Here is a 115,343-nt window from a genome sequence, read left to right as displayed (position 1 = left end):
CCGCCCGCACATTCTTGCCCGCATAGGCGGCGACGAATTCATTCTCATACTGCCCGAAGAGAATGATGCGGCCCAAACGCTGGAAGCTTTGGAAAACGCCCGCCGTAAACTGGCGGAAGGCTTGCCCCACGAAGGAATTCCCGTGACCATTACCTTCAGTGTTGGCATAGCTGTCTACCCCGACGACGGTTCAGATCTGGACGCCCTGTTCGCACGGGCGGACCAGGCCATGTACAGGGACAAACAGTCGCACGGAAGCGTTCGTAATACGCCGCGTACTGATTAGAGCATTTTAACTTTGAAAAAGTTTAAATGCTCTAACGCTGCACAAGCGTGCAGCGCGCCGCAATGCGGCGTGGATTCAGCAGAAAATCGCATTTTCTGGCAGAATGACAACTTTGAAATGTAATGCATTTCAAAGTTAATCTGCTCTAGAAGTTTTCATTTATCATGTTTGCTCAACAGGCAAGCAGCTTTGCCGCCGTTTTCCACGGTGGGCGTGCAAAGAAACGTGCCGCCAAGCGGTGCCCGATTTTGTAGTAAACAGGGCCAAAAATCAGACAAGAACAGGCGGTGGGCCAAATGCCCGCCGCCTGCTCCTGGTTACTGCAACACAGCGTGTTTTTACGCCGCAAGCTTATCTTTCAAAATAGGTATACCCGCGCAAGCCATCTTCAAAAGCCTGCATAATGGAAAACCTCTCGCTGGGCGTAATGCGGCCCTGACGCACAGCCTGTTCGGCAGTGTCGCGCAAGTCCTCAAGAATACGGCGGGGGTCGTATTCCACATAGCTCAGAATATCCGCCACTGAGTCGCCGCGAATTTCGCGCACATACTCGTAACTTCCGTCATCGGCCACACGGATGGACACCACATTGGTGTCACCCATGAGGTTATGCAGGTCGCCGAGGGTTTCCTGATACGCGCCCACGAGGAACACGCCGAGATAGTATTCCTCGCCGTCACGCAGGGGATGCAGCTCCAGCGTGGGCTTCATGCCCTGCGGGTCAATAAACTGGTCGATGCGGCCATCCGAATCGCAGGTAATATCAGAGATAATGCCGTGCCGTGAGGGAAATTCCTTGAGCCTGTGGATGGGCATGACCGGGAAAAGCTGGTCAATGGCCCAGGTGTCAGGCAAGGACTGAAACACGCTGAAGTTGCCGTAATAGATGTCGGCCAGGCTCACATCAATATCAGCCAGGTCGCGCGGCACGTTCTTGAGACGGGTTTTCTCCTGGGCAATACGCATGATGATGGCCCAGAAAAACCGTTCGGCCAAGGTGCGCTGCCGCAGATTCACGCGGCCCATCGAGAAAAGCTGCCGCATTTCGTCGCGGTAATAAATGGCGTCGTTATAACATTCCTGCAAGTTACGCAGGCTGATGTTGGCCAATGTTTCGCGCAGGTTTATCACAGGTTCGGGCGTGCCTTCGGGCAAGCTTTCAGGCAACTGCACTTCTTCTACGACGCTCACGTCCAGCACGTTGAACAACAGCACCGAATAGTAAGCCACCGTAGCGCGGCCCGATTCGGTGATAATGTGCGGATGGGGCACGCTTGCCTCATCCAGAGTGCTCATGATGGCTTCAACAACGTCTGTGCAATATTCGTCCAGGCTGTAGTTGCGCGACGAAATATAGTTGGTATGCGAGCCGTCGTAATCCACGGCCAGACCGCCGCCAAGGTCCAGATAACCCATTGGCGCGCCTTCTTCGATAAGCCCCGCGTAAAGACGCGCGCCTTCCATAACGCCAGTACGGATATCGCGGATATTGGAAACCTGAGATCCCAGGTGATAGTGCAGCAGCTTGAAGCAATCCAGCATGTCGTGGGCCTTGAGGGTATCCACCACGTCCACAATCTGGGCGGGCGAAAGCCCGAAGGTTGACCGCTCGCCGCCGGAATCCGTCCAGTGGCCGCTAGCCTTTACTGCCAGCTTGGCGCGCACGCCGATGCTGGGGCGCACGCCAAGAGCCTTACTGCGTTCAAGCAGCACGCCGAGTTCGCTGGGCATTTCAAGCACGAAGAAAACGTTGAAACCTAAACGCAGGGCCTGAAGGCCCAGGTCCATAAACTCTTCGTCTTTATAACCATTGCAGATAATGCAGGCTTCGCGGTCTTGCATAAGAGAGACTGCAGCCACAAGTTCAGCCTTGGAGCCGACCTCAAGCCCGTGATGAAACTGCGCCCCAAACTGGGCTATCTTTTCCACCACCTGCTGCTGCTGGTTCACCTTGACGGGAAAAACACCGCGGTAAGCCCCGGCATAGCCGAGATTTTTGATGGCCTTGCGAAAACTTTCGTGAATATTCGCGATGCGCGAGTCCAAAATATTTTCCACGCGCAAAAGCACGGGCATGTCGTGTCCCCGGTCCCGCAGGCCAGAAATAACTTCCGGTATGGAAACCTGCGGCCCCTTGGGGCCCTGCGGGCAAATAACAACTTCGCCCGCATCGGAAACGTCAAAATATCCGGCACCCCAATTACGGATGCCGTACAGTTCGATGGAATCCTCCACCCGCCACTGCTGCAATGCGCGGTTTTTTGCCAACTCGCACTCCTTATATCGCCCAAAGGACGAAGGTTAAAATCCTGCCGTCAAAAAAGAGGCGTAATTATGCCGGGAAGGGGGTGAAAGTCAATCTTGGCAAGCATGCCCAAATAGACTGCCGTTTGAAGGTGGTATCCTCTTGACGCCGCGCTGTCCTTGCTTCAACCTAGCTTAACGGTTTACCTCAGCTTTCAGTTCAGAACGCACCTGTGGCGGCCTGCGTTACGCTGCTCACGCATTCTTTAAGGATATATCCATGACGCCCTTTGACAACCGCCTGCGGATGCCATTTTTTTCAGGTACCGCCTTTGCGCTCCTTTTCCGGGGCATCGCTTCCAAGCGCCTTGTGCTGCTGGCTCTGACCCTCGCGCTGCTTCCAGCCCTCAACGGCTGCTTAGGCAACGACCAAAAAGCCTCTGGCCCGCCCCCGGCCCCCGTGCGTACGGCCACAGTTGACCGTGCCGACGTGCCGCGCCTGCTGCATGTGGTGGGCAACGTGCGGGCTTCGGCTTCTGTGGGCGTCAGGCCTCGCGTGGCGGGTGAAATACAGCAGGTCCATTTTACTGAAGGGCAGGACGTGCAGGAAGGCCAGCCGCTTATTACCATCGACCCCCGCCCCTTTGCAGCCATATTGCGTGAAAAGCGCGGCATGCTGGCCAAATCTCAGGCCCAGCTCAACAAGGCTCTGGACGACATGGCCCGCTACGGCAAACTGGTGGGCGACGGCTATGTGAGCCGTGAAGCCTACGAGCAAACCGCCACCCAGGCCGCCGCACTTCGGGCGACAGTGCAGTCAGACAAAGCCGCCGAGGAAAGCGCGGCCCTTGACCTTGCCTACTGTACGGTGGTGGCCCCCATCAGCGGGCGCGTGGGCGCGCTTAGCGTAGACAAGGGCAATATGGTCAAATCTTCCGACGCCACGCCCATTGTAACCATCGACACTCTTTCGCCCATTTATGTGGGCTTTTCTGTGCCAGAAGCCCACCTGCCCATCATACTGGACCGCATGGCCGTTGAAAGCGTTACCGTTACCGCCACGCCCACAGGCGCGCAGCCAGAACAGGGGGTTCTGACCCTGGTGGACAATACGGTAGATACGCGCACGGGCACCATCCGCCTTCGGGCCACCTTTGAGAATGCCGACCGCCACCTGTGGCCCGGCCAGTTTGTGCAGGTGGAATTGCCGCTGGGTATGGGCGAACAGGTGCTTACCGTGCCCTCGCGCGCGGTGCAGTCTGGCCGCGACGAATCCTATGTATATGTGGTGGACAAGGACAATCACGCTGCGTACCGCGCGGTAAAGCCCCTGTTTGAGCACAAGGGAGTCAGCGTTGTAGAGGGATCATTGGCAGAAGGCGAACAGGTGGTCATTGAAGGACAGGTACGCCTTGCGCCCGGTCTGCCCGTGAAGGTGGTGGAGTAAACGGCCGCCGCAACAGGCTTGCGCAAACATAAGCCTGAAGCTACTTTTATGGTAAATCAGGCCTCTTCGTCCTCAATCTGGCGGCAAAGGGCCGAACCGTTGCTCAAGCCAGCCAAAGCAAGCTCAAACTGTGACAAATGCTCTTCTGGCAGCAGGAGCGTAAGGTGGGCCTGCGCCGCGTACTCTTCGCCCGCAGGCCGCGCTTCAAAGGTAGGCAAAAGACGGCGCAGGGCGTCCACATGGGCGTATTCCACCGTAAGCGCCAGCCGGATCTGCGGCACGCGCTCCACCAGAGAAAGAGAAGCCAGATTTTCGCGCACGCTGTCCTGATAAGCGCGCACAAGGCCGCCAGTGCCAAGTTTGACGCCGCCAAACCAGCGGCTTACCACAACGCACAGCTCACCCACATTGCTGTGCAGCACCACTTGCAGCATGGGCCGCCCGGCGGTTCCGTGGGGTTCGCCGTCGTCAGAAGAACCGATCTGGGCGGTATGCCCTGGCGCTCCCGCTGCATAGGCCCAGCAGTTGTGGGTGGCGTCCGCGTGACGCCTGCGAATTTCTTCTACAAACGCGCGGGCCGCTGCCGGGCCCGGCGTGTGGGCGCACAGTGTAAGAAACCGGCTGCGCCGGATGATGATTTCCGTGCAGTGCGGCTGCCCGGTACTGGCGGCAGGTACAGCGTAACGGCTCATGCCAGCCCGTCCTTACGGGATGGAGCCAACCCCTGAGCGTGGTTATTGCCGCCGTCCTGCGAACACCCGCACATATCCGAGGCCAGCGAGTCCACAGGCGTATCGGGCGGGCAAAATTCGCGAATACAGTCAAGCGCCAGCGGAAAGCGTTTTTCCAGTTCGCGACGCCGTGCAAGATGCAGATCGCTGAAATCAAAGCCGGGGGCCACGGTGCAGCCCACCAGCGAAAAATCTGAACCGGGCGCTGGCGTAGCCCCAAACCAGTAGCCCCCAGGCACGGCGCATTGCAGCACATGCCCATTAAGAATATCCGGCCCCATGAGGGTTTCGCGGGCGCGGCCTCCCCGGTCTATCCATACCAGCCGCAGCGGACCGCCCAGATGAAAATGCCAAAGCTCATCCTGGCGAATACGGTGCAGGCGCGAGTACTGGCCTGCCCGCAAAAGAAAAAGAATGGCCGTGGATACGGGGCGGGGCTGGTCAAAACCGCAGGGCATATCTCGTGGCGTCAGCATCCGCTCGCACTGGTAGGTTCGGCGATAATAGCCGCCCTCCGGGTGCGGGGCGAGACCGAGATTGTCAATAATGTGCTGTACGTCCATGCGGATAGTGTAACCGCAGGCGAAGGCTTAGGCAACGGCGGCGCGTGCCCATGCCTGCCCACACGCAGTGAAGACCGTGGGCGCACGCCAAGCCCGTAAAAAACTAAAACCGAGAGCCTGCTTCGTGTAAGAAAAGATGGTGCAAAAATATGTATATTCAGACAGATATAAGCTTTAAACTTGCTTACTCAAGAAATAACTGTCAAAATAATTGACAAAAAAGCTTTACAATAACTGAGGGATTGATTAAATAGGAATCGTTCTTGATAAAAAGAAGCAACAAAAAATATACATAGAAAGGAGAATACCATGAGCAAAACTCAGGAAAATCTTATGACGGCCTTTGCTGGCGAATCCCAGGCTAACCGCAAATATCTTGCCTTTGCCCAGGTCGCCGACAAGGAAGGCATGACCCAGGTTGCCAAGCTGTTCCGTGCCGCTGCCGCTGCCGAAACCATCCACGCACACGCCCATCTGCGCAATGCCGGCAAAATCGGTGATACCGCCGCCAACCTCAAGTCGGCCATTGAAGGTGAAACCTACGAATTCACCAAGATGTATCCCGAAATGATCAAGGAAGCGCAGGACGAAGGCAAGACCGCCATCGCCAAGTATTTCGACTTCGTGAACTCGGTGGAAGAAGTGCATGCCAACCTGTACAAAAAGGCTCTGGAAAATCCCGCCGGCCTGCCCCAGACCGACTACTACATCTGTAAGGTCTGCGGCTACACGCACGAAGGCCCCTGTGACACCTGCCCCGTGTGCGGCGCTGGCACAGCTGCTTTTTTCAATTCCAGCGAATGCTGCAGCTAAACAGCTGCCCCGTTGGCCTGGAGCGTACTTGACGCGGACAGAGTAATATTCTCTGCAGTTCATTGCGCAAGAGTTGCACACTCCGTTTTTATGGCGGCTTTTGGGCTGACGCCCATAGGCCGCCAACGATGAAATCACGATGGTTTGAGGAGCCTCAAGGGGCGGGGGTTGCTGACTTTTTGGGTCAGCAACCCTTTTTCAAACCAGACGAGTTATTCTCGCGCGGCGTTACAGCCCCACGCCGCCCCAAGGCTGCAGACCCTATCCTACCTGATTCATTAGTATTTATTCATTGATGAATGGTGGATCTGGCATGTAGCAATGCACGCCTTTTGGTTTGCCTTTTCCCTTAAAAAAGTTCAATATGGACTGATGTACACAGGCTTGGGCTCTCTGCCCCGGTTCAGTGTTACGGGGGCGCGCCCCTATTTTTTATGCGCCGTGGGCCGCCATGTTGCGGTGCCCCTTCCGTCCATACAGTCTATGTGGAGAACGTCAATATGCGTCTTCTTTTTCGTTCATATGTATTAGGATTCACGCTGCTTTTCGGTGCCGCCCTGATTTGCCCCGGCGTTGCGCACAGCGCCGATGCCAAGGAACAACCCAAAGAAGCTACCAGTAAATTCGACGCCCTCAAGCGCTTCAGCCAGGTTCTTGATCTGGTGGAGCGTTACTATGTTCGCGATGTGTCCCAGGGCGATCTTATCAATGGCGCTGTCAAGGGCATGCTTCAAGGGCTTGACCCGCACTCTACCTTCATGAACACCGATGAATACAAAGAAATGCAGGAGACAACCTCCGGCGAATTCTTTGGTGTTGGCATAGAGATTTCGCAGGAAAACGGCCAGATTACCGTGGTAACGCCCATTGAAGACACCCCTGCCTTCCGTGCAGGCCTGCAACCTGGCGACATTATCCTGTCCATCAACGGCCAGCCAGCCCAGGAGCTTTCGCTTCAGGAAGTGGTTTCACGCATTCGCGGCCCCAAGGGATCGGAAGTTGAACTCGTCATCCTGCACCACGATTCCAAAAATCCGCAAACCGTGCACATCACGCGTGATGCCATTCCCCTTATCAGCGTCAAGTCAAAAAAACTTGAAGACGGGTACTACTGGATACGGCTCACACGCTTTTCCGAACGTACCACCGATGAGCTGAAAGAAGCCCTCAAGGCTGCGGAAAAAGAAAGCAAGGCCAATGGCGGCATCAAGGGCATTGTGCTTGACCTGCGCAACAACCCCGGCGGGCTGCTGGATCAGGCTGTCAGCGTGTCTGACGCCTTTCTTGACAAGGGAACCATCGTTTCCATCAAGGGCCGCCGCGAAAATACCGAGCGTGTGTACTCTGCCAAAAAGCAGGGCGATGATGTGCGAGTTCCTATGGTTGTGCTCATCAACGCTGGCTCGGCCTCGGCCTCCGAAATTGTGGCTGGCGCCCTGCGCGACCAGAAGCGCGCCCTTATCGTGGGCGAGCGCTCCTTCGGCAAGGGCTCAGTACAGAATATCATTCCCCTGGCTGACGGCTCCGGCCTCAAGCTTACGGTGGCCCTCTACTACACGCCCAACGGCAGTTCCATTCAAGCCGAGGGTATTGTGCCTGACCTTGAAATACCCTTTGAGGCTCCCCGTACCGATGACAAGGATAATCCGCGCATGATGCTGCGTGAACAGGACCTGAACCGCCATCTTGAAACCAAGCAGGACAAGAAAGCGGCCAAGGGCAAGAACGCAGCCAACGACGCGCAGGAACAGCTTGCACGCGACAACCAGTTGCGTATGGGTCTGCAGATGGTGAAGAATCTTCCCAAGATGCGTGAAATCAAGGCAGACTGAGGCCCTGAAGCATCACACAGCAGCACATGCACCATAATAAACATAAGGAAAGCCTCCAGACTGGTCCATCGCGGCCGGGCGGGAGGCTTTCCGCGTCTGTATGCATGGCCCTGGGCGGGGGGCTCTGGCTGGTGGCCAGTTTGATTTTAGCCCTGTGGGTTGGCCGCAATGAGCCACTGCCCTTTTCCGCCCCGCACCGTGCCAAGGCTGGCGAGTCCGCGCAAGCGCGGCCTGATGGCCTGGCAAATCCGGCAAATCGGGCAACAGCGGCAGAAAACGAAGCCGCCGCGCAGGCCCGGCTGGAAGCTCTGGACCGCCTTGTTGAAGCGGTTTTACCGCAAACCCTGCCCACGGCCCGCTGGCAGCGTGAACTGACTTCTTCAGTTTTTACAGAAGCTCCCGGCGATGCGGGGGCTTTGGGCGGCAGGACAGAACAGGCGCAGCCTGCTGGAGCTGCGCAAGGGGTGATCGGCCACCCCGCTCCGGCTGCCAATGACGGTGCGCAAGAAACTCCGATGGTGCGCGTCTACACCGTCACTGGTCCCTGCGCGCCCTTGCGCCTTGGTCTGGGGCTGCTGGACAAGCTTGTTCCGCCAAGCGCCGCGGTTCTGGCGGAAAGAAAGAAGATCGCGAGCGAAAATCTCCCGGCAACAGAAGCGCTTGCCGAAGCCGCTCGGCGTGGGCAAGGCGCTGGATTTGAACACGGCACACGTTTTCCCCTGACCGACACGGCGCTTCGCTCAACGGAACTGGCGGGCCGGGCGGGCCTGCCAAACCTAATGAAACTGGCAGATCTGACCGACGGAAAAATCCGGCTTGCATGGACAGACGCGGGCCATCTGGATATTTTTGACAATGGCCACCTGACGCACCGGTTTATTTTTCCCGGGCGCGAGGCCCAGCTGGCAGACCTGGCAAGGCCTTTGCCCAACCCGGCCCTTGTGCTGGTTATTGATGATATGGGGCAAAGCCTGAACGCGGCTGAATCCTTGGCGGCGCTGCCTTATCCGGTTACTCTGGCCATATGGCCGCATGCGCCGCACGCGCAGGCCACGGCTGATCTGGCGGCGCAACGGCGGCTCGACGTCATGGCCCATGTGCCAATGGAACCGCTGCCCCGGGCAGACGGCAAACGCCCGCAGCCGGGACAAGGGGCCTTGTGGACAGGCATGCAGCCCGGCCAGCTTCGGGCCGCCCTGAAAGACAATCTTTCGGTACTGCCATCGGCCATTGGCCTGAACAACCATATGGGTTCGGCCTTTACAAGCAATGCGGATTCCTGCCGCCTTTTGTGCGCATGGCTTGAAGGTATGGGCTTTTTTGTGCTGGACAGCCTCACCACGCCAGACTCGCACCTGGGCCAGCAGGCCCATAGTCTGGGTATGGTGAGCGCCACACGCGACGTTTTTCTTGATACGCGCAGGCAGACCCTCGCGATTCTGGAAGCTCTGGACCATGCGGCGGCAAAGGCCCGCACCAAGGGTTACGCCGTTGCCATAGGCCATCCGTATGATGAAACGCTGCACGCACTGCGCACATGGCAGGACAAGGCACAGGTTGCCCTGGTGCCCCTGCGTCGGCTTGTCTGGCACCTTGCGCAGAAAGACGCGCAGGAAAGAACTGCCGCAGCGTTGAAAACTGCAACGCAGTAAGGTTGCCCAACAGGCGAGGCATATTCGCCGCCGCCGGACTGGACATACCTGAGAATATCAGAGAATGCCAGAGAATACCGAGCATACGCGAGCACGCGAGAACATACGGAAAACTCACGAGCGCGCGGCAGAATTTTCAGACCAGTTTCACACAGCAATTGCCCGTGCAGTTGTTGTGCAGATTTGCCCGCCGCTGGCTCCGATGGGGAGCCGCACCGGACGGGCAGCGCGCCGCAAGGGGCGCGTCGGGGCGTATGCGGCGCCCCGCCTTTGTCATATACAGATTAAGGAGAGTGTCATGATGCAATCCACCTTTGCCATTATCAAACCCGATGCCGTTTCAAGCCTGTTTACCGGTGAAATACTGGCGGCTATGGAAGCGGCCGGGCTCAAGATTGTGGCCCTAAAAAGGTTGCATCTGTCCAAGGATCAGGCCGCGGGCTTTTACGCCGTTCATCGCGACCGCCCTTTCTTCGACAGCCTGACGGATTACATGTCCTCGGGCCCTGTGGTCTGCGTGGTTTTGCGCGGTGAAGACGCCGTACCCCGCTGGCGTGCCCTCATGGGCGCCACCAACCCCGCTCAGGCCGAACCCGGCACCCTGCGCGCCAAATACGGCCAAAGCCTTGAAGCCAACGCCGTACACGGTTCTGACGCTCAGGAAACCGCTGCCTTTGAAATTGGCTACTTCTTCAGTGGCCTGGAAATTTCGGAGTAAGCTATGACAATGCGCATAGGCTGTGTGGGCTGTGGCAATATGGGCGGAGCCATTCTGGCTGGGCTGGCCCGCAATGCAGAACAGAACAGAGATCAGGCCGACGCTTACGCGCTGTGCGGCTACAACCGCACAGCCTCGCGCATGCGTCCCCTTGAAGAAGCAGGGGTGCAGGTTATGCCAAGCCCCCTTGCTGTTGCTGAAAATGCAGACATCATTGTACTTGCCGTCAAGCCGTACCAGATGCAAGAGGTGGTGAAGGAGCTGCGCCCTGCCCTCAATAAAGACAAGGTGCTTGTGTCCGTAGCTGCAGGCATAAGCCTTCACAACCTTGCCCAATGGGCTGATGCAATTTGCCCGGTTGTACGCTGCATGCCCAACACTCCGGCTCTGGTAGGCATGGGAGTTTTCGCCCTCTGCCTTGAAGATCCGAAGCTGTCCCACGACTGCAAGCAGAGTCTTTTACAGATGTTTGGCAAGCTTGGGCAATGCGTTGAGCTTCCTGAAGAGAAGTTCACGGCCTTTTCCGCCCTTATAGGCGCGGGCCCGGCCTATGTTTTTGCAATGATGCAGGGCCTTGTGCAGTCTGGAGTGACCCTGGGTTTCACCCATGCCCAGTCAAGGCAGATGGTCACGGCCCTGTTTGCCGGATCGGCGCGTATGGCGCAAGAAGACGCCTCGCCCCTCGGGCAGTTGCGTGACAACGTGTGCTCCCCCGGCGGGTTGACCATCGCCGGAGTCAATGTGCTGGACCGTGCCGGGCTCACTGGCCTTCTGGTTGACGCAGTGTTGGCCGCTGACGCGCGCGGGGCAGAAATGGAGCGCAAAGGCGGATAAAAATTTCGTCAATTTGCTATAATAAGAGATAAAATCGGTTTTCAGGCGTGCCTGAGAACCGATTTTTCATAATGTCCTGACTCCCCTGCCCGCCATCCTTTACATGCCTTGCCCCATCCTACATACTTCCATAATGAACAGGGCTGAACTTCTCTTTCATATCGCCCGGCAGGAGGGCCTTGAATTCGTCTTCACGTCTGGCAATGCACTGTGCTACCCGATGCACACTCATGTTTCAGTCTATACAATTAGTTGTCCGCAGCGGCATTGTGCGGCTCATCCGGCGCGATTCCACAAATATCTATCCCGCAGGCAGCGTCTACATTGTCGCCCCGCATGAAGCTCATAGCCCACAGTACACCGACAGGTTCGACATCGTTTCCCTTTGCATTAACAAAAACCACTTTAGCGAAATGCGCCGATCATGCCTTGCCTCCAGTTGTCTGAAACATGCCCGCCTGCTTATGGAGCGGCAGTTGCTGCACGCCCAGGATGTGCCGGAGATGCTTGCAGCCATTGATACTATTTATGAAACCACCGCAGCAATGGGCAATCCGGACATCGCGCCACCGAAGATTCTGCAAGAGTGGGACCGCTGGAGCGCCGGGCATATACCAGCAGAAATGGATCTGCCTTTAAGCCGATTTCACTTCATCCACAAATTCAAAAAGGAAACTGGCCTGACGCCCCACCAGTACATTGCTCAAAGCCGCATACGAAAGGCAAAAAAACTTCTTACTTCCGGCAGTTCCATTGCCGATGCCGCCGTTGCAGCAGGTTTTTGCGATCAAAGCCATCTCACCAGATGGTTCAACCGCAGCATTGGCGTCACCCCGCACGCCTACAGGCAATCCTGCTTCATGCTGGACAGCTGACGCCGCGCAGCCTTCGCCCACAAAACTTACGTCCTCCGGCTTGCCCATATAAAAACACCCAAGCTTGCCATAATAATACCTCCTCCCGCAAAGGTCGCGAATCCAGGCAGGCTGTTTGTGACGCCATATTCCAGCAAAAGAGCCAGAAATGGCGTCATAAACATATAATTGGACACATTGCCCGTAGTTGGCGCGAGGGAAAGAGCTTTTGCCCACAACACATAGGCAAGGGCGCTCGGGCACGCCCCGAGAAAAATTACCAGCCATAGATGCGACGCTGACGCGGCGCCAAGCTGTTCAACCGCCCCGGGCGTAAAAGGGGCAAGAAGCAGAGTTCCTGCAAAAAAACTGTAGGCAGTAATGGTCAATGGTTCAAAACGCTTGGCGAGCAAACGCTGCATGATATTGTAGGCGCTTATGCAAAACGCGGCTGCCAGCATCCAGACTGTCCCTTCAGATACGGAAAAGCTTCCGTCCCAGAGGGACATGACAAGAATTCCGCAAAACGCCAAAGCCAACGCAACCCACCGCAGTGGCCCAAGACTTTCCTTGAAAAAAAGCTGCGCCAACAGCGCCGTGATAATGGGCGATGTTGAAATGATTACGCAGCTTGTTGTGGGATTCAGCGAGGCAGACCCCATATTGAAAACAAGTATGTACAAGGCAAAACCTGTAGCCCCGGACACAGCAAACCAGGGCAAGGATGTCAGACCGGGAAAAGGCTTTCTTCTGACCGCAAGAACGGCGCCAAGGCACAGCGAAGCTACCCCGCAACGCAGCAAGGCCAAAGAAGCAAAGGAAAAGCTCCCCAGCGCAATTTTTGTAAAAACATAAGCTGACGACCAAAGAAGTACTGTCAAGAATGCATATATCTGGCTCATAAAAAGATTGCGTGGCATTGCCCCTCCCGTCTCAAATCTATATTTCAGGCTTGCTGCCTTTGTGTATCAGTACATAATTGGCTGCTCTCCATCTTGGATAAAATTGCTGACTTGCATTTTGCTTTTATGTACCAACGGGTTGTCGTTTTTTCAGATGGTCGCCCTTCTGCCGAGCGTAGCAAAAACAATAATTTCCTGTTGGCAGTACAGCGACGTAGCAGAACGCATGTTCTGTTACTGAACACCATATTTGCGCCATGTGTGAACCATGTATTTCATCAATATCAATTTATAAATCATGTATCATCGCAATCATGAGAAATACTTCACACCATGTGTACGTCAGCATAGTCTTGACATAAAATAAAAACAGACACACAACCATGCGCGTACATAAATACTTCTGCAAAAAATAATTTTACAATAAACAGATAACATTTCCTGCAAGAGTTTTATCTGTCACAACATCACGTATATTCGCTCGGCTGGTTTGCACTGAGCAATCCAGTAACTACAGCATCAAAAGGGATTTTTTATGACAACCGACACAACTCTGAACAAACCGGGCAAGATTCATGTGGAGCTTTGGACAGACTTCATCTGCCCCTGGTGCGGCATTGGTGAGCGAAAATTTCTGGATGCGCTACAGGCCTTCCCGCACAGCAAAGAAGTAGATGTTGCAATCCGCTCTTTCAGGTTGCGGCCTGATTCTGTTCCCGCCCTTGTCCCGGAGGTTCTGCGCGAAAAACGCGCCCTGCTGCCGGACGAAATTGCAGCAGCTATCGACAGGCTGGAAAAACTGGGAACTGAAGCGGGTCTGTCATATCGGCTGGCGGGTTCGTGGTCGTGCGACACAATGGACGGGCATCGGCTGGTCAAACTGGCGCAAAAAACACAGCAGGACACAACGCTTTTTCGCAGGCTGTTTCGCGCGGCCATGTGCGAAGAACAAGCTATTCACGACCCCGACGTTCTGCGCGTGCTGGCGCGAGAAGTTGGACTCGACCCTGCAAGCGTTGACGATGTTCTCAATGGAGATCAGTACCGCGACGCCGTTCTGGCGGATGAAGAAGTCATGCGAGAACACGGCGGGCGCGGCATTCCCTTCTTTGTGCTGAATGGCTGCCTCAATTACTCTGGCGCGCTTTCAACGGATATTTTTCTCAGCGCTCTGAACAAGGCCTGGAACAGCAACACTGCCAGCACCGATTGTGAGCAACAAAAGGATGCTGCGACTCTTTGCGGGCCTGATGGTTGCGCTTTGCCTGGCAACTAGAGCAACTTTGCATTGAAAAATACTTTGCCCACGGCGTGGGCAAACGGCCGCCGTGGAGGCGTAAGCGCAGCTTTAACCGTTGCGATGCAGGCTTTACGCGTTGTGACGAAGGAAACTGCGCCTAAAGACAGCATGTGTAACAACCCTGTTTTTTCCATGCAATCGCTGTCGCCATCCGTAAGCCCTTGTGGCAACGGTTGCCGCGAAGCTACGGATGAAGACTTACGGCTATTTATTTACGCGATCAAACGCCGTAACGAGCGCGTCGTAAACGTTGCGGTTCTCTATTCGCAAAGGCAATCTATCCTCATATCAGGTTAGGTTCTCTCGGCAACGGATTACCCTATGCACAAACTGTAATCTCCTGGCACAGGATAAAATCTCAAGCCCGATGAAAAGCCTCCCCACCCGGCGACGCACATAAAAAAACAGGCCGCGTTTCAGGCAGCCTGCTTGTAAAATCCAGTCAATCCGCTGAATCTATTGGCAAATCATAATATATGCGCGCATTTAATCTTGTGCTGCCGGGTGGTTATCAGGCCATCCAGCAGCGAACACGCCAGTTCGGGGCAAGCTCTTTCCATGCCGGAGCCTCGCGGCGGCAGACATCCTGAGCCTTGGGGCACCGGGGATGGAAGCGGCAGCCGTGCGGCGGGTCCAGAGGGCTTGGCAATTCGCCTTCCAGCGGCGCAGCAAGATGCCCGCCCCCCTCGCCCGAGGGCATGGCAGCCATAAGCGCCTGCGTATAGGGATGGGCAGCCCCGGCGAAAAGCTGTTCTGAAGGAGCCTCCTCCACCACCTGTCCAAGGTACATAACCACAATGTGTCTACACAAAAAACCCACCACCGCAAGATCGTGCGAAATGAAGAGATAGGCCGGGCCAAAATGCTCCTGCACGTCCCGCAGAAGATTGAGAATCTGCGCTTGAACCGAAGCGTCCAACGCGGATACGGGTTCGTCGCAAACAACAACCTTTGGCCGGGTAATAAGGGCGCGGGCCACGGCAATACGCTGACGCTGGCCGCCGGAAAATTCGTGGGGATACCGCCCTCCCATACCTTCAAGCCCAACAGTGGCAAGCATTTCTTCGGCCAATTTGTGCCGTTCAGAGCGCGGCAGGTTGCGGGCGGCCAAGGGTTCGGCAATGGAGGCCCGCACAGAAAGGCGCGGGTTGAGAGAAGAAAAAGGGTCCTGAAAAACCATCTGAATCTGCCCGGCGGCCCAGCTGTTTGCCCCGGCAGGGGGCAGGCTTTTGCCATCAAGCAGCACCTGCCCTTCAGACGGAGCAAGCAGACCGCAGGCCAAGCGCCCCAAGGTTGACTTGCCGCAGCCCGATTCACCAACAAGGCCAAGGCTTTCACCAGAAAAAAGGCGAAGGCTTACGGCGTCTACAGCTGTGAGGGAGCGCTGCTCTGAAAAAAGCCCGCGTTTGACAGCAAACCGCCGCGACACATCCCGCAGTTCGAGCAAAGGGGCCGCATGGCGGCCCTCTGCTCTTTCACTTGCAGGACGCTCAGGCGCGTTAACGCTGTCGGACACGGTCAGCATGTCTGTTCCGCTACCCCGGCAGCACCAAAGGTAGCCATGTCATTATAAATGTCGGCGGCGCAGCGCAACAGGCCATAGGCTACAGCCCCGCCTGTGCCTTCGCCCAGCCGCATGTCCAGATGCAGCAGGGGCCGCTGCTCGGGGGTCGCCTGTTGCAAACGGGCAAGGGCACGGCCGTGCCCCAGCTCTGCAGAAGCGTGAGACAAAACAGCATAATCAGCCAACACGGGGCATATGCGCAAAGCCGCCACATAGGCCGCGCTGCAAATAAAGCCGTCCACCAGCACAGGCAAACGCCGCGAGGCCGCGCCCAGCATAATGCCGCTCATGACCGCGATTTCATGGCCGCCAAGAGCCGCCAGAATTTCCACGGCATCGCCGCTGCGTACAGCGCCCTCATTGGCTGCCAGAGCACGCCGCACAATCTGGGCCTTATGCCGCACCATAGCCTGATCAGAACCAGCACCCGGCCCGGCCATCACATCCGGGTCAAGATCCAGCAACGCGCAGTAAAGGGCCGTGCCCGCTGTGGAGTTGGCAATGCCCATTTCTCCCACGCCAAGACATTGATAACCTTTATCTGCAGCGTCGTGCGCCAGCTTGACTCCGGCTCGCAAGCCTTTAAGGCAGGTTTCCACACTCATGGCCGGGCCAAAGGTCATGTCTGCCGTGCCGTCGCCAAGGCGGCATTCCAGCAAAATGGGATGCGCTTCAAAGGGGCCGCCAGCACACCCGGCGTCCACCACGCGCAAATCCATGCCCGTACTGCGGCACAACACGTTGATGGCCGCGCCGCCTTCAAAAAAATTCTGTACCATCTGGCGCGTTACAGCTTGCGGAAAGGGAGAAACACCCTGAGCCGCCACGCCGTGATCGCCCGCAACGGTCAGCATGAGCGCCGGGCTTACCCGCAGGGGCAACTGCCCTTCACGCATGGCGTAAAGCCTGCGGGCCAGATCTTCAAGTCTGCCCAGGCTGCCCTTGGGTTTGGTGAGGTTGTCCAAGTGAACCTGGGCCGTGTCCATATCCTGCTGACGCAAAGGCTCTATGCTCAGATCAGGAAAAATACGCTCAAGTGACGATGCTGCCGAATGGAGTTGTGAAGTGTTGTCGTTCATGATTTTTTTCTAGCCTTTCCCCCCGCTGTGCGCAAGGGCGCGCGTTGCCAGCAACAGGGAATATGTCGGCCAGCCCTTTACGATTGCCCGAGGGTGCTTATTATGACGGGCAGAGGAAGACCGAGGAAATTCGCCAATGACGCAAACACTCGCAACCATATACGCTCAAGTCCCCCACAGGGTCCGCACAATGTGCGGCCAGCGGCATTTTTGCGGTATCAATCGCACAGTCGCGTGGGCTCTTTACTGGACGCTGCTGACATTTCTTTCCAGCGGCCTGATAGCTCTTGCCCCGCCGTCCGCAGGCGCGGCCCCGCAAGAAGGCAGCCCGCGAATAACCCCGGTGGTTCGCGCAGTTCAAACGGTGGCCCCGGCGGTGGTCAATATCACCAGCACACACATAATACAGGGGCAGTATCTTTCACCCCTTGAGCAGTTTTTCGGGCCGGGTTTCGGCATGGGGCCGGGTTTTGGCGGCGCTTCACCGCGCACCCAGAAACGAGAAAGCCTCGGGACCGGAGTTATTGTTGACGGCAAAAAAGGTCTTGTGCTCACCAACGCCCATGTTATAGCGGGCGGCGAGGAAGTTACGGTACGCCTTTTGGATGGCCGCGAATTTTCAGCCTCCGTGCGCGGAGCCGACCCCGATTTTGACATAGCGGTGCTGGAGATCAAGGGAGCGCAGGATTTGCCCTCGGTACGCCTTGGTGATTCAGACGATGTGCTTCCTGCCGAAACGGTCATTGCTATCGGCAACCCCTTTGGCTTCAGCCATACAGTGACCACGGGCGTGGTTTCGGCTCTGGGCCGGACCATACGCAACCGTAACAACGCGTTTACCGACCTCATTCAGACTGACGCGGCCATTAACCCTGGCAACAGCGGCGGCCCCTTGCTGAATCTTGAAGGCGCTCTTATAGGAATCAACACTGCGGTGGATGCCCGCGCCGAAGGCATTGGCTTTGCCATACCCGCCAACAAGGCCAGACGCGTCATGGCAGACCTTATGGACAGCGGCAAGGTCGCTCCGCTATGGCTTGGTCTGGACGTGCAGGATGTAGACGTGCAGACCGCTATGGCCCTGGGCCTTAAAGACGCCCGCGGTGTGCTGGTGAATACGATTTTTCCCGGCACCCCGGCTGACAAGGCCAACATACGCCCCGGTGACATTCTGGACAGCATCAACACAACGCCCGTGCGTGACAGGCGTGATTACCTCGACATTCTGCGTAACCAGACCCCGGACGCGAAGCTTCGCCTGAGTCTGCGCAGGGATGGCGCGCCTGTCACAGTGGACCTGGCTCCGGCGCTTTTTACAGATGAAAACGCGCGGGCACTTATGGAAAAACGGTGGGGATTCAGCGCTGCGCAAACAGGCCGTGGAATAGTAATCAGCAGCGTCAACGCGCAAGGGCCTTCGCCTTTTCTGCGCAAGGGAGATCTTATCACCGCTGTAGGCGCAAATCCCGTAAACAAAGTGGAAGACCTTCTGCAAGCGTTCAGGCGAGAGCGCATGGCAGGGCAGGTTCTTTTACAAGTAACGCGTAATGGCAAGGCCTATTACGCGCGTCTCATTCCCTGACGGACTAAATTACCCCCTTTTGTGGCATGTTTCCACAAGGGGGCCTATAATGCCTGTCTTTGCGTCCATCACAAGTAATATACCCGTAAATCAGCCCACGACGCGGCTTTTCAGGTATAGCTCAAAGGACACTTGACAGGGGGATAGGCTAAAGCTATCCAATTGCACAAGCTATTTTTACCCGCTTGTACAATCAAGCAAGACAACCTATTGGGAGGACATCATGGGTTACAATGTGAATGTTGACGTGGACAAGTGCATCGGCTGTGGCGAATGTGTAGACGTTTGCCCCGTTGAAGTTTACGAAATCAAAGACGGCAAGTCCGAAGCCGTGAGCCCCGAAGAATGCCTCGGCTGTGAATCCTGTGTCGAAGTCTGTGAAGTCAGCGCCATTGCCATTGAAGAAAACTAGGCAATGGTGGAAAGCCGAAAGGCTTTCCACTGGCTCACTCACAGACTGAGTGTTGTGCCGCCCGACGCACGCGCGCCAGGCGGCACTTACATACCAAGCGGAATGCGGAAAACATCCGGCGTGGCATATGCCTGCCTGATCCCCCTTGAAAAAGACCTCATACGGCCACACAGGCCCTGAGAGCCTGATTTAGGCAATACCGGAACACCCGCAAACACATGGCGAACCCTTGTCTTCGCCCCGCCGCACACCTGCCGGACGGCCCGTACACGCCTTCCGCACAGCCACAGGATGACCATGATCCCTGATCTGACCGCCATTTTTGCCCGCTATGAAAATCTGCGGGCCGAGGCCGATACCCTGTTTGACCGGGTTCGGGAAGCCTGTCCTCAGTGCGTGACCTGCAAGGAAGGCTGTAGCGACTGTTGTCACGCCATGTTCGATCTTTCCCTGATCGAGGCCATGTATATCCACAAGGCCTTTGAAGACCGCTTTGGCTACGGGCCTGAACGCTCGGCCATTCTGGAACGCGCCTCGGAACTGGACCGCCACACCACCCGCCTCAAGCGCGAACTTTACCGGGCGGAAAAAGACGGCGAAAACCCCGGAGAAATCATGGCTGTCGCCGCCAAGGTCAAAATGCGCTGCCCTTTGCTTGGCGATGATGACAAATGCCTTTTGTACGAAGCCCGCCCCATTACATGCAGGCTTTATGGCGTCCCCACCGCTATCGGCGGCCAGGGTCACGTCTGCGGATTTTCTGCTTTTGAAAAAGGCAAGCCCTACCCCACTGTGCATATGGACAAAATGCAGATCAAACTTGAAGATCTGAGCAAAGAAATCGCCACAGCCGTGAATTCGCGCTTCAAGGAACTGCACGAGGTTTATGTGCCTCTGTCCATGGCTCTGCTGACCCGCTACGATGAGGCGTATCTGGGCATTGGCCCCGCCAAGAAGGAAAAAGCCTAGAGCAGCCACAGGCAGTCACAGCCGCAATCGCCCGTGCGAGCGAACGCGGTTGCCGCGCGCGGCGATTGACGCCAAAATTCGCGCCATAGACGTTTTTTCGCACAGCAAGGAGCACGGCATGTACGGCAGCATACCAGCCACCGTCTTTCGGGACGGCACGCCGCAAGAACTCAACGATGAGCAGGAAAAGCTCAAACGCGAGATTTATGACCGCATGAATCCGCGCCGCCGGAAATTTGTGGACCGTCTGGGCTACGATAACTGGGACCCTTTCCAGAAGCCCAACGACCCTCTTGACCTGCGCACGGACATCTCCAAACGCACAACACAGCAGCTTATTAACGAATTTTTGCACGATGCGGCCAAAAAAGGCCCATACGGCAAGGCTTACAGCAAGGGCGCTATGGAATGCGCTCTGGGCGTCATCAATAAAGACGAAAAATACATGGGCATTTTCGACTTTTGCCGCTGGTACTATGATCTTTTGAAAAAAGAGGGGCATATCCAATGAAAGCTCGCTACAACGACCTGGACGAATACATTGCGGACCTCAAGGCCGAAATTGCCGAGAATGAGCAGTGCGCCAACCATTATTACAACCTGGGCCTGGCCCTTCTGACCAAACGCGATTTTGTTGCCGCTGAAGAGGCTTTTCTGAATGCCGTGCGTAATTCTCCGCACCTGGCGGAAGCCTATGTGCAGCTTGGGGGCATCTGCCTTGAGCGCGGCGACCTTGAAGGCTGCCTGCGCTATAACGAAGAAGCCGCCAACTGCCGCGCGAAGTTCCCTGTGCCCTGGAGCAACATTGCCTTTGTGCATTTGCAGCGCGGCGAGCCCGACAAGGCCATTACAGCCCTGAACAAGGCACTCAAGTGGGACCCCAACTTTGTGCAGGCGCAAAACGCGCTGGCCACGGCCTACTTCATGAAGGGCAACTTCAAGGCCTGTGAAGAACAGTGCCTGGCCATCATTAAAAAAGAACCCGCCTTTGCTCCTGCCTGGAACAATCTGGCGCTGGCCTACTTTGACCAGGGCGAACACGCCAAGGCCAAGGAAGCGGCGGAAACAGCCCAAAAACTGGGTTTTGACGTGCCTGAGGGCTTTCTGGAAGAGCTCAAGGCCAACTGCTGATTTCCTCACAATCAGATCACAAAAGCCCGAAGGCAATGCCTTCGGGCTTTTTTATGACTGCTTGCCAGCAATACTTTATTCACCCTGTAAGGGACTACTTCACCCTCGCCCCCCTTTTGCTGAACGTCTGGCGTGCATACGCATTTCCCTGCCAGCTATGCACCAGCTCCCTGTTTACAGGCAAAACCGCCCCCATGGGCAGACCAGCGTGCAGCAATGCAATGCTACTGCCCCATAACGCTGTCCATTCATCTTCTCACAGACAAACGCAAGCCCACGAGCCTCCGATACCGGCAGTTCCGCGTCAGCCGCAAGGCATGTTTTTTGCTTATCAATAGCGCAAGACCTTATATGGTCAATTTTGCCGCCTACTGCCTTCCTTACTGCCAAAGCAGCACTGGAAGCGCCAAGCATAAGGAGAAAGCCAGTGGAACTGGAATTCCGTTTTCGTAATAATGATATGGGGCCGCTGTTTCCAACATTTCAGGAAAGGGTGAACGCTATGCTGCCCGCGCAAAAAGCGGAAGCTGCGGCTAGCACATCCGCCGCGCATGAACTGGAGCCCCCAGTTACAGAAACACCGCATATGCTCAATAATGAAGAAATGACCCAGGCGCTTGCTCAGGTGGAAGACGAAGCCGCCCAGCACAGCCAGGAAATGATGCAGGCGCACTCTGGCCTGAATGAGCAGCGTGTGGCGCGCCTCTTGGGCCTGCTCGACTAGAATTATTTGCGCAGTTAAACGCCGCTATGGGCGTGCTTCATGCTTTGAGGATGGATATTCTCAATGCTCATCTGCCCCAAGACTGCTTTGATTGGCGGATATGCCCGGCTGAACCCACTGGCAGAGCCCACACGGATTGCAGATCCCTTGTGAGTTTTCGCCGCACGGTTTTTCCAATCTGGCATTATTGCAACCGTCCATTTTTTGACGGCCTGTTCTGTTTTTATAAAATGCAAAAACCGCCTTTGGCCCTGCTCCAACGCAGAGGACAAAGGCGGTTTTTCATTACAAGTATGCAGTGAATCCAGATGGGCAGAGCGCATCGTGCCGCAGGCCCACCGTCTGTAGCAACCCGCCTCTACAAGCACACGGCATGCGGGCGGGATGCATATCTGGCTGCCAGGCAATCCCGAAAATGCCGTTGTGCGCCAACACTAATCTGCGCGGCGCACAGGGCGGCGTCTTCGCCGAAGCCTATACCTCCAGACTCAGGCCAACAGGGCAGTGGTCCGAGCCGTAGACGTCGTTTTCAATCCAGGCATCGCGAATGGCGGGCACAAGTTCCTGCGAGACAAAAAAGTAGTCAATGCGCCAACCAATATTCTTTTCACGCGCGCGGCTCTTATACGACCACCACGAATATTTTTCAGGCGCGTCGCCGTGTACATGACGAAAGGTGTCCACATAGCCCATAGCTGTAAAGCGGTCCAGAAAGGCGCGTTCTTCAGGCAGAAAACCCGTATTTTTTTCGTTGGGCTTGGGCCGGGCCAAATCTATGGGTCGATGCGCTATATTGAAGTCGCCGCAAACCACAATGGGTTTTGTCTTGCGGCATTCTTCAGCATAAGCCAGAAAAGCTTCGAAGTATCCCATCTTATAGGGCACGCGTTTGAATGCCCCCGTGGGTTTACCGTTTTCATCCAGCTCTTCGGCCCCGCCGTTGGGAAAGTAGCCATTGAAAAAATGAAACGCCGGGTATTCCAGATGCAGCAGGCGGCCTTCGCCCTGAAATTCAGGCTGCGGCAATTCTGCGCTGCTGTTTAAAAAGGGCGTGCGGCTGTACACGGCCACGCCGGAGTACCCTTTTTTTACAACACTGGACGACCAGCATGACTCCCAGCCGGCGGGCTCGCGCACAGTCTCGTCCAGCTGCTCCGGGTGCGCCTTGGTCTCTTGCAGGGCAACCACATCCGCATCAGTCTGCGTGAACCAGTCCCATTCCGCCTTGGCGGACACAGCCCGCAAACCGTTAACATTCCAAGATACGAGTTTGAGCAGCATAAAACCTCCTCTTGCAGCATAGCCTCGCGGGCCTTTGCCTGCAAGGCCCACAACTGTCGAGCGCGTTGCTGATTGCCTAAACAGAAGCTTTGCTGTAGTAATGAAGGTGGGTTGCATCACGCAGCGCCGGGCTTTCCGGCGCATATACCCATCGAAATTTAGGAGTCGCTTCATGGAAATTTTGCCCATCCGCCGCGCCATATTGAGCGTTACGGACAAAAGCGGCCTTGTGGAATTTGCCACCTTTCTGACCACCCGTGGTGTGGAGCTTATTTCCACCGGCGGTACCCAGAAAGTGCTGGAGGCGGCGGGCTTGCCCGTCACCGCGGTAAGTACGGTAACCGGCTTTCCCGAAGTTCTCGGTGGCCGGGTAAAAACCCTGCACCCCAAGATTCACGCAGGCATTTTGGCCAACAAAGACGAAGAATCCCACATGCAGACCCTGACCGAAAAGGGCATTCGCCCCTTTGATCTGGTTTGCGTCAACCTTTACGACTTTGCAGGCGCTGTGGAGCGTCAGCTCTCGCTTGAAGAAGCCGTGGAGGAAATTGACATCGGCGGGCCATGTATGCTGCGGGCGGCTGCCAAGAACTTCCACAGTGTTCTTGTGCTGCCTTCGCCCCAGTGGTACCCCACCGCGATGGACGAAATGCGTACGCATGAAAACGGCGTGAGCCTGGAATTTCGCCAGATCATGGCGTCACGGGCCTTTGAGGCCACTTCACGTTACGACGCGCTCATCACGTCCTACCTTCGTCCGTAACCGGCATTCTTCGGGGCGGCCTGGCCGCCCCGTTTTTTCTGCTTTATAACCGCCAGCATCAACTGGTCCGGCCCGCCGGATATCCAAAGACATACGTCCGTCAGGAGACGACCATTCCAAAACCAGAAGGCAACGTACAAGGGCTGAAACCGAGCCAGCTTGCCGCCCTCAACCGTTTGTTCAACCGCCGGTTTCCTGCGGAAGACGTTTATACGGTTGAGCAGGCGCGCGAACTGGCGCTGCTTTCACGCGCCATAGGACGGCAGGTAGGCCTGCTCATCGACCGCAAGGGCCGTGTGCAAATGGTCATTGTGGGCGAGGCTGGCAGCATCATGATTCCTGAACTGCCCAGAGGCCGCAGCGGCAATGAACGCCTGCGCGGTCTGCGTCTTTTGCACACGCATCTGACACCCGGCGGCATCAGTCAGGAAGACCTTATGGATATGCTCTTCCTGCGGCTGGACGCCGTTGTCGCCCTTACGGTCAACCCCGTGGGCGATCCTGTGCAGTGGCAGGCGGCGCATCTTTTGCCCTCAAGCGTCAACGGCCAGGCCTATCAGCTCGATCAACCCCGTCCATGGGACCGCACAACGGCCCAAATGGTAGACACGGCTGAAGCTCTGGAGGAAGAATTGTCGCGCCGGGCTGAAGACGCTAGGGAAGCTGACGGCACCCCGCGTGCCCTGCTGGTTTCCGTAGCTGCCCTGCCCCGCATCATTCAGGAACGCAATCTGGATGAACTGGGAGAACTGGCCCGCACCGCTGGCCTGACCGTGGCCGGGCGGATGGTGCAGCGCGTAACCCAGGTGAACCCGCGTCTTATCATGGGCCGCGGCAAAGTTGCGGAACTTGAAGTGCTGGCCCTGCAAGGCCGTGCGGGCATGCTGATTTTTGACGGCGAGCTTTCGCCTTCGCAACTGCATAATCTGGCAGACATCACCGAACGCAAGGTTGTAGACCGCACCCAGCTCATTCTTGATATTTTTGCCCAGCACGCCGTAAGCCGCGCAGGCAAATTGCAGGTGGAGCTGGCCCAGTTGCGCTACACCCAACCGCGCCTTGTGGGCAAAAACCGCGCTATGGACCGCCTTATGGGCGGCATTGGCGGACGCGGCCCCGGTGAAACCAAGCTTGAGACCGACCGCCGCAAAATACGCGACAGAATGGCCCGCATCCGCAAAGAACTCGACCAGTTACGCAGGCAGCGTTCTTTCACCAGAGCGCGCCGTTCACGCCAGGGCATCCCTTTGGCGGCGCTTGTGGGCTATACCAACGCGGGCAAGTCAACACTGCTCAACACGCTCACCCGCTCTGAAGTACTGGCGGAAAACAAGCTTTTTGCCACACTTGATCCCACCACGCGGCGGCTGCGTTTTCCTGCCGAAAAAGAGCTTATTCTGGCTGACACTGTCGGGTTTATCCGCAATCTGCCCAAGGAGCTCATGGACGCTTTTCGCGCCACGCTTGAGGAACTGGAAGCAGCCCAGCTGCTTCTGCATGTGGCTGACGCATCGCACCCCGACCTTTTGCAGCAGATCAGCGCTGTTGAAACCATCTTGGCCGAGATGGAGCTTGACCGGGTGCCGCGCCTGCTCATTCTCAACAAGTGGGATCAGCTGGAAGCGCCCGCCCGTGCGGAACTCGCAGACGCCTTTCCTCATGCCCTGCCCATTGCCGCCAAAACGGGCGACGGCTGCAAGGCACTGCTGGAAGAGCTTGAAATGCGTCTGTTGCACGAGGCCACCAATATTGTGGAAGAAATTCCCTACTGCCTCAACTGAGCAACGCTTGCCTCGCAGCGGGCTAAAGCATTTTCACTTTACATTCCTTGTGCGGGAGGAGCCTCTTTTACAAAAGAGGCTCCTCTCTGCATTTTATGCATTAAAGCAGATCAACTTTGAAATGCATTACATTTCAAAGTTGTCATTCTACCGTTTTCGGCAGAATCCACGTCCGGTTGTCCGGTGCTGTGGCGCGCTACTGTGTGCTGTTTATACTGCTTGAATACTTTCAAATTTTTCAGTTTTTACATGCTCTAAAGGGGCTGTTTCTAAATTAATGATTTTGCGCCAAGGGCAAGGAAAAAGCCTTTTTTACGGAAGAAGTGTACTTTCACGGTACACGACTGGAGTAAAAAAGGCTTTTTGACGCAGCCAGTTGGACAAAAGAATTATTTAGAGACAGCCCCTAGATTTTGGTCACGCTCTGATTATCTCCAGCCATAGTATCCTGGTCTGGAGCGGGCTTTTCCGGCGCGGGTTGCGGCTTGGGTTCGCTGGGTACAGCGGGTGCAGCGGGTGCAGCGGGAGCGCTTTTTTCGGTAGCATACTGGCGGGCCGTGCTTTCCATAACAGCCTGTCCCACCACCAGCCACTTGCCGTCAATCTTGCGCAGGGCAAGCCAGCTTGTCATGCGGGCCGGGGTGGTTATCTGGGCCACGGCAGCGTCAGAGCCGATTTCCGTAACATTGGCGTTGTTCAGGCTTTCCGGCACCCAGGGGCAATTGGGAGTTTCAGCCTGACGGCATTGGGCCATAAGTTCGCCTGTGCTGACGCCACGGTTGAAGTGGCTGTGCAGGCGTGCTTCCATATCCACAATGCTGCCCAGCAGTTCGTCTACGCCACCAATGCCCAGTGAACGGCCCAGGCTGTCCAGAAGGCCCAGAGGCGCTTCTTCCTTGGTCATATTTTTTATGTCGTTGTTGGCAAAGCTTTTAAGATCCATGCCTGCCAGAAACGCTGCGCTGTCATTCTTTTTCAAAGCCTCGGCCATGCCATTGAGCGCTTTTTGCGGCCCGGAAGATACGCAGGCTGCCACCAGGGCCGCCAGTATCAGCAGCACTGAAAAATAACGAGAAGGACGACTGGACAATTTCATACATACCTCTTGGCAAATCTATAATATTTCAACCTTGAGAATTTACATTCGCAACGTTTTCAACACGCCAGTTCCGGTGAGTAAAACCATGAATAACTGTCGGTTACGCCTCTATGGCGAACGTCTGCTACACTGTTCTCTGCACAATTTTAAAATAAAATTGCTCCGGATGCGCGCCAGACTGCGCCAGTAGTGGTTCTGGAACGACGCAACCTTCTTATAGCCCTTCACGTTCGTTAATGCAAAGGGGGCACTTGGCAGCTACAGGGCTTTTTTTCCTCACGGCCTTCTGCTACACATTTGCCACGCGCTGTGCACGGCATTGGGCCTGAGGCGCAGCGTCAGGAGGCATTTACATGAAAGTCATTATTATGTGTGGCGGCAAGGGTACGCGCTTGCGCGAGGAAACCTCGGTCAAACCCAAGCCTATGGTCGAGATCGGTGGACGGCCCGTGCTGTGGCACATCATGTCCATTTATGCCCGCTTCGGCTTCAAGGACTTTGTGCTGCCCCTGGGCTACAAAGGCCAGGTCATAAAGCAGTATTTTCATGACTACAACATCCGTAACACGGATTTTACTGTGGACCTGAAAAGCGGGGCCATCACCACCTATCCCAGTCATATCGAAGATTGGCGCGTTACGCTGTGCGACACTGGCGAAGACACCCTCAAGGGGGGCCGCCTCAAACGCGTGGCCAAGTATATTGACACCGACAGTTTCATGGTCACTTATGGTGACGGCGTGGCTGATATTGATCTGAACAAGCTGATCGAATTCCACAAGCAGTCCGGCACCATCGGCACCTTTACGGGAGTGCGCATGCCCTCACGCTTCGGCACTGTGCGTACCGACGATCAGGGCAAGATTCTCTCATGGGAAGAAAAGCCTGTGCTGGACGAATACATCAACTGCGGCTTCTTTGTCTTTAAACGTGAGTTCCTCGACTATCTTACTGAAGACGAAAGCTGCGATCTGGAAAAAGAACCCCTGCAACGGCTTGCGGCGGAAGGACAGCTTTCAATGTATCCGCACCCCGGCCAGTGGCAGTGCATGGACACATTGCGCGACTCCATAAAACTCAATGAACTTTGGGATTCCGGACGCGCATTCTGGGTGTAAACCCGCACTTTGATGTCACGCGCGGCAAGGCGGAACGGTGCGTTATCGCGCCAACAGCCGCCTTGCCGCGCTGCAACCTTTTCTGAAGGAGCAAATTCATGTTTGCCAACGCATATAAAGGGCGCCGGGTCTTCGTGACCGGGCACACGGGCTTTAAAGGCTCCTGGCTGGCAGCATGGCTGAGCCAGATGGGCGCTGTCGTGGGCGGTTTTTCCGACGATGTGCCCACAGAACCTTCACACTACGGCGCAATGAATCTGGGTGCACACCTTGAGGCCGACCTGCGTGGCGACATTCGCGACCGCGACGCCCTTGTGCGAGCCGTGCGCCAGTTCCGCCCGGATGCGGTCTTTCACCTTGCCGCCCAGGCTCTGGTGCGCAAATCTTATGACGATCCGGCTCTCACGTTTGAAGCCAACATGATGGGCACGCTCAACATGCTGGAGGCCGTGCGCGTCTGCCCAGACGTGGGCGCAGTGGTCATGATTACTTCAGACAAGTGCTATCGCAATGACGAATGGGTGTGGGGCTACCGCGAAACCGACCATCTTGGCGGGCACGACCCCTACTCCGCTTCCAAAAGCTGCGCAGAAATCATCGCGCACTCCTACTTTGAAAGTTTCTTCAAGGACGGCCCGGCCTGCGCCACCGTACGCGCAGGCAACGTCATCGGCGGGGGCGACTGGGCGCTTGACCGTATTGTGCCAGACTGCGCCCGTGCCTGGGCAGCAGGCCAGCCTGTGCAGATTCGCAGCCCCTGGGCCACCCGCCCCTGGCAGCTGGTGCTGGAACCCCTTTCGGGCTACCTGTGGCTGGGCGCGCGCCTTCTGCTGGGCCAGAACAGCCCCTTTGACCTGCGCGGGCAGGCATATAACTTTGGCCCCGCAGCGGATGTGAACAACACCGTGGCCGAAGTGGTGGAAGCCCTGGCCGTGCACTGGCCCGGATTCAACAGCGAAATGGACAAGGCCGGGCAGGCTGGCATGAAAGAATGCACACTGCTCAAGCTTTGCTGCGACAAGGCTTTGGCCCATCTTGGCTGGAAGGCGACCCTCAACTTTGAAGAAACCATCCGCTACACTGCGGAATGGTACCATTGCTTCTATCAGGGTGAAGGCGGCAAAAAACCGCAGAACATGCTGGACTTCACGCTGGGTCAGATTGCGGCATACGTTAACGCCGCCGAGCAGCGCGGGCAGGTGTGGGTAAAGTAATGGCCGTCACGGAAACTGTTGCGCAAGACGTGGGCATTGAAGGCGCATTGATGCAACCTCTGGCTGTCATTCCCACACCCGGAGGTCCGGTGATGCACATGCTGCGTCCCGATTCCGCCCTGTTGCCTGACTTTCACCAGTGCTTCGGCGAAATATATTTCTCCGAAGTTCTGCCCGGCCACGTCAAAGCGTGGAAGCGCCACTGCCGTCAGGTGCAGCATTTTGCCGTTCCCTCTGGTCTGCTGCGCATCGTGCTCTATGACGACCGCGAGAATTCCCCTACACGGGGAGTCTTGTGTGAACTGGCCCTTGGCAGACCGGACAACTACGCACTGCTGCGCATTCCCACAGGCGTATGGTACGGATTTGCGGCAATGGGCGGCACGCCTGCCCTCATCTGCAACTGTGCGGATATTCCCCACGACCCGACAGAAGGGCAGCGCCTGTCCGAGAATGATCCCACCGTCCCCTATACATGGGATTTGGGTGCGGCATAGCGCCGGACGGGCAGCCCATAGCATCGCGCCGGAACAACAGTATGTTTTTTCTCTGCGCTGCTTCCAGCTGACATTTTTATAAAAACAGAAAAAGCGGCCCTTTTCATGACGGAAGTGTACCCAGGTACCTGACCGGAAGAAAAGGGCCGCTTTGCGTTACAGTCAGGAAAGGACTTGCAACAGTTCCAGGTTTGGCATCTGTTGGGCTGCTGAAAATACTCTTGATCTTCAAACAAGGTCACGCGCCATGACGTAATGCTGCTCTCGGGCCAATAACACTGGAGCTTCGGCAACAGAAGCTCCTGCGTGTGAAAAGTGCAATTACGGCAGGGAATTTCTCCCGACAGACGCACAACATCCCTCACTGATGGTGGAGGCAACCTCTGGGTGTATGAGGACGCCCAACGCAAGCAGATGTGCGTGGTGGACGCACAGAACTGCGCAGTGTGCATGCACAAAAACTTTGCCATCAACCAAAAGCACGAGCGGGGTTTGCCCCGCTACCGGAAAGCATACCTGCATCAAGGAGAATACCGTTCTCCCTCACACTGGCTGCCCCCTGTTTTTCACCCACGACGCACATGAATACTCACGCCACAATGCACTCAGCATATTGGTGACGTAAAAATGGATTTATTTGATCTGATGGCAGAAACAATGAAATCCATAGTTTTTTTTACTCGTGAGATTTTTTTTGATTCCGCGTCGGCCTGTATCCAGAACTTTCTTTCTATCCACCGCTCAGGTAGCACAGGAACAAGTTCAGCATCCTCACGCGCCATAAAAAACGGCAGCACACCTATGCCTATTCCTGCTTTTATGGCGCTCATCTGGCCAAGCACAGTTGAACTTCTGAAGCCTGTTTGCGCTGAAGGATAAATTTCTTCAATGAATCTCAACTCCTGATCATAGAGCAGATCGTCAATGTACCCAATCAGTTTATGCTGTTTCAGGTCTGAAAGTTCTTTAATGGCGTATGATGTATTTATGTAATGCGCGCTCGCAAATAATCCCAATTTGTAGTCTGTTATATTTTCACTAACAATTTTTTTTGCACCTGGTTTTTTGACTGTTATGAGAATATCAACTTCGCGCTTTGATAAACTGTAATAAAAAGGCACTGAAACAAGTTCAACCTCAAGCAGTGGATTTTGCGTTTGTAAAAGCTTCAATTTCTGGGCAAGAAAACAATTTCCCAACCCGTCGGGGCACCCGATACGTATTTTACCTGAAACCTGACCTTCGGCGTGAGAAGCGTAATCCTGAAACTTCAGCGCGGCCCGCTCCAATTCTTCAGCAATGGGGCGTAATTTTTCACCGGCGTGGGTAACCAGGCACCCTCTTTCTGTTCTGATAAACAGCTCTGCGCCCAGTGCAGCTTCCAGTGCGGATATGCGCCTGGAGACAGTGCAATGGGTGACATGAAGCTGCTGTGCGGCTGCAACAAACGAGCTTGTCCGGCTTACAGAAAGAAAAAACCTGATATCGTCCCAATTTGGATTCATCTTTTCCCCTATAGCAGGTTTACTTTGTAATACTGCACATTCCCCAGAGGTCCGTTGGGGAGCCCCTGAAAACACCGGACAGCTGATAATTTATGAACATCAAATTTTAATTATTTCGCGTAGACTGATAATTTTTGATAAGCTACAGGTAAAAAATTCCAATTCATAACGCCGGGTAGTCACGTGGAAAAATTTTTGCTGATCAGTTTTTTTGTCGGAATAGGTGTTCTTTTCAGGCGCTTGCCTGCATTTCCCAAAGAAACGGCCCAGGCGCTCAATATGTTCGCGCTTTATGTCGCGCTGCCAGCTGTAATTTTATTAAAAGTTCCGCAGATCAGCTTTACACCCGATATGATATTGCCTGCGACTCTGCCCTGGGCAATGCTTTTGCTCTCGGTCGCAATGGTTTGGTGCGGCAGCAGGCTGTTTAACTGGGAAAGGCCTGTAACGGGAGTGCTGTTGCTTGTTGTCCCCATCGGGAATACCGCTTTTATGGGAGTTCCCATGATAAAAACCTTTTTTGGCGACCAGGGCATTCCTCCGCTGATCATCTATGACCAGTTGGGAACCATGCCCATATTTGCAATTTATGGTTCTGCGGTTCTTGCCCTGTATAGCAGTGGCGCAAAAATTAAAATAATAAAAATTGTAGAACGCGCGGTGCTGTTTCCACCGACCCTCGCTCTGATTGCAGGGCTGGCTTTTCGCACTACGCCATATCCGAATTTTGTAATGAATAGTCTTGAAGCTTTGTCGGAAATGCTGATTCCACTTGTAATGACAGCAATAGGCTTTCAACTCAAAGTTCGACTCAGCCCCCAGATACTACACCCGCTGCTGTACGGCCTGACAGTCAAACTTGCGGCAGCCCCCCTGATTGCATTACTGGGTTGCCGCCTGCTTGGCTTACACGACCTGACTGCAAATGTTGCCATTTTTGAGGCTGGTATGCCCCCAATGGTTACCGCAGGGGCCCTTGCAATGGCAGCGGGGTTGGCTCCCGAACTGGCGGCGGCAACCGTCAGCCTGGGCATGTTGCTTTCTTTCTTATCGTTGCCCGTACTTTATTGGGTTATTGATTCAACCTGTTTTTAATTTTTACATAACTATTCGTGTGGCAGTGCTCCCCCAATTTATGTGCAACTACTGCCATGGCACTGGCGCTTTCCATTTGTGCCACGCATTTTTTTATCCGTTGCTTCAGGTTTTATTTCTGCTTTGCAGGCACAAATTTTCCGCCTTTCTTCTGACTCTGAACTGCCGCATTTCAGACAAGACCAAGCCAGCCAGAGTCAAAGCGGTGCCCAGTCCTGCCATCCAGGTGATCTTTTCACGAAGTATAAGGGCGGCAGTAATAACAGTCACAACGGGCACGAGGTAAATATACACGCTGCTTTGCACAGCCCCCAGGCGCCTGATGGCGAATGTCCAGGCCACAAAACACATGGCCGATGCGCCAAGCCCCAGAAAAAGAATATTGCTCCAGTTCACAAAAGCCCCAAAACGGCTCAAGCCCCAATGAAAATCCATAAGCGGCAGGCAGGGCAACATGAATAGCAGGCCATAGAAAAAGCAACGGCGCGTTACCTGAAGGCTGTTATAGCCGAAGGCCAATATTTTTCTGGTAAATATGGAGTAGAACGACCAGGCAAGCCCGGCCAGCACTGCCAGCAGATCGCCCACAGGGTTAAGGTGCAACTCGGTGCTGCCGCTAAAGCTTATAAGCCCTATGCCTAGAATGGCTGCTGCAAAGCCCAAAAAGAAATTGAGTCCCGGCTTTTCGGCTTTCAACAGCCAGAGTGACAGCAAGGCCGTAAAAAACGGTGATACTGCCACAATAACTCCCACATTGGATGCAAATGTTTGCGTGAGGGCGATATTTTCCAGTAAAAAATAAAGCGTTACTCCGGCAAGCCCGGCCCCGGCAAACAGCCATTCCTGCTTTTTTTCCGTGAGCCGCAACATTTTTGGGCAAGCCAGCCACAAGGCAGCAAAGCCAAGAATAAAGCGGAAAAAAAGAATTTCAATGGGGTTGAAATCGCGCAGCAGCACCTTGGTTGAGATAAAGGTAGTGCCCCATACAAGAATGCAGAACAGGGCCGCCAGATGACCAGCCAGAACTTTTTTATCAGACATGGGACCGTGGGGGGTTGGGGGTAAAATAGCGCAAACAAACGGCCATCGTCGGCGTGAATGAAACCCTATGCCATCAGGAGCAGATCAACGCTGAAATGCTTCAATTTCAACGTAGTTGTTTGCCGAAAAATACAACTTTCAGCTGAATCCACGCTGAATTACGACGCAGCGCACTCGCGTGTTGCACCAGGCTGTAAACTTTTCAAAGCTTAAAGACGCTGATTAAAGAGCCTCCTGGAAACGCACAGTTATTTCGTTTGGCAAGGCGCGATCTTTTTTGAAGCAGGAGTGGACTCTTCCGTCCCCGACTGCTTCAAAAAAAGTGAAGCAACGCCGCCAAACGGAATAAATCAGCGTTTCCTTAAAAAACGCTGAAACTGCAGCCCACCACAACGTTACGTCATGGTGGGCAATATCAACGTCTTGGGCGGTCAGCCTGATCCGGGTTGGTAGATTTTACACTACCAGCAACCGGATCGTGCGCCGCCAAAAAAATTATTTGCCTGCGCTGTCTGCCATGCCCAATTCCACAAGGCGTTCAAGCAACTGGCCGAAATCCAGACCAATGGTTCTGGCTTCACGCGGCACAAGGCTGGTGGCCGTCATGCCCGGTAAGGTATTTACTTCCAGAAGCGTAAGGCTGTTGTCTGCCCCAAGGATGAAATCTGCCCGGCTGTAGCCCCTGAGACCAAGCGCCCTGTGCGCCGCCAGCGTCAGTTCCTGCACGCGGGCCGTAAGAGCATCGCCTATGGGCGCAGGGCATATTTCACGGGCGCCGTCTTGGGCGTATTTGCTTTCATAATCAAAAAAATCGCCAGCCACAGGCTCGATAAGAATGGGCGGCAGCGGCTCCTCGCCCAGGATGCCGCAAGTAACTTCCCGGCCTTGCAGAACAGGCTCCATAATAACTTCTTCACCGGCAGCGAATATCTGGCCCATGATGTCGTCAAGTTCGGCGCGATTGGTGGCGCGGCCAAGCAGCAAGGATGAGCCGCCTGTATTGCTTTTGACAAAAAGAGGAAACGGCAAACGCGGCTGCCAGTCCTTTTCGGGCGGCACTGGCACAAAGTCCCAGTCGGCGGTGGGTAGCCCGGCCAGACGGAACAACTGCTTGGCTGCACATTTATTGAGCGCCAAAAAAGAACCCGCCGGGCCAGACCCCTGATACGGACAGCCCACGCGATCAAGCATGGCCTGCACAAGGCCGTCTTCGCCGGGGGCTCCGTGCAGGTTGATGAGGGCAAAATCGTGCTTGCGGGCTTCATCCAGCAAACGGTTGAAGTCGGCAAGAAGATCAAAGAACGTAACCTGATGACCGCGTGCTTCCAGAGCAGGAACCATAGCACGCGCGCCATTCAGTGATACCTGTCGCTCAGGGGACCAGCCGCCCGCAATCAAAAGAATCTTCATTCAGAGTCCACCCCAGTTGCGCCGTAAGGGCGCTTTCAATATTTTTTCCCTGGTTAAAAGCGGCATAAATGCCTTCACGGGCAGCCTCACTGTGGCCGTAGCGGCCAAGCAGGTCGTCGTACCGCTCTTCAAGGCTGACGCAGGAATCGTGCCGGACCCTTTTGTCAGCGTACATCACGAAAAAAGGCAGAGCGCATATCCCGCTTCCCTCGGGCAGCGGCCACGGCCACCAGACGTGCAACATAACGCCCTGGGCAATGGAGTAGTTGCCCGTTTCCGCCACGGTCCAGGCTGCGCCCACCTGAGCATGACTGCCGCCGTGACGGACACAGTAGGTTTTGGCGATGTCGTGCAGCAATCCGCCGGCGCGCACCTCCCCCACATTGACGTCAAACCCCAATTCCGCAGCCCTTGCAGCCAGAGACGTGGCAATATGGGCCACAAGCGTGGAGTGACGGCGAATATTGGGCAGCATGTCGTACTTGTCCCACAGGGCAAAACAGGCCGTGTCTGTGGGCACAAGGCTCCCAGACCGACGCAAACCGGGCAATCTTGGAAGATCGGCCAGAGGGCGGGCGGCCTTTGCTGTAGAGGTATCAGGCTGCGATGAACATTTCATTGGGAAAGTATGCCACCCGACGGACGGGATGGCAAGAAAGGCCGCCACGAGCATGCACTGCTGCAGGCGCAAAAAACGTGCGCCCGGCGCTCGTTAGAACGCCGGGCGATCTGCGGGCACACTACCGCAAATACTCACTTCTGCCATCTGCTGGGGCATACACCCTCAAACAGGGGGCAAAGATGAGCCAGCGCCGGGCACGGCCCGGCAACGTGGCCTTACAAGATTCTGAAACACGCAAAAGCCATTTCAGAATTGCTCCTGTTGACGGGACAGGAGGCCACGTATGGGGCAAGCCCCATATTTTATTCATCGACAGGTAAGAGAATAACTTGAGAGCCGGAAAAGTCCGTTCCTTCAGCCTGATCGGAACAGTGCTTCAATTGACCTGCGCTCACCGGTGGTCAGAAGACGTTCACTGGTGTGCGGAATGAAAAATCTGAAGAAGATTTACTTTGAAAAGTTTTACATTTCAAAGCTGTCATGCTACCGAAAAATGCATTCTTCGGCAAAATCTACGGAGTGTTACGGTGCACTGCACTTTCTCGCATCTTCAGAACATTTAAACTTTTTTCAAAAGTAAAATGCTCTAACTCTGCGGCTGTGAACCGCTTGATGAAGCCTTGTCCTTTGGAGCATTTTTTCCGCCCTGACCAGCCTTGCCGCCTGACACTTTACCCTTCTGGCCTGTTTTTCCAGACTTTACGGGTTCAACAGCTTTGGCAGGAGCGGCAGGTTTGGACACAAGGTCAGCCAACGCCAAAATCGTGTTGGCGTAGATAACCGACTTGTTATAGGCCATGAGTACTTTATGTTGCTGTGCGCGGTTTATGCCCGGCTTCCAGCCGTGCCGTGCCAGATAGTTGGACAGGCTTGCCACAGCGTCAGGCACATGAAACAGATCCACCTTGCCATCCCCATCGCCGTCAGCGCCATACGCCGCGATATTGGAAGGCATGAACTGGCACAGCCCCACAGCTCCATAGATGGAGCTTGGCAAATACCTGGGATCAAGATCGTCCTGCAAGATGTGGGTTACAAGGGCACGCACTTCTTTATAGGCCCAATCGGCACGCTTGGGCATGGTTTCATCGAACCAGGGCATATGTTCTTCATAACCTGGCATACGCGGCAGCCACTGGCTGATGTCGTCAGGCTGGCGGCTCACCGCCATACTGGCAAGAGTGAACAGCGCGTTTTCCGGAACATCGGCAAGAACCTTGCCCAGCCGCGTTTCTACAAACAGCAGGGCAGCAGCAATGGAAGATGGTACTCCAAAGCGGGCCTGAGCCTGACTGAAGGCCAGCTTGTGATTTGCAATAAAATCGCGGCACAGACGGGCGTTTTGCTCAGTCACTACCCCTTTGTAGTATTTTTCAGTGGGAGGCGTAGTAGAAGGCGGACGGGGCATGAAGCGGCTCTTGTAGAGCTCAAGCATCTTACGCCCCATTGGCGACTGGCTGGGCGTAGGCGCAAGAGTAGACAGCAAAGCATCCACTCTGGGGCCTGAAAGCCCGTCGGCGGTGAGCCTTTGGGCCAGCGGCTGCCACACGGGAGCCACTGAAGGCCTTGCCGCATCAGCCTGACCTTGCGCCGCAGGCGCAGGTTGATAACCGGGATCAAGAGGCTTGTCTGCCGCCACGCGCGAATCAGGTTTCACGCCGGCAGCCGGTGGGGGCAGGTCGACGCCAGCCCTGGTATCTGCCTTGGCACCTGCCATAGAATCAAGGCCAACGGGCGCCAGCCCGGTCTGTTCTGGGGGGGATACGGGCTCAGTATACGCACCGCCGCAGGCGATCATGAGCATAGAGCACGTCAGACAACAGACCAGGCAGGCCGTTCTGAACAAGGTCAGACATATTTTGCCAGTCGGGCTTTTTATCATTCCTAAAGTTCCTGAAATATCCATACCACCCGGCCCACCAGACGCTTGTTCAGCAAATCGGGCGCGAGAGTGGTTTCAGGAAAATCAGCCGAATCAGAACGCAGCACGTAGCCGTCTTGAGAGCTATTCAGAAAAATGCGACGCAAAATCACACCTTCGTTGGGTGCAAAAAGTGCGTATACACGCCCCGAAATAACGTCTCTATCCATAGTGTCTACACCAAGGTGGGCATCAGACATGACCGTGGGGATCATGTTGGTTCCACGCATGCGCATCACGGAAAGCCCATCCTTCATAAACGAGTGCGGCAAGGATATTTTTCCCGCCAGTTCCAGGGATGGTCTTGGCTGTTCATCACAGTAATCACAGCGCATGTGGTAGACGGAAGCCACAACTCCCCTAGCCAGCGTGTCGCCGTAGTGGGCGGCATTTTCGGCCAGAGATGCGGGAGCATCCTGCGGCGTATAGCCTTGTTCGGTGCGCAGGTACATAGGGCCTATGCCCTGTTTGAGCCAGTCGGGGTTAAGGCCGAACTTTTCAAACAGTTTCATAAACCAGTCGCCTGGCACGGAATTGCGGCGCTTCGCATCGGAGATGCTCGACTGACGGATATCCAGCACTTCGGCTAATTCCACCTGAGTGCGGCTGTTTGTCGCCAGCTTGATACGTTCGTATATTTCTGCAAAGGCAGGCATGGTCTTGGACTCCGTAACGCGACCAGGTCGCGTCATCAATGTTGAGGATTAAGAAGAGGCGCTTCGTTGGCCAGCACCATCTTGCTGTTCTCCTTGAGAGATTTTCTCATAGCTTCCAGCCAGCGTTGGTATGCATAAAACTGGGGAGCCTTGTTATAGGATTGAGCGTAAATCGAGGCGGCTTTGGCATCGCCTGTGCCTCGAGTTATCTGCGCCTCACGGGCAGCTTCTGCCAGAATGACAGCGCGCTGGCGGTCAGCGTCTGAACGGATGCGTGTGGACTCTTCTTCGCCTTCAGAGCGGTATTGCTTGGCCTGACGTTCACGTTCGGCCCGCATGCGCCCAAAGATGGCGCGCTGGTTTTCCGGCGGCAGGTCCGTACGTTTGATCCGCACGTCCAACACTTCAACACCATAGCTGTGCATCAAGGCCGAAACCTTGTTCGTCACTTCCTTCATGATGGCTGCACGGTGGGATGATACAACTTCTGTAAGTGTGTAAGCCCCCACCAGGGCCCGCAATTGGGAGTAGACAACGTCGTCAAGTCGCGCCTGCGCGCCCGGAATGGTGCGCATTGTGCGGTAAAACTGCAAAGGATTAATAATCTTCCAACGGGCGTAGTTATCAAGCACAATGGCCTTTTTATCTACAGTAAAGGCCTCGCGGGAGCGGGCTTCGTAATCCAGCACCCGCGAATCGAAATACACCACATTTTGGATAAAAGGCATTTTAAAGTGCAAACCGGGGCCATAGACCTTGTCCAGAGGTTCACCCAGCTGCAGAACCAAGGCTGTCTGTGTTTGATGCACTGTGAAAAAACATTGACTGCCAGCAACAACAACTACCAATAAAATTATAACGATCAACAAAGGATTATTACGCATTATTTCTTCTCCAAAGCCTTGGGAGCAGCCGGAGCGCTCAGTCCTGGCAAGGTCAGGTAGGGCAATGCCCGCGATGCCGCAGGGCCGTCCATAAGCACCTTTTCTTCCGCGCCGGCAAGAATATCTTCCATTGCTTCGTAGTAAAGGCGCTGTTCCGTGACCTTGGGAGCCTTGCTGTGCTCGGCGCTCAAGGCATCGAAGCGGGCAGTTTCACCCTCGGCATTACGCACACGCAAAGCCTGATAGGATTCTGCCTCGTTGAGCATGGCCGCCGACTGGCCTCTTGCCTTGGGCAAGAGCTCGTTACGGTAGGCTTCTGCTTCATTTATAATGCGGCTCTTGTCTTCTCTGGCACTGGCCACATCTTTAAATGCGTCAATAACTTCCTGCGGTGGGTGCACGTCCTGCAACTGGACGGCCAGCACCTGTATGCCCGCTCCATAGCGGTCAAGAATTGTCTGCAGAAGCTGGGTAGCCTCGCTCTGGATCTTAAGCTTGCCGTCGGTAATGGCAGAGTCAATCTGACTGTTGCCGATAACCTCGCGCATGGCCGCCTCAGCGGCATTGCGCACCAGGGCCGTGGGCGCGCTCACATTAAAGAGGTACTGTACCGGGTCGCCAATTTTATACTGAACGCTGAACTGCACATTGACGATATTTTCGTCACCGGTGAGCATTGACGCTTCTTCCGAAACAGTGCGCACCTGTCCCTGCTGGAACGTGGCGCTTTGCCCCACCGAGCGAAAGCCCACTTCACTGCGCAGCACCTGGGTGACCTGTGGCTTGTATACGCTTTCAATAGGTGCGGGCCACGCATAATGCGGACCAGGGCCTTCAGTGCGGTCATACTTGCCGAAACGCAGCACAACCCCCTCTTCGTCGGGGTTGACAATGTAGATGCCGGATAAAAGCCAAAGCGCCACTACCCCAAGACCCACAAACAAAAATCCCTTTCCGTTGGGAAAGCGCAATTGCGAAAGTTTTTTTAGGGGATTTTCATTCCCTCCCCCACGACCATTGAAGGTACTACGCTTTGCGCGGGGGGGCTGACGGTCCTGCCCTTCATCTTCTGGTTCAGTTTCGTGTTGCTGCTTGGGGGGGGGATTCCCGCCCTGCTGTCTCTGCCTCTTTTCCTGTAGTTTATCCCAGTCCCAATTCATGACGGAGTTTTACCCTTTTTTAATCGCAGCGCGGTTCCAACTTTTCAGAGTGCCGGAAACACCCACGTTTTAGTATGGTGTGAAGAGGTAAAAATAGGGCATGAATGCAGCGTGGTCAAGAACGCCGTGCCTCCATGGTAAGCAAGTGCATACTGGATAAGGTATAGTGCACCCCTCGTCAAGACTACCTAGCAATTCGCTAGACAATCCTGTGCCCCATTGTCATCCCTTCCACTCATATCGTGAAACTCACGCTGTGAAATCGGAAAACAGACATCGTGTTATCTGCAAAGTATACGAAGTCAGTTATTTTTGACGTTGCATTTGCAACATTTTTAAAACTTTTTGCATATTTTCCGCAAAAATATGCAAATGTCGATCATTTCGGGTAGCTAAAGCCCAGACAAGGCAGAATTTCGCCGCAAAAAAATGCGGCCAGAATCGCCAGCGGACACGCGCGGAAAAACCGCCACGTGCGCTACGCGTTCTGCCCGCAGGGGCAAGCACTCAATTACGGCTGCTTTAATAGGCCAGCTGCACCACATACTCCGTATTGGTGTTGACGCTGGGGCTGCGCAGCCTGGCTCCGGCCAGAGGCACAACTCGCATAACGTCAACTACTTCAGCCTTGACCGCAAAGCCTGGGGCATAAAGCAAGCCATCTCGAGATTTCTGTCCCTGATCTTCTTGCCAAAGTAACACGCCGAAAAAAAGCCCGCAACCAACAAGCGCTGTACTCAGCACGACGTAAGGAACCCTGGTAGCCCTACTTGCCTTACTCATGACCGCTCCTTGCGGCAGCTTTTGCCGCCGCCAGATTTTTGTCATGAATAAAGCAAATTCTATGCCGTCAAAGCCTATCCAGAACGAGCCGTGTATAGCTTGCCCGTACAGACGGGGCTGAAAGGCAACCAGCAAGCCCCGCATCGTGTCTGGCCCAGAGCATCTAACCCTAAAGAAGCTTATGTGCGCTAACGCTGCACGAAGCGCAGCGCGGCGCAAACAAAATCCGCAGAATTGCCAGTAATAATGCCGCCGCGATCGGCGTGCGCCCGTGCGCAAAGAGCAAACAGCATCAAAACGCAGCCTCGCTCCGTCAACGGACCCTGTGCAGCCCCCGTGCGGGATATGCCAATGGTGATCCGGCAGGAGCGAGGCTCGCGCCAGCTTAAACCTCGCTGATAATGGCGACCACCACTGGATCACGCTCCAGCACACGGCGGAAGAACCGCCGCAAGGACGAGCGTATGCCCTCCTGCATGCGATTCAACTGCCCGGGGCGGGCCGCTTCAATTTCGTCCAAAACAAGGCATTTGGCGTCTTCAAGAAGGTGGCTGTAGTGCTGTTCGAACACAAAGCCCTTGGAAATCATCTCTGGCCCGTGAAGCACACTGCCAGTTTCCGAATCCACAACCAGCACCACTATAACCATGCCCTCGTCGCCAAGAATACGGCGCTCGCGCAGCACGGCGTAGCCCACGTCGCCAACCCCCTTGCCGTCCACAAGAGTACACTCAACCGGCACTCGCTGCTCCAGCCTGAAGGAGTCGTCCTGAAGCGTCAAAGGCTGTCCATCCTCAAGCAGGATGACATTCTCTTCCTTGACGCCACACTCGATGGCCAGTCGGCCATGCTTGACCAGATGCTGATATTCGCCATGCACAGGCACGAAAATTTCCGGCCTCACAGCTTCAAACATCTCACGCAGTTCTTCCCGCTGGGCATGGCCCGAAGCGTGGATGGCATGCACGCTTTCGTACAATACTTCCGCACCCATGCGGTACATTTCGTTAATAAGCTTGGACACTGCCTTGGCGTTGCCGGGAATCATGCGCGAGCTCATAACCACGGTGTCGCCCTTGCGGATTTCAAGCTGCCTGTGGCCGCCAAGCACCATACGCGACAAGGCCGACATGGGCTCGCCCTGCGCGCCTGTAACCACGAGAACCAGCTCGTTGTCGGGCAGGTCGGGCACACCGTTATGGGCGTTGAAGAAAGACGGCGGCAGTTTTGCGATACCAAGGTCTCGGGCCATCTCTATATTGTTAGCCAAAGATTTTCCGCTGATGACAACAGTGCGCCCAAATTCGCGCGCAAGGTCGAATACTTCCTGTATCCGCTGGATATGGCTTGAAAAAAGCGTAATGACAATGCGCCCTTCAGCTCTGGCGAAAATCTTTTCCAGCGAATCTTTCACTTCTCTTTCTGTAAGAGACCGCCCTTCACGCATGACGTTGGTGGAGTCGGAAAGCAGAAGACGTGCGCCTTGCGGCCCGGCGAAATCACGAAAAACCTCAAGGTCCGTGCCTGTGCCATCAAGAGGATGCGGATCAATCTTGAAGTCGCCACTGTGCACCACGCGCCCGATAGGCGTGTCTACCCCCAGGCCAAAGCCTTCGGGAATGGAATGACAGACCGGAAAAAACCGAAACGTCAGGTCGCCCAGGGGCAAAACCGTTTGCGCGTCTACGGGGCACAGTTCGACCCAGTCAAGAATTTCGCGTTCGCGCAACTTGTGTTCCACCAGGGCAAGGGTAAAGCGCGAACCGTAAATGCGCGTTCCCTTGAGTTCAGGCAGAAGCCAGGGCAACGCCCCAATGTGGTCTTCATGCCCGTGCGTGAGCACGATGCCGAGCAGTTTGTCTTTAACGGCGCTGACTGCGCCAAAATGCGGAATAACCACGTCAACGCCCAAATGGGCATCATCAGGAAACATAAGGCCACAGTCCACCATGACTACGCCGCCTGCGGTTTCCCATAGCTGACAGTTGAGTCCGATTTCTCCGAGGCCCCCCAGGGGCGTAATGGTAAGGTAGGGTTCTTTCATTCCTCTTTCGCTTGTGCTTGGGCGCTACAGGTGCTCAAAATCAGCGCCGCATCAGATCAGGTTGAAATTCGCCCATAGCCACATACAATTGTGACAGGGCAGTAAGATAGTCGGCCTTGGCCCCGGTCAGGGATGCCTGCGCCGTGGTGAGCTTGGACGAAGCGTCCAGTACGTCAAAGTTGGTGCCCACCTGTTCCTGGTAGCGGGCCAATGCCACATGGTAGGCCTCTGTGGCCTGTTCCACGGTTTTCTCCGCTACGTTAATGCGCTTTTCTGCCTCATGCACGGCCAAGAGTTTGGACTTGACATCATAGCCCACGCTGAGTTTCAGGTTTTCGACCTCATAGCGCATTTTTGTTACAAGCCATCCGGCTTCCTTGTCCGCATAGTAGGTGGTGCCCCACTGAAAAACATTCCAGGTGGCGCGCGCGCCCACTTCCCACGTTTGGGTGCGGGAGCCGTTACTCCCGTCCTTTTGCAGGTCAGGCGTGTTGCCGCTCTGAGTTATGTTGTAATAGGCTTCCACCTGCGGATAATAATCGCTCTGCACCGCCTGCTGATTTTTACCGGCGATTTCTACGGATTTGGCAGCCATGTAAACATCTGGCCGCTGGCGGTAGGCAGCTTCAAGGCACTGCTCCAGCGACTTTGTAAAAGGCACATGGGCCAGCTGGCCCGTGTATTTTACCGGGGTCGTCACTGAAAATCCCAGCAGGGTGTTCAACTGAGCCTGGCTGGTATCGCGGCTGTTTTCAGCCTTGATAACCGAATTTTCCGCCTGATACACATCCACTTCAGCCTGCAGTACGTCCAGGCGGGGCCGCAGGCCAACATCAAAAAACGCTGTGGTGATGCGCAACTGATCGCGCAAACGTGCCAGAGCATCACGCTCGCTGCGCACGCTTTCTTCATAGCGCAAAAAATTCAGAAACTGCGTCTGCACCTGCTCCGTCATAGACAGTTCGGCATTGCGCAAGGCGGCCTTGTCGCTGTCAGCCTGCAAAGCGGCCTGCTGGTAGTTAGCCAGCAGCTTGAAGCCCTGAAACACGGGCTGCGAAACTTCAACGCCCCAACTGTACGTTCCCATATTGGGCGGCGCCACGGTGTTGGCAGTACTTTTTCTTTCCTGCTTGGCCGTTGAATAGCTCATGCCCAATTTGGGGCCAAACGCGCCACGCGCAGACTTGCGGCTTTCTTCCGAAGAACGGCCCTGCGACTCCTGTGAACCAAGGCTGGGGTTAAACTCCAACGCGCGGTTCACAGCGTCGTGTATATTGATATTCCACGTTTCGCCGTGTTTTCCCGCGCCTGTGGCCCCTGCCCCGCCTTGAGATCCCAAACTGCGCTGCCCCTGAAAAACGGGCATGGCAGCTCCAGGCCCCGCGCCGCGCGTTGCCGCTGCGGAAGGAGAACAGAAAATGGCACACATGAGCACAAGGGAGAGAACAGAAGAGCGAATCACAGAAACCGCCGTAATTGAGGAGGTGGCATGCGCCTTGAAAGCGACGTATGAGAATGGCAGGCCTTGCATGGCCTTACATACAACGCGCAAGACATCATTGGCAATACAGTCCGGCGCAGCTTTGCCGCAAAGCATTTGGACCGTCCGGGCATGCCCTGTCTGGCGCTCTAGTTATAACGCAGACCATATAGGACGGAAGCGAAAAAATAAATATAAAATATTTCGCCTTCGCGCGCCGCAGTGCCCGGCACAAGCCATAAAACAGCCTGTTATTCCACCCGGCTTGCCAAAATGGCGTCTTTATATAAAGTAAGGGTAACTGCGCATGAGCACGCCCCTGCAATTCGCGATCACAAAGCGGAGCATCCGCAACCCGGCATTGCCGTGGCCCTCTCAGCCTGTTGAAAACAATAACATACGGCAATGTAATGCGTTTTGACGAACCTGAAGCCCCTTCAAGGGTTCATAACAACGGTCCAGAAAGCGCACATTACAGCCTCAGCCCGAAAAATGGCGCGCGCCGGACTTGACGAACCGCCCGTACAGGTGCATTCCGTTTCGGCGTGCAGGTTTCAAATCCCCACCCATCGCGGGCCAGGGGCAAAAGGTCTAAAAAAAATCTTGAAACTTTGCCCCACTCGTTGCATTCTCCGCCAGAGCCTTAGCGGCTGTGGCGGCGCTGCCGTCATGACCGGCGCTTTTTTGCGTCCTGCGTTCCGGCACTACTTGCGGCGATTTGTGAAAACACGGCTGCTGCGCACTTATGGAGAATTTCATGGAATTCAGTTTCTTTTCAATGATTGCCCAGGCAAGCCTGGTGGCCAAGGCGGTGCTGGCTCTTCTGGTCGTTATGTCCATTATCAGCTGGGGCCTGATGATCCAGAAGTTTTTTGCGCTCAGCGCCGCCAACAACAAGGCTCTTAACGGTACGGAAGGCTTTGAAAAAGCCCCCAACCTGCGTGAAGCCGTACAATCCCTCGGCGCCGATCCCGCATCTCCCCTCTACTATATTGCTCATCAGGGCGTGCTGGAATTCAACCGCTCAAAAGAGTTGGGCAACAGCAGCGAAGTGGTGGTGGACAACGTTCGCCGTGCACTGCGCCAGGGCGTGGGCAGCGAATTGTCGCGCCTGCAGCGCTCGCTTTCTCTGCTGGCCACAACCGCCAATACAGCGCCCTTTATCGGTCTGTTCGGCACGGTGTGGGGTATCATGAGCTCGTTCCACTCCATTGGCATGCTCAAATCCGCTTCGCTGGCCACCGTGGCCCCGGGTATTTCCGAAGCTCTGGTTGCTACCGCCATCGGTCTGGCCGTGGCCGTGCCTGCCACCATTGGCTTCAACATCTTTATGGGCAAGCTTTCTCAGGTAGACACCCTGCTGGTGAACTTTGCAGGCGTTTTCCTGAACCGCGTTCAGCGCGAAATCAATGCCCATCGCCCCGTGCAGCGTACGGGCGCAACGGAGATGTAGCATGGGCGCCAATGTCGGAAACGGCAGTAAATTCGTTTCGGAAATCAACGTTACGCCCTTCGTGGACGTCATGCTGGTGTTGCTCATCATCTTTATGGTGGCAACGCCCATGATGAGCCAGGGGCTTGAAGTTGATTTGCCGCAAACCCAGCAGGTTGAAGTTCTGCCTACGGAAGCCGAGCATATGGTGCTCACCGTGCGCAGTGACGGCAAAATCTATCTTGACGAATATGGCGTGGACAGCATGGAAGACCTTGAAGGCTACCTGCAGCGCCTTGTCAAAGAAAAAAATAAAACTCTGTTCCTCCAGGCAGATAAGGCCGTACCCTACGGCACTGTGGTGGAAGTTATGGGGCACATCAAGGCCGTCGGCATTGAAAAGCTCGGCGTAATCGCTGAACAGCCCGATCAAGCCCCGGCCAAGGGTGGCAAAACCACCCCTGCCCGTGCCCCGAAGTAGGTTCTTTTATGCGTCTGGCCTCCTATGTCCTCTCTCTGTGCCTGCACCTGGCGGCTTTTCTGCTCATATGGTTCTGGCCCAGCCCGCCTCCCATTCGGCTTGACGCACCTCCAGTAATGATCAGTCTGGTGGAAGGCGCACCCGGCGGCAACCGTACGCCCTCGCCCATTCTTGGGCATATGGGCGCGCCCGGCGATGGCCCCCTTGCGCCCACGCCGCCAGCTCCCAAGGCCGAAGTGGCCGCGCCGGAACGGGTTGAGGTCAAAGAGCCTTCCCCCGTGACGCCGCCGCCCAAGCCGGACGTAGCTCCCATCAAAAAGCCCGAGCCCAAGCCGGAACCCAAACCGGAACCCAAGCCCGAGCCAAAGCCGGAAGCGACGCCCGTGGCCGCCAAAAAAGAGAACAAGCCGAAGGAACCGGAAAAACCCAAGGAACCTGACAAGTCCAAGGAACAGAAAAAACCGGAGCCTGCGAAAAAAGACGACAAAAAAGGCCCGCAAAAGCCTGCGGTTGACCCGGTGGCTGCGGCCCTGCAACAGGCCAAACGCAATGCCACTTCACGCGCGGATTCGGGCGACAGGGGCAATGCCGTTGAGCAGGCCCTTGCCCAGGCCCAGAAGCGCGCTGGCGGCAACCGTGGCGGTGGCGGCGGCGAAGGTGACGGCCCCGGCGGCGGCGGACTTGGCGATGTGTACATGGGTCAGGTCATGCTGGCAGTGCGGCCCAACTGGGGTTTTGCCTCGGCGAGCCGCCGAAACCTGAGCTGCATTGTGCGCGTGCGCGTGGACATGCAGGGTAAGGTACAACAGGCTGTTATCTCGCATAGTTCTGGCAACTCTCAGTACGACGCTTCAGCGGTAAACGCCATCATTCGTACAAGCCAGAGTGGAGACTTCCCGCCCCCGCCCTCAGCGGAATACGGCGATCTGGACCTTGTTTTCACCTTTGACGAACTGATGGGCAGATAAACCAGAAGCAGCATTCACGCATGGGACAAGAGGGAGCGCGCTGCTGTTCCATAAGCGGCCTGATTGCTTTTCCTCTCTCTGCTATGCACGTTGATATCTCAAGCCATGCCAGTGAAAGCTGGCATGGCATTATTCTCACCGCTGCACCCGGATGCCGAAAAGCCCCCGGGGATGTCATTGCAGTTCAACAGAAAAACCGCCAGAGGGCCAACGCCGCCAAAGGCGCATACCAACCGGGGCCTTGCCCCTCCCCCAAAAGCAGGTCCACTACGCACTCACGTAACGCTGGACATACAAGGCAACATACAGCAATCAGTGCTTCCGGCGCAGGTTAACTTTGAAATGTTTGACCTTTCAAAGGCGTCACCCTGTGAACGGTGCAGTTTCCACCAGAATCCACGACGTCGTGTGGTGGCGCGCTGCGCCCGTGCACAGCGTTAGTGCATTTAAACCGTTTCAAGGGTAAAAGGCTCTATTGCCCTGGCTGTGCATCGTACGGCCTGAGCGTGTCACTTGATTCCGCGCACTATTATAAGGAGAGAACTTGCTCTCCTTCAGGGCGCTTGTGGGCTGACCTTTTCAGCTCTAACCGAGACAGAAGATTCCTGCGTTAACATACAGGCTATCATGTGCCTACAGGAGGTTCTTATGCCATCCCCGCAGCGCACGTCGCTTTTTTCCACGTTCCGCAGTGTATTCCTTTTTCTGGCAGCAGTGACTCTGTGCTTCACGGCAACAGGGGCCAGGGCTGCCGCTATGGCCACGGCAGATGCTGCCGGGGGATACGCAGGCAAAATGCTTGATAAAGTTGTGGACATATGGGCTCCGCCCCCTGCCCTGAAAGGTGACTTTCAGGTGCAGCTCAAGGTTGGCGTTGACGGCAAGGGCAAGGTGCAGAGCTGTACTCCGGTGCATCCGTCCGGCATGGAAGCTTTGGACAGTTCTGCCTGTGGCGCAGTGCGCCAGATAGACAATTTTGGCAAAACGCCTCACGAAAAACCGCTGGAAGTTCATCTGTCCTTCTGGACAGGAACCCCCAGGGGCAAAGCCCGCAATCAGATTCCCGACGATGTGGAGTCTCTGCGCCTTGAAGAGCGTGCGCGCATCAAAGCCGAAGCTGCCATGAGCGACAACCTTGCTGCCGGCGCTGAAGAACGGGCACGCCAACGGGCCGAAGAAACTGCCAAGGCCACTGGTAAGGAAATGCCCGGCATCAAGCCCACGGTTGTGGCTCCTGCCCACCCCGGCCAAGAGCAAGCAACCAGCAATGGCAAAAAAAAGCCTGAAAAAATACCGCAGGCTGTTGGCCGTGGACAGGACAGCTCTCCGGCAAAGGTGAGCCTGGGCGGCTCAAAAACTGAAAAAAAACAGGGCAAGAATGCAGATGAAGAGGCAAAAAAGGGCGCTGCTGAAGTAAAAGCGCCGCCCCTGACCATTGCGCCTTCACCTCTGCCAGTTGTTGCAGGTGTTGAACAAAAAACACCTGTGGGCAACGGGCCTGCCGTTGCGACAGGAAGCAGCACGCCTGTGCCTGTGGCAAAGCAAGCGGCGCGGCCTGACAAGACGGATACGGTCTTTGGCTCTGAAACCAAGGCCCAGTACCGTTATGGAAAAAAATACAGCAAGTATTTTTCCGGTGTGGTCCGCCAGCTTACCGAATCTATCATCATTCCAGTTGAAACCCCGCCCGGTACCTATTATCCTACGGTGAGGTTGCAGGTGAACCCCAAAACCGGGGTCATTGATGATGTTGCCTTTGTTCAAAAAAGCGGCGACAAAATGCTTGATGCCTTCGTGCGTAAAGGCATTCGTAAGGTTGGCAGCATACCACTGCCTCCTGAAGGTCTTGACACCACACTGGATATAACTCTTACCCTGGTGCGCCGGTAGCGCGCCGATCCTACAAGGACTGCTGACGCCATGAAAAAACTGCTTCTTCTCCTCGCTCTGGGGCTATGGCTGGCTCTGGGAAGCGGAGCACAGGCCGCCATGCGCGTGGACATTTACGGTCCGGGCCAGAACATCGTCAATCTGGCACTGGCCGCTCCCCTCAAGGGCCCGCAGGTACAGGCCACGGGCATGGGCACGGATCTGCAGAAGATTGTTCAGGAAAACCTGAGCTTTCTTCCGTTCATGCGCCTGACAGACCCCAAGGCCGTGCTGGGCGGTGTGGTGCTTGCCGGTTATGAGCCGCCCGCACTGGATTTTAAACGCTTTCAGCTTGCCGGGTCAGACATTGTTGTGACTACGTTCTGGCCGGAAGGCGACAGCGGCACCCGCCCTGTGCAAATCCGCGCCTTTGAAACCAACTCTGGCGGACGCCTTTTTGGCAAGGAATACCCAAAGGTCAGCGCCCGCGACCTGCCTGAAGTGGCAGACCGCTTCTGCGCCGACCTTCTGGAAGCCCTGACCGGCAACGGTTCCTTCTTCCGCTCGACCCTGGCCTTCATTAAAAAGAACGGCAAGATGGATTCCAACGTGTGGCTGGTCAAGCCTACGGGCCGCGATCTGCGTCAGATCACCAATATGCCGGGCGAAGCTATGTCCCCGTCGTGGTCGCCTGACGGACGCTTCGTGGTGTTCACCCAGATTGACCCCAAGTCGCATGGTCTGGGCGTTTGGGACCGCTCCACCGGCAAGGTGCAGCGTATCCGCTTCCCCGGCAACGTGGTTATCGGACCTTCCTTCATGCCTGACAACAAGGTGGCCGTGGCTCTTTCCAACGGCAAATACCCTGTTATCTTCCAGCTCAACCACGTTTTCCAGAAAGAAAAGGTGCTGGAACAGGGCGATTCCATCAACGTTTCGCCTACCTTTGACAGCACAGGCACCAAGATGGCCTTTACATCTTCACGCCTGGGCGGCCCGCAGATCTTCCTCAAAGACCTGAGCAGCGGCTCTGTCACCCGGGTGAGCAAGAACGGCACATACAATTCCGAGGCGAACCTTTCGCCCGACGGAACTCTTGTGGTCTACAGCCGCATGACGGAATACGGCCATCGCATCTTTGTGCAGGACATGCTTACGGGTATGGAACGCCAGGTGACCTTTGGACCCGGCAGCGATGAGCAGCCTTCTTTCTGCGCCGACAGCTATTTTATCGCCTTTGCGTCCTCGCGTGGGGGCGGCCGTGGCATCTACCTGACCACACGGCATGGCGGCGATGCCAAACGTGTACCTACGGGCGGTGGAGACTCGTCATTTCCTCGCTGGGGCATGCCCGGGCAGCAAAAATAATTATTACAGCCAATTGTGGCTGGATAAGAGATATTTTTACCCGGTTTTCAACGATTTCAGGCAAAGCCGGGTAAAAAATATTTTACGAAAGTGGGCCTAATACCCCATACACTTCTTGACAAAAATTACGGTGAAGATACCATCTGTTATGCAAGGGCAATGCGCCCTTATGTGTGCAGAAAGGAAAGGTATTAATTTTTTGGAGAATGAGCTGTTCAGGAGGACACAATGAAACGCTACGCTCTTATTCTCGCTCTGGTTATGGCTCTGGCCGCTGGTTTTGGTTGTGCAAAAAAGACCACTGGCGAGCCCGGCTATGACGATGGCATGACCCCTGAAATGCGCGCTGCCGTTCAGCAGATCACTGATGGCCGCGTGTACTTCGCTTTCAACAAGTTCAATGTTGAAAACCAGTACAAAGACATGCTGAAGCAGAAGTCTGATCTGATGAAGCAGTACCCCAGCATCCGCGTTCGCATCGAAGGCAACTGCGACGATCGTGGCACCCAGGAATACAACCTCGCCCTTGGCGAACGCCGCGCCCGCGCTGCGTATGAGTACCTGGTTATGATGGGCGTGAACCCCAACCAGCTTGAAATGATCAGCTACGGCAAGGAAAATCCTGCCGTGCAGGGCAACAACGAAGCCGCTTGGGCCAAGAACCGCCGCGACGACTTCCGCGTGATCGCCCACTAGACCTCTGGTCTGTGTGACGAACTTGAAGGCCACCCGTAAGGGTGGCCTTCTTCGTATCTTGTTTCTGACTATCGGCATAAGGTATTTTAAACAAAACTTAACAGGAACATTTTACCTATATTCAATCTTAAAAGTGAGTTACAGCCCAATTGCCAATTGAGCGAAGGTCTTGCAGAGGCTTCTGGCACAGGCTACACTGCCCTCAAGCGAGGATATTCCAATGAAAATTGTCATTCTGGACGGCGGGGTACTTAACCCCGGCGACGTGGATTGGGCCCCCATCAAGGCCTTGGGCGATGTGACCATATATGAATCGACCAACAGCGATCAGCTGGCAGAGCGCTCCAAGGGGGCGGACGTACTGCTGACCAACAAAACCCCACTTCGCAAAGAAGACCTGCCTGCCATTGAAGGCGTACGCATGGTGGGCATACTGGCCACAGGCTACAATATCATTGATACCGAAGCGCTGGCGCAGCGCGGCATTCCCGTATGCAATGTTGTGGCTTACGGTGTGAGCGACGTGGCCCAGCATGCTATGGCCATGCTGCTGGAACTGTGCCGCCACACCAGCCTGCATACTGAAAGCGTAAAAAACGGCGACTGGCTGAAATCCAAACAATGGTGCTACTGGAAGCTGCCTCCGGTCTGCCTTGAAGGCCTGACTATGGGACTTATTGGCTTTGGCTCCATTGGGCGCCGCATGGGCGAACTGGCTCACGCCTTTGGCATGAGCGTACTGGCCAACTGCCGGGTGCCCAAAGATCCGCCCACCTACAGTCCTTTCGCCTTTGCCACTCTTGAGCACATCATCTGCTCATCAGACGTTATTTCTCTGCACTGCCCCCTGACCAAGGAAACGAAGCACATTATCAATGCCAAGGCTTTGTCCAACATGCGCAAGGGCGCCATACTGCTCAACACGTCGCGCGGGCCGCTTGTGGATGAAGCAGCCGCTGCCGCTGCCCTTAAAAGCGGGCAGTTGAGCGGCCTCGGCACGGACGTTCTTTCCGAAGAACCGCCCACTGCCGACAATCCCCTGCTCTCTGCGCCCAATACCCTTATCACGCCGCATATTGCCTGGGCCACTACCAGGGCACGGCAGAACATCATTGACCTTACTGCGGAAAACATTCGCCGCTGGCAGTCTGGAACGCCTGTCAATGTGGTTAACGGGGTAAGCAACGCCTAATCATGTATATTGATATCCACACCCACGCCTTTCACCCAAAGATTGCGCACAAGGCCGTGGAACATCTTAATGAGCATTATGACGTAGTCTGCGCAGGCAGCGGTACCATTGACAACCTGCTGGAAAGCGAGCGCAGGGCCGGAATCGACATGTGCGTGGTGCTGTGTGCAGCCACAGCGCCCGCACAGGTCATTCCAGCGAACAACTATGCCATCAGCCTGCAAAAGGCCCACCCCGGCCAGATCATTGCCTTTGGCACCGTACACCCCGGCTATGAACAGTGGGAAGCGGAACTGGACCGGATAGAAGCAGCTGGCATACGCGGTATAAAACTGCACCCCGACTTTCAGGGATTCTGGCTCAGTGACGAGCGCCTCTTGCCCATATTTGAAGCGGCGCAGGGCCGTTTTGTTTTTGAAGTGCATATTGGCGACAGAATATCGCCGGAGAAAAACCCTTCCTGCCCCTACAAACTGGCGGCAATTCTTGATGCTTTTCCGCAGCTTGAAGTTATTGCAGCGCACTTTGGCGGCTACCGCATGTGGGCGCACGCCCTCAAGACCCTCATGGTCAAGGAACGCCCCAATCTCTGGTTCGATACTTCCAGCACCACGCCCTTTTCCACGCCCCAGCTCGTTAAAACCTTGCTGAAAGCCTGCCCGCCGGAAAGGCTGCTCTTTGGAACAGACTGGCCTCTTTACGATCCTCAGGAAGAAATGCAGCGGATTCAGGAAATGGGAGAGCTGAGCGACAGCATGATGGATAAAATCATGAGCAATGCTTCAGCCATGCCCGGTTTGCTGCATCGGGATAAAATACCTGCAATGGCAGCCAGCTAAAGCAACTTGCGCTTGTGAGGCTCGCAAGACCTTGGCTGGCACAGCTGCCAACCAAACTTACGAGGTATACCCCCGGCAGACGCTATCACGGGTGGCAAGCAGCAAATGAGCGCCTTAGGCGCTGATAGAAATTTTTGGACAAAAAGAAGTAGCTCACGGCCGAAAGTGCAGGCAATTTGCAGCAACAATGACCTGTGACAGCCCGCCTGTTACTGCCTGGGCATTGACAGCCCACTTCTTTGCAGGTAAAGCATTTGCCAAGCCGGGCGGCGGTAACACTGCCAACTCCGTCAGGTCCGAAAGGAAGCAGCGGCAACAGACGTTGCCGGGTGTCCGGCCCACAAAAGCCGCAACGGAAATTCCGTTGCGGCTTTTCTATTTGCCTTTGAAGCTCTGTAAGCTTGAACTGCTCTGGCGGCTGCGCGAGCGAACGCCCAGCGTCATGAAGCAGGCGTGTTATTTATCTGTGTATCTAGAGCAGATTACCCTTGAAATGTATTACATTTCACCATTCTCATTTTGCCGAGAAATGTAATTTTTCGGCTGAGCCCACGCCGCGTTTCGGTGCGCTGCACTCTTGTGCACTGTTAGAGCATTTAAACTTTTCAACGTTAAAATGTTCTAGATGCCATACAAAACGTGCCTTGCGTCATGAATATTTCATATTTCAATGTTGGCTTTCTGCCAGAAAATGCAGTTGTTCGTAGCATTCACCCTGCATGCACTCTGGCGCGGCGTTAGAGTCTGGCCGTTGATGGCATTGCGCGGCGCGTAGGGAGATCACCCGGCCAAGGGAAAGGAAGCTCCCGCAGCAAAAACCGCGCAGCCCTCGTCCAGTGACGGAATATGGAAAGACCGGGGAAGCTCACCCGTGGGCGTGAAGATATACGAAAGCCAGCGGGGTCGTCCGGGGAGTACAGAGGGGGCCAGTTAGGGCGGCAACCCTGACTGGCCCCCTCTGCCGCACGCCGCGTAGGCGAGCCAAATGGAGAGAAGTCAGAACAAGTCAGAACAAATTTCTTTTGAAGGCCTGCACATTTAAAAGGTAACGCGCCCTAGTCCTTGCCCGTCTTCTTTTCCGTCTCAGACATAACATCCACCTGATAAATACCGCGCATTTCGCCCAAATGGGCACGCATGGCATCTTCTGCCGCGTCGGCGTCACGTTTTTTCAAGGCTTCGAATATCCGTACATGGGCCTGATACGCCAGTTCGCTCTGCTTGCGCACCTGCATGGAGGCATACAAAGGCGTAATCAGCCAGCCGGAAAAACCATCGGACACTATATCCAGAAAGTTGTTGCCAACGCAGTGGACAAGGTAACGGTGAAAATCAATATCTGCTTCGGCAAATTCCCGAACTTCAGAATTGTCCAGCAAAGAGCGCTGCCTTTGCAGAATACGCTCCAGCTCGGCCATATTTTCGTCGGTCATATGACGGGCCGCATGACGCGCCACAGCGGTTTCGAAAAATTGCCGCAGGTCGTGCATATGCCGCCAGCCGTCGTGCGTGCTGGAATAAATTTCCATGGTGGCGCGCATTTCACGCAGCAAGGGGTTGAGCGTAAGCCTGCACACGCGCGCGCGCATGCCGGGCGATACTTCTATAAGTCCCATACGGGCCAGGGCCGAAAGGGCCTCGCGCACAGCAGGACGGCCCACGCCGAATTCATCCATAAGCTCGCGTTCTGAAGGCAGCTTCTGCCCTACCTGGTACACACCCGACTGTATATCTTCCAACAGGCAGGACAGCACCTCCACATGCACACGCGGGCGCTGGATGCTGCGTCTTCTGCCCTGCAGCCTTTCCACACTGCTATTATTTGCATTGGCGGTAGTCATGACGCCATCTATCTCCTTTATATATAGTACGTAGCACTTTGCATGGCTTACTGTGCCACGCTGGTTTCCAAAAAACAATTGGTATCACAGGTCAACTTGTCGTATCAGAAATACCCGTAAAGAAGCTGTTTGCTTGCCTCGGGTCTTCCTGTATACCAACGGGACCGCAAGTATTTTTCGGTGGCGCAATGCCCCTCTTGCCGGTTCTCCGTCTTAACCGCCCCAAGGCCGTCCATTTCGACCCACAGGCAGAACATCGTCAGTCAAGGAGTGATCATGTCTCGTATCAAGAATCTGCGGGATGAAGCCCTGGCCATGCATAAGGATTATCAGGGCAAGATAGAGGTTCGCGTCAAAGTGCCAGTGCGTGACGCCGATGACCTTACCCTGGCCTATTCGCCCGGTGTTGCCGAACCCTGCATGGAAATCTACCGTCAGCCTGAAAACCTTGATGTCTATACAAACCACTCCAACTTTGTTTGCGTCGTTTCAAACGGCACCGCCGTGCTTGGCCTGGGGGACATCGGCCCCGCCGCAGGCATGCCCGTTATGGAAGGCAAGTCGCTGCTTTTTAAGACGTTTGGCGATGTGGATGCCTTTCCTATTTGCGTTAACACCAAGGACACGGCAAAAATCGTTGAACTGGTGGAACTTATGGCCCCGACCTTCGGCGGCGTGAACCTTGAAGACATCAAAGCGCCAGAGTGCTTTGTTATTGAAGACAGCCTGAAAAAAAATGGCGTCTTCAAAGGCCCCATTTTTCACGATGACCAGCACGGCACGGCGGTTGTTACCCTGGCCGGGCTTATCAACGCCCTCAAAATCGTGAACAAGAAGCTGGACGACATCACCGTTGTCACCAGCGGCGCAGGCGCAGCAGGCATAGCCATCATCAAGCTGCTTATGGCTCTTGGCCTGAAAAACGTCATTATGTGCGACTCACGCGGGGCCATATGGGAAGGCCGCACCGAGGGCATGAATCCTTACAAGGACGAAATCGCCCGCCGCACCAACCCGCAAAAGGTCAAGGGCGGCCTGGCCGAAGCCATCAAGGGAGCCGATGTTTTCATTGGCGTTTCTGCGCCCGACACCCTTACCGAAGACATGATCCGCAGCATGGCCAAGGATCCCATTGTCTTTGCGCAGGCCAATCCCACTCCTGAAATCTGGCCGCTGCAACGCGCTGTGGACGCAGGGGCAAAAGTTATCGCCACTGGCCGTTCCGACTGCCCCAACCAGATCAACAACGTGCTGGCGTTTCCCGGTATATTCCGTGGAGCGCTGGATGTGGCCGCCACAGACATCAATGATGCAATGAAAATCGCAGCAGCCTACGCCATAGCCGAACTGGTCACGGCTGAGGAACTTCGCCCCGAATTTATCATTCCCTCGACGCTCAATCCCGAAGTGGCGCCCAAGGTTGCAGCGGCAACTGCCAAAGCTGCCATTGAGAGCGGCATTGCCCGTAAGCCCATTGATCCCGAGATCGTTGCTGAAAATCTGAAAAAGCGTCTGGCCAAGCGCAAAAGCTAGCGTCTGCCCCAGACTATAATCAAGTGTGTATACATCCGGCGGCTGTCAAGTGCAGCCGCCGGAAAGACACGCTGGCCTGCTTGCCCACATGCCTTCTGGCATATGCCTTTTGCATCCGGTGCTTTAACGCCGGATGCTTTTTTTCAATATAAAAAGGCCATTATCTGATTAATCAATCAATGGCTTCGGCTCTGCACCAACCACACGGGCACGATAAAACCTGCTCGCTAATGGTGGCCTTTGCCGCATTATGTCTTTCACATATACTTATGTAAAAAATCAGGTTTGACAAGTTAAAAAGGATACCGCGTAATTCATGACGCCATAGACTATAGCAAACCATGTCACGATCTACAAAGTTATAGGGATGTTACCTGCCACAGTAATGCGGCACGACAGACCAACTGCGCACGCATCTGCCAGACACAGCGTAAAAAAACAGACCCGCCCCTGTTCAGGAGCGGGTCTGTTTTTTATTTCTATAAACGTTGCTGTTTTGTGTAACAGTAAAAAACAATTACACAATGGCGGTTTTCAAAAGTTTCGTTCCACAGCAAGCAAACCACATGCCCAACCTGCTGCAAATGTTACGGCATATCAGACTGCGCTTCGCAAAACGGGATATGTCAGGCTGAATACAAATCAGCCAGGGCAGCCAAAGAGCTTTAATGGCCGGTTATGGCGTATTTTTTCAACTTATATTGCAGCAAACTCTTTGAAATACCAAGATATTCTGCAGCCTTAACCTGAACAAGCTCTGCACGCACCAAAGCTCGACGGATGAGAGCTGCTTCAATTTTTTCCAGCGTATCGGCCAGATCCAGCTGCACGGGCAAAAGGTCAACGGCACTCTTGAACTGCGATTCTTCATCGCGGATCTCGGCTGGCAGATTGTCCACATTGATGACCGTGCCCGGCACCAGCACAAGACAGCTTTCAACCACATTTTCCAGCTGCCGAATATTGCCCGGCCATTCATAGCCCGTCAGGTAGTTGAGGGCTTCAGTAGTGAAGGTTTTGGCAGACATTGTGTTGTCGGCACATACCTTTTCCACAAAATGGGCCACCAGCAGGGGGATGTCTTCACGACGCTCACGCAGGGGCGGCAGGGGAACCTGAACCACATTGAGCCTGTAGTACAGGTCATCGCGAAACGTTCCCTTCTCCACCATTGCGGCAAGATCTTTGTTTGTGGCGGCCACCACGCGGATGTCGACCTCGATTTCTTCACCGCCGCCCACGCGTTCAAAGCGCCTTTCCTGAAGCACGCGCAACAGCTTGACCTGAAGGTCGGGCGTAAGTTCCGCTATTTCATCCAGAAAAAGCGTGCCGCCGTCGGCCTGCTCAAAGCGGCCCCGGCGCATGGCCACGGCTCCGGTAAAGGAGCCCTTTTCGTGGCCGAAAAGTTCGCTCTCAAGCACGCCAGGGTTGAGCGCCATGCAGTTAACGGACACAAAGGGTTTGTCTTTACGGGGGCTTGTATAGTGGATGGCCCGTGCCACCAGTTCCTTGCCCGTACCGGATTCACCGGTAATAAGCACTGTGGAACGGCTAGGTGCGGCCCGTTCGACCATCACAAGCACATCGCGTATGGCGCGGCTGCGCCCCACGATTTTGTGTACGCCGTAGCGGTCTTCCATAACTTCCTGAAGCAGACGGTACTGGCGGTGGGCGCGGGCCAGTTCTACGGCGTTATGGATGGAGAGCAAAAGCTCGTCGTTGGAAAATGGTTTGGTGATATAATCAAAAGCGCCGTATTTCATAACATCCACAGCGCTTTCAATGGAGCCGAAGGCCGTCATGATAAGCACCGGAATGTAGGGCCAGCTTTTCTTTACTCTTTCAAGCACCTGACGCCCGGACACCTTGGGCATCTTCATGTCCGTAACCACCACATCCACTTCGCTTTCTTCAAGAAAAGCCAGGGCGGTTTCCGGGTCACTGATGGCGGTGACAGAATAGCCTTCGTCTTCCAGCAAGGTTTGCAGAACCAACAGATAGTTTTTTTCGTCGTCAATAACCAGAATATGCGCTTTTTCACTCATAAGACTATTCCTGTGCCCCGGTATGGGCCTCGGGCAGTAGCACCCGTACAAGAGCGCCGCCGTCCGGACCGTTTTCCAGCTGGATCACGCCGCCGTGGCTGGCAATGATGGACTGTACAATAGGCAGACCAAGGCCCGTGCCCCCGTCTTTGGTTGTAAAGAAGGGGTCCAGCAGATTGCCCACAATGGCGGCGTCAAAGCCGGGACCGGAATCGAGAAATTCCAGCCTTACATGGCCCTCGCCGTCGTGGTCGCCGCTGATGCGCAGGATACCCGGCCCGTCCATTGCCTGTTGTCCGTTAACAAGGATATTGTAAAAAGCGCGGTACAGCAAATCCTTGTCGCCCCGAATGAAAAGACCTTCCATTGGCTGCCGCTCCACAGCAACGTCACGGCGGGCCATGTCGCCTTCAAGAAAAGCCAGAACCTGATCCAGCACAAGGCTTACATCAACCAGATCCTGCTTGGGCTGACGGGGGCGGGCATAGTCCAGAAAATCGTTCACTGTCTGCGAGAGCCGTACCGATTCATCAAAAATAGCGCCCAGTATGCGGCGTGTGCCAGCGTCTGCCTGATCTGTACGGCGTTGCAGCAATTCGGCGCTGGAGCGGATAATGCCCAGGGGATTCCGAATCTCGTGGGCAATACTGGCTACAACGCGCCCCATGCTCACAAAGCGTTCATTACTGTGCAATTGCTTTTCAAGCTGCCGGTTTTTCTGCATGCGTTCGGCAAGCACACGCTCCGAACGGTGGATAAGCATAATCAGCAGGCCAAAAAGAACCACCGACGACATGAGACACATGACCACAATGATGCCCTGAAATGTCAGCACCTGCTCATAGTCGCCCGTAATGTCCTGCGTCAGCTCCAAAGCCCCCATAATGGGAGCCTCTTGACCCGGCTGCAACGGTTCGCCCTTCAACGGATAAAGAACACGCAAAACAAACGTGCCCTCCTCCAGCGGCAATCTGAAAGGGGCCTGCCATGCCGGAATAGTTGAAATAATTTCAGATTTTAGGGCAGTACCCTGCAAAACCTCATCCAGATTGGCAGGCGAAAGCCCTGCCCGGCCCACCTCTTCTTTACGCGTGGAATAGGCCACAAGGCGCGAAAAATCATAAATGCGCAACCGCTCTACCGGCAGCCCCTGAATGACAGACTGCACAACCTGCTCAAGCCGCTCGTACTGGGCTGGCTGGCGCAAGGCTATACGCCCGTAGCCCATAAGCGTTGGCAAGGCGAAGCGCCGGAATATCTGACTGTTGAGGTTTTCCACCAGCAAGCGGGCAAAGCCCTCTTGCCGCGTCAACAGGGTTTCACGAGCCGAGTTTGAAATAAAGAAAGAAAGCCCCAGGCTGGTGAGCAAAATGACGACCAGTGAAAGCCAGGAAAGAGGACGGGCATAGCTCAGCGGCAGCCCACCCTCGGCATCGCCTTTTGATCCGGTGGCAGGCCCGCCCTGATTGCTCGGGCTCCAGTCCTGTACTCCGCCAGCGTATGGTCCCGGTACATTGTCCTCGGATTGTGGACCGCCGTGCGGATTGTGGGAGCCAGCGCCTTGATCCTGAGCTGACGCTCCCCGCTTTCTTCTGAAAAACATCTGTCTTCCTTAAAATGCCTGCTCTTGCAAGGGCACGGCCATAAAATTATCCAGATCCGCATGTTCTGTCACATAGCCCGGCGCGCCAAGGCGCGCATTGGCCAAACGCTTGCCCAGCTCCACAGCGGGCTGGTCCAGGGGGTTCACCCCCATAAGCCAGCCTGTGAACAGGGTTGCGGCTTCCAGCAACAGCATGAAGGCTCCCGCGGCATTGGGCCCGGTTCCGTCCATATCCATATGCACCAGAGGCACTTCGTTCATGCAAAGGGCCATGCGCGTCCCAAGGGCTTCGGCCTCAAGCAGCGAGCCCAGGGGCTTGCCCCGCAGCCATGCCCATTCCTGCGGCAAGTCCTGACCAAAGACGCGGCCTTCGGCCTGCCCGCGACTGGTAAGGAAGATGCAGCCCTTGTTGCGCGGGCCGCTCAAAAACATCTGATTTACGGAATGCTGATCTGTAACGCCCGTGGCGGCCACAGGCAGAATGCCCAATCCGTCCTTGCCGAGACTTTCCGCCCACAGTTGCGCAAACCACGGCCCAAGGGCCGCCCATTGCGGCACATAGCAGAACAGGATGAGCTCGCTGTACTCTTGCAGCTCCAGCGCCCTGGCCCAGCAGGCAAGCGCGTAGGAAGGATGGCTGCCCAAGGAGCGCGGCGCTTCCAGCAGGGGCCGGGCCACCTCGGCTGCGCCGTCCAGCAAGGCACGCCAGTCAACACCCAAAAATCCTGCGGGCAAAAGCCCCACGGCAGAGAGCACCGAATAGCGCCCGCCCAGATGGTCTGGAACTTCAAGCGAAGCCAGGCCGTGCGACGTGGCCTCCTGACGCAGGTAGCCGGACACAGCATCGGTGACCACCACCATATGCTCGCGCCAGCCTTCGCCCAAATCGGCCTGAAGCCACTGCCGCACCAGAAAATACTGCGCCAGTGTCTCGATCGTTCCACCCGACTTGCTGATGCAGACCACTGAAGTATCCGCCGCATCAAGCCCAGCCAGCAGGGCTTCAAATTCTTCCGCGCATACGTTGTCGGCTATCCACAGGCACGGCCCGTCATGTCCCGGCCTGTCCTGCCCCGGCGCAAAGGCTCTTTGTATGGCACGCGCGCCCAGAGCGGACCCTCCTATACCCAATACAAGCATATGCTTGCGGGTCCGCACTTTTTCCAGAATCGGAGGCAGATCTTTTTCCAGCGTTGCGCGGTACGGCATGGACAGAAAGGGCAAAATGCCCTGCGCCAGCTCTCGTTCAAGCCGAGCGCCCATCTCCGCGGCTCTGGCCTGAAGGGGAGCGCCATCCGCCGCGTTCAACCTGTGACTATAGGCTCTGGACCATTCAAGATAATGAGGCATGGGCTTCTCCTTTATGCCTTGCCGTGTTCATGACGGTGCAAGGCTTGAAGCAGTCTCAAAATGAAATTGTTCTGGCGGCTGTGCGAACAGCCCGCCACCATGAAGCCCTATAACACAGATGCAGCCGTTAGCCCAAGAAATCGCCTGACCGTTACTGGCGCTGAAAACCGGAAGCATACCTGTGCATCTGTGCGGCCAGATATTGTGGCGAGCGTCTTCAACATTTTAAACAACACCCTTGAATTCAAGCCGAGCGCCTCCAGCGGCCATGTATGTTGCTGGAGGCGCTGCAAGTGCGTCATTAGAGCAGGCTCAGAGGCTTGGGCGCAAAAAAACGGCGGCGTACCAGCTTGTACGTTTGTGGCCGCACACCAAAACGGTAGCGCCACAACACGCAGACCTCGCGTGCCGCGCAGGCCCGTACCTCGCCCCTGTCGCCAGCGCAGAGCATGCACTGCCTGCGTATGGCGCGCAAAGCCTGACGCCCTGCCTGGTCTTCAGGTACGGGGCAAGGCTCGTCAGGCAAGGAGGCAAGACGCCAGTCCCAAAGCGGGCAATGTCTGTCGGTACAAGCGCGCACGGCTTTGCCCGACGCCCCCTGGCATTCAAGGCAAAACTGGCGAATGGCAGTCAGCGGGCCGCTTTTGCCTGTTCCTCGCGCCGCCGTTTCTGTGCTGCGCGGACTCAAGCGTTTCCGGCTCCACAACATTTTTTATGCTTCTTGCCGCTGCCGCAAGGGCAGGGATCATTACGCCCCACCTTGGCTTCCGGCCTGCGGTAGGCTTCTGGCCGCAAGGCCACGCCGTCCACATAGTAAATCTTGTCTTCGTCACGGGTGAAAAAACTGCGCTCGCCCAACTGCCGTGGAATGCCTTCCATTTCGTAATAGGCGTGAAACTCCACCACATCAAAAAGCTCGCCGTTCTGCCCGGCGGGCACATTGTCTTCTGTCCGCTCCACATCAAGACGCAGCCACTGAACATCCCTGGCCTGTTCGGTCAGCTTTTCCACCGAGATGTCATCACGGTAGTCGGGATGGGTACTGTCCACAAGCCATTGATAACGGCCCAGCACATAGGCTGAATAGCGTGAACGCATAAGAGTTTCGGCATTATCGGGCCAGACCGCGCCGTCCATATAGGGGCCACAGCATTGGGCCAAAGTACGCCCGCTGCCGCAAGGACACTGTTGTAGCATGAAATCCACCTTGGTTTTGCGCCCTCAAGGGGCATATAACCCGCGAATATTAACGCATGGCCGCACGGGCGGCAAGAGCGGGAAAAGGCAGATTGCCGGATATTACTGGCTTCAGCGTGGGGCTGTAACAGGCCGTAAAACCTTAAAATCCGCCCTGGCGGCGCTCCCTGAGAAGCAACCAGCCAAAGGCGGACAATAGGTGGATATTTTAAATGCGGCATGCACAAAGGCGCGTATGTGCATGCCGCTCAACGCCGGTTGGCTCAGCTTGCGGGGGCCGGAGGAGACTGCGAACACGGAGGTCGCAGGCAGACAAGGCAGCCGGGCCGCACGGCGAAAGAAATTTCGTCCTGAGTGTAACCAGACTCTTTTTGGGCCCGGTCGTGATCGGATATGAACAGTTGCAGCGATCCCTTGGCTGCCGTGCCCGCCCGTGCATGGGCCAAAACACTGCCTTCGGTTGTGATGACCGCGCAAACCGTGCCTTCATATGGAGGACGCGAACCATAAAGAAGGCACCAGAGGCGCAACCCGTCTTTTTCTTGCTGCACGCGTACTATTTCGCCACACCCAAGGCGCACCAGCGTGCGTATAATCATGCTGCCATGACGGTAAACACCCACGCCCACCAGCAGCGCCAGCCCTACAAAGCCGACCGCCAAAGCAAAGGGATTAAATCCCGTAAGGCGATGGGTAAACGAAGTGGAATGCGTGCGCATGTCAACGGCATCGGCGCGCACGATCACGGTATAGTTTTGAAATGTACTGGCCGCAGCGCCCCTGAAAGCCACGCGCATATGGTATTCACCGGGTTCGGCTTCACTTTGGGCGGCAACAATGCCGCGCCACATGCCGTTGCCAAACCAGTAGCCAGCAAAAAAACCTTCCAGCGTAAAAGACAGGGGCGCGTTTGCGGGCGCAAAGCTCACCTCAATATCTCTTGTTACTGGATTTTTTATGGTCAGCGGCCCCGACAGAGCCGCAGATTTTTCCGGCAGAAGCTCAAGAACCGTGGCCCCCGAACGCATAAGCCCTTGCAGGCCGTCAACCAGGCACAGCAAGGCTATCGCCAGCAGCACGGCGCATACCATACCAAGTTTACGCTGACGCTGACGGATTTCCTGACAGGCATCCCAGGTGTCGTCATCAAGAACTGTCTGCATGGGCAAGTTACATCCTCTGACAGGGTGAGCGGCAATCATGAGCGTTGAGCCATCAAAGAACTGGGGGAAGATTCAAGCACACGCCAGCTGACAAGGCTGAGTCCTTCGCGCGGCAATTGAACCATACTTTGCCCTTCAGCGGGAAAGCGCCGGCGAACCTGCCGCGTCAACCAGAAGGCTGCGGCCCATACAGAGACGGTAATGCCGAAAAACCAGGCGCAGAAAACCAGTTCGGCAGAGTTGACACTGCGCGCCGACTGGTACATGGCCGCAAAAACTGCTGCCACCATGAGCATGTTGGCTGTTATGCGAATGCAACTGATATAGAGGTGTTGCTTGTAGCTGTTCATGCTGCTCTCCGGAGACTTTCGCCGGGGCGGGTTTTACCCGCCCCGGAATTGATGCCGTATAAACCTTACTTGCTGAATATATTGGTCTTGCTCACGTTCATGATGCGTATTGCCTGATCCTTGTCGCTATTGCGGAAGGCTACGCGCATTTCATTGCCAGCCGTCCAGGCATAGGGGGGCAGATCAATCTCGCTGGCAGGCACCTTGAAGGTTATCAGGGAACTCAGGCGGCCGGAGTACACCGTAACGGTCTGCTGTTCCTTGTCGATGATGGGGAATGTCTTGCCAGCAACCTTGGGATGCCTGGGCCGGATGTTCTTTTCCACGTCAACGAACTGAACGGGAATTTCGCGAACTGCCTTGGCGTCGAGGTCGTATATGAGCACCGTATTTTTAGCCAGGTCAATCATGAGGCGGCCGCCCACTTCAGGCGCGGGCCCCATTTCGCCAGGCACGGTAGGAAGCTTATATGTATGTGTTCCGCCACTATAATGGGGGTTGAACTGATCGTGGGTGACGTCAACCACGATGGTCAGTGTTTTGGCTTCGGGATTATAGGCTACGCAACGGCCCTGTTCTACTCCGCCTTCAAAGTTGCAGGCAGTGAGAAAGGTGGCGAGTCCAAGTACCAGGGTAAGCAGCAAACTACGAATCTTCATGGCTGTGTTCCTCCTAGCTGTTCGCTGCACGCATCTTCTTGGCGGCCAATTCCGCCTTGGCACCCTGGACCATCTTCACCGCGATGTAGATGGAAATGGCGCTAACGAAGCCAAGCACTTCAACAGTGGCCATAGGGCCAAGCAACCAGCCCCAGGACGGGAATTCGGCTTCAAGAAGCTTGAGAATAACCGACATAAGGCAACCAAGAACAGCCAGACCGAACACAAAGCGGATGCCGTAACCCTTGACGTACTTGGTCGCTACCACGCCTATCTGCGCGCCAACAGCGGCGCCAGCGAGCATGATGAGCGCGGCCAGGAGTTCCACGCGACCCTTGTATGCGTAGGACGCTGTACCGTACAGGCCGGAGATGGCGACTTCAAAGAGGTCCGTGCCCACTGCCAGATGGGTGGGGCAGCCCACAAGATAGACCAGAGCGGGCATACGGATGAGGCCACCGCCGATGCCGAGGATACCGGCCAACCAGCCCGTGAAAAGGCTAACGGTGATGGGCAGCCATGCCGAGCAGGTGATATTGGCATGCTTGTAATGGATAACAGGGGGAATCCTGATGGCTTGAAGGCGTGAAGCCCAGTCAATTCCAACGGCGCTAGCGTCAAGTTCCTTGTGTTGGGCCTTGGCTTCGCGTTCCTTGCGGCGGCGCACTGCGGCATCGTGAAAGACGAGCCATGCGATCGACATGAGCAGTACGACGTAGAGCCAGCGTACGACCTTGTCGACGGAGCCGATGCGCTCAAGCCACATGACCATCTGCGCGCCAATTTCAACGCCGATGACCGTACCAACGAGCATGGTGATGCCCAGCATGTAGTCAACGTTGCCAAACTTGCCGTGCCTCATGGTTGAAATAAGTGATTTACCTGCCATCTGCGCCACGTCGGTGCCGATGGCGAATGCCATAGGAAAGCCCAGAATATTCAGACCGGGGGTCACCATCCATGCGCCGCCCAGACCAAAGAAGCCGCCGATAATACCCACGCCGAATCCAAGAATGATCAATCCCGGCCAAAAAATATTAACGCCGGAAATGGGCATCAAAATATACAGCCATTCCATACTGTGCCCCCTTACTTTTCGGCCAGTTCGCGGTTCTTGAGGTCAATGCCGATATGCGTCATGACGATGTCAGCCAGCCAGCCAAGAATACAACCCACTATGGGGATGATGAGCATGGTCAGGATGGCGAAAAACAGATGGCTTTCATTGTACATTTCGGCCCACCAGTACAAGATGCCGTCCAGCTTGCGCGTGTCGGCCACAATGACCACCGCCGAAGCCTTGCCGCCAGCTGCCAGGGCCAGTCCGGGCATGGCAGCGAGCATGAGCGCGCAGCCTGCCAGCCAGGTCATGAGCTTGCGCATCTTTTTCATAAACTCCTCCACTCTGTTTGAGTTCCCTATCTGGACTCTCTTCGGCGGTTCCCACACCGGGCCCACACCGACTGTCACGCAGTGAATGTGAAAAAGATAGCAATCACTGTGCCATTGCATGATATTTGCCGAATTTTGCCGTTTTTTCTCCAAGTTTGCGCGAAATATCTTGCCTGATTTTCGCAATGCCCCTATAGTCGACTCAAAGATTGCGCTTTTTTGCGCAACCGTAGAGGGGGTCTCAAATGCGCTTCTACAGAACGCTTCCCGGTGGGAGCACCTTGGACATTACCTCGTTTTTCATGAACAGGAGCCTTGTCAGCCGCATGCTCATGCTGGGGATCCCCCTGCTGACCGTCGTGCTGCTTCTCATCTTTGTTGCCACTGGCAGCAGCATTGAGCACATCGTCAATCGTGCAATAGCGCGCAACGCGCAACTTCAGGCTCAGGGCATGAGGCTGGCTCTTGAGCAGGCCCTGGCAGAAACGCGCAACCAACTGCTTATTCTGGCCGCCGGGTCTATGGACCCGGAGGACATGAAGCACAGAATGGAGTTTCGCGCCAAGGCCAACGGGCTGCACTACCGTGAAGTGGCGTACGTCGGTTTGGCCCCCGAAAACCGCTACCTTTTACTCAGTCATGACAGCCAGATCATCAATGTGCCCATGCATGTTGCCCTGGACAGCCCTTCAAGCCCTTTCCACAATCTGGGCGGCGAACAGAAGCCGGGCTATGTCAATGTGGGCCAGCCTATGGAAGCCGTGTACTCGATGGTGCCGGTCAACAAATCCCTTCAAAGTCTGTCTCTGCACGTCTTGCGATTTTTTACGGCCGTGCATGACAGGGAAGGCAATTTTACTGGCTACCTTCTTTTATCTCTGGACATGAAAGACCTGCGGGACATCGTGTCGCGCTATTCGTCTCCCGACGCCCCCATTGCCGCATCTGGCGCGGATACCCGTGTGCGCAGCCTGTTTTTCGACAGGGAAGGCTGGATGCTTTTTCAGTCAGAAACGCCCGATGCGGCCCTGGCTGGAAAAAGCCTGGGCAATGATGCCGTGCGCGCGGGATTCTGGGGGGATTATGGCCGCCCGGGATTCAGCATGGCCTTCCGCCCCAGCCCCGAGCACATAAACTACTGGAGCATGGTTGCCGATGTGCAGGCAGGGCAAGCCAACCAGCTGCCCATGACTGAAAGCAGTACGGTGTGGAGCAACGGGCAAATGCGGGTCGAAAGGGTGAGCTATGTGCCCGTGAGCTTCAAACCCGGCGCGGGCGGCGAACCAGTGGTTCTTGGCGGCCTTGCCGTACTGGACACCAGCTTCACCACCACCCGCACCGGCATGCAGGTTATGGGCATATACACCGTCAGTTTTCTGGGGGGCATGATTCTTTTGGCCTTAAGTTTGTGGTGGCTGGCGCACCAGATGGGCAAGTCGCTCAATATGCTGGGCCGCGCACTGCACAAGCGCAATATCACCGGAGGCTCCGACGACCTTGATCTGCCGCCCATGCCCAAGGAGCTGGAAGGGGTAAAATTCGACATCAACACCCTGCTGGGCCGTTTGCGGCAGGCAAAAATTCAGCGCCGCAGCCACGAAGCCCTCCAAGACGCTCAGTGGCAGCGCGAACCTGTGCCAGACCTGCCCCATCCCGAAGACCTGCCTGCCAGCGGACTGGTGGGTACGTCCTCAGCCATGCAGACCCTCTGCGACCAGGTGCGCAAAGCCTCTCAAGTCCTGGCCGACGTCCTCATCATTGGCGAAACTGGCACTGGCAAAGAGCTGGTATCCGAGGCCATACACCGCCTGAGCGCCCGCAGTTCCGGCCCCTTCATAACCATCAACTGCGGCGCCCTTGATGAAAACCTGCTTATGGACACCCTGTTCGGCCATGTGAAAGGAGCGTTCACCGAAGCCCGGCAGGCCCGCAAAGGCGCGTTTCTTGCTGCTGAAGGCGGCACCCTTATGCTGGACGAAGTGGGCAACGCAGCGCCCAAGGTGCAGCAGGCGCTGCTGCGCGCCTTGTCCACCCGGCGCATCAGACCATTGGGCAGCGATCAGGAAGTTCCCTTTGATACGCGTATCGTGGCTGCCACTAACGCCTCCCTGCTGGAAGACGCCCGCGAGGGTTCCTTTCGCGAAGATCTTTATTACCGCCTTGCGGTGATTACCATCCACACGCCGCCGCTGCGGGAAAGAAAGACCGACATTCCTTCTCTTACCGTATACTTTCTGACAGAAGCCGTGAAAGCCAGAGCCAAGGCTGAAGAAGTGGGCGCAGAGGTTGAAACGGATGTGGAAAATCCAAATTCTGCGCAAAATGCGCCTTCAAGAGCAGCCAAGGGTTTTAAAGCGTCCAGTACAATGCAAATGCCCCAGATCAGCCGGGGGGCTCTGGCCAAACTTATGGCCTATGCATGGCCGGGAAATGTGCGCGAACTGAAAAACACGCTTACCCGCGCGCTGACGTTTTGCGAAGAAAACATTCTTTATGCCGAAAATATTCAGCTGGGCCCGGTGGCTTCCAATGGGGCCAGCGAGGATGCGTCAAAACAGCAAACGCAAGGCAATGAATCCACGGCACAGGAAGGACGCGAAAAGGCAACAGGCAAAGCCAGCGCCGATATGCAGGATTCCAAAGCAGACGCGGCAGCCAGCAGCCGTGCTGAGAAAAAGAACGGCGCACGGCCAGAAACTGAAGATAATACCCAAAGAACGCCCACTTCCGGGAAAAATCAGGCTGCCAGCGCATTTTCCGCAGCCTCCCCTCCCGGGCAGGAAGCCTCGTCCCTAACGGACGCTGATGCAGCGGCCTCAAGCACCACCACATCTGACAATCCGTCACGGCAGGTACCGCTTTACGCCCCTGGCTCCGATCAGGAATCCGGGCTGGAACCTCGGCATGTATCTGGGCATGTATCTGGGCTGGAACCAGGGTTTGAATCTGGGCAAACCCGCGCGCCTGCGGCATTCACTGGGGCTGCTTCAGAAGCCGCCGCCTCTACGGCCAATGGCAATGGCGGCAGTAGCACGGTGAATGCAGACACTGTTCGCCTCAATCACCGGCAGGCCGCCATGTGGCCCCGGCTTGAAGCTATGGGCAGCATAAGCCGTCAGGAATACCAGCAAATGCTTGGCAAAGATATTTCTATGCGTACTGCGCAATACGACTTGCAACTCTTTGTGCAGATGGGGCTTGTTCGCAAGGAGGGCCGCGGTCCGGCCCAGCGCTATGTGGTTGTGGCCGGCAGGGCTTTCTACAGGGGCTGATAAACGCGTAAAAACAGCATACAGGGGTGTTATTGTGGTCAGTAAGCTCAAAAAACTTTTTGGCCGTAAGCCGCGCATCTCACGCGAACAGGCCATGACCGCTTTCCACAGGCGCTATGCTTCATTCAAGGAACTTTTACAGGCCAATGCGGATTTGGCGGGCATTCTGGCAAACCTCAACGCCACCCAACAGGGCGAGCGCCATATGGAAACCAGCCAGGTGCGTAAGGAAGCCCGCAGAGCCATTTTTCGCTGTGACCGCATGGCGACAACGCTCAACGATATTTCCAGCCAGCGTCATGAAGGCTTGAACGCAGCTGTGCAAAGCATAGCCAAGCGCATCGAAAAAGAATTGGATCAGCGCGCCAGCGGCGACGTGCCCACGCTTACTCTCGACCTCAGAGAGGTGGACGCAAGCATGGCCTACAGTGTGGGCGGCAAGAACGCCAACCTGGGCGAACTGCGCAATATGCTGGACATGCCCGTACCGCGCGGTTTCGCCATCACCATCAAGGCCGGAAGCATTTTTCTTTTGCGCACGCCGGGGCTTTTCAAGAGCATGTACTCCCTGCTGCGTTCCTTGGATCCAGAAAAAACGGAAAGCATCAATACCGTCTCCCGGCAGGTGGAGCAGCTCATCTGCGACGCCCCTGTGCCTGTTGAAGTTGAAAAAGCCCTGCTCAAGGCGTGGGATCTGGCCTATGGCAACGACCCTCAAGTAGTGGTGGCCCTGCGCTCCAGCGCCATTGCCGAAGACGGCGTGCAGTCCTTTGCCGGGCAATACCGCAGTTTGCTCGGCGTTACCCGCAACGACCTGATAGCAGCCTTCAAAACCGTGGTGGCCAGTCTTTTTTCGCCGCGCGCGCTGGCTTACCGCGCCGGGCACGGCTACGCCCTTGACGCCACAGGCATGGGCCTGTGCTGTGTGGAAATGGTGCGCTCCCGCGCCGCAGGCGTGGCTTTTTCACGCCACCCGGTGGATCTGCGCTCCAACAGTATCGTCATCAATGGCTTGTGGGGCTTGGGCGAAATGGTTGTGGACGGTTCCGGCACACCCGACCAATGGCTTGTATCGCGCGCCACAGGCAAAATTACCAAGGCAGCCATTGCCCACAAGGCTGTGCGCCTGCGGCTGGTGCGCACCCAAACAGGAGTGGACAGCGAACTGACCCCCGTGCCGGAAGACCTGCAAGATGTGCCGTGCCTCAGTGACGAGCAGGTGCGCCAGCTTGCCAATATGGTCATGGAACTGGAACGCCACTACCAGTATCCGCAGGATATGGAATGGGCCGTGGACGAGGACGACCAGATCGTCCTGCTGCAAACGCGGCCAATGGGGCTGGACAGCATGGCCGAAGAAAAAACCGCGCCCATTCTGGGGCATCTGCGTCCCCTGCTCTCCGGCGCGGACGTGGCAGCCAGAGGCGTGGGCTGCGGGCCAGTGGTATTTGTGGGCGACGGCGAAGACATCACCCACTTTCCCGAAGGCGCGGTCATGCTTATGGACCACTCCTCACCCAGCGCCATGTCGGCCATGCGCCGCGCTTCTGCCATTATTGCCCAGACTGGCAGCCTCACCGGGCATATGGCCTCCATATGCCGTGAATTTGGCGTGCCGACGCTTATGAACATACCCGGCGTTACCGGAGTGCTCGCTCCGGGGCAGATTGTCACGGTAGACGCCCTGTTGGGCAGAATTTTTGACGGCGAAGTACCGGAACTGCTGGCCTTGCGGCTGACCCGCCCCCAGGCCAGAACAGACAGCCCGGCCCTTATGCTGTTACGGCGTGTGGCCCCCTATATTCTGCCCCTGCATCTGGTAGACCCCAGAGCCGACACCTTTACCCCTGAACACTGTACTTCCCTGCACGACGTCATGCGCTACGCCCACGAAATGAGCTATACGGAGATGTTCAAAATATCCGACAGTGTCACTGACAACAGCGCGGGCGTTGCCAGTGAGCTTGTCAGCTCCATTCCGCTGGATCTTCATATCATTGACCTTGGCGGCGGGCTGCGTAACCCGGAATCCCGCCGGGTTCACCCCGATGACGTCACAAGCGTGCCCTTTCGGAAAGTTCTAGACGGCATGCTCAACCCTGCAGTGCAGGCGCGGGGGCCGCGCCCGGTGAATATGCGCGGCTTTCTTTCAGTTATGGGTCAGAGCGTCATTGGCGGCAACCAGGAGGGCAGCTCACGCTTCGGGCAACGCAGCTATGCCATTATTTCAGACCGTTATCTCAATTTTTCATCTCGCGTTGGGTATCACTACGCCATTCTCGATACGTGGTGCGGCGACTCGCTGAGCAAAAACTACATACGCTTTGAATTTGCAGGCGGAGCCGCCAGTGATGCGCAACGAGTACGCCGGGTACGCTGCATTGGCCTTATACTCAAAGAACTCGGCTTTACCGTTGAACTCACGGGTGATAGGATACGAGCACGCTACCAGAAATATCCCAAGTCCGAGTTGTGTACCCGGCTGGATCAACTGGGGCGTCTGCTTATCATGACTCGCCAGATGGATATGCTTATGGTCAACGAGGCAGCTGTAGCAGCCTGTGCCGACAAGTTCCTCAAGGGCGAGTATCATTAGCCGCAGCTTCATCCGAAGCAGCCGTTGGCAGCATGTGATTGCAACGGCTGCGGCATAACGTTGTTGAGGCCCCATGCCGTCCGTTGCCGCTTCACCTGTTGCACCCGTAGGCCGCCCTGCATCGCCAGAGCCGCCGCAAACACTTCTCAGTCGTGATTTTATTTTGCTGTTTTGCATGACAATGTTCTGCAACAGCTTTATTGCAGTGTTCTACTGCTTCGAGCAGTGGCTGGAGACAATGACCATCAGCCCCAACTGGCGCGGCGTGTTGTTGTCTTCGATGTTTGCTATGGTTCTGCTGTTTCGTCCTCTGGCCAGCGTGTATCTGCTGCGACGCGGAAAACTGCTGGCAATGGCTATATCCATTGTCATTTCAAGCTGCGTCATGCTGGCATACACCTATGTGGGAGGCCCGCACGCTATCGGTCTGATATGGGTGTTGCGCATTGTGCAGGGCATTGCTCTGGCTGTTTTTTCAAGCTGCACAGTAGCGGTGCTGGTGAGCTGCATCCCCAAGGGGCAAAGCGCGCGCGGCTTCGCCATCTTTTCTCTCACCATGCTGCTGCCCTATTCCATCATTCCGGCTGCTGCAGAGCCCATACTGCCCCTGCTGGGCGGTGAAGCCGGGCTTTTCGCCATCTCGGCCCTGCTGGGTATACCTTCTCTGCTCATGCTCATTCCTTTGGCCCCCCGGCTGAGAACGCCGGAAATGCCCTCCGAAGATGGCGGAGGCCTGTCGCGACGTGCCTTGTGGCAATCCGTAAGCCATTCCGGCCTGTTCTTTGTGTATATGGCCTGCCTGACCTTCAGCATCATGACCATACTGGCCATTTTTTTCATCAAGGGCTTGTGTTCTGTCACGGGCGCGCACCCGGCATGGTTTTTCTCCATTTACACCCTGACCATCATTCTGGTGCGTCTTGCTGGCAGCAACAGGCTGGATACCCTGCCCAGATACCGGGTAACGCTTCTTTGCAGTCTGGTGCTGACCTTCTGCATGCTCGGGCTGGCCTGGGGGCCCCTGTGGGCCTTTGTGCCCCTTACATGCCTGTATGGTCTTGGCCTCGGCTTGCTCTATCCCCTGCTGGCCGCCGCTGTGTATGACCGCTCCACCCCAGACACACGCTCCATCAACTCCAACGTCATGATGGCAACATTTGACGCAAGCGGCATGCTGGCCCCCCTTATTGGCGGCATGGTGGTCGACGCGGGCTTTGGCTACAGGGGCGTATTTACGGCCACTGCCATTTCCGTAGGCCTGTGCGGCTGTTGCATGCTGGCCGACAGGCTCCGTATGTCCCTGCGTGAGCGCAAACAAAATGCAGAGCTGTAATCAGTATAGCCCAGCACTCAGCGTCATATCTTGCCCTATGACCTGAAGCATATGTCTTGAACTTTGAAAATATAATTCTCAAAGTTACCCTGCTTTAGGGACTGTTTCTAAATAAATAATTTTGCGCCAAGGGCAAGGAAAAAGGCCTTTTTTACGGAAGAAATGTACTCTCACGGTACATGACTGGTGTAAAAATGGCCTTTTGACGCAGACAGTTGGACAAAAGAGTTATTTAAAAACAGCCCCTAGCATAAACGCAGTTTTGGCTTGAGATACCCAGCACTGACGGAACCGTCAGACATGCCCGCCTTCAATCATTGTATTACATCAATGCTGTAGCCTTTCACACAACGGCACGGAACGCTTCGCAAATGAAGAGACCGTGCCGTTGTTGCATTCCTGCGTAAACTATATCACTATATTTAAGAAGGGATACCTCCTTCAACCCATACCCGCATTGCGCGGGCTTTATCCCCCCGCGATTCACGCCACATACATCCCGGCAAACTTCTGTCAAAGGAGATGATATGTCTTCTGTACAAAGCATCAGCGCCAGAGAATTACACGGTGTGGACCTGAAACAGGCCCTCATTGTGGATGTGCGCACTCCAATGGAATATTCTGAAAAGCGCCTTGCCTCTCCCACGGCTCTTGCCCCGGTGACGGAGCTTGACCCCCACGATACAGCCCTGCGCAGTGGCGCCCTTGAAGACACCCCCATTCTTGTCTTGTGCCGCAGCGGAGCACGCGCCAAAACCGCCGCCGCCAAATTTGCCGAATCGGGCTTCACCGATGTGCGCGTTATTGAGGGCGGCATCATTGCCTGCCAGGAAGAAGGTTTTGCCACGGTAGGCGAAGGCCAGCCCAAAACAGCCGCATCTTCGCCTTCGCTGGACCGTCAGGTACGGTTTGTGGCAGGCGCGCTCACACTGTTTTTCACCCTGCTGGGGCTTCTCGTCCATCCGGCGTTCTTCCTTGGTGCGCTGTTTGTTGGTGTGGGCCAGGTTTTTTCAGGCATCACCAACTGGTGCGGCATGGCGCTTCTGCTCATGCGCGCACCCTGGAACCAGAAGGGAGCCTCATGCGGTCTTGGCAAGGCCTGCTCCATCGACGCCAACAAGGGAGCAAGCAAAGGCGCTGGCAAAAGCCCCGGTGCAAGCTGCCAGTAGGCGGCCACACGGCTTTTTTTCCGACCCATCAAGCCCGGCATAAGACCAATGCCTGCAAGGTTATTCAAACGTTTCCGTCCCGGTAAAGCATAGCCGGGGTTCAAGGAGATTACTTATGGCTGCACCCAATGTGCGCGGATTTTTTGATCCCGTTACCGCTACCTGGACCTATGTGGTCTGGTCCGATACTGACAGCCTGAAACGCTGCGCTGTTATTGACAGCGTTCTCGACTACGACATGCCCTCAAGCCGCACCAGCACGGTTTCCGCCGATGCGATCATCAATTTTGTGAACCAGAAGCAATTGCAGGTCGAGTGGATTCTTGAAACCCACATCCACGCCGACCATGTCACAGCCGCCCGGTATCTCAAGGGAAAGCTGGGTGGCAAGATCGCCATCAGCAAGCACATTCTGGGCATCATCACCACCTGGGTTCCCATTTTCCAGACAGGCGACGACACCCCTGCGGACGGTTCGGACTTTGACTACCTTTTTGATAATGACGAAGAGTTCACCATTGGCGACCTCAAGGCCAGAATCATACACACTCCGGGTCATACCCCGGCTGACACCACATACATCATCGAAGAAACCGCCTTTGTGGGCGACACCATCTTTTTGCCAGACGTGGGCTCGGGCCGTTGCGACTTCCCCGGCGGCAGCGCCGAGGATTCTTACGACTCTTCACGCAAACTTTTTGCCCTGCCCGACCATTACCGTATATATGTGGGGCACGACTATCCGCCGGCAGGCACACGCGGCCCCCAGTGCATGGCTACCGTCAACGAGCAAAAATTCAAAAATGACCGGCTGCACATCGGCATTGATAAGAATACGTTCGTCTCCCGGCGCAAGGCCGACGACACTGGCAAGGCTGTACCCGCCCTGCTGCTGCCTTCCATCCAAGCCAACATGCGCACTGGCGACTTTGGCACGGCGGTCAACGGCACCCAGTACGTCAAACTGCCTGTAAACAAGCTGTAACTCTTTGGAGGCATCCTGTTTTACGGGAAGCCGGGCGTAGCCCAATGTGATTGATTTCCAAGGACGAATGCCATAGAATAGTAACTACATGCATTAGCTACAAATTGCCGCCAGTTCCAAATTGCTTTTCACGCGGCGGCATCTACACCAAGGAGCATTCATGCGTACACTTATTGTTGTTGCCTACCCCACTGAAACTCAGGCCAGCGAAGAACGCATCAAATTTTTAAAGATGCAGAAATCCTATCTTGTGGACCTTGAAGACGCCGTGGTGGTTACCCGCAAACAAGACGGCAAGGTCAAACTGCACCAGCTTTATAACCTTACGGCAACGGGTGCTCTGAGTGGCGGATTTTGGGGAGCGCTTATCGGCCTCATCTTCCTGAACCCGCTGCTGGGCCTTGTGGTAGGCGCGGGCGCGGGCGCTGTGGGCGGCTCGCTCAGCGATGTGGGCATCAATGACAATTTCATGAAACAGCTTGGCGAAAAGCTGAAACCCGGATCTTCTGCCCTGTTTGTGCTGGTGGATTCTGACATTACCGACAAGGTGCTGGCAGAATTGCGTGGTTCTGGCGGGGAAGTCATTCAGTCTTCACTGTCGCACGAAGATGAAGGCCGCCTTCAGGCTGCCCTCAGTGCTGCAACTGACAGCGCTGCAAAAGGTTAGCCCAAGGGCCGCGAATAGCGTAGCCCAAAAAACCGACGCTGTTTTTGCATCAGGACCTTTCCATTAACAATGGATTTTGCCCTGCGAAAATAGAACAGCCCTTTTTATGAGGAAACGTATGCCTGCATTGCCAGCGTACATGACCGGAGTAAAAAGGGCTGTTTGATTTTGCGCCAGCTGGCATGAACAGATCAAAAATCAGAAATCAAAGGGACCCCAGGGGCGGCTCCAAATAAATGATTTTGCGCAAGGGCAAGAAAAAAGGCCTTTTTGCGGAAGAAGTGTACTCTCACGGTACATGACTGGAGTAAAAACAGCCTGTTGACGCAGGCAATTGGACAAAAGAACTATTTAGAAGGAGCCCCTGGATCGGATGGCCCCTGGTTTCGCGCGATGCCGCGCGCAACAGGCTAAAGCCATAATATCGACGGGGGAAGAGGGCGCGCCCCCCCTTCCCCCGTTTTTCTGCGACGGCCCCCAAGTGCTGCTTAACGCGAGCCTCCGTGTTGGCCCTTGCGGAAGGCATGCCGACCGCAAGCGCATATCTGGACTGCCATAAGCAAGGTAGTACCAACGAACCGCAATGGCGATCATCACGCCATTGGCAAACTTTGTATAATCTCAGAAATTTTTCGCATTTGTATCACCATTACAAACAAGGTGCAAAAGAAATCCCGGTTAGCGGCCCATTGAAGACGACCCTTGCCCTGCGCTTCGTTCGGGCGCATAATTCGTAAGACAAAGGTTCGCCACGGCGGACGCGGAATTTATTTTCCCTGGCCGCATCGGCTGCGCCAGGAACAACATGAGAGTATACGGCGTTATGCCGTGTGGCAGGAGATAGCATGAATACCCTTTTTTCTCCCATCACCCTCGGCGAGCTGAAACTCGCCAACCGCATTGTCATTCCCCCAATGGATCAATATTCTGCGGATGAAGGACGTCCCACGCACTGGCACCACATGCACTACGGGCACTTGGCCGTTTCGGGTGCCGGGCTGCTTATAGTCGAAGCCACCGCAGTGGAACCGGAAGGCAGAATTTCTCCGCAAGACCTGGGCTTGTGGAGCGACGAGCATGAAGATCTGCACCGCCGCATGCTGGAAACCATAAGTACGTTTTCCTCCATTCCGATAGCTCTTCAGATAGGACATGCCGGACGTAAAGGCTCCACCAGCCGCCCGTGGGAAGGCCGCGGCCCTCTGGGCCAGCAGGACGGAGGCTGGTCCGTATGCGCTCCTTCCGCCCTGCCCTTTGACGCCGCTTCCCCCATGCCCACAGCCCTTGCCACAGCAGACATCGACCGTCTCACCGCATCGTTTGTCACTACCGCCCAGCGTGCCATGCGCGCCGGATATAAGGCCATTGAACTGCATGCGGCCCACGGCTACCTGATGCACGAATTTCTCTCTCCCCTGTCCAACAAGCGGGAAGACGAATACGGCGGAAGCCTTGAAAACAGAATGCGCTTCCCCCTGCGTGTCTTCGCGGCGGTGCGCAAAGCCCTGCCTGATAGCATTCCCGTGGGCATGCGCGTTTCCGGTACGGATTTCGCCCCCGGAGGATGGGATGTGGCTGAATGCGCCATCTTGGCGCAAGAGCTGGAAAAGGCGGGCGCAGCTTTCATTCACGTCTCTGGCGGCGGCTTGAGCCCCGACCAGCAGATCAACCTGGCTCCCGGGTATCAGGTATACCTTGCACAGACCATCAAGCAGGCCGTCACAAGCCTGCCTGTCATCGCGGTGGGTCTTATTACCGAACCGGAGCTGGCTTCGGGCATTATTGTTAGCGGTCAGGCCGATATGGTGGCCGTGGGCCGTGCCATTTTGTATGATCCGCGCTGGCCCTGGCACGCGGCAGCGACCCTTGGCGCATCCATTGCCGATGCTCCAAAGCAGTATCTGCGCTGCCAACCGCACAAACTGAAAAGCCTGTTCGTATAGCAGAGCAAATTGCAATAGCGACAAGGCGGGCTCGTAGGAGCCCGCCTTTATTTATTGGCTGTTGTCAGTCTGTGTTCCTTTTACGCCACTCCGATGCGGCGTTTCACAATCAACCTTGGTGAAAAGTCCGATATAAATGCCGCAGCGCGACGCACTGACTGGCCCCCTGCTCCTTCTGGCGCATTTCAATGCTGGAGGTGTCCCAAATCTCCTAAAATGCGCATTTGGCGTCAGTCTGCTAACATAATTTTGCTACGCCTTCGTTATGCCGCCTACTCACGCAGCCGGGAGCGTAATGAACACGAATTTTCTAGGGAAGCATTGATTAAAGAGCCTCCTGGAAACGCGCAGTTATTTTGTTTGGCAAGGCGCGATCTTTTTTTGAAGCAGGACTGGACTCTTTCGTCCTCGACTGTTTCAAAAAAAGTGAAGCAACGCAGCCAAACGGAATAAATCAGCGTTTCCCTGGGTCAAACGCCGCAAAGAATGCAGCAAGCTGTCCTGAAAATAAAAAGGGAAGCCTTACACAAGGCCTCCCTGAACGGACAATATTTAGCTGCACGTTGAAATACGCATAGCGCAAAAAATGGGCGCTTTTGCACCTAGCCCTTGGAACCGCGCTTGGAGGCCTTGAGCGGGTTGACCTTCTTGGCGGATACGGTTTCGCTCTGGATAAGGTGCTGGTTGTTGGACCAGAGATCTTCGGGGTTCAGGCCCAATGCGGTCAAGCGCGCGTTCACGTTCTGGCGAAGGGCGCTGTAGCGGTTCTGGTCAGCAAGATTTTTACCAACATAGTTGGATGTCGTCATGTACAGGCCAACACTGTCGATGGCCAGCAGAAAAGCTGTATTGTTTTCTTCAACGGTCTGAATGACCATTTCCTGGGTTGTGCCAAAACGGTTGAACATGCGGGATCTCCTTGTGGTAACGAACTGGTGCAAGGATAGTTCGTGTCGGGTATTTCGCTATCTTTATGAAAATGAATTTCATTGTCAACATAAATTATAAGCACGCTTAATGCGCCCTGCACAAGCATCCCTCACCATCAACCAGAATTGCCGCAAAAAAGGGATCGCCCCAGAAACAAGAAAACGCCCTTTTGTGAGAGGCGCGTACTCTTGAAGTGTTATCTCTTTGCTATGCTCTGCCGGCTGCGCAAGCACAACTGCCGGGCAAGGTGTGGCACAGCTTCTTGTGCCGCCAAGGCCGTAACAAGCATACTCTGAGGTATTGAGAATATATATTCTCAACATCAGCCAGCCCCTGTACCCGCCCGGAGAAAGAGTACTTATTGAGGCCGTGACTCAAAAACGCGAATAAAAATTATAAAACAATGCATAAATGAAATGATTCAAAGATTCTGAAAGCATTTGTGTATAAATACATGTCCCCAAATAGGAGAGCCAAGATTTGCGCGCCGTAACGAGGCGACTTCAAGCGAAAACTACTCTAGGGATACATAATATTGCTTTCAGAAAGCGGCTCTCTTTTGCGCAGTTGCAGCTTACGCCACACGCGGGAAAAATACATTCGCAATGGAATGTAATAAAGAATAAACCAGAAGACCATGCCAGGCTGATTGCCAAAAAGCGGCAGATTAAAAGGCAGCACCGGGCTCAGATCGCCAAACCGCAGATGCATCCAGGCAAAAATGATGGGGACAGGCCAAATTGACGCCACAAAAAGCGCCCCGCTCAGCGAAAAATGGTACCCAAAGGCTTCGTGTCCCTGCCGATTGACGGCCTTAAACGCTTCCTTGCCCTCAGAGGAAAGAGCCTGTTCGCTCAGTTTATGGTAGTGTTGCATCTGGTCCTGATATTTTTTCAGCCTTTTGGCGTGCAGCCTGTTGGCCAAACTCAGGGTCACAAGCCCCAGAAGCACCGCGATGAGCGCCAGACAGCCTGTGCCAAAAATATAGGCCACTTCCGGGTGAGGTATCACACGAAAAGGCAACACGAAAACAGGATCTAACCAGAGAAGAAATGTTTCCATAATAAGGGGCGGAAGCCGTAGCATCTTCCAGAGCTTGATGTTGGTTTAAAAGACCTGTCCAGTATAACGCAATGGCGCGGTGGAGACAATTCTCCGCCGCGCCATTATTTTTCCGGCTCGGGCCCAAGACTGCCGTTGTTTTATAAATCCCGAATCAAGCGGTTCGAACTGCCGCGTTACCAGCTTGGCGAGATTCGCATTTCAATGGCGGCCTTTAGTCCCAACAAGAGCATAGTAACTTTGAGAATGTACATCCTTAAAGTTCAAGACTTTTTGTTGTGGCGTTCAACAGCGCCATAAGCTGCGTTTACGCCGCAACGCCTGGCGTCTGATCACACAGCCGCCAGGGTTCAGAAAAAATGCACTACTAGCCAAACATCTTGATCTGGAAGAAGCCACGCAGCACATAGTCCGTACCCACATACAGGGCCAGTACGATGAAGAGCCGCTTCAGCCAGATTTCAGAGAAGAACCGCGAAGTGAAGGGTCCAATGATGGAGCCCACAGCGATGCCAAGAAGTTCGATGCTCACGAGGTTCCAGTCCACCAGAGCGCCGTGCAGCATAAGGGTGGTGATACCCGTGATCATGCTCACCAGAACGGCCAGAGCCGAGGTGCCCGCGGCCAGATACATCGGAAGCTGGGTCACGCTGGTGATGAAGGGCACCAGCAGGAAGCCGCCGCCCACGCCAAGGAAGGCCGCGATGCTGGCGATGACCACGCCGCCAAGGAAAGGCAGCAGCGGATTGAAGGAAAATTCAACGCCACAGAAGGTGAAGACGCAGCGGGTTATGCTGAAGGAAATGAGCTTCACGCCAGTGGGCAGTTTTTTGTCTGCGGTTTCGCACTTGGCAGAGGCTTCAAAAGCCTTGGCGGCTTCCTTGGCCTTGGATTTGGAACGCTGCCCGGCAGGCGAAGTTTCCCATATCAGGTACAGGCCAAGGGCCAGCACGAACATGCCGAAGTAGCCCTGGTAGGACGAGAAGTTCAGCTTGCCAGCAGTAAGGGAGACCGACAGGTACGCGCCAAGAATGGAGCCGAGACCAAGGGCAATACCCAGGGGCAGCACCAGACGCTTCATACGGTAGTAGCTGAAGGTACTGATGACGGCTGAAAGACCTGCGAGCATCTGGTTAGAGGCACGCACAGAGTCGGTAACAGCCTTGTTGAGGGGCGTTTTGCCAAACGACTTGGCATAGTTGCCAAGACCATGCACGCTCATGTGCCCCACGCCCGCCATAACACCGCCAAAAGCGCCAACGGTGGAGAAAATCCAGCCCACCCACAAGGCCCAGCCAAAGGCAAGAATCATGTTGATTTTTGGGCCGCCGGGTATACCCAGATAGCCAGTTTCGGCAGTGGAATTATAGGTTTCGGGCGCCACTTTGATCTGTTCGGCAATGGCCTTCCTCAGACCAGCAGGGGCCGTCTGCAGCTGGGCAGCAATGGCTGAATCGTCGCTGGCTTTGGCCTTGGGAGCTTCAGCAGCCGGAGCAGCAACCGATGTAGCGGCAGAATCAGCAGCCGGAGCCTGCCCTTCAGCGGCGAAGACCTGCCCCACAGTAAATAGCAACAGCAATACAACGCTGCCGCCAAGCATCCATTTGTTCCTCATAAAATCTCTCCTCCAAGTTTCATTATATACTACCAGATCATGTGTGCCTGACGGAACAGGCCTCACAGATGTGATATCTGGTCAGAAATCGTGGCGTAAAAAGTTAAACAATTCACATGAGATAATCAAAAAAAGCAGCACCTGCCACACAACCGCAAGCACTGTTGCAAGCCTGTTTCGCCGATTACAGCCAAGAAATGCAGGGATGCCTTTTTTAGTATCCTGTATAAACATACTTTTTGCAATACCAGGATTGTAAAAAAAGATATAACTTTCGGCCGATAATCTCTAATGAAATAGCCAGAATAACAAGCAAAAAAAACATCAATCTTTGTAACACATTTATATTATGCAGACATGGATACCATTTCACACAGCATGAGCGCACTGCCTGCTGGGCACTACCCTTGCTTAACTATACAATTAATCTGCTTAAATGATCATTTATTCGTCTTCTCAGTCTGCTTCATCAACTTGGCGCTTCAAAAGACAACTACATAATTTTAATGAAAAAAATCACTATAGTTTGTCCACGCATAATAGATATTTCTTCCATTAGCACGAAGAAAAACACTCGTAACCCTCTTTGTGGGGCACAAAGGGGCGGCAGCAACAAATAACGGGCAGCGCGGGCAATAACGTAAAAATGTCACTATATCCATCGCGCCTATCGAGGGCAGGCCCATTTTGGGCAGACTCACTTTGAACTGTGGGGCAGTTCAAATTTGTCGTTCGCCCGAAAATGTATTTTCCGAAAGAATCCATGTGGCGTATGGCGCGCGGTACTCTTATGTAGCGCTAGCGTAGCTAGCCTCGCAAAAATTTAATAAGCCAACCATGACCGCTTGTTATGCCCATATAATGTAAAAAGCCGCCAAATGGCGGCTTTTTACATTATACGCTCATATGTGGCTGCTTCGCCACATTATTCGCTTTCAGGTTTTTCCTTGGTGCTGGATTCAGCCTTTGCCTTGGCGGTGGCAGTTTTTTTAACGCGCGGGGTTCCCGTGCGCAGCACCCTGAACTTGGTAACCGAGGGCTTGCGGTGGATGGGTTGCTGCACCAGACATTTGGTGGGGCATTTTTCCACGCAGGCAGCACAATATACACACAGGAAAGGATCGTACACCCACTGCCCTGCCTTGGCATCAACAGTAATGGCGTCCGTAGGGCAAATTCTGGCGCAGGTGTTGCAGAATATGCACCGTTCAACATCGTTGGTGATTACGCCCCTGTAGGCCGGGAAGGGCTCACGCTCTTCAAGCGGATACAGCCGTGTAGCCGGTTTGCCCGACAGATTGCGCAACACATTTTTAAGCATGTACATGAGCTACCTCTCTGTGCAGGAAATGCACGGGTCTATGCTGAGCACGATGACCGGCACGTCGGGCAATTTGCAGCCCGGCAGCATGTGCAGCAGGGGCGGAACGTTGGCGAAGGTAGGCGTGCGAACACGCATGCGTTCCAGATGCTTTGTACCATTGGCACGAATATAATAGAACAGTTCACCACGCGGCTGTTCCACGCGGAAGATGGATTCGCCATCGGGATTGCCCGTCACCTTGACGGTAAGTTCGCTCTCCGGCAGGCGATTCAAGGCTTCGCGTATAAGGTCCATAGCGTGCAACACTTCATAAAAGCGCACCTTGGCCCGCGCGTAGCAGTCGCCATCGTGCTCCACCACAGGTATGAAGTTAAGGTCGCTATAAGCGGCATAGCCGTGCATGCGTTCGTCGATTTCCCATCCGCTGCCACGCAGGGTGGGGCCAGCCGCGCCCAGAAGGCGGGCATCGTCCTTGCTGAGATAACCTATGCCACGGGTACGTTCCTGTACGGTGTAGTCATCAAGCATGGTATTGGTGAGTTCACGCATGCCCTTTTGCAGCTCGTCCAAACGGCCAAGCATCCAGCGGATCTGTTCGGGCTCAAGGTCGCGGCGCACGCCGCCAACAACGTTGACGGACAGAATTACGCGGTTGCCAGCCGTAGCTTCACAGATGTCCATAACATTTTCGCGGATACGCCAGAACTGCTGGAACACGCTTTCAAAGCCAAAGGCATCGGCAAAGAGGCCCAGCCACAAAAGGTGTGAATGGATGCGGTGCAGTTCTGACCAGATTACCCGCAGAAACTGGGCACGCGGCGGCGCCGTGATGCCCATCATATCTTCAATGGCGTTGCAGTAGCAGTTGGCATGGATGCAGGAGCAGATGCCGCAGATACGCTCGACGATAAAAACCATCTGGTTATAGTCTTTGGTACGCACGAGGCTTTCCAGGCCACGATGCACAAAACCGAGCTGGGGTATGGCGCCCACAACGGTTTCGTCCTCCACCACAAACTTGATATGCAGCGGCTCAGGCAGCACGGGGTGCTGCGGCCCGAAAGGAATCACTGTGGTGCGGTTGCTCATGCCTGATCTCCTTTGGCGGGCTCTGCCTTGGCGTCATCCTTGGCAGCCGCGGCGGGACGCCGGACGGTGGTCATAGTAAAATACGGGGCGTGGGTCACTTCGCCCTCCAGATACATACCGCCCTGGTAGTCCAGCGGCAGGCCAGCGAAGCGCACTCCGAACTGGTCCTGTGTTTCATTTTCAATAAGCACTGCGCAAAAATAGATGGAACTGATGCTCGGGATGAGCACGTCCTTGTTCACATCCATACGCAGGTGCACCATCCCCTTGGCGTCCGTGGGCGACCATACGCACATTTCAGGATTGTGGCGCAGGTCGGACATGGTGAGGTTTTCGTCAAAGTGATAGAACAGTCGCAGGGTGTTCTCGTCAACGACCGTTTGCGACATGGTGACAAAACGGCATTTGGCGTTGGCCAGACGCTGCACTTCAGCAAGCAGCGTGTCGGGCGTCACGTCTTTGGCTTCAAAAAACATGGCTGTATCCTTTCCGGGCTAACCCGCGTTTTGCAGTGACTTGTCGTCCTCAGAAGCGGGCGCTTCTTCGTTCAGTGCGCCAGCGGGCGTTCCATCTTCGTCGCCGGGCATGAAGGTGGCCTCAGGCATGGGCCCCATGCCCATCTTGGCCTTCAACACGCCCAGGGCCTCCACCACGCCATCAATGATGGCTTCGGGTTTTGGCGGGCAGCCTGGCACAAAAACGTCAACGGGAATGATGTTATGCGCGCCGTTAAGCACATTATAGGTATCCTTGAAAACACCGCCGGAAAGGTTGCACGCGCCAAGAGAAACCACAGCCTTGGGTGACGGCATCTGGTCGTATATCTGCTTGAGCACGTGGCGGTTACGGTGGTTGACCGTGCCGGTCACCAGCAGAACGTCTGCATGTTTGGGGTTGCCCGCGTTGACTACGCCGAAACGCTCAACGTCGTATATGGGCGTGAGGCAGGCCAGCACTTCAATATCACAACCATTGCAGGAGCCGCAGTCGAAATGGACAATCCAGGGAGACTTCAGCCGGCTCCGCTTAATCATCTTGTCTACAAAACCCATATGCCTGCCTCCTTATGCCACATACAGCCATAAAAGATTAACCAGGGCCAATCCCATGCCGAGCAGCAAGGACCTCTTCTGCACCATCCACTGCCACGTGAGCCGGGCCGTGATGTTATCAATGAGTATTTCTGTAAACAGCGAAGCGATCACCAGAGTAGCCATGCCGATAACGCTGGTGTGCCAGAACATGGCGCAAAGACCGAGGATAAGTATAAGGTCAAGCCAGTGGGCCACTTCAATGATGCCCAGGAAGGGACCGGAATATTCGGTGTGCACGCCCTTGACCAGTTCCTGATGCCCGTGGTGGCTGGCTGAAATATCAAAGGGCGACTTGCGCAGCTTGATAGTCAGGGCGTAGCCGAGGGCCAGGAACAGCAACGGCATCTTGAGCAACAGCGGCTGATCCTGCGAAAACACGGCTTCAATGGAGAAAGAACCCGTGCACATGGCAAAACCGACAAAAACCAGAATAAGAATGGGCTCGTAGGCCAGCATGAGCAAAAGCTCGCGCTGGGCGCCTATGTTGCTGTAGGGCGAAGGCACGCACAGTGCGCCCACCACCTGAAAAACAGCGCCCACTGTGAGCACAAAGAACAGCAGTAACAGGTCGCCGCCCATAAAGAAAATAAGCAGGGCCAACGCTGACGAAATAAACGTCATATAGGCGCTGAAAACAAGCCAGGCGTTGGTAACATTGGCTTCTTTACCAAACAGCTTGAGTACATCGTAAAAAGGCTGAAGCAAGGGCGGGCCCAAGCGCGACTGCAGACGCGCAGTAAGGCGGCGATCCACCCCGGTGAGCAGCCCTCCCACAAAGGGCGACAAGATCAATCCGCCGACAGCACTGAGGATGGACAGCATCAGAGCAGACCTCCTACCAAAACGATGAGAAAGGCCGTGGAGATAATATCAATGGCCCTTGTGATGGTGCCTTCGCCAAAGTACTGGGTCAGATAGAAGTTGGACAGACGAGCGGGTTCAAAGGCATTCATGGGCCCCTTGAAACCTATCTGCCCTGCCTGCTCCTGCGTCAGACCAGAGAAGTACGGCTGGGCGTGCGCCCCGCTGGGCACCTTGCTGGACACCTTCCAGGCAATCCAGGCTCCCAGGCCAAGCAGAATAAAGAGCATGTAAATCCAGAAGTACCCTGCCCCGCCCGTAAGCGACGCGCCAGGTATGAACCCTTCAGCCTTGAGCCCAAAGCGGGCGTACACGCCTGAGACAGAAGGCTCAACAAAGGTTTCAAGCACCATCGGTGAAAAGAAGGAAAACACGATGGCAAGACCGCAGAGCGAACGCAGCGCGAACATGACCGTAGCCTTGGGATTTCCGTAGGACGGACGCTCATGCAGATTTGCCGAAGAAACGAGAATGCCCGCCCAACGTGCCCAGAACAACACCGTGAAGGCTGACCCAAGAGCAATGAAGAAGATAATGGGCGTCATAGCCTGAGTGGCGCGCGCAATGGCTTCAATGGCCATCCACTTTCCGATGAGCATGCCGAATGGCGGCAACATCATAGTGAAGATGCCGATGGCCGTAATAATGGCCGTGCGGGGCATCTTGCTATACAGGCCGCGCATATCCTCGATGTCGCGGGACCCGATGCGTTGCTCAATAGCCCCCACGCACATGAAAAGCAGGCCCTTGGAAACAGAGTGGTAAATGATGATGGTAGTGGCCGCCATCATGGATGCGGCGGTATTTATGCCCACGCAGGCGATAATCAGGCCCAGGTTGGCGATGGTGGAATAGGCCAGAATTTTTTTGGCATTACTCTGACTGACTGCCAGAATACAGGTTGCCACAAAGGTGAATGCCCCAAAAAGCGCCACAATTGTAGACATGGTGGTATCGGCAAAGGCCGGAGCCATGCGCAGCAAGAGATAGGTTCCTGCCTTGACCATTGTGGCGGAGTGCAACAGGGCCGAAACCGGCGTGGGGGCCACCATAGCGCCGCACAGCCAGCTTTCAAAGGGCACCTGAGCTGATTTGGTGAAGGCCGCCAGACAGAAGAACGCAAAGGGCAACAGCATGGCCGTGCTCTTTACATCCATAGCGGTCATCTTGTGCAGAACAACTTCCGTAGACAGGGTGCCAAGGCTCTTTTGAACAAAAAGCATGGCCGACACAAATGCAAGGCCGCCAAGAACGTTCATCCACAAGGCGCGGTATGCATTGGCATTGGCTTCTTGTGTCTGGTCATGACTGATAAGCAAATAGGAACAAAGGGTTGTTACTTCCCAGAAAAAAAACATCCACGAGAGGTTGTTGGAAAGCACAAGGCCGTTCATGGCCCCAAGGAAACAGAAAATTATAGCAAAAAAACGTGGCTTGCGCGACACCCGCAAATGCAGATGCTCTTCATGAATATCCATGTAGCCCAGGCCGTAGATGGTGATGAGTCCACCCACAACGGTAATGATGATAACCATGATAAGAGAAAGGCCATCAGGCGCGAAGGCCGTGATGTGCGCGGAACTGTCCGCCAGAACAAACTTCAGGTAGAGCAAACCTACCAACTGCAACGCCGTCATGCCCATGACTGTTCTGCTGCCCAGTTTCCAGCCCAGTCCCAGAATATAGAGCAGTAACAGCAGGTCAAGCAGACTGAACAAACTGTCCAGCGGCACGCCAAAGAATGTTTCAGCCTCCAGGCGAAATGTGCCGTGAGCGCCCATGATCACGGCTGCCAAAGCCATCACCGCAACCGCTGCAGGCACGAGAAGCTTGCGGGTACGGTCGAGCTGTGTGAAATAGATTACAAGCGCTACAATAAACGGCAACGCCACACAGCAAAAGACAAGTGTATTCATAATTTTTGCCCCACTACATTGTGAGTTGTGAAAATCTTCACCCTAAGAAAGTTCCTCACAACATAAAACTAATGTGTTTCCTCCTTCATTGCCAATGCATTCACCTTTTTCTAGAGTTAAACGAACTGACATTTTGCGTCAACAAGAAAGAAAAATTGTTTGTTCATTGTTTAAACAGTCGACGATTTTTTTTGCGGTGCCAAATGCTTTTCCATCAAATCTGACCATTTTCATCGGTTACAGAACCGCGCCGCCGCCCTGCCCTGCTCTTCTTTGTGTTGTTAAAACTGAAGCATGAGTTACAATTTCACAATCGTAATGATGCTATCTTTTGCATGTTCTGCATTGCCGCCTCACATTATCAAACAGCATACTGAATTCTTCACTTGCAGTGTTGCACTGAACAACACCAAACAGTTCTGCACAGTTCTGGACAAAATAAATACGCCGCCAGTCGAAACTGGCGGCGTTGATAGAACACAGTATTATTGTCTGATTTTTGTTTATTTTTTGCCAACCTGCCGTAGCCTGACCGCCTGCAAAAATCGCAAAGACTTGATCAGGCCATATGGTTTAACGCTTCGAGCCAAGGCGTGGCCAGCTATCTTTCAAACCAACGGGAATTCCCCTGTAAACAAAAAAGACGGCCCTTTTCTTGATGGAAGCGCACTGTTACGTGCGCGACCGGAAAGAAAAGGACCGTCTTGAAGTGTAACTGAAAAAACTTGGCTACAAACAGCTCCTAGCCGAGTTTTGTCGCGTCAATGACGTTATAGTCGAGCCCCAGCTGTTTGGCTGGCACGCCCAAAGCAAGACCCACCAGCTGCGAAAGATGCAGCACAGGCACGCGCGCTTTGGACTTGCTCAGTTCCTGGGCATTATCCTGATAGATATCAAGCTGCATCTGACAGAGGGGACAAGGCGTCACAATGCACGTTGCTCCGCCGTCAGACGCGTCGTTAACGATTTCGCTGGTCATATGCATGACAGATTTTTCTGCCGGGTACACGGCATGGAAACCGCAGCAGTCCAGCCTTTTGGCAAAGGGGACGGTCTGCGCCCCCACAGCGCTGACAACAGTCTCAAAGCTGGACGGATTGACGGAGCTTTCAAAGCCCAGGGCCGATTCTGGCCGCAGGCTGTGACACCCGTAGAAAGCCGCCACCTTGAGCCCGGTGAGGGGCTTGACGACTTTGGCTTTGAGCGCACCAGCGTTCTGTGCCAGCACCCAGAGCAGGCTGGTGACATCGCTGGTGCCTTTGTAGGCCATATTGCCCTTGGCAAGAAAGGTATTGATGCGGTCTTTCTGTCCGCCGTCCAGCTCTGCCTTGGCGCGGCGCAACATGAGCAGACAGGTGCTACATGATGTGAGCACGGGCAGTCCCATCTGTTCAGCCAGTGCCAGATTGCGCGCATTGGCCACCAGAGCGGCCACATGGTCCACATCCTGAGCCTGCGAAGCGCCGCAGCAGCTCCAGCCGGGAATTTCCTTGAGCGTAATGCCCAGTATGGGGGCCACGGCTTCAAGGGCCATCCTGGATTCCTTGGCGGCCTGAGTCAGCACGCAGCCGGGGAAAAAAGCATATTCGGTCTGCATACGGCTACTCCTTCGCAGCGGCGTGGGCCGCCTCAATCATCTTCACAAGAGCATCGTGCCCTTCAATGGTCTCGCCACCAAAGACTTCCAGGGGATCCATCTTGCCCTGACGCAGCAGGGTAATGGCCATGCCCGTACGGGCCAGGGTGCTGACGCCCTCGGTGCGCAACGCAAGCCGCACTTCGTTAAGCCGGCCAGAATCTTCCACCAGGTCTGTATAAAAGGCCTTGGCGTGGGCAGGTCCAACGCCGTCGGTCAGCCCCTTGGACATGACCAGGGCGCGCATGGCCGCGATGTCGTCAGCAGAGCTGATGCCCTTGGGGCAGCGGTTGGCGCATTCCTGACAGTGCACGCAGTTCCACAAACCGCCAGACACAGCGGGCTTGCCGTGAACCAGCGGATCCTTGGTGCGTGAGTCGTTGGCCACACGCCAGGCGTGGGTATACACAAAGGGTTCCATATAGTCCCGGTTGTCAGCCGTGAGCTTGTTGCACTCCGACGCGCAGCAACCACAGATGATGCAGTCCCACTGCTTCTTGATGCGGTCAAATTCCGCTTGCGTCTGGCGGCAGCCTTCCTTCTCGGAGAATTCGGATTTGGCCACCATGCCGGGATGGATCTTGCGCAGATTTTCCACCGCGGGCTCCCAGTCTACCACCAGGTCGGAGATGACCTTGAAGTTGGCCAGAGGCGATATGCGGAAGGTGTCTGAGCCATAGGTTTTGACAAGATCGTCCATCTTGGTGTCGCAGGCCAGAATCGCATGCCCGTTGACCCTCACGCCGCACGCGCCGCAGATGGCGCAACGGCAGGAGGCCGTGAAGTTCAACGTGGGGTCCTGAGTCTGCTTGATGAACAGCAGGGTATTGAGCACGGTCTTGCCCGCCATATCCTCGGGGGCAAGCGTGTAGCTCTGCTCGTAGTGTTTTTTACCGTCAAAGCGGTCAATAATTAGAGTAGCCATTAGTATTTCCGCTCCTCAGGCTTGAATTTGGTGATCTCCACATCTTTCCAGCCCATGTGCAGCTTGCCACCCTCGTCCATACTGACCATGCTGTGCTTGAGGAAGTTGGCATCGTCACGCTTCGGAAAGTCCTCGCGCGTGTGAGCGCCGCGGGATTCCTTGCGTTCCGTGGCGGCAAGGCAGGCAGCCTGGGCCAGTTGCAGCATATTCCCCAGTTCAACGTATTCCGTGAACGCCGTGTTGTAGACGGGGCTGGCGTTGGGCACGCGCAGGGCGTCATACCGTGAGCGCATTTCGGCCAGAGTGTCGTTCAGGGTTGCCAGTTTGGCCTGGGTGCGGAAAATACCCATATTATCCCAAAGCTGTGCGCCCATTTCTTCGCGGAGGGCGTACATCTGCTTGGCGTCTCCACCGCTGGTTACTTCCTTGAAACGGCTCTGCCACTGATCGGACAGATCGGCCAGGCGCTTGCCGGAACTCTGATCCGCCTGACTGGCATAGGCCGCAGCCCCATCCCCTGCGATTTTTCCGGTAACTACGGCATCAGCCAGGGAGTTTCCGCCCAGCCGGTTAGCGCCGTGAATGGATACGCAGGAAGCTTCGCCTGCGCTGAACAAGCCGGGCATGGGCGTGGACATGTCGTCAAACTTGCTCACGGCGATGCCGCCCATAGAATAATGGGCCGTGGGGCGGATAATCATGGGCTTATCCACCAGATCTATGTTTTCAAACAGCTTTCCGACGTGACGTATCTGCGGAAGATCGTTAACGATCTTGTTTCTGCCAAGATGCACGAGATCCAGCAGCACGTACGATTCCAGCCCCTGGCCGTACCCACGTCCTTCGCGGATTTCAGTTTCAATGGCGCGGGCTACAATGTCACGGGGGGCCAGTTCCATCTTGGCCGCCGCGTAATTTTTCATGAAGCGCTCGCCCTTGTTGTTGAGCAGGTAGCCGCCCTCGCCGCGCGCGGCCTCGGTAATGAGTACGCCGCCGTGTACCACGCCCGTGGGGTGGAACTGGATCATTTCCGGGTCTTTAAAGGGCACGCCCGCACGCAAAGCTGCGGCCACGCCGTCGCCAGTGGCAATATAGGGAGTGGACGTACGGTTCCAGAAAATGCGGGTATAACCGCCCGTTGCCAGCACCACTGCCTTGGCACGAACGGGAGCGATTTCGCCAGTACGGATGTTGCGCAGCACCGCGCCTTCGCAACGGCCATTATCAACGCCCAGGTCCAGCAGCTCGTGGTCCATAAGGAATTTGACGCCACGGGTCAGGGCTTCGTCCAGGCATACATGGGCCACAATATGCCCTGTTTTGTCAGCTGAATAGTTACATCGCACCTTGGAGGCACCGCCGAAAGGACGCGCCTTTACCTTTCCGTCTTCTGTGCGCGAGAAAGGCATGCCCAGATAATCCAGCTCCAGAATGGTGGGGCCAGCCTGTTCGCAGAACTTGAGGGTAGCGTCCTGATCCACAAGATAGTCGCCGCCCTTGACAGTATCATAGCAGTGCAATTCGTAAGAATCGCCCTTGCTGAAATCTGTGACGCCATTAATGCCGCCTTCGGCCATACAGGTGGCATTGCGCGAAGGCATGCACTTGCTGACCACCACCACATTGAGCTTGGGATTTTTTTTCAGGGCAGCCACGGCAGCACGAAGACCTGCGCCGCCTGACCCTATTATAAGAACATCGCATGTGGCCATGGGGCCAACACCAGTAACTGCCGCCAAGGCCTTGTCGAGGCCGCTGGCACTCACCGTCAGCGCGCTGATGGTGATACAGGCCGATTGCAGAAATTTTCTGCGGGTAAACTGTTGTGTCATAAAGTATTCCTCAGTGGTAAATGGAATGTCGCCGACATTTTCGCCAGTTTTTGCTCTGAAAAAAACAACGATGAACAACCGGTACATCCGAGTATTGAGTCACTGTTTGCACAACCAAACAGTTTTTTCTCGTTCTTCTTGAGCATTACGCGCAGTCTTACTAAGAGTAAACAACCCTAATAACATCCTGAAAATGAAAAGAATTTCGGGTGGATCAAAAAACCGCCGCGACTGTAATTCAGGCATTTTTATCAATCTCGCACGCAACACTCTGAAATAAATTAACTATAAACTATATTATAATTGCCGCTTTAAGGACACACCGCTGCAACATTTTATTTTTTCTTCAAACTTTTCTCTATCACTCTGAAATAGTATATAAAAAAACTTAAATATTTTACCAATCATCAAATTCATTAAAAAAAGACAAGTCATCAGTTGTATGTTTATTACTACTGCAACCATAGTAATATGGCTCCATCAATATGACTATGTAGCGATTCGTTCTTTACCGCATTGAGCATGATTTGAGCTTAGTATCATCAGGAAAAATGTACTGGTAGGTAATTCGGGCAAGTAAGCAGGCCAAATTTGGCTTTACTGCTTGCCAAATAATAGATTAAGGTATTTAATAAATATATATTTCTGTTGAGGGGCGGCATGTACAGAAGCAAGCGGCAAATAAAACGCATCTATGCGATTGCCTTTCTGGTGGGCGGGCTTTTTCTGGTCTGCAGCCTGATGCTTCTGCGCTATGCCACGGGGCAGGTTGAACAGGTCAGTATCGTTCATCTTTACGAAACAACCACGCAACTGCGCGTCCTTTTACAACGCCAGCTGACGCAGAACTTTCAAACTCTCAACAGTTTGGCCATCACTGTCGGCTACATGCCGCAGCAAAAAACCCTTCCTCTGCTCAAGGAAATCAACAGTAACAGCGATTTCATACGCATAGGCATCGCCAATTCTTCTGGCAAGGCAGAGGTGGCAGACGCACACGGAACTGTCTATCACGATGTTGATTTATCCAGTGAAAACTTTTTCCGTAGAGCCCTCGCCGGACACCCCGCCCTCTCTCCGCCGCGCAGAAATCCTCGCGGGCCAGGCAGGGTAATCTACTGCGCGGTACCAGTTGAGCAGGACAGTAAGATCAATGAAGTGCTGTTTGGGGTAACCAAGGCTGAGGTTTTTCTTAATATTCTTGAAACGCCACTCTTCAATGCAACAGGATTTGCGGCCTTGATCGACGCGCAGGGACGCATTGTATTGTCTCCCGAGCTCAGCCCTGTTGATGGCCTGGGCAGTGTCTTTAATCTTGGGCATATAGGTGAAGCTGATCGCCGCAATGCTCTGGACGGCATGGCTCATGGCCGCAGAAGCTACTTTTTGTACGAGAACGGCAAAAAACAGTATCTGGCGGCATTTGATCCCATTCAGAGCAACGACTGGTTCCTTTTCTGCGCGGTTCCCCTTGATGCGCTGGGGCTGGTCTCCCCCCTGCTGTTGTATGGCGGGGGCGTTGTCACCATTCTGGCTTTGCTCTGCTTTATCTTTTTGACATGGCGCGTATACCGCCTAACGGAATGGCGCGACCGGCAACTGCAAAAACTGGCGTTTGTGGATCCCGTAACAGGGGGCATCAACAGCCACCGTTTGCGCCTGGAAGCAACGGCCCTATTGCATGAACACCCGAATATGGTTTTCGCCATATGGTTGGCCGACATCAAAAATTTCAAATTTTATAATAAAATGCTCGGGGTTGAAGCAGGCGATAGAGAACTACGCCGCATTGCGCGCGTGCTGGAAAAAGAAGGACAAGGGCCGCTTGCCCGGTGCTGTCACATTTCAGGTGACACCTTTGCAGGAATTCTACCGTTCGCAGGCCGCGAAAGTATAATCGCCATGTGTGCCCGTGCCGCCAGCGATGTGGAAAATGGCGCATATCAATCATCGCATATTTTCCCCCTTCGCTTGCATATTGGCATCTACACGACCGACACGGTTGAAGACGAAGAAATACCCTTTATGGAAATGATAAACAGGGCCAGCATCGCCCTGCTTGTTGCCAAAACACAGGATGAGAGCGCCTTTCACTTCTATACTGATGAAATTTGCGACCATGCCCTGCGCCTCTGCACCAAAGCAAACTAGGATTGCCCGCTTAGCCCCAGGCAAGCACGCGTTGTGGAAAAGCACGTTCCAGCATAGCCGGGCTATTTGCCGCCCCAAAATTCTGACACAATGCTGGAGCAGTAGTTTTTTCAAACAATAAAGCGTAACCGCTCCCCTTCCAGCTACGGCCCGAAATTCCCGCCACCAGCCCAATCATCCTGCCGGACTCTAAAAAAGTGGGCAGCGCCATATAGACGTAAATGTATCTTGCGCCCCAAGGCCAATGGTGCTATTGGGAATCTTTGTTTTAAAATTTGCCATATACGGTTTACTGTTCCCAGGCTGTGCCTGCCGTCGAGTTTTTCGCAGGCTGGCGCCCTTTTTATTCCTCTCCCCCCTGCAACAGAGGCAAAAGAAATGCCCATCGCCATTCCGCGCTCTGGCGCTGATGATAGACCCATTGTTCCTGATGTCTGCATAAGCGACCTTTCACAACTGGTCATCCGCTCCGCTACTGTGGCGGATGTGCACGGCATGTCGGCGCTTATCAACCAGTATGCTTCGTCCAATGTCATGCTGGCTCGTGGCCCCCAGTACCTGTATCAGCACATACAGGACTACATGGTTGCCACGGCTCCTGCTGTGGATGGCGGTCAAGACGTCATCGTGGCCTGTGGAGCCGTTCACGTTCTGTGGGCAGACCTTGGCGAAATCCGCTCTGTGGCTGTTCACCCGTCCTGTCAGGGACAGGGGTTCGGCAGACGGCTTGTATCGATGCTTGTTGAGCGCTGCCGCAGCCTCGCGTTGCCAAGGGTTTTTGTCTTTACTCTTGTGCCAGACTTTTTTGCCAAATGCGGTTTCACTGAATTTGACAGAGATGACATGCCTGCAAGCGTATGGGTTGAATGCAGCAAGTGCCCAAAATTCTACTGCTGTGACGAAATTGCCATGCTTCTACATTTGTAACGGTTCGCGCGCCTGAAATGGCGTGCGCCGTCATCAGCGACGGACCAACCGGCACGGATTGGTCAGCCAGGTATTTCTTTGGCCGACCAGCCCTCACTTCATCTAAAGGCGGAACAGCGCATGAACAGACTGCAACACAGAGACTTTCTGAAGGAAACCGACTTCACGCCGGAAGATCTCACCTATTTGCTGGACTTGGCGGCCAACCTCAAGCAGGCCAAAAAAGTGCGCCGCGAACCGAAATTTTTGCGGGACAGAAATATTGTCATTCTGTTTGAAAAGGATTCCACCAGAACCCGCTGTTCCTTTGAAGTGGCCGCTTACGACCAGGGCGCAAATATAACCTATCTTGGCCCCTCAGGGTCTCAGATGGGCAAAAAAGAATCGCTGGCCGACACCGCCCGCGTGCTTTCCCGCTTTTATGACGGCATTGAGTACCGGGGTTTCGGTCAGGAACGGGTTGAAGCTCTGGCTGAGCACTCCTCTGTGCCTGTGTGGAATGGCCTGACCAACGAATGGCACCCCACACAGCTTTTGGCCGACATGCTGACCATGCGCGAATGCTGCCCCAAGCCGCTGAATCGTCAAACGATGGCCTACCTTGGCGATGCCCGCTACAATATGGGCAACTCGCTTATGGTCGGTTCTGCCCTGCTTGGTCTGGATTTTCGCTCTGTCGCTCCCAAGGCGCTGTGGACCTCTGATGAGGTGTATGAAGTGGCCTGCCAGATCGCCAGCAAAACAGGAGCGCGCATCAGCCGCACCGAAAGCGTGGAAGACGGCGTTCGCGGCTGTGACTTTTTGTCTACTGACGTATGGGTTTCAATGGGTGAGCCCGATGACGTTTGGAAAGAGCGCATAGAACTGCTCACCCCTTATCGCATCACAGAAGAAACCATGCGCCAGACAGGCAATGACGACTGCAAATTTTTGCATTGCCTGCCAAGCTTTCACAACCGCAGCACGGCGATGGGCGAAGAAATCTTCCAGCGCTTCGGCATTGACTGCATGGAAGTGAACGACGACGTCTTTGAATCGCCGCGCAATATGGCCTTTGAAGAAGCGGAAAACCGCCTGCACACCATCAAGGCCGTCATGGTTGCAACACTGGCCGACGAGCCGCTTGTTTTTGAAGAAAACATTGCTTAGGGAACGTGCAACGTTGTCAAATGCAGTGTACCCGGAAAGAACTTAAAGCTTGCTCAACCGCAAAAGAATACTGGCTGGCAAACAGACCCTGGTAGCCAGGCATGGCTGACGAAGACTTAAAGATTGACGAGAGATAGCGCTATCTCTATAGTGGTGCGCCACAGCGTTGGACGCCAATTGGCGTAACCACCTACGCGCCCGTAGCTCAGTTGGATAGAGCAGGAGCCTTCTAAGCTCTTGGTCAGGGGTTCGATTCCTCTCGGGCGCGCCAAAAAATTCAAGCTCTTACAGCAGAAATGCAGTAAGAGCTTTCTTCTTTCCCAACACCATTCCCAACACACTAGCAATTTAATTTATTTTAATATAATCATAAGCAAACATATAATAAGTGAGGAAAAAATGAATTATTTAATATCCATGGCCGAAACAGCTTTAAGTAAAAATGCAACAAAGACTATGAAATTCGATAATGGTCCATTGATTAGCGTAACAACATTCGGTGACGAAAATTCAGCTAATATCAGTGCAAATGGAGGGGTGAAGTATAGCACCTCGGGAGCAAATAATCTGGTATCGAAAATCAAAGAAGTTCTTTCTGCCTGCCAGAAGCTTGACGATTTTGATTTTGAATACTCTGACAACGATGTAGAGTGGCTGCTCTCACTATTTGAAGACTAAGTCACCGCTATATTTTCAACACACTATCGCTCAAGGGAAGAGTAAAGAGTTTGCCGGGAGACTCCAAGCTCTCGCGCAACTTGGGCTACCTTTGCGCCAGCATTGATCTGTACGCGAGCTTCTTCCACCTGGGCGGGGCTTAAAGCTGCCTTGCGCCCCTTGTATTTTCCTTCCTTCTTGGCCAGTGCGATGCCTTCGCGTTGGCGTTCCCGAATCATTGCCCGTTCAAATTCAGCCACGCTGCCAATGATCTGCAACTGAAGACGCTGAAAGGGGCTATCCTCTCCGGTAAAAATCAGCCCTTCCTTATGGAATTGCACCGTCACTGCCCGACTGGTCAAATCAGAGATCAGCGTAAGTAGATCCTGAAGATTACGAGCCAGCCGATCAATGCTGTGAACATGCAGAGTGTCACCATCCCGCACATATTCAAGGCAAGCCGTCAGTTGGGGACGCTGCCTGCTCTTGCCGCTGGCTTTGTCTGTAAACACCTTGTCCAGGGCAATGCCATCCAACTGGCGGCCAGTGTTTTGGTCTAAAGTGCTGACGCGGATATAGCCAATATTTTTACTCATAGAAATTCCCTCCATAGTGTCTAATTGAAATTTAAGATTCTAATTTGATTATGTCAATAAAATAAATTTATAACTCTAAATAGACACCTTTTGCTTAATGTGGAATTGTCCAGTTAGCCTGTACCCCATTTGGACATTGGGACCATTTACTCTAAAAACAAAGATAAATGCCAATTTAGTACCTATAAAATACCTTTGACATGTTAATTTAATATCTATATTTTGGTAAAAATATTTTGGAGGCAACCTAAATTGGTTGAAAAAGCAAGCTGGCCAATCATTGGCATGACTTTGGAAGAAGCCGCAGATGCATTACGGGTTGATCGCAAAACAATTTTTAAAGCAATACAGGATGGTGGCTTGCCTGCCCGAAAAGTGGGAGTTGGCTGGCGGATTGATCCTGATGCCGTCAGAACATGGATTGCGACTGGCAACGCAGTGCAGGCCAAGGAAAGTAATGAAGAATAAAAACAGCCCGGCATGAAAGGTGTGATCTTTCATGCCGGGCCTAACCCTCAACCTAAGAAGGAGATTGAAGGCTATGGATAACCTACTAACACCACTTGATTATGACAAGCTTGAAGACTTGTCCACCCTGGCGGAATCCATTGAAGATCTTGTGATAGGGCTACGTGAAAAGATGATGGGAGCTGATGGTTTTTCTGCGCAAGATTACCATGCGATATTTGGAGGGCTTGCCTTGATTGCCCATGCCGCGCATACAATCCATAGGGGAATTGATAAACGCCTTCCCGAGGTGCCTTATGGCAACTGAAAAAACGTCTCTCCCCCAAAAAACAGCACAAGTCGAAGCAAGCGTACCGGACGGTCTTGAAAAACGCAATTTTCTACCATTTGAAGAGTTGTGTACTGTCCATGAACAACTTGGAACTACCCATCTTTCAGTTGCGGGTGCTTTTTGGCGCTTACAGCTTATTGAAGCATTTGTGCTACAGGAAGGAGAAAAGCATATTGGCGAACCAATTCAGATTCACGCCATTGCGTTGTGCCTTAAAGACATTTTGAATATTCTTGAACCTGAAGTAGATAATCTTGAGAAATTGCACATGGATACACTTCCTTACAGGGGTTAAAGAAGCCCCTGTGGGATGAAAAGGAAGAACAGGAAAAAGATTGACTCAAAGGGCCGGGAAAATTCCCGGCCCTTGTCATTGATGCTTGCCTTACGGCGATATGCTTTTTAGACTTGAAGAATGCGAAAGCTCCCATTCTGCTTTCTTCTTGCCGCAATACTTTATTTTGCGGCCCCAATATCATGTGCGATTGGCGATGAACCTAACGCTCGCGTAAAAGCTCTGGTGGTAGATGACGCCCGGCGAAAGCTTGCCGGTGAGGTTGTTGACTACAGAACTGGTGTTTACAGCATGCTACATGAGGGCGGTTTTTCCGACTCGGAAACGCGAGAATACATACGCCCAATTCTGGAAGAGTACGGATTTTCCGAGGCCTCTATTGTGAAATACTTTAATCTGTTTGACCCTCACTATCATGGCGGTGAGCGAGAGAGGCTGGAAGAGCGCCGCAAGATGGTTGAAACCCTGCTGAACTAACATCTTTCGCCTCTACCTATCTTCCTTCGCCGCCCGTGCTTTCAACTGCTCTATCATTGGCTGAAGATTGTCGTAGACCTCATTGCCATAGCGCGCCACAGTGATAGCCTTGAAGTACAGGGCATCAATGAACTGGCGCTTTTCGTCGGCGGTCATCTGCCCTTCTGGCACATTGTTTATATCTCTGATGGTTCTGGAAAGAACACTCAAGGCCTGGTTTGTACCTTCCAGAGCTGAATAGACATGGTAGGGCATCAGGTTGGCCACGTCCTGATATTTGTATTCCTTCTGCAAACCGTTGATGGTCTTTAGATAGGCACTGGCCTCTTGCCAACGCTCGCGGAACTTGGCGATGGATTCTGCCCCCATGCTTGGGTGTCTGGCTACAAAGGCCCGCACGAAAGGAATTTCGGCCAGGGTGGGAGTGGGCTTCACGGGGTCAGGCAGGGCACCGAACTTGCGCAAGGCAAAGTCCACACCTTGCAGCACATAAACGCCGCTACCGCCTGTATAGTTACGAATGGTGTTTTCCGCTGCGGCTGGGCTGAAGGTTTTCAACTGATCCATGCCCGGCAAGGTGCCCACAAAACGGGAAAGAGCTTTGGCCAGTTCAGTGGTGTTTTCCGTATACTGGTATTCTGGCAGCATGCCTTCACGCGAAGCAGGAATTATGGGCCTGTCGAATGCGAAGGACTTGCCAGACCAGCCCTCTACAATGGGCACCAGCGCCGTGGGAAGCACAGGCGGCTTCACAATATCCGTCATGGTGGCCCCCAGGCCGCGAAAGGCGTCGCTCTTTTCCTGCCCGTTCATCTGGTCTAAAGCCCATTCCGTAATGCGCTCTGGAATGGAACCAAAGATGATACCCAACTCAAAGGGCTTGGGGATGCGCCACACCACATCACCCACAGGCAGCAGCCAGAAAAGGTCGTGCTGCCAACGCGGTATTTCCTTGATGCGCTCATCACCGTGATTGGCAATGGCCAGAAGAACAGACGGCAGGGTAATGGCGCTCACGGCGCGCACGGTAGACCTGACGGGGTGTTCCACAAATACGCGGGCCATTTTATCCAAACCCTGAACACGGGCATTGGTGAAGGCGATAAGAGCGTTGGCGGCGCGCATGCGGGCACCAATGCGGGCAAAGTCCATACTCACTTCACGCGAGGCAAGAGCCGCTTTGGTCAGTGCGTCTGTGCCACTGCCAAGGGCTTTCTCAGCCCTGTAAAACTCGCCCAGGCGGGAAGCCTGTTCGGAAAGCTCGGAAACAATGCGAAAAAGCTCAATGGGATTTTTGACCATGTTCCAGGTTTTGTTGAGCGCGCCAGTTCTGGTCAGGTCGTCAAGGGAGCGGCGCACTGTTGTGCGGTCTGCACCCAGCATGGTGGCCTGATCTCCGCCTGAACGCTTCCAGCGCCAATACAGATCATCACGCTTTATGGCATGGAACAGGCCGCGCGGAACATCCACCCAAGGCTTGAAGCCGTATTCAGACTGCACAAAGGCCGACATGCCATCACGCATACTGTTGCGCGCGATGAACTCGGGCGTGAGTGTGGCACCAGCGCGCAACACCCTGGCGGGGAAGGCCAGTATTTTTGTGACCGTGCCCAGGGCTTCACCGTCAAGGCCGTTCATGATCTTGGCCAGTTCCGGTTCTACCTGATACACTTCACGCTTGCCGTCACGCATGACGGAAATTTCTGTTTTCTTGTCGATGCGATAGTCTGGCCGGAATACGCTTACATCAAGTTCGCCACGCTCAACGGCTTCAGCAAAGGCTCGGGCCGCTTCGGGGTCAGTATCCTTCAAGGTGCGCATGACTTCTTCACCAGAAACACGGGTGCCCTGCATTTTCGCTGGCAGTTTTTCCACAAGGCCGCCTGCACCTTCGGTGGTTCTGGCAAGGTCAGCCAGCGCCATGCACACCTTATTCTTTTCCGCCGCTTCAATCATGGCATAGGTATTTTTGAGTATGCTTTCCAGCGGGTCGATGATCTCACGCCCGCTGCCCTTGATTTTGCGGATGGCTTCACGCGGGGAAAAGCCTTTACTGCCTGTGCTTTGCCCGGTGGATGCCATATCGCCCATGAATAGGTAAAACGGCACATAGCTTTTGTTGGCTGCGCGCATGGCCGCCTGAGTTTCTTTGCCAAGCATACCGGAGGCTGCGTAGTAATTCAGCACATGGTCTTGATAGGCGTAGAGATCCTGGGCGGTTTTTTCGTATGCTGCTTCCAGCTTGCTGACGGTTTTTTCCATAGCATTTTTGCGGATGCCTGACAGGACGCCGCGCGCGTCAAGCTCAAGGCCACGCTTTGCCACCAGATAGGCCCGCAGCTCGTCCAGATTCTTGACGGGTTCAAGGATGGCCTTCAAGGGCTTGCCAATGCTTTCGCCAGTATGGAAATCAAAGGGGCTTCGCTCAAGAAAATGCGTGGCCCTGCCCGCTGCGCCCCGATATGTGCGGGCCAGAAGATAAGGATCAAGAGCGGCGGGAAGTTCTCTGCCGCTGGCCATTTGGTCAACAGCCTTTTTCAGCGGGTGCAGATCATCAATAAATGTAGTGTACGCCTGCCGCCAGGTTTGACGAAGTGAGCCTGTTGTCTCTGATTCTACCGCGTTGATTTGCGACAAAACTTCATTAACGGCGGGCTGTTCATTCCAGCGGCGTACACCAGTGCGAGCATTTTGCAGGGACTGCAATAAAGCCGGATTGCCGTTTTCAAGATGCCCTTCAAAGTAGTCATAAAAGCGAGGGGCTTTTTCCCGAGCGCCCTGCGGATCGACCACATAGCGGGCAATGAATTCCGCAAAGCCTTCGGGCAAGGGAGACTGCCCCTTGCGCGGAGTGGTGGCAATGGGTGCCAGCTCATCGGCAAAGGCCAGCAGGGGTTTTTCATCCAGTGTGCCAAAAATCTTCTTTTGCAGGTGGTGCCCGGCCTCATGCACGATAGTGGAAATATCGTTGGCGATGCGAACGCGGGAGACTTCTTCCCAGGGTTTATAGATACCGTCTGCATTCTTGAGGTGCGGCCCCAGACGGCCCACGCGGAAGGGAACGCCCAGGTCGGTTGCCAGTTGGTCAATGACGGTGGATAGTCTGAAGGTTTCAATGGCAATATCTGCGGCGGGCGCGGCATCTCTGGCCAGGGGCATGGCCGCGTTAGAACCTTCAGCCGCTCGTATAGCATCATTGGGATTGCCGCCTGTTTCCCTGACGTCTCGGGGTATGCCGCCCTGGCGGCTTTCAACTGCGTAACCTTCTAACAATTCGCGGTTAAGGGAAAGCAAGTCCTGCCGCACTGCGTCATTGGTGCGGGCTTCTTCCAGAATCTGCATGGGGTCTTTGCCGGTTCTGGCGTATATATCGCGCAACTTGGGCACAAGCTTTCCGCCAGCGTCCACAACCTTGCCACCAGCTGCACCCGCCCCTTTGAGCCCGGCCACAAGAATGGCGGCATCAACAAATTCATGAGGCTCTGGCAGACGGCCTTCAAGCCCTGCGGCTACGGTGGGCATGGTGGCCACTTCAGCCGTGACGGTGGCCGCCCCCGTAGTTACGGCTCCGGCACCAGCAGCCTGTGCCCCAATGCCAGCCAGTTTGCCCATGCCGCCCGTAGCGCCGCCAATGACGCCGCCCTTGCCCGCTTCGGCAAGCACGGTACCCATGCGCTGGGTGAATTGTTCCGCGTTTTGCACTTCGCCATTTTTTATGTGTTCCATATAAATGGCACGGGTGCCTTCTGTGATGGCCATAGCCGAAGCCGGAACCGTTACCGGGGCAGAAGGGCCGCCCAGAAGCCCCAAGGCTGCGCCTATAGCCATAGTTGGCATGTCGCCTGCCAGGGTGCCCACCTGAAGGCCCACGCGCTGCATGGTAGAGAGTTGTGAAAGCTGGGGTTGTGAAAGGTTGTCTGGCAGCTTTTCACGCGCTGCAAGTCCCGTTACCGAGCCTTGGAAGCCATGAACGACTGAACCCCACAGGGTGGCAGGATCATATTTTTTGAAATAGCCGTTGATTTCCTGATCGGAAAAGCCGCCCTCAACCAGCATGGGGCGCATGGCATTACGGATTTCCTGATCATTGTAGCCCTGACCGCGCATTTCAAGGTACAGATCCTGATTTGTGTTGGCCTGGCTCATTGGGCAACCCCCTTTGTGCGCCGACTTACATAGTCATCGGCGCTTTCAATGGGGCGCTTGTCAGTGCGGCCGACATTGAGAACGCGGTCAAGATTGTTCAGTTCATCGTCAACAGAAACGGCGTTGCTGCTCATGATGGACATGGGCAAATCGCTGCTGAACAGTTTTTCCACAGCTTCCGGCCCGCCTTTTTTGTATGCCTCGGTTATGGCGCGCTGTAGCTGATTGCGCGCCCTGTCTTCTTTAATGGCGGCTTCGGGCGTTCCTGCGGCGAACTGAGGCCGGGCAAAGGCGTTGCCAACAAGGGCATCGCCGCGCTTGAGGTAGTCTTTGAGAGGGCCGTCCATATCCTTGCGCATGCCTTTGAGCATGGCCACATCGCCCACACTGGCCTTACCCTGTGCCAGCATGACATCAATGGGGGCATCGGAATCAACTTCGCCACCAATAATCAGGCGGGCCATATCGTTGACGGCTGCGGCATCGCGTGTTTTGCCTATGGTGCCGTCTTCGAGCTTGCGGCCCATTTCAAGCTTGGTCAGGGCGTCCAGATTGGAGTTTTGCAAATCTTGATAGGCCTTGGCCGGATCAGGCGGAATATTCTTGTTGGGGTCGCCTGTGAGTGTGGCGTAAATGCCGTTTACAGCATCAGTGGTATAGGTATCGCGCCGTTCTTTCTCGACCTGTTTATTGAAACTCCATTGCGTCTGAAGCATGCTGCGCACACCCAAGGCCGCCTTGGCGTCAAGGCCATACTTGGCCTGCCCTTCAGGAGTGGAGATTTCTGCAATGCCCTGTAGTGGGTCGGCGGCGAAGCTGCTGACAAAGCGCATTTCCTGTTCAGCCCGCGCACGGGCCTGAAGTTCGCGGCCTTTGGCAGTTATGCGGACTTCCAATGCGCTGCGACTGCCGCCCATGTACTCACCGTAACGGCCAAGCAGTTCATGCGCCGCGCCCAGGTTGTCACCATCAAGCTGGCTATCAACCATTTTACTGAAAACTTTCTCTGCCTGTGTATTGAGTTTGGCCTGTGTGATTTCATCAGACCAGCCATTACGATCACGCAGGGCACGATAGCGGCCCTTTATATTTTCAAGCCCGTTTTTAACAGTCGTAGTGTTCAGCGGATCGGAAAGCATAGCATAGGCATCCAGCGCAATGGTGCCCTCATCTTGCTGATTCAGATAGGTGCGCTCTTCACCCGTATGCTTTTCAATGCCCCACGCCGTGAGGTTGGCAAGGTGAAGCTCCGCTGCCTGGTCAAACAGATCACGAGCCATGCCCCCCAGGTCTTTGGTAAGGCGGGCGCGGGCATCTTGCTGCCATTTGGCAATACTGGCTTGAACGCCATTTTGGGGGTCAATGGCGTCTTTTCCCGTTATTCCGGCAAGGCGGGCCTTTATGTCCATTTCTTCAGCGCGAAGCTGGTTGAAGGCTTCACGGGCTCTGCCTGTCTGGTAGTCGGTGTGGAGGTCATACCCTGCCTTGGCTACCTGTTGCATGCCACGGCCCAGCATTTCAAGCTGGCGGCCCTGCTGGTCTGCACCTTGGGCTACGATCTGGCCAGCGCTGTCTGACAGGCGGGCGGAAACACCAGCGCCGGGGGTGGCGGGAAGTTGTTGAGGATTGTATTGCGGCATGTTGGAGCCGGGTTGATTAACAGGGACGCGAAAGGAAGTTCTGTTCATCGCTTGTCCTCGATTTTCCACGGGTAATATTCACTCTTTCTGGCGCTCTCCAAACCTTCCTGATAGGCGGCCATTGCCGCGCCGTCATCCCAGGAGAGCATTTCCAGCGAGTGATTCTGGCTTGCCGCGTCGCCTTCATTCTTTGGCACAAGAGGGACTGTGAGAGCAGGCGGAGCGGTTGGGGTATTGGAAATGCTGTCATCATCAAGCAAAAGGGTTTGCAGTTCATTGAGCAGGGTCAGCATTTTTATTCTCTTTTCGGGGGACATAATGAATCTCCGTAGGCGTTAAAAAGTGTGGCTAAAAAAGTTTTCCACAGGCATGTTGATAAGTGCCGTTTTAAAAAGGAAATAGACTGCATGAACGTCGGGTGTTGGGTTCTGGGGATTCTATATGGCGCTGTGTGCCCGCGTGGCGGGTTTGTGTTCGTGCAGCGCGTATCTGCTCACCTCAATTTCTTTTTTTGCATGTATGTTTTCAAAAAAATTCGGACGGTTAGATTAACTTTTTCCTGATCTTCTAGGTGCATTTCTTTTTCAAAAGGAAACGTTTTGTCCTGTGGAAAAGTCAGGCAGATTTAGGGCAGGGCATAGCTGTGTACAGCCTCCATGACGCGCATATTTTTGAGAGCCTCGTCATGGTCTATTGGTAGGTATTTCTCCGTGTTTTTTAAATCAGCATGGCCCAAAGCTCTGGCAACCTCGCGCATGGGGTCAAGGCGTTCCCCGGCCTGCATTCTCTCTACCGCAGCTAAAAAAATTTCTGTGGCGAAAGTCTTGCGCCAACAGTGCGTACCGAGAGTTCCTAAATCCCGGCGAAGTCCGGCCTTTTTAGCTACCTCTTGAAAGACCTTCCACGCTTCTGCGAGCTGAATCGGTCTATCACCAGCCTGACTGCGAAAAAGATATTGATCCTGATCAAAGTAGCCATTTTGAGAGAGCCAATCCAACTGACGGCGAATAGCGGCCCGAGTCTGGGCGGGCAGCAGAATTGTGCGTCCTTGAGCCGCCTGCTTCATTTTGCCCCGTTGCACCTGAAGTGCCTGAACCACCTGACGATTTTGGAGAACGTCAGAAACTTTCACGGACAAGGCTTCGTGGATGCGGAGACCTGTTGTCAGGCAAAGCAGGTGCAAGCACTGGTTCCGCAGTTTGTGGCGGCCTGTGAAGGCGTGGTACATGCTGGCGCACTCCTCAATGGTCAAATTTCTGCATGGGGGCACGGCGGGTTCTCCTCTTTTTCGAGATGCTCTGGCTGGCTCGTGGCGTACTCTTCAAGCCATTGGGGATGGATGCGCCAGAGGGGCCGGATTGTGGAGCTGGAAACATTGCTGGCCTTCAATCTTCCAGACGCTATGAGACGGCGAACCGTCGCAGGGGAAATCAGAAGAATTTCAGCTACGTCGCGCAGCGTCAGCCACCCTTGAGTGAAAGGAACTTCGGTCATGACGAAAGCCTGCCTTCTGAGGTTGCGTTAAGGAGCGCATTACGGGCGGCTACTTCTGCTTCTGCTACGGCCCACTCTGCCTCCTCCATTCGCTCAAAAAAGTCTTTGCCTGAAGTTGCCCCTTGTGCCTGGAGTTTCAAAGACGACTTGATACCAAGCCTGTGCCTATCTTCTGCAAGTTTTTGGAAAACCCATTTGCGCATGGCCAGATTATGAGACTTGTACGGATCTTTACCCGTGCGCGCGCCGAGGTGCAGGTCGAGAAAGTTAATTGCAGCCTTGGCTTCCTGTTCGCCATAGTCTTGCACAAGGCGCTCATATTCTTCTGCGGTGAGCAGGACATTGCCAAAGTCGCCGTAAGGCTGCTTGGTTTCGCTGGCCGGATTTTGAGGCTTTGCCTTTTTGCTGCTCTTGCCTGACTGAGCAGACGCAGATGTGTGCGGTGGAGTGTAGCGCGCTTGTGCGCTCTCTCCCCCTTGGTTGGTTCTTGTAAGATTCTCTTTTAGATTCTGGGTGCAGCATTTGCGGGGGTGGGGTGCAGAATCTGCGGGGGTTCCCGCAGCATTTGCGGGGGGCAATTTTTGCGGGGGTGCAGAATCTGCGGGGGTTGATTCTCTGCGTTGGACACCGATAAGATAGTACACGGTTGCTCTGCCTGTTCGCAGATCACGCCTGATAAGTCCGCTCTTTTCAAGGTCGCAAACTGCCTGCTGCACAGTGCGCTCTGAAAGAGACGTGTCGAGGCAAAGCCGCCTGACTGATGGCCAGCACCGGAAGTCTTCACCTGCCCGGTCAGCCATTGAAAGTAGGACGATCTTTTGTGATGAGGGCACGCGCTGTTTCCATGCCCATATTGTTGCTTCTGTACTCATGGCCGCCCTCTCAAGTTCTGTCCGGCTGCACTTGGCAAGCGTCCAGATAATCTTGCAAATCTGAAAGCCGGTATCGAATCTTGCGGCCAACTTTCAGAAAGGTGGGGGGCTGTCGCATGTACCGCCTATGTTGCAACGTTTTGGCGGTCAGTCCTATAATTGCGGCGGCTTCGCGCTCATCCATCGTGATCAGTTTGGGGTCTTGCTGCACATGGGAAATCGGGTGGTTCATAGTGCCTCCAAGGGTTTAAAAGAGTCCAGCCAAAGTGGGAAAAACATAGCATGGGTTTTTAACAGCATTCTACAAAACATCGTCGTTCCACACCTCCACGGGATTAGATGCGCTTCTACGGTTTTGAATGGCATCTTTTTCGCTTGACAACATTTTTTAAAAACTCTGTTTTTCGATTTCTAACTACGTACTGACCGCAAACGGCACACCAAATCTGAACACAACAGCATTGAGCGGTGTAATTGCGGACAAGATAGCACAGAGAAAAACATATTGACAATTACTTTAACTTTAAATTTAACTGCGCATTTAAATGCGCACGTAAATGAAAATAGCTAATATTGTAATTACAAAGAAAAAAGCCCTCTCAGAGAATTGAGATGGCTTTCAAAATACAAGTAAGACTTGTTATGTAGTGTTGCGACTATACAGTCAGCAGACGGCGGGGATCAACGTTCAGGGCATCGGCCAGCAGGCGGGCGTTCTTTTTGCCGATGGGGCGCTTGCCGTTTTCCATAGCAGACAAATGCGGCACGGTTATTTCTGTCTTTTCGGAAAACTGCCTCTGCGTGAGGTTTTCCCGATAGCGTGCGCCACGCAGGTATACGCCGGGAATATCTTCATCACTCACGGTGCTAAAAGCTTCACGCCAAGGGATAGACTCGTTTTCTTCTCGCAGCCCGTAACTGTGCATGGCGCTCAAAACTTTCTCAACCATGCCATGCGGCACGGCAAAAGAAAGGATTTTGGATCAGTATGGGGCGCGTTCGTGCGTTCCAACATATGTCACCTCGATAAGTTTCATGCTGCCTGCGCTTTCTTCCCATACGGCAACGTATGTGGGGTGGCCTTTCTTCAAATGGCAGTGATGGGTTCTTGCGTCCAGCTTACCATAATTTGGCCAATCACCGCGCACTGGTCCACCAAGCTCAATGTCCAGCATAAGCGCGAACAGCGTTTCCAATACAGTTTTGGGGAGGCGCGCAAGCTGCTTCTGCGCCTTGCGCGTAACATTGACTGTCCAAGCCACTTCAACTCTCCCTTGAAGGTTTGTTCCAAATTGCAGGGCATTCTCCACGATAGGCTTTGTGGCCAGGTTGCCTTCACTAATCTGCATAAAAATTACCTCCATGTTTTGACAAAATGCTATCACGACCTTTTGAAATTCTTGAGGGGCGTGCGCAATAAGTGGGGTTATTCCGGCAAAACGTAACATGCTTTTTTCAAACTATCTGCTTAGACACGTCTAAAGGGGGCCTAGAAGCGTCTAAGCCTACTTGACAGGCTTTTTTCCCTCCTTTCGACCTTCCATTTTAAACCTGCCGTCATCTTCACCGTCTTCGCCATTTTTCATTCAAAACATCGCATGGCGTTTTTCCCGTGTGCAACTCAGAACAGCTCAGAGCAGCTAGGAACAGCTAAATAGGGGGTTGACGTATTTTGCACTTCGCGCCTTTTCGCGCATGCTGCTCGGGGACACTTACAAGTTCTCCAAAGGCTAACATGGGTTTTTGAGGATTTTGTAAGGCTGCCGGAATAACCCCGCTTATTTCGGCAATAACCCCAGTTGACATACTTTGAGCCTTGTGCATTTACCTTGCACTGCTCTCCATTTACTCCCATTACACGACCTATAATGAAGTTCCGTACCCTTCTGTCACTAACTAGTAATTTTAATGCTTTTTCAGTTGGATAGATGAAGTTCTATTTGTCACGCATGGATAGAACGCAAAAAACCCTCCCGACGAATCGAGAGGGCTTCAAAATGGCCTGTACGACCTATTTACATGAGATGCAGGGCTACACGTCCAGCAGGCGACGGGGATCAATGTTCAGGGCATCGGCCAGCAGGCGGGCGTTCTTCTTGCCGATGGGGCGCTTGCCGTTTTCCATAGCAGACAAATGCGGCACGGTTATTCCTGTCATTTCAGAAAGCTGCCTCTGCGTGAGGTTTTCCCGATAGCGTGCGCCGCGCAGATATCTGCCGGGAATATCTTCATCACTCACGGTTCTAAAAGCTTCACGCCAGGGGATAGACTCGTTTTCTTCTCGCAGCCCGTAACTGTGCATGGCGCTCAAAACTTTCTCAACCATGTCATGCGGCACGGCAAAAGAAAGGATTTTGGTATCAGTATGGGGCGCGTTCGTGCGTTCCAACATATGTCACCTCGATAAGTTTCATGCTGCCTGCGCTTTCTTCCCATACGGCAACGTATGTGGGGTGGCCTTTCTTCAAATGGCAGTGATGGGTTCTTGCGTCCAGCTTACCATAATTGGGCCAATCGCCGCGCACTGGTCCACCAAGCTCAATGTCCAGCATAAGCGCGAACAGCATTTCCAATACAGTTTTGGGGAGGCGCGCAAGCTGCTTCTGCGCCTTGCGCGTAACATTGACTGTCCAACCCACTTCAACTCTCCCTTGAATGTATAGTTGCCATTTTTTGGCAACCTGTCAAGACCGTTCCTTTCCTGTCACGCCTATATCCATGCAGGCATCAATGACGCTGGCGGCCTTGCGCAAAGCCTCATCCCGCAAATGGCTATACCGCTGCGTCATGGCCGGGCTATCGTGCGTAAGCAGCTTTTGAAGGCTATACAGGTCAACGTGGCCGCTGCTTATAAGCATGCTGGCGTAGGCATGACGCAGACCGTGCAGCGGGCGAAAGTCTTTGGGTAGCCCGGCCTTGTCGCGCACCCTGCGGGCCATACGCCGAAAGTCTTGCCGTTGGCCTCCATCTTTACCGGGAAATACAAAAGGGCTTGCCGTGCGCCCTACTGCTTCAAGAATGGTCCGTGCGGCGGTGGTCATAGGGATGAATTCCGTCTTACCCTTTTTGGCAGACGCGCCTTGCAGGGTAATGAGGCCGCGCTCAAAGTCGCAATCTGTCCAGCGTAAAGCCAACAGTGCCCCACGGCGCATTCCCGTCACCAGTGCCAGCCGCAACAAGCCTGCGGCATCCTGATCCGGCTCATCGTCAAGGGCATTAAGATAGGCCGCAAGCTGCTCATCGGTCAGATTTTCCGTGCATTCATTATCCACCTTGGGCATCTCAAAATGTAAACTGCCCGGCATGGGACACAAGCCGCGTTTTACGCCAAACCGGATGATGCGGCGGATCTGGCCAAGAGCATGCTTTGTGGTTTGAGCAGAAAGGCCTTTTCGCGTCATATCGGCGCGCAGGTTGTCCATATCCAGCGTGGTAAGTTCCTCAACCACCTTGGATGCAAAGCGCTGCTCAAGGTGATTGTGGTAGCGCGATATATCGCCTTTCAAGGACGGCTTGCCAGCGTTCACTTCTTGATAGAGCAACCAAAGCCGGGCAAAAGTCAGAGGGCCGTCGCCGGTTAGCTTGGCGGCTTCAGACTCTGCCCTGCGCTCTGTATTGGCCTTTTCTGCGCCAGATGCCCGTAAGCCCCGAATGCGGTTCGCTTTGGCGGCGCTCATTCCTTCGGATTCTCGCCCTACGGGTTCTTCAATGAGTTTGCCCGCCCGCCCCTCACCTGCTCGACGGTAGATGATATAATACTGGCGCTCTTCGCCCAATCCATCTAATCTCATTTGGAGACGGAAAAATACGCCAGGATATTTTGTTTTTGCTCTTTTCTGAACGGCCATTTTTCACCTTTACGCGCGGGGTTACGGGTGCTTTTCTTCCCAACACCATTCCCAACACGCAAGGCCAAAATAGAAGGTAAAAGAAGGTACGTCAATAAGACTTCTTCTGAAAAAATCCTTTTAAAATAGTATAATATAGAACTAGCCAGTAAACGCCAGGAGATTGCGCTAGGAGCCTTCTAAGCTCTTGGTCAGGGGTTCGATTCCTCTCGGGCGCGCCATATATAAATCAGGATGTTACATGTTAAAACATGTGGCATCCTTTTTTATTTCCCCTTGCTATTTTTGCTTTTGTCATCCACTTGTCACCCACTTGCCTCTCTCTACCACAAAGCAGAGCCGGGGGCCGCGTAATGCTGCCCTCAACTCCCACCAGCTACTAGCTTTTCTTGAGGCCAAGTTGCCCTTTTCACGGCACTCGGGCTTTGCCGTGCCTGCTGACTCTATCCATCCCATGCTTAAACCCCGTCAGCGCGACATTGTGCGTTGGGCGCTGCACGGTGGACGCCGTGCAATCTTTGCAGCCTTTGGCCTTGGAAAGTCATTCATGCAACTTGAGTGTATCCGGCAGCTGTTTATTTTTTAACCTTTACTGAAAAATGGACAAGATAAGTGATTGCATAGACCATCTTCAGACATGAAACGGATGAGGAATACAGCAAGGCTTTTCCTTTAGCGCCTTCAGGCGTATCGTGTGTAAAACAATACGCATACGTAGAGAGGGTTGAATGGCTGGTTTTGAGCAAAAGATACATATTTCCGAGCATGACATCGACAGACAGGGGCGCGTCAATAATGTTTGCTACGTCCTGTGGATGCAGGACATAGCCACTGCGCACACGGCTTCCAAGGGATGGGACGTGGCCCGCTACGAGGCCTTGGGGCAAGGGTGGGTTGTGCGGCAGCATTCTGTCACATACAAGCGCCCGGCATTGCTTGGCGATGTTATCTCCGCGACCACATGGATAGCCACCTTCGCGTCCCGACAGTGCATGCGTCGGTATCTTTTTGTTCGTGAATCAGACAATGCGGTGCTGGTGGAGGCTGAAACGCAATGGGTTTACATCGATATTACCAGTGGAAAACCAGTTAGAGTACCAGAAGCCCTTATTGCAGCTTTCACGGATCATGATGAATAAAAAAGGTGAGGAGCCCACAGCAAGGCATCAATAAGTGTTTTTGCTGTGCTGCCTGCGGCGGCAAGCGTGCTTTGCAGTCGTTCAACTTTGTGCAAGCTTGAAAAGCCACCTCAACAAAATAAAAAGCCAAGACCCACAGACTTAGCGCTGTACGTCTTGGCTTTTTGTAATTTATAGAATCTGCTTAGCTTTTATAACAAAGAGTTATCAAAGCTATTTTCCCGCAAAGCAGATTTATTTGATGCACAGCAGCGTACGTTTTCAGGCTGCTCTGCCCCTACAGCTCCCAATTACAGCGGGAATGGTGGCATAGAAAATGACAAGGCTGGCAAAAAAAGCGTAAAGCTATCCCATCTTCCGGCGTTCTGTAATGCTTTGCCCGCCTACCCCCCAATTATCCGTATCTACCTCTTCAATAATTACTACAGTGGTTGCAGGATTTTTATTAAGCACACGAACCAGCAGTTCTGTTGCCCCTTTAATCAATTCTGCCTTCTGTTCCGCAGTAGGCGCTTCTTTACCACCAGTGAGCTTGATATTTACAAACGGCATGTGATCTCCTTCGCTTTGCGTGTCTTTATCGGTGCGCAGTCAGAAAATTTACCGAAAGCACGTTACCCGCATGTTAGACCGTTTTTAAATGTCTGTTCAATACATCAGCCATAATGGCAATGCCTTCTTCTATACGACCTTCTTCCATGTTGGAAAAATTCAGGCGCAGGGTATTTTCGTGCCCGCCGTTGGGGAAAAAAGGTCCGCCTGGCACAAAAGCAACTTTACGCGCCACACAATCATCAAGAATATGTCTGGCATTCAATGAGTCTGGCAAGGTCACCCAAGCAAAAAGGCCACCCTCTGGCCGAGTATGCTGAACCCCCTGAGGAAAATGACGATCCAGAGCGGAAAGCAAAACGTCACGCCGGGTTTTGTATACACCAAGAATAGTTTTGATGTGCTCATCAATATCATGCTGTTCAAGATAGGCGGCAATTACGGCTTGAACAAAAGTATTGCTTTGCAGATCAACGCCCTGCTTAACGAGAACGTATTTTCGCACAATTTCTTTATCGCCTGCTACCCAGCCGATTCTGAAACCAGGACAAAGAATTTTTGAGAATGATCCAAAAGAGATAACCCAACCTTCCTTATCAAAAGACTGCACGGAAGGAAGGTATTTGCCCTCAAAGCGCAATTCACCATAGGGGTTATCCTCAAAAATCATGACACGGTGTTGGGCGGCCAATTTTGCCAGCCGCTCACGCCGTTCAAGACTCATTGTCCGTCCGGTTGGATTTTGGAAGTTGGGGATCACATAGATGCCCTTGACTCGATCAGTAGTTTTCAAAAGTCGGTCAAGGTCATCCATATTCATGCCCTCTTCATCAGTGGGCACCTCCACAAAATTACAACCGTAAGCTCTGAAAGCTGTAATGGCGGCAAGATACGTTGGGCTTTCGCACAAAACAACATCACCTTCATCTATGAAGACCTTACCGCTGAGGTCCAACCCTTGTTGGGAACCATTGGTAATCAAAATATTGTCTTCATCAAGCACCGTGCCGAGGGTGGTATTCATTCTGGCTGCGATCCACTGACGCAAAGATACATACCCTTCGGTGGTGGCATACTGCAACGCCCGTTGCCCATCGTTTGCCAATACCGAAGCACACATATTGCTGATAGCCTCAATGGGAAAAAGCTCAGGTGCTGGCAAGCCTCCGGCAAAGGATATTACGCTGGGCTGTTGGGTGACCTTCAAAATTTCGCGTATTTCTGAGGCCTTTAAATTTACAACTCTCTGAGCATAGGCATTGTTCATTTGTGCACCTTCGGCATTGAAATAGATAGTTTCTTGAGCACAAAGGCCATCATTATTGCTTAAGTGGGCAAAAGCAAGTGAAATAAATGATAATTCGCAGAACACAGATCATTTGTAGCTGTATTTTAGGACTCAGTTTAAACCATTACTATGGGCATACAGAAAGATGAAACTCTTACTCAAAGGATTTGGTACGCTTTAAGGCCTGCTGTTTCTTGAGGAAGGAGATAACGCCTCCACCCGCAGCCAAACCCATGATGGCATTGCGCGGCGCTTTGGGATATCGCCGAGCGCGGCAGGAAATTCCCGCAGCAAAGGGCACGCAGCCCTCGCTAGAGTATTGGAAAGTTTTTCGAGGTGTTCCGGGGGAGTGCAGAGGGGGCCTCGGAGGGGCGCAGCCCCTAACAGTCCCCTTCTGCCGCCCACTGCGCAGGCGGCCCAAATGAGAAGTTACCTTAGCTAGTAAGTAGAAGAACCTCTTCGCTAGGCCAGGCTTGCCTTTTGAAGTAGATTCAACTCGTATAAGCGGAGTGATCGAAGAGTGTTGCCCCCAAATATAGCAGGGCTGATCAAGAACAGGGATCCGTGCAACCCACTAGGGAAATCGGGCGAGCTTTGCATCCACATAGAAAGAGCCTCAATCGTCTATAGCTAGTTACAGGACCGCTAGAGGCTGTGTTGGAAGGGATATTGTGGAGACACAACGAAGAATATCATCGCGAGGAATAGAGGGGGAGGAGTTTTGCGGAGGATGATGTTGAATGAAGGAGCGGAGGTTTGTACTGGATCAAGAACAGCAAAAAGCCCTTCGCGCTTTAGCAGCGAAGGGCTTTTTAAAAGATGTTGGCAGCGGCCTACTTTCCCACATGACGTTGCCTTAGCCGTAGGCGACGCAGGAGCCGTACGGATAAGGACAGCAGAACGAAGAAATAGCTTTGGCGTAAAATAACAAAGCTCCCCGCGCAAAAATGCGGCGGGGAGCTTTAAAAGATGTTGGCAGCGGCCTACTTTCCCACATGACGTTATGCAGTATCATCGGCGATGGAGAGCTTAACTTCCAAGTTCGGAATGGGATTGGGTGTACCCTCTCCTCCATGGCTACCAACAAAGTTGTCA

The 115,343-nt window shown here is 54.5% G+C and carries 103 protein-coding genes, 1 tRNA gene, 1 rRNA gene and 1 other RNA gene (1 of these 106 running past the window's edge); 48 read left to right on the top strand and 58 right to left on the bottom strand.

Annotated features, from left to right (window positions below; all coding sequences use genetic code 11):
- On the top strand, window positions 1-286 hold the 3' end of the coding sequence (locus HNQ38_RS03335; protein WP_183718004.1) for a diguanylate cyclase domain-containing protein. It extends 1,079 nt beyond the left edge of the window; 286 of the gene's 1,365 nt are visible here — the last part of the coding sequence; the start codon falls outside the window, past its left edge; the stop codon is at window positions 284-286.
- A gap of 351 nt (window positions 287-637) precedes the next feature.
- On the opposite strand, the gene speA is transcribed toward HNQ38_RS03335, so the two are convergent.
- Window positions 638-2,554, bottom strand: a complete 1,917-nt coding sequence (gene speA / locus HNQ38_RS03330; protein ID WP_183718003.1) for a biosynthetic arginine decarboxylase — start codon at window positions 2,552-2,554, stop codon at window positions 638-640.
- Between the two features lie 256 nt (window positions 2,555-2,810).
- Between speA and HNQ38_RS03325 the strand changes: the two genes are divergently transcribed.
- Window positions 2,811-3,977: an efflux RND transporter periplasmic adaptor subunit gene (locus tag HNQ38_RS03325; protein ID WP_183718002.1), complete on the top strand. Its 1,167-nt coding sequence runs from the start codon at window positions 2,811-2,813 to the stop codon at window positions 3,975-3,977.
- A gap of 56 nt (window positions 3,978-4,033) precedes the next feature.
- On the opposite strand, the gene HNQ38_RS03320 is transcribed toward HNQ38_RS03325, so the two are convergent.
- Together HNQ38_RS03320 and HNQ38_RS03315 are read right to left on the bottom strand one after the other, a co-directional pair.
- Window positions 4,034-4,669, bottom strand: coding sequence for a YigZ family protein (locus HNQ38_RS03320; RefSeq protein WP_183718001.1), 636 nt, complete (start codon window positions 4,667-4,669; stop codon window positions 4,034-4,036).
- The gene (locus HNQ38_RS03315; RefSeq protein ID WP_183718000.1) at window positions 4,666-5,271 is read right to left on the bottom strand and encodes a cupin domain-containing protein; all 606 of its coding nucleotides are present in this window, start codon (window positions 5,269-5,271) and stop codon (window positions 4,666-4,668) included. The genes HNQ38_RS03320 and HNQ38_RS03315 overlap by 4 nt, the downstream gene beginning before the upstream one ends.
- A gap of 309 nt (window positions 5,272-5,580) precedes the next feature.
- Between HNQ38_RS03315 and HNQ38_RS03310 the strand changes: the two genes are divergently transcribed.
- The 6 genes from HNQ38_RS03310 (at window position 5,581) to HNQ38_RS03285 (ending at window position 11,995) form a co-directional block, all read left to right on the top strand.
- Window positions 5,581-6,084: a rubrerythrin family protein gene (locus HNQ38_RS03310; RefSeq protein ID WP_183717999.1), complete on the top strand. Its 504-nt coding sequence runs from the start codon at window positions 5,581-5,583 to the stop codon at window positions 6,082-6,084.
- 500 nt (window positions 6,085-6,584) lie between these two features.
- Window positions 6,585-7,916 carry a S41 family peptidase gene (locus tag HNQ38_RS03305; RefSeq protein WP_183717998.1) on the top strand — a complete coding sequence of 444 codons (1,332 nt, stop codon included), beginning with the start codon at window positions 6,585-6,587 and terminating at the stop codon, window positions 7,914-7,916.
- A 140-nt stretch (window positions 7,917-8,056) separates the two neighbouring features.
- Window positions 8,057-9,568 carry a divergent polysaccharide deacetylase family protein gene (locus tag HNQ38_RS03300; RefSeq protein WP_246387971.1) on the top strand — a complete coding sequence of 504 codons (1,512 nt, stop codon included), beginning with the start codon at window positions 8,057-8,059 and terminating at the stop codon, window positions 9,566-9,568.
- Between the two features lie 298 nt (window positions 9,569-9,866).
- Entirely contained in the window at window positions 9,867-10,286 is a 420-nt protein-coding gene (ndk, locus tag HNQ38_RS03295) for a nucleoside-diphosphate kinase (RefSeq protein WP_183717997.1), read from the top strand.
- A 3-nt stretch (window positions 10,287-10,289) separates the two neighbouring features.
- Window positions 10,290-11,120 (top strand): pyrroline-5-carboxylate reductase, encoded by an 831-nt coding sequence (proC, locus tag HNQ38_RS03290; RefSeq protein WP_183717996.1) that lies wholly within the window; start codon window positions 10,290-10,292, stop codon window positions 11,118-11,120.
- Between the two features lie 230 nt (window positions 11,121-11,350).
- The gene (locus HNQ38_RS03285; RefSeq protein WP_221277794.1) at window positions 11,351-11,995 is read left to right on the top strand and encodes a helix-turn-helix transcriptional regulator; all 645 of its coding nucleotides are present in this window, start codon (window positions 11,351-11,353) and stop codon (window positions 11,993-11,995) included.
- Window positions 11,996-12,021: 26 nt separating this feature from the next.
- Here the strand turns inward: HNQ38_RS03285 and HNQ38_RS03280 are convergent, their stop codons facing one another.
- Window positions 12,022-12,894, bottom strand: coding sequence for a DMT family transporter (locus HNQ38_RS03280; protein ID WP_246387970.1), 873 nt, complete (start codon window positions 12,892-12,894; stop codon window positions 12,022-12,024).
- Between the two features lie 517 nt (window positions 12,895-13,411).
- On the opposite strand from HNQ38_RS03280, the gene HNQ38_RS03275 reads away from it, so the two are divergent.
- Window positions 13,412-14,152, top strand: coding sequence for a DsbA family oxidoreductase (locus HNQ38_RS03275; RefSeq protein WP_183717995.1), 741 nt, complete (start codon window positions 13,412-13,414; stop codon window positions 14,150-14,152).
- A 535-nt stretch (window positions 14,153-14,687) separates the two neighbouring features.
- Here the strand turns inward: HNQ38_RS03275 and HNQ38_RS03270 are convergent.
- Together HNQ38_RS03270 and cobT are read right to left on the bottom strand one after the other, a co-directional pair.
- Entirely contained in the window at window positions 14,688-15,701 is a 1,014-nt protein-coding gene (locus HNQ38_RS03270; protein WP_183717994.1) for an ABC transporter ATP-binding protein, read from the bottom strand.
- Entirely contained in the window at window positions 15,695-16,819 is a 1,125-nt protein-coding gene (gene cobT / locus HNQ38_RS03265) for a nicotinate-nucleotide--dimethylbenzimidazole phosphoribosyltransferase (protein ID WP_183717993.1), read from the bottom strand. The genes HNQ38_RS03270 and cobT overlap by 7 nt, the downstream gene beginning before the upstream one ends.
- A 136-nt stretch (window positions 16,820-16,955) precedes the next feature.
- On the opposite strand from cobT, the gene HNQ38_RS03260 reads away from it, so the two are divergent.
- The 6 genes from HNQ38_RS03260 (at window position 16,956) to HNQ38_RS03235 (ending at window position 21,637) form a co-directional block, all read left to right on the top strand.
- Complete coding sequence (locus tag HNQ38_RS03260; RefSeq protein WP_183717992.1) at window positions 16,956-18,401, top strand: trypsin-like peptidase domain-containing protein; 1,446 nt, start codon at window positions 16,956-16,958, stop codon at window positions 18,399-18,401.
- Between the two features lie 223 nt (window positions 18,402-18,624).
- Window positions 18,625-18,813 (top strand): ferredoxin, encoded by a 189-nt coding sequence (locus tag HNQ38_RS03255; RefSeq protein WP_183717991.1) that lies wholly within the window; start codon window positions 18,625-18,627, stop codon window positions 18,811-18,813.
- A 297-nt stretch (window positions 18,814-19,110) separates the two neighbouring features.
- On the top strand, window positions 19,111-19,782 hold the full coding sequence (locus HNQ38_RS03250) for a YkgJ family cysteine cluster protein (protein ID WP_183717990.1): 672 nt from the start codon (window positions 19,111-19,113) through the stop codon (window positions 19,780-19,782).
- A gap of 118 nt (window positions 19,783-19,900) precedes the next feature.
- Window positions 19,901-20,293: a hypothetical protein gene (locus HNQ38_RS03245; protein WP_183717989.1), complete on the top strand. Its 393-nt coding sequence runs from the start codon at window positions 19,901-19,903 to the stop codon at window positions 20,291-20,293.
- The gene (locus tag HNQ38_RS03240; RefSeq protein WP_183717988.1) at window positions 20,290-20,913 is read left to right on the top strand and encodes a tetratricopeptide repeat protein; all 624 of its coding nucleotides are present in this window, start codon (window positions 20,290-20,292) and stop codon (window positions 20,911-20,913) included. The genes HNQ38_RS03245 and HNQ38_RS03240 overlap by 4 nt, the downstream gene beginning before the upstream one ends.
- A gap of 427 nt (window positions 20,914-21,340) precedes the next feature.
- A complete protein-coding gene (locus HNQ38_RS03235; protein WP_183717987.1) occupies window positions 21,341-21,637 on the top strand; it encodes a pseudouridine synthase in 297 nt (98 codons plus the stop codon).
- Between the two features lie 474 nt (window positions 21,638-22,111).
- On the opposite strand, the gene HNQ38_RS03230 is transcribed toward HNQ38_RS03235, so the two are convergent.
- Window positions 22,112-22,918, bottom strand: coding sequence for an exodeoxyribonuclease III (locus HNQ38_RS03230; RefSeq protein ID WP_183717986.1), 807 nt, complete (start codon window positions 22,916-22,918; stop codon window positions 22,112-22,114).
- Window positions 22,919-23,090: 172 nt separating this feature from the next.
- Between HNQ38_RS03230 and HNQ38_RS03225 the strand changes: the two genes are divergently transcribed.
- Window positions 23,091-23,681, top strand: coding sequence for an IMP cyclohydrolase (locus tag HNQ38_RS03225; protein WP_183717985.1), 591 nt, complete (start codon window positions 23,091-23,093; stop codon window positions 23,679-23,681).
- A 113-nt stretch (window positions 23,682-23,794) separates the two neighbouring features.
- Window positions 23,795-25,462, top strand: coding sequence for a GTPase HflX (gene hflX, locus HNQ38_RS03220; RefSeq protein WP_183718354.1), 1,668 nt, complete (start codon window positions 23,795-23,797; stop codon window positions 25,460-25,462).
- 406 nt (window positions 25,463-25,868) lie between these two features.
- On the opposite strand, the gene HNQ38_RS03215 is transcribed toward hflX, so the two are convergent.
- Window positions 25,869-26,558 (bottom strand): hypothetical protein, encoded by a 690-nt coding sequence (locus tag HNQ38_RS03215; protein WP_183717984.1) that lies wholly within the window; start codon window positions 26,556-26,558, stop codon window positions 25,869-25,871.
- Between the two features lie 356 nt (window positions 26,559-26,914).
- On the opposite strand from HNQ38_RS03215, the gene rfbF reads away from it, so the two are divergent.
- From rfbF to HNQ38_RS03200, 3 genes are all read left to right on the top strand, one after another.
- Window positions 26,915-27,679 carry a glucose-1-phosphate cytidylyltransferase gene (gene rfbF / locus HNQ38_RS03210; RefSeq protein WP_183717983.1) on the top strand — a complete coding sequence of 255 codons (765 nt, stop codon included), beginning with the start codon at window positions 26,915-26,917 and terminating at the stop codon, window positions 27,677-27,679.
- A gap of 98 nt (window positions 27,680-27,777) precedes the next feature.
- Window positions 27,778-28,893, top strand: coding sequence for a CDP-glucose 4,6-dehydratase (rfbG, locus tag HNQ38_RS03205; RefSeq protein WP_183717982.1), 1,116 nt, complete (start codon window positions 27,778-27,780; stop codon window positions 28,891-28,893).
- Window positions 28,893-29,390: a dTDP-4-dehydrorhamnose 3,5-epimerase family protein gene (locus HNQ38_RS03200; RefSeq protein ID WP_183717981.1), complete on the top strand. Its 498-nt coding sequence runs from the start codon at window positions 28,893-28,895 to the stop codon at window positions 29,388-29,390. Before rfbG ends, HNQ38_RS03200 begins: the two co-directional genes overlap by 1 nt.
- A gap of 605 nt (window positions 29,391-29,995) precedes the next feature.
- Here HNQ38_RS03200 and HNQ38_RS03195 read toward each other — a convergent pair.
- A complete protein-coding gene (locus HNQ38_RS03195) occupies window positions 29,996-30,895 on the bottom strand; it encodes a LysR family transcriptional regulator (RefSeq protein ID WP_183717980.1) in 900 nt (299 codons plus the stop codon).
- A gap of 183 nt (window positions 30,896-31,078) precedes the next feature.
- Here HNQ38_RS03195 and HNQ38_RS03190 point away from each other — a divergent pair, with 183 nt between their 5' ends.
- Window positions 31,079-31,990: an AEC family transporter gene (locus HNQ38_RS03190; RefSeq protein WP_183717979.1), complete on the top strand. Its 912-nt coding sequence runs from the start codon at window positions 31,079-31,081 to the stop codon at window positions 31,988-31,990.
- 105 nt (window positions 31,991-32,095) lie between these two features.
- On the opposite strand, the gene HNQ38_RS03185 is transcribed toward HNQ38_RS03190, so the two are convergent.
- The 10 genes from HNQ38_RS03185 to HNQ38_RS03140 all read right to left on the bottom strand — a co-directional run bounded on the left by HNQ38_RS03185 (window position 32,096) and on the right by HNQ38_RS03140 (window position 43,973).
- On the bottom strand, window positions 32,096-33,031 hold the full coding sequence (locus HNQ38_RS03185) for a DMT family transporter (RefSeq protein WP_183717978.1): 936 nt from the start codon (window positions 33,029-33,031) through the stop codon (window positions 32,096-32,098).
- Between the two features lie 495 nt (window positions 33,032-33,526).
- Window positions 33,527-34,441 carry a D-alanine--D-alanine ligase family protein gene (locus tag HNQ38_RS03180; protein ID WP_183717977.1) on the bottom strand — a complete coding sequence of 305 codons (915 nt, stop codon included), beginning with the start codon at window positions 34,439-34,441 and terminating at the stop codon, window positions 33,527-33,529.
- Window positions 34,404-35,060: an HDIG domain-containing metalloprotein gene (locus tag HNQ38_RS03175; RefSeq protein ID WP_183717976.1), complete on the bottom strand. Its 657-nt coding sequence runs from the start codon at window positions 35,058-35,060 to the stop codon at window positions 34,404-34,406. The genes HNQ38_RS03180 and HNQ38_RS03175 overlap by 38 nt, the downstream gene beginning before the upstream one ends.
- A gap of 589 nt (window positions 35,061-35,649) precedes the next feature.
- On the bottom strand, window positions 35,650-36,867 hold the full coding sequence (locus HNQ38_RS03170) for a lytic murein transglycosylase (protein ID WP_246387969.1): 1,218 nt from the start codon (window positions 36,865-36,867) through the stop codon (window positions 35,650-35,652).
- A gap of 80 nt (window positions 36,868-36,947) precedes the next feature.
- A complete protein-coding gene (locus tag HNQ38_RS03165; RefSeq protein ID WP_246387968.1) occupies window positions 36,948-37,640 on the bottom strand; it encodes a LexA family transcriptional regulator in 693 nt (230 codons plus the stop codon).
- A 35-nt stretch (window positions 37,641-37,675) separates the two neighbouring features.
- Window positions 37,676-38,524, bottom strand: coding sequence for a protease modulator HflC (hflC, locus tag HNQ38_RS03160; RefSeq protein ID WP_183717973.1), 849 nt, complete (start codon window positions 38,522-38,524; stop codon window positions 37,676-37,678).
- Entirely contained in the window at window positions 38,524-39,684 is a 1,161-nt protein-coding gene (gene hflK, locus HNQ38_RS03155; protein WP_183717972.1) for an FtsH protease activity modulator HflK, read from the bottom strand. Before hflK ends, hflC begins: the two co-directional genes overlap by 1 nt.
- A 522-nt stretch (window positions 39,685-40,206) precedes the next feature.
- Window positions 40,207-40,467 carry a hypothetical protein gene (locus HNQ38_RS03150; RefSeq protein ID WP_183717971.1) on the bottom strand — a complete coding sequence of 87 codons (261 nt, stop codon included), beginning with the start codon at window positions 40,465-40,467 and terminating at the stop codon, window positions 40,207-40,209.
- Window positions 40,468-40,852: 385 nt separating this feature from the next.
- Complete coding sequence (locus HNQ38_RS03145) at window positions 40,853-42,511, bottom strand: ribonuclease J (protein WP_183717970.1); 1,659 nt, start codon at window positions 42,509-42,511, stop codon at window positions 40,853-40,855.
- Window positions 42,512-42,551: 40 nt separating this feature from the next.
- The gene (locus HNQ38_RS03140; RefSeq protein WP_183717969.1) at window positions 42,552-43,973 is read right to left on the bottom strand and encodes a TolC family protein; all 1,422 of its coding nucleotides are present in this window, start codon (window positions 43,971-43,973) and stop codon (window positions 42,552-42,554) included.
- Between the two features lie 775 nt (window positions 43,974-44,748).
- On the opposite strand from HNQ38_RS03140, the gene tolQ reads away from it, so the two are divergent.
- The 9 genes from tolQ to ffs all read left to right on the top strand — a co-directional run bounded on the left by tolQ (window position 44,749) and on the right by ffs (window position 53,180).
- On the top strand, window positions 44,749-45,444 hold the full coding sequence (gene tolQ / locus HNQ38_RS03135) for a protein TolQ (RefSeq protein WP_183717968.1): 696 nt from the start codon (window positions 44,749-44,751) through the stop codon (window positions 45,442-45,444).
- A gap of 1 nt (window position 45,445) precedes the next feature.
- Complete coding sequence (tolR, locus tag HNQ38_RS03130; RefSeq protein WP_183717967.1) at window positions 45,446-45,904, top strand: protein TolR; 459 nt, start codon at window positions 45,446-45,448, stop codon at window positions 45,902-45,904.
- Between the two features lie 8 nt (window positions 45,905-45,912).
- A complete protein-coding gene (gene tolA, locus HNQ38_RS03125) occupies window positions 45,913-46,872 on the top strand; it encodes a cell envelope integrity protein TolA (RefSeq protein ID WP_183717966.1) in 960 nt (319 codons plus the stop codon).
- 648 nt (window positions 46,873-47,520) lie between these two features.
- Window positions 47,521-48,762 carry a TonB C-terminal domain-containing protein gene (locus tag HNQ38_RS03120; protein WP_183717965.1) on the top strand — a complete coding sequence of 414 codons (1,242 nt, stop codon included), beginning with the start codon at window positions 47,521-47,523 and terminating at the stop codon, window positions 48,760-48,762.
- 30 nt (window positions 48,763-48,792) lie between these two features.
- Window positions 48,793-50,109, top strand: a complete 1,317-nt coding sequence (locus HNQ38_RS03115; protein WP_183717964.1) for a PD40 domain-containing protein — start codon at window positions 48,793-48,795, stop codon at window positions 50,107-50,109.
- Window positions 50,110-50,337: 228 nt separating this feature from the next.
- Window positions 50,338-50,805: a peptidoglycan-associated lipoprotein Pal gene (gene pal, locus HNQ38_RS03110; RefSeq protein ID WP_183717963.1), complete on the top strand. Its 468-nt coding sequence runs from the start codon at window positions 50,338-50,340 to the stop codon at window positions 50,803-50,805.
- Window positions 50,806-51,025: 220 nt separating this feature from the next.
- Window positions 51,026-51,997: a D-2-hydroxyacid dehydrogenase gene (locus HNQ38_RS03105; RefSeq protein WP_183717962.1), complete on the top strand. Its 972-nt coding sequence runs from the start codon at window positions 51,026-51,028 to the stop codon at window positions 51,995-51,997.
- Window positions 51,998-51,999: 2 nt separating this feature from the next.
- Entirely contained in the window at window positions 52,000-52,836 is an 837-nt protein-coding gene (locus HNQ38_RS03100; protein WP_183717961.1) for an amidohydrolase family protein, read from the top strand.
- Between the two features lie 258 nt (window positions 52,837-53,094).
- An RNA gene (ffs, locus tag HNQ38_RS03095) (signal recognition particle sRNA small type) lies at window positions 53,095-53,180 on the top strand.
- A gap of 711 nt (window positions 53,181-53,891) precedes the next feature.
- On the opposite strand, the gene HNQ38_RS03090 is transcribed toward ffs, so the two are convergent.
- Window positions 53,892-54,677 (bottom strand): FCD domain-containing protein, encoded by a 786-nt coding sequence (locus HNQ38_RS03090; protein WP_183717960.1) that lies wholly within the window; start codon window positions 54,675-54,677, stop codon window positions 53,892-53,894.
- 276 nt (window positions 54,678-54,953) lie between these two features.
- Between HNQ38_RS03090 and HNQ38_RS03085 the strand changes: the two genes are divergently transcribed.
- The gene (locus HNQ38_RS03085; protein WP_183717959.1) at window positions 54,954-56,210 is read left to right on the top strand and encodes an NAD(P)-dependent malic enzyme; all 1,257 of its coding nucleotides are present in this window, start codon (window positions 54,954-54,956) and stop codon (window positions 56,208-56,210) included.
- 665 nt (window positions 56,211-56,875) lie between these two features.
- Here the strand turns inward: HNQ38_RS03085 and HNQ38_RS03080 are convergent.
- The 10 genes from HNQ38_RS03080 to HNQ38_RS03035 all read right to left on the bottom strand — a co-directional run bounded on the left by HNQ38_RS03080 (window position 56,876) and on the right by HNQ38_RS03035 (window position 65,969).
- Window positions 56,876-58,255, bottom strand: coding sequence for a sigma-54-dependent transcriptional regulator (locus HNQ38_RS03080; RefSeq protein ID WP_183717958.1), 1,380 nt, complete (start codon window positions 58,253-58,255; stop codon window positions 56,876-56,878).
- A 4-nt stretch (window positions 58,256-58,259) separates the two neighbouring features.
- Entirely contained in the window at window positions 58,260-59,858 is a 1,599-nt protein-coding gene (locus tag HNQ38_RS03075; RefSeq protein ID WP_246387967.1) for a sensor histidine kinase, read from the bottom strand.
- 9 nt (window positions 59,859-59,867) lie between these two features.
- Complete coding sequence (locus HNQ38_RS03070) at window positions 59,868-61,208, bottom strand: glucose-6-phosphate isomerase (RefSeq protein WP_183717957.1); 1,341 nt, start codon at window positions 61,206-61,208, stop codon at window positions 59,868-59,870.
- Window positions 61,209-61,509: 301 nt separating this feature from the next.
- Window positions 61,510-61,896, bottom strand: a complete 387-nt coding sequence (locus HNQ38_RS03065; RefSeq protein ID WP_183717956.1) for a hypothetical protein — start codon at window positions 61,894-61,896, stop codon at window positions 61,510-61,512.
- Window positions 61,893-62,405, bottom strand: a complete 513-nt coding sequence (locus HNQ38_RS03060; protein WP_183717955.1) for a YchJ family protein — start codon at window positions 62,403-62,405, stop codon at window positions 61,893-61,895. Before HNQ38_RS03060 ends, HNQ38_RS03065 begins: the two co-directional genes overlap by 4 nt.
- 263 nt (window positions 62,406-62,668) lie before the next feature.
- Window positions 62,669-63,568: a hypothetical protein gene (locus tag HNQ38_RS03055; RefSeq protein WP_183717954.1), complete on the bottom strand. Its 900-nt coding sequence runs from the start codon at window positions 63,566-63,568 to the stop codon at window positions 62,669-62,671.
- A gap of 35 nt (window positions 63,569-63,603) precedes the next feature.
- Complete coding sequence (locus HNQ38_RS03050) at window positions 63,604-63,918, bottom strand: hypothetical protein (protein ID WP_183717953.1); 315 nt, start codon at window positions 63,916-63,918, stop codon at window positions 63,604-63,606.
- A gap of 65 nt (window positions 63,919-63,983) precedes the next feature.
- Entirely contained in the window at window positions 63,984-64,577 is a 594-nt protein-coding gene (locus HNQ38_RS03045) for a DUF4881 domain-containing protein (RefSeq protein WP_183717952.1), read from the bottom strand.
- Between the two features lie 13 nt (window positions 64,578-64,590).
- Window positions 64,591-65,655, bottom strand: coding sequence for a sulfite exporter TauE/SafE family protein (locus HNQ38_RS03040; protein ID WP_183717951.1), 1,065 nt, complete (start codon window positions 65,653-65,655; stop codon window positions 64,591-64,593).
- Between the two features lie 11 nt (window positions 65,656-65,666).
- Window positions 65,667-65,969, bottom strand: a complete 303-nt coding sequence (locus HNQ38_RS03035; protein ID WP_183717950.1) for a DVU0150 family protein — start codon at window positions 65,967-65,969, stop codon at window positions 65,667-65,669.
- Between the two features lie 245 nt (window positions 65,970-66,214).
- Between HNQ38_RS03035 and HNQ38_RS03030 the strand changes: the two genes are divergently transcribed.
- The 7 genes from HNQ38_RS03030 to HNQ38_RS03000 all read left to right on the top strand — a co-directional run bounded on the left by HNQ38_RS03030 (window position 66,215) and on the right by HNQ38_RS03000 (window position 77,934).
- Window positions 66,215-69,241 carry a sigma 54-interacting transcriptional regulator gene (locus tag HNQ38_RS03030; protein WP_183717949.1) on the top strand — a complete coding sequence of 1,009 codons (3,027 nt, stop codon included), beginning with the start codon at window positions 66,215-66,217 and terminating at the stop codon, window positions 69,239-69,241.
- Window positions 69,242-69,275: 34 nt separating this feature from the next.
- The gene (locus HNQ38_RS03025; RefSeq protein WP_343060075.1) at window positions 69,276-71,837 is read left to right on the top strand and encodes a PEP/pyruvate-binding domain-containing protein; all 2,562 of its coding nucleotides are present in this window, start codon (window positions 69,276-69,278) and stop codon (window positions 71,835-71,837) included.
- A 73-nt stretch (window positions 71,838-71,910) separates the two neighbouring features.
- On the top strand, window positions 71,911-73,170 hold the full coding sequence (locus HNQ38_RS03020; protein WP_183717947.1) for an MFS transporter: 1,260 nt from the start codon (window positions 71,911-71,913) through the stop codon (window positions 73,168-73,170).
- A gap of 527 nt (window positions 73,171-73,697) precedes the next feature.
- Window positions 73,698-74,339 carry a rhodanese-like domain-containing protein gene (locus HNQ38_RS03015; RefSeq protein WP_183717946.1) on the top strand — a complete coding sequence of 214 codons (642 nt, stop codon included), beginning with the start codon at window positions 73,698-73,700 and terminating at the stop codon, window positions 74,337-74,339.
- Window positions 74,340-74,454: 115 nt separating this feature from the next.
- Window positions 74,455-75,324: an MBL fold metallo-hydrolase gene (locus tag HNQ38_RS03010; protein WP_183717945.1), complete on the top strand. Its 870-nt coding sequence runs from the start codon at window positions 74,455-74,457 to the stop codon at window positions 75,322-75,324.
- A gap of 160 nt (window positions 75,325-75,484) precedes the next feature.
- On the top strand, window positions 75,485-75,991 hold the full coding sequence (locus HNQ38_RS03005) for a DUF1269 domain-containing protein (protein ID WP_183717944.1): 507 nt from the start codon (window positions 75,485-75,487) through the stop codon (window positions 75,989-75,991).
- 845 nt (window positions 75,992-76,836) lie between these two features.
- Window positions 76,837-77,934 (top strand): NADH:flavin oxidoreductase/NADH oxidase, encoded by a 1,098-nt coding sequence (locus HNQ38_RS03000; protein ID WP_183717943.1) that lies wholly within the window; start codon window positions 76,837-76,839, stop codon window positions 77,932-77,934.
- Window positions 77,935-78,536: 602 nt separating this feature from the next.
- Here HNQ38_RS03000 and HNQ38_RS02995 read toward each other — a convergent pair.
- The 12 genes from HNQ38_RS02995 to sdhA form a co-directional block, all read right to left on the bottom strand.
- Window positions 78,537-78,842: a hypothetical protein gene (locus HNQ38_RS02995; protein ID WP_183717942.1), complete on the bottom strand. Its 306-nt coding sequence runs from the start codon at window positions 78,840-78,842 to the stop codon at window positions 78,537-78,539.
- 541 nt (window positions 78,843-79,383) lie between these two features.
- Window positions 79,384-79,926 carry a hypothetical protein gene (locus HNQ38_RS02990; protein ID WP_183717941.1) on the bottom strand — a complete coding sequence of 181 codons (543 nt, stop codon included), beginning with the start codon at window positions 79,924-79,926 and terminating at the stop codon, window positions 79,384-79,386.
- Between the two features lie 367 nt (window positions 79,927-80,293).
- The gene (locus HNQ38_RS02985; RefSeq protein ID WP_246387966.1) at window positions 80,294-81,541 is read right to left on the bottom strand and encodes a sulfite exporter TauE/SafE family protein; all 1,248 of its coding nucleotides are present in this window, start codon (window positions 81,539-81,541) and stop codon (window positions 80,294-80,296) included.
- Between the two features lie 925 nt (window positions 81,542-82,466).
- On the bottom strand, window positions 82,467-82,868 hold the full coding sequence (locus HNQ38_RS02980; RefSeq protein WP_183717940.1) for a 4Fe-4S binding protein: 402 nt from the start codon (window positions 82,866-82,868) through the stop codon (window positions 82,467-82,469).
- A gap of 3 nt (window positions 82,869-82,871) precedes the next feature.
- Window positions 82,872-83,954 (bottom strand): hydrogenase large subunit, encoded by a 1,083-nt coding sequence (locus tag HNQ38_RS02975; RefSeq protein WP_183717939.1) that lies wholly within the window; start codon window positions 83,952-83,954, stop codon window positions 82,872-82,874.
- Window positions 83,951-84,430: an NADH-quinone oxidoreductase subunit C gene (locus tag HNQ38_RS02970; protein ID WP_183717938.1), complete on the bottom strand. Its 480-nt coding sequence runs from the start codon at window positions 84,428-84,430 to the stop codon at window positions 83,951-83,953. Before HNQ38_RS02970 ends, HNQ38_RS02975 begins: the two co-directional genes overlap by 4 nt.
- 18 nt (window positions 84,431-84,448) lie before the next feature.
- Window positions 84,449-85,006, bottom strand: a complete 558-nt coding sequence (locus HNQ38_RS02965; RefSeq protein WP_183717937.1) for an NADH-quinone oxidoreductase subunit B family protein — start codon at window positions 85,004-85,006, stop codon at window positions 84,449-84,451.
- A 12-nt stretch (window positions 85,007-85,018) separates the two neighbouring features.
- Complete coding sequence (locus HNQ38_RS02960; RefSeq protein WP_183717936.1) at window positions 85,019-85,870, bottom strand: respiratory chain complex I subunit 1 family protein; 852 nt, start codon at window positions 85,868-85,870, stop codon at window positions 85,019-85,021.
- Window positions 85,870-87,825, bottom strand: a complete 1,956-nt coding sequence (locus HNQ38_RS02955) for an NADH-quinone oxidoreductase subunit 5 family protein (RefSeq protein ID WP_183717935.1) — start codon at window positions 87,823-87,825, stop codon at window positions 85,870-85,872. Before HNQ38_RS02955 ends, HNQ38_RS02960 begins: the two co-directional genes overlap by 1 nt.
- 742 nt (window positions 87,826-88,567) lie before the next feature.
- A complete protein-coding gene (sdhE, locus tag HNQ38_RS02950; protein ID WP_183717934.1) occupies window positions 88,568-89,422 on the bottom strand; it encodes an 8-methylmenaquinol:fumarate reductase membrane anchor subunit in 855 nt (284 codons plus the stop codon).
- Window positions 89,423-89,426: 4 nt separating this feature from the next.
- Window positions 89,427-90,386, bottom strand: coding sequence for an 8-methylmenaquinol:fumarate reductase iron-sulfur subunit (sdhB, locus tag HNQ38_RS02945; RefSeq protein WP_183717933.1), 960 nt, complete (start codon window positions 90,384-90,386; stop codon window positions 89,427-89,429).
- Complete coding sequence (gene sdhA / locus HNQ38_RS02940) at window positions 90,386-92,218, bottom strand: 8-methylmenaquinol:fumarate reductase flavoprotein subunit (RefSeq protein WP_183717932.1); 1,833 nt, start codon at window positions 92,216-92,218, stop codon at window positions 90,386-90,388. Before sdhA ends, sdhB begins: the two co-directional genes overlap by 1 nt.
- 660 nt (window positions 92,219-92,878) lie before the next feature.
- Between sdhA and HNQ38_RS02935 the strand changes: the two genes are divergently transcribed.
- From HNQ38_RS02935 to HNQ38_RS02915, 5 genes are all read left to right on the top strand, one after another.
- Window positions 92,879-94,369: a sensor domain-containing diguanylate cyclase gene (locus HNQ38_RS02935; protein WP_183717931.1), complete on the top strand. Its 1,491-nt coding sequence runs from the start codon at window positions 92,879-92,881 to the stop codon at window positions 94,367-94,369.
- A 378-nt stretch (window positions 94,370-94,747) separates the two neighbouring features.
- Entirely contained in the window at window positions 94,748-95,296 is a 549-nt protein-coding gene (locus HNQ38_RS02930) for an N-acetyltransferase (RefSeq protein WP_183717930.1), read from the top strand.
- Window positions 95,297-95,416: 120 nt separating this feature from the next.
- The gene (gene argF / locus HNQ38_RS02925) at window positions 95,417-96,445 is read left to right on the top strand and encodes an ornithine carbamoyltransferase (RefSeq protein ID WP_183717929.1); all 1,029 of its coding nucleotides are present in this window, start codon (window positions 95,417-95,419) and stop codon (window positions 96,443-96,445) included.
- Window positions 96,446-96,639: 194 nt separating this feature from the next.
- Window positions 96,640-96,716 (top strand) — tRNA-Arg (locus tag HNQ38_RS02920).
- Window positions 96,717-96,844: 128 nt separating this feature from the next.
- Window positions 96,845-97,123: a hypothetical protein gene (locus tag HNQ38_RS02915; protein ID WP_183717928.1), complete on the top strand. Its 279-nt coding sequence runs from the start codon at window positions 96,845-96,847 to the stop codon at window positions 97,121-97,123.
- A 23-nt stretch (window positions 97,124-97,146) separates the two neighbouring features.
- On the opposite strand, the gene HNQ38_RS02910 is transcribed toward HNQ38_RS02915, so the two are convergent.
- A complete protein-coding gene (locus HNQ38_RS02910) occupies window positions 97,147-97,698 on the bottom strand; it encodes a recombinase family protein (RefSeq protein WP_183717927.1) in 552 nt (183 codons plus the stop codon).
- Window positions 97,699-97,950: 252 nt separating this feature from the next.
- Here HNQ38_RS02910 and HNQ38_RS02905 point away from each other — a divergent pair, with 252 nt between their 5' ends.
- The 4 genes from HNQ38_RS02905 (at window position 97,951) to HNQ38_RS02890 (ending at window position 99,269) form a co-directional block, all read left to right on the top strand.
- The gene (locus HNQ38_RS02905; RefSeq protein WP_183717926.1) at window positions 97,951-98,166 is read left to right on the top strand and encodes a helix-turn-helix domain-containing protein; all 216 of its coding nucleotides are present in this window, start codon (window positions 97,951-97,953) and stop codon (window positions 98,164-98,166) included.
- Window positions 98,167-98,239: 73 nt separating this feature from the next.
- On the top strand, window positions 98,240-98,473 hold the full coding sequence (locus HNQ38_RS02900) for a hypothetical protein (protein ID WP_183717925.1): 234 nt from the start codon (window positions 98,240-98,242) through the stop codon (window positions 98,471-98,473).
- Entirely contained in the window at window positions 98,463-98,792 is a 330-nt protein-coding gene (locus HNQ38_RS02895; protein ID WP_183717924.1) for a hypothetical protein, read from the top strand. Before HNQ38_RS02900 ends, HNQ38_RS02895 begins: the two co-directional genes overlap by 11 nt.
- A 120-nt stretch (window positions 98,793-98,912) precedes the next feature.
- A complete protein-coding gene (locus HNQ38_RS02890) occupies window positions 98,913-99,269 on the top strand; it encodes a hypothetical protein (protein ID WP_183717923.1) in 357 nt (118 codons plus the stop codon).
- 12 nt (window positions 99,270-99,281) lie between these two features.
- On the opposite strand, the gene HNQ38_RS02885 is transcribed toward HNQ38_RS02890, so the two are convergent.
- The 12 genes from HNQ38_RS02885 to HNQ38_RS02830 all read right to left on the bottom strand — a co-directional run bounded on the left by HNQ38_RS02885 (window position 99,282) and on the right by HNQ38_RS02830 (window position 111,212).
- Entirely contained in the window at window positions 99,282-103,415 is a 4,134-nt protein-coding gene (locus tag HNQ38_RS02885; RefSeq protein ID WP_183717922.1) for an LPD38 domain-containing protein, read from the bottom strand.
- Complete coding sequence (locus HNQ38_RS02880; RefSeq protein WP_183717921.1) at window positions 103,412-105,103, bottom strand: hypothetical protein; 1,692 nt, start codon at window positions 105,101-105,103, stop codon at window positions 103,412-103,414. Before HNQ38_RS02880 ends, HNQ38_RS02885 begins: the two co-directional genes overlap by 4 nt.
- A complete protein-coding gene (locus HNQ38_RS02875; protein WP_183717920.1) occupies window positions 105,100-105,372 on the bottom strand; it encodes a hypothetical protein in 273 nt (90 codons plus the stop codon). The genes HNQ38_RS02880 and HNQ38_RS02875 overlap by 4 nt, the downstream gene beginning before the upstream one ends.
- Window positions 105,373-105,680: 308 nt before the next feature.
- Window positions 105,681-106,283: a tyrosine-type recombinase/integrase gene (locus tag HNQ38_RS02870; protein WP_246387991.1), complete on the bottom strand. Its 603-nt coding sequence runs from the start codon at window positions 106,281-106,283 to the stop codon at window positions 105,681-105,683.
- A 20-nt stretch (window positions 106,284-106,303) separates the two neighbouring features.
- Entirely contained in the window at window positions 106,304-106,549 is a 246-nt protein-coding gene (locus tag HNQ38_RS02865; RefSeq protein ID WP_183717918.1) for a helix-turn-helix domain-containing protein, read from the bottom strand.
- Window positions 106,546-107,421 carry a helix-turn-helix domain-containing protein gene (locus HNQ38_RS02860; protein ID WP_183717917.1) on the bottom strand — a complete coding sequence of 292 codons (876 nt, stop codon included), beginning with the start codon at window positions 107,419-107,421 and terminating at the stop codon, window positions 106,546-106,548. The genes HNQ38_RS02865 and HNQ38_RS02860 overlap by 4 nt, the downstream gene beginning before the upstream one ends.
- A gap of 10 nt (window positions 107,422-107,431) precedes the next feature.
- Window positions 107,432-107,653 (bottom strand): helix-turn-helix domain-containing protein, encoded by a 222-nt coding sequence (locus HNQ38_RS02855; RefSeq protein ID WP_183717916.1) that lies wholly within the window; start codon window positions 107,651-107,653, stop codon window positions 107,432-107,434.
- Window positions 107,654-108,077: 424 nt separating this feature from the next.
- Window positions 108,078-108,371 (bottom strand): helix-turn-helix domain-containing protein, encoded by a 294-nt coding sequence (locus tag HNQ38_RS02850; RefSeq protein WP_183717915.1) that lies wholly within the window; start codon window positions 108,369-108,371, stop codon window positions 108,078-108,080.
- Window positions 108,372-108,404: 33 nt separating this feature from the next.
- On the bottom strand, window positions 108,405-108,869 hold the full coding sequence (locus HNQ38_RS02845) for a type II toxin-antitoxin system RelE family toxin (protein WP_343060074.1): 465 nt from the start codon (window positions 108,867-108,869) through the stop codon (window positions 108,405-108,407).
- Window positions 108,870-109,453: 584 nt separating this feature from the next.
- Window positions 109,454-109,813 (bottom strand): helix-turn-helix domain-containing protein, encoded by a 360-nt coding sequence (locus HNQ38_RS02840; RefSeq protein WP_221277792.1) that lies wholly within the window; start codon window positions 109,811-109,813, stop codon window positions 109,454-109,456.
- Entirely contained in the window at window positions 109,782-110,060 is a 279-nt protein-coding gene (locus HNQ38_RS02835; RefSeq protein ID WP_183717914.1) for a cytotoxic translational repressor of toxin-antitoxin stability system, read from the bottom strand. The genes HNQ38_RS02840 and HNQ38_RS02835 overlap by 32 nt, the downstream gene beginning before the upstream one ends.
- A 45-nt stretch (window positions 110,061-110,105) precedes the next feature.
- Window positions 110,106-111,212: a tyrosine-type recombinase/integrase gene (locus HNQ38_RS02830; protein ID WP_246387965.1), complete on the bottom strand. Its 1,107-nt coding sequence runs from the start codon at window positions 111,210-111,212 to the stop codon at window positions 110,106-110,108.
- A gap of 785 nt (window positions 111,213-111,997) precedes the next feature.
- Between HNQ38_RS02830 and HNQ38_RS02825 the strand changes: the two genes are divergently transcribed.
- Window positions 111,998-112,408, top strand: a complete 411-nt coding sequence (locus HNQ38_RS02825; protein ID WP_183717912.1) for an acyl-CoA thioesterase — start codon at window positions 111,998-112,000, stop codon at window positions 112,406-112,408.
- A gap of 345 nt (window positions 112,409-112,753) precedes the next feature.
- On the opposite strand, the gene HNQ38_RS02820 is transcribed toward HNQ38_RS02825, so the two are convergent.
- From HNQ38_RS02820 to rrf, 3 genes are all read right to left on the bottom strand, one after another.
- Window positions 112,754-112,960 carry a tautomerase family protein gene (locus HNQ38_RS02820; protein WP_183717911.1) on the bottom strand — a complete coding sequence of 69 codons (207 nt, stop codon included), beginning with the start codon at window positions 112,958-112,960 and terminating at the stop codon, window positions 112,754-112,756.
- Window positions 112,961-113,033: 73 nt separating this feature from the next.
- Window positions 113,034-114,332, bottom strand: a complete 1,299-nt coding sequence (locus tag HNQ38_RS02815; RefSeq protein WP_343060073.1) for an aminotransferase-like domain-containing protein — start codon at window positions 114,330-114,332, stop codon at window positions 113,034-113,036.
- A gap of 886 nt (window positions 114,333-115,218) precedes the next feature.
- A 5S ribosomal RNA gene (gene rrf / locus HNQ38_RS02810) occupies window positions 115,219-115,333 on the bottom strand.
- Window positions 115,334-115,343: the final 10 nt, after the last annotated feature.

It is taken from the genome of Desulfovibrio intestinalis, assembly GCF_014202345.1.
In the GTDB taxonomy this organism is placed as follows: Bacteria; Desulfobacterota; Desulfovibrionia; order Desulfovibrionales; family Desulfovibrionaceae; genus Desulfovibrio; species Desulfovibrio intestinalis.
The sequence above is the reverse complement of the archived record's forward strand: the minus strand, read 5'-3'. Positions and strand labels throughout refer to the sequence as shown.

Coding starts and splice junctions, on each gene's coding strand:
- HNQ38_RS03325 (WP_183718002.1), top strand. CDS start 2,811: ATGACGCCCTTTGACAACCGCCTGCGGATGCCATTTTTTTCAGGTACC.
- HNQ38_RS03320 (WP_183718001.1), bottom strand. CDS start 4,669: ATGAGCCGTTACGCTGTACCTGCCGCCAGTACCGGGCAGCCGCACTGC.
- HNQ38_RS03315 (WP_183718000.1), bottom strand. CDS start 5,271: ATGGACGTACAGCACATTATTGACAATCTCGGTCTCGCCCCGCACCCG.
- HNQ38_RS03310 (WP_183717999.1), top strand. CDS start 5,581: ATGAGCAAAACTCAGGAAAATCTTATGACGGCCTTTGCTGGCGAATCC.
- HNQ38_RS03305 (WP_183717998.1), top strand. CDS start 6,585: ATGCGTCTTCTTTTTCGTTCATATGTATTAGGATTCACGCTGCTTTTC.
- ndk (WP_183717997.1), top strand. CDS start 9,867: ATGATGCAATCCACCTTTGCCATTATCAAACCCGATGCCGTTTCAAGC.
- proC (WP_183717996.1), top strand. CDS start 10,290: ATGACAATGCGCATAGGCTGTGTGGGCTGTGGCAATATGGGCGGAGCC.
- HNQ38_RS03285 (WP_221277794.1), top strand. CDS start 11,351: ATGTTTCAGTCTATACAATTAGTTGTCCGCAGCGGCATTGTGCGGCTC.
- HNQ38_RS03280 (WP_246387970.1), bottom strand. CDS start 12,894: ATGCCACGCAATCTTTTTATGAGCCAGATATATGCATTCTTGACAGTA.
- HNQ38_RS03275 (WP_183717995.1), top strand. CDS start 13,412: ATGACAACCGACACAACTCTGAACAAACCGGGCAAGATTCATGTGGAG.
- HNQ38_RS03270 (WP_183717994.1), bottom strand. CDS start 15,701: ATGCTGACCGTGTCCGACAGCGTTAACGCGCCTGAGCGTCCTGCAAGT.
- cobT (WP_183717993.1), bottom strand. CDS start 16,819: ATGAACGACAACACTTCACAACTCCATTCGGCAGCATCGTCACTTGAG.
- HNQ38_RS03260 (WP_183717992.1), top strand. CDS start 16,956: ATGACGCAAACACTCGCAACCATATACGCTCAAGTCCCCCACAGGGTC.
- HNQ38_RS03255 (WP_183717991.1), top strand. CDS start 18,625: ATGGGTTACAATGTGAATGTTGACGTGGACAAGTGCATCGGCTGTGGC.
- HNQ38_RS03250 (WP_183717990.1), top strand. CDS start 19,111: ATGATCCCTGATCTGACCGCCATTTTTGCCCGCTATGAAAATCTGCGG.
- HNQ38_RS03245 (WP_183717989.1), top strand. CDS start 19,901: ATGTACGGCAGCATACCAGCCACCGTCTTTCGGGACGGCACGCCGCAA.
- HNQ38_RS03240 (WP_183717988.1), top strand. CDS start 20,290: ATGAAAGCTCGCTACAACGACCTGGACGAATACATTGCGGACCTCAAG.
- HNQ38_RS03230 (WP_183717986.1), bottom strand. CDS start 22,918: ATGCTGCTCAAACTCGTATCTTGGAATGTTAACGGTTTGCGGGCTGTG.
- HNQ38_RS03225 (WP_183717985.1), top strand. CDS start 23,091: ATGGAAATTTTGCCCATCCGCCGCGCCATATTGAGCGTTACGGACAAA.
- HNQ38_RS03215 (WP_183717984.1), bottom strand. CDS start 26,558: ATGAAATTGTCCAGTCGTCCTTCTCGTTATTTTTCAGTGCTGCTGATA.
- rfbF (WP_183717983.1), top strand. CDS start 26,915: ATGAAAGTCATTATTATGTGTGGCGGCAAGGGTACGCGCTTGCGCGAG.
- rfbG (WP_183717982.1), top strand. CDS start 27,778: ATGTTTGCCAACGCATATAAAGGGCGCCGGGTCTTCGTGACCGGGCAC.
- HNQ38_RS03200 (WP_183717981.1), top strand. CDS start 28,893: ATGGCCGTCACGGAAACTGTTGCGCAAGACGTGGGCATTGAAGGCGCA.
- HNQ38_RS03195 (WP_183717980.1), bottom strand. CDS start 30,895: ATGAATCCAAATTGGGACGATATCAGGTTTTTTCTTTCTGTAAGCCGG.
- HNQ38_RS03185 (WP_183717978.1), bottom strand. CDS start 33,031: ATGTCTGATAAAAAAGTTCTGGCTGGTCATCTGGCGGCCCTGTTCTGC.
- HNQ38_RS03180 (WP_183717977.1), bottom strand. CDS start 34,441: ATGAAGATTCTTTTGATTGCGGGCGGCTGGTCCCCTGAGCGACAGGTA.
- HNQ38_RS03175 (WP_183717976.1), bottom strand. CDS start 35,060: ATGAAATGTTCATCGCAGCCTGATACCTCTACAGCAAAGGCCGCCCGC.
- HNQ38_RS03170 (WP_246387969.1), bottom strand. CDS start 36,867: ATGCTCATGATCGCCTGCGGCGGTGCGTATACTGAGCCCGTATCCCCC.
- HNQ38_RS03165 (WP_246387968.1), bottom strand. CDS start 37,640: ATGCCTGCCTTTGCAGAAATATACGAACGTATCAAGCTGGCGACAAAC.
- hflC (WP_183717973.1), bottom strand. CDS start 38,524: ATGCGTAATAATCCTTTGTTGATCGTTATAATTTTATTGGTAGTTGTT.
- hflK (WP_183717972.1), bottom strand. CDS start 39,684: ATGAATTGGGACTGGGATAAACTACAGGAAAAGAGGCAGAGACAGCAG.
- HNQ38_RS03150 (WP_183717971.1), bottom strand. CDS start 40,467: ATGAGTAAGGCAAGTAGGGCTACCAGGGTTCCTTACGTCGTGCTGAGT.
- HNQ38_RS03145 (WP_183717970.1), bottom strand. CDS start 42,511: ATGAAAGAACCCTACCTTACCATTACGCCCCTGGGGGGCCTCGGAGAA.
- tolQ (WP_183717968.1), top strand. CDS start 44,749: ATGGAATTCAGTTTCTTTTCAATGATTGCCCAGGCAAGCCTGGTGGCC.
- tolR (WP_183717967.1), top strand. CDS start 45,446: ATGGGCGCCAATGTCGGAAACGGCAGTAAATTCGTTTCGGAAATCAAC.
- tolA (WP_183717966.1), top strand. CDS start 45,913: ATGCGTCTGGCCTCCTATGTCCTCTCTCTGTGCCTGCACCTGGCGGCT.
- HNQ38_RS03120 (WP_183717965.1), top strand. CDS start 47,521: ATGCCATCCCCGCAGCGCACGTCGCTTTTTTCCACGTTCCGCAGTGTA.
- HNQ38_RS03115 (WP_183717964.1), top strand. CDS start 48,793: ATGAAAAAACTGCTTCTTCTCCTCGCTCTGGGGCTATGGCTGGCTCTG.
- pal (WP_183717963.1), top strand. CDS start 50,338: ATGAAACGCTACGCTCTTATTCTCGCTCTGGTTATGGCTCTGGCCGCT.
- HNQ38_RS03105 (WP_183717962.1), top strand. CDS start 51,026: ATGAAAATTGTCATTCTGGACGGCGGGGTACTTAACCCCGGCGACGTG.
- HNQ38_RS03100 (WP_183717961.1), top strand. CDS start 52,000: ATGTATATTGATATCCACACCCACGCCTTTCACCCAAAGATTGCGCAC.
- HNQ38_RS03090 (WP_183717960.1), bottom strand. CDS start 54,677: ATGACTACCGCCAATGCAAATAATAGCAGTGTGGAAAGGCTGCAGGGC.
- HNQ38_RS03085 (WP_183717959.1), top strand. CDS start 54,954: ATGTCTCGTATCAAGAATCTGCGGGATGAAGCCCTGGCCATGCATAAG.
- HNQ38_RS03080 (WP_183717958.1), bottom strand. CDS start 58,255: ATGAGTGAAAAAGCGCATATTCTGGTTATTGACGACGAAAAAAACTAT.
- HNQ38_RS03075 (WP_246387967.1), bottom strand. CDS start 59,858: ATGTTTTTCAGAAGAAAGCGGGGAGCGTCAGCTCAGGATCAAGGCGCT.
- HNQ38_RS03070 (WP_183717957.1), bottom strand. CDS start 61,208: ATGCCTCATTATCTTGAATGGTCCAGAGCCTATAGTCACAGGTTGAAC.
- HNQ38_RS03060 (WP_183717955.1), bottom strand. CDS start 62,405: ATGCTACAACAGTGTCCTTGCGGCAGCGGGCGTACTTTGGCCCAATGC.
- HNQ38_RS03055 (WP_183717954.1), bottom strand. CDS start 63,568: ATGCAGACAGTTCTTGATGACGACACCTGGGATGCCTGTCAGGAAATC.
- HNQ38_RS03050 (WP_183717953.1), bottom strand. CDS start 63,918: ATGAACAGCTACAAGCAACACCTCTATATCAGTTGCATTCGCATAACA.
- HNQ38_RS03045 (WP_183717952.1), bottom strand. CDS start 64,577: ATGAAGATTCGTAGTTTGCTGCTTACCCTGGTACTTGGACTCGCCACC.
- HNQ38_RS03040 (WP_183717951.1), bottom strand. CDS start 65,655: ATGGAATGGCTGTATATTTTGATGCCCATTTCCGGCGTTAATATTTTT.
- HNQ38_RS03035 (WP_183717950.1), bottom strand. CDS start 65,969: ATGAAAAAGATGCGCAAGCTCATGACCTGGCTGGCAGGCTGCGCGCTC.
- HNQ38_RS03030 (WP_183717949.1), top strand. CDS start 66,215: ATGCGCTTCTACAGAACGCTTCCCGGTGGGAGCACCTTGGACATTACC.
- HNQ38_RS03020 (WP_183717947.1), top strand. CDS start 71,911: ATGCCGTCCGTTGCCGCTTCACCTGTTGCACCCGTAGGCCGCCCTGCA.
- HNQ38_RS03015 (WP_183717946.1), top strand. CDS start 73,698: ATGTCTTCTGTACAAAGCATCAGCGCCAGAGAATTACACGGTGTGGAC.
- HNQ38_RS03010 (WP_183717945.1), top strand. CDS start 74,455: ATGGCTGCACCCAATGTGCGCGGATTTTTTGATCCCGTTACCGCTACC.
- HNQ38_RS03005 (WP_183717944.1), top strand. CDS start 75,485: ATGCGTACACTTATTGTTGTTGCCTACCCCACTGAAACTCAGGCCAGC.
- HNQ38_RS03000 (WP_183717943.1), top strand. CDS start 76,837: ATGAATACCCTTTTTTCTCCCATCACCCTCGGCGAGCTGAAACTCGCC.
- HNQ38_RS02995 (WP_183717942.1), bottom strand. CDS start 78,842: ATGTTCAACCGTTTTGGCACAACCCAGGAAATGGTCATTCAGACCGTT.
- HNQ38_RS02990 (WP_183717941.1), bottom strand. CDS start 79,926: ATGGAAACATTTCTTCTCTGGTTAGATCCTGTTTTCGTGTTGCCTTTT.
- HNQ38_RS02985 (WP_246387966.1), bottom strand. CDS start 81,541: ATGAGGAACAAATGGATGCTTGGCGGCAGCGTTGTATTGCTGTTGCTA.
- HNQ38_RS02980 (WP_183717940.1), bottom strand. CDS start 82,868: ATGTACATGCTTAAAAATGTGTTGCGCAATCTGTCGGGCAAACCGGCT.
- HNQ38_RS02975 (WP_183717939.1), bottom strand. CDS start 83,954: ATGAGCAACCGCACCACAGTGATTCCTTTCGGGCCGCAGCACCCCGTG.
- HNQ38_RS02970 (WP_183717938.1), bottom strand. CDS start 84,430: ATGTTTTTTGAAGCCAAAGACGTGACGCCCGACACGCTGCTTGCTGAA.
- HNQ38_RS02965 (WP_183717937.1), bottom strand. CDS start 85,006: ATGGGTTTTGTAGACAAGATGATTAAGCGGAGCCGGCTGAAGTCTCCC.
- HNQ38_RS02960 (WP_183717936.1), bottom strand. CDS start 85,870: ATGCTGTCCATCCTCAGTGCTGTCGGCGGATTGATCTTGTCGCCCTTT.
- HNQ38_RS02955 (WP_183717935.1), bottom strand. CDS start 87,825: ATGAATACACTTGTCTTTTGCTGTGTGGCGTTGCCGTTTATTGTAGCG.
- sdhE (WP_183717934.1), bottom strand. CDS start 89,422: ATGCAGACCGAATATGCTTTTTTCCCCGGCTGCGTGCTGACTCAGGCC.
- sdhB (WP_183717933.1), bottom strand. CDS start 90,386: ATGGCTACTCTAATTATTGACCGCTTTGACGGTAAAAAACACTACGAG.
- sdhA (WP_183717932.1), bottom strand. CDS start 92,218: ATGACACAACAGTTTACCCGCAGAAAATTTCTGCAATCGGCCTGTATC.
- HNQ38_RS02935 (WP_183717931.1), top strand. CDS start 92,879: ATGTACAGAAGCAAGCGGCAAATAAAACGCATCTATGCGATTGCCTTT.
- HNQ38_RS02930 (WP_183717930.1), top strand. CDS start 94,748: ATGCCCATCGCCATTCCGCGCTCTGGCGCTGATGATAGACCCATTGTT.
- argF (WP_183717929.1), top strand. CDS start 95,417: ATGAACAGACTGCAACACAGAGACTTTCTGAAGGAAACCGACTTCACG.
- HNQ38_RS02915 (WP_183717928.1), top strand. CDS start 96,845: ATGAATTATTTAATATCCATGGCCGAAACAGCTTTAAGTAAAAATGCA.
- HNQ38_RS02910 (WP_183717927.1), bottom strand. CDS start 97,698: ATGAGTAAAAATATTGGCTATATCCGCGTCAGCACTTTAGACCAAAAC.
- HNQ38_RS02900 (WP_183717925.1), top strand. CDS start 98,240: ATGGATAACCTACTAACACCACTTGATTATGACAAGCTTGAAGACTTG.
- HNQ38_RS02895 (WP_183717924.1), top strand. CDS start 98,463: ATGGCAACTGAAAAAACGTCTCTCCCCCAAAAAACAGCACAAGTCGAA.
- HNQ38_RS02890 (WP_183717923.1), top strand. CDS start 98,913: ATGCGAAAGCTCCCATTCTGCTTTCTTCTTGCCGCAATACTTTATTTT.
- HNQ38_RS02885 (WP_183717922.1), bottom strand. CDS start 103,415: ATGAGCCAGGCCAACACAAATCAGGATCTGTACCTTGAAATGCGCGGT.
- HNQ38_RS02880 (WP_183717921.1), bottom strand. CDS start 105,103: ATGAACAGAACTTCCTTTCGCGTCCCTGTTAATCAACCCGGCTCCAAC.
- HNQ38_RS02875 (WP_183717920.1), bottom strand. CDS start 105,372: ATGTCCCCCGAAAAGAGAATAAAAATGCTGACCCTGCTCAATGAACTG.
- HNQ38_RS02870 (WP_246387991.1), bottom strand. CDS start 106,283: ATGTACCACGCCTTCACAGGCCGCCACAAACTGCGGAACCAGTGCTTG.
- HNQ38_RS02865 (WP_183717918.1), bottom strand. CDS start 106,549: ATGACCGAAGTTCCTTTCACTCAAGGGTGGCTGACGCTGCGCGACGTA.
- HNQ38_RS02860 (WP_183717917.1), bottom strand. CDS start 107,421: ATGAGTACAGAAGCAACAATATGGGCATGGAAACAGCGCGTGCCCTCA.
- HNQ38_RS02855 (WP_183717916.1), bottom strand. CDS start 107,653: ATGAACCACCCGATTTCCCATGTGCAGCAAGACCCCAAACTGATCACG.
- HNQ38_RS02850 (WP_183717915.1), bottom strand. CDS start 108,371: ATGGTTGAGAAAGTTTTGAGCGCCATGCACAGTTACGGGCTGCGAGAA.
- HNQ38_RS02845 (WP_343060074.1), bottom strand. CDS start 108,869: ATGTTACGTTTTGCCGGAATAACCCCACTTATTGCGCACGCCCCTCAA.
- HNQ38_RS02840 (WP_221277792.1), bottom strand. CDS start 109,813: ATGTTGGAACGCACGAACGCGCCCCATACTGATACCAAAATCCTTTCT.
- HNQ38_RS02830 (WP_246387965.1), bottom strand. CDS start 111,212: ATGAGATTAGATGGATTGGGCGAAGAGCGCCAGTATTATATCATCTAC.
- HNQ38_RS02825 (WP_183717912.1), top strand. CDS start 111,998: ATGGCTGGTTTTGAGCAAAAGATACATATTTCCGAGCATGACATCGAC.
- HNQ38_RS02820 (WP_183717911.1), bottom strand. CDS start 112,960: ATGCCGTTTGTAAATATCAAGCTCACTGGTGGTAAAGAAGCGCCTACT.